Origin of the sequence: Anaerofilum hominis (assembly GCF_014287275.1) — a bacterium.
Taxonomy (GTDB): Bacteria; Bacillota; Clostridia; order Oscillospirales; family Ruminococcaceae; genus Pygmaiobacter; species Pygmaiobacter hominis.
The window spans coordinates 456,154-567,290 of the sequence record NZ_JACONZ010000002.1 but is presented as its reverse complement, the minus strand read 5'-3'; the positions used below and the strand labels follow the sequence as shown (position 1 = coordinate 567,290).

The 111,137-nt window shown below is 62.9% G+C and carries 117 protein-coding genes (2 of these 117 only partly in view); 40 read left to right on the top strand and 77 right to left on the bottom strand.

What is annotated here, in order from left to right; translation table 11 throughout:
- The 6 genes from H8S23_RS07715 to H8S23_RS07690 form a co-directional block, all read right to left on the bottom strand.
- Positions 1-123, bottom strand: the start of a protein-coding gene (locus H8S23_RS07715; protein WP_186887750.1) for a secondary thiamine-phosphate synthase enzyme YjbQ. 282 nt of this gene lie to the left of the window's left edge; only the first 123 of its 405 coding nucleotides appear in the window; its start codon is at positions 121-123; its stop codon lies beyond the left edge, outside the window.
- 14 nt (positions 124-137) lie between these two features.
- Positions 138-1,292, bottom strand: a complete 1,155-nt coding sequence (locus H8S23_RS07710; protein ID WP_186887749.1) for an SIS domain-containing protein — start codon at positions 1,290-1,292, stop codon at positions 138-140.
- An 18-nt stretch (positions 1,293-1,310) separates the two neighbouring features.
- Positions 1,311-2,117, bottom strand: a complete 807-nt coding sequence (locus H8S23_RS07705; protein WP_186887748.1) for a secondary thiamine-phosphate synthase enzyme YjbQ — start codon at positions 2,115-2,117, stop codon at positions 1,311-1,313.
- Between the two features lie 15 nt (positions 2,118-2,132).
- The gene (locus H8S23_RS07700) at positions 2,133-3,320 is read right to left on the bottom strand and encodes an SIS domain-containing protein (RefSeq protein ID WP_186887747.1); all 1,188 of its coding nucleotides are present in this window, start codon (positions 3,318-3,320) and stop codon (positions 2,133-2,135) included.
- Positions 3,321-3,437: 117 nt separating this feature from the next.
- Positions 3,438-4,589 carry an aldo/keto reductase gene (locus tag H8S23_RS07695; RefSeq protein WP_186887746.1) on the bottom strand — a complete coding sequence of 384 codons (1,152 nt, stop codon included), beginning with the start codon at positions 4,587-4,589 and terminating at the stop codon, positions 3,438-3,440.
- A 174-nt stretch (positions 4,590-4,763) separates the two neighbouring features.
- Positions 4,764-5,774 carry a hypothetical protein gene (locus H8S23_RS07690; protein ID WP_186887745.1) on the bottom strand — a complete coding sequence of 337 codons (1,011 nt, stop codon included), beginning with the start codon at positions 5,772-5,774 and terminating at the stop codon, positions 4,764-4,766.
- A 286-nt stretch (positions 5,775-6,060) separates the two neighbouring features.
- On the opposite strand from H8S23_RS07690, the gene H8S23_RS07685 reads away from it, so the two are divergent.
- Complete coding sequence (locus H8S23_RS07685; protein ID WP_186887744.1) at positions 6,061-6,858, top strand: DeoR/GlpR family DNA-binding transcription regulator; 798 nt, start codon at positions 6,061-6,063, stop codon at positions 6,856-6,858.
- 359 nt (positions 6,859-7,217) lie between these two features.
- On the opposite strand, the gene H8S23_RS07680 is transcribed toward H8S23_RS07685, so the two are convergent.
- Positions 7,218-7,616, bottom strand: coding sequence for an HAAS signaling domain-containing protein (locus H8S23_RS07680; RefSeq protein WP_186887743.1), 399 nt, complete (start codon positions 7,614-7,616; stop codon positions 7,218-7,220).
- Between the two features lie 390 nt (positions 7,617-8,006).
- Here H8S23_RS07680 and hemW point away from each other — a divergent pair, with 390 nt between their 5' ends.
- Complete coding sequence (hemW, locus tag H8S23_RS07675) at positions 8,007-9,095, top strand: radical SAM family heme chaperone HemW (protein WP_186887742.1); 1,089 nt, start codon at positions 8,007-8,009, stop codon at positions 9,093-9,095.
- Between the two features lie 208 nt (positions 9,096-9,303).
- On the opposite strand, the gene H8S23_RS07670 is transcribed toward hemW, so the two are convergent.
- Entirely contained in the window at positions 9,304-10,203 is a 900-nt protein-coding gene (locus H8S23_RS07670) for a choline/ethanolamine kinase family protein (RefSeq protein WP_186887741.1), read from the bottom strand.
- A 293-nt stretch (positions 10,204-10,496) separates the two neighbouring features.
- Between H8S23_RS07670 and H8S23_RS07665 the strand changes: the two genes are divergently transcribed.
- Positions 10,497-10,943 carry a MarR family winged helix-turn-helix transcriptional regulator gene (locus H8S23_RS07665; RefSeq protein ID WP_186887740.1) on the top strand — a complete coding sequence of 149 codons (447 nt, stop codon included), beginning with the start codon at positions 10,497-10,499 and terminating at the stop codon, positions 10,941-10,943.
- 70 nt (positions 10,944-11,013) lie between these two features.
- The gene (locus H8S23_RS07660; protein ID WP_186887739.1) at positions 11,014-11,895 is read left to right on the top strand and encodes a DegV family protein; all 882 of its coding nucleotides are present in this window, start codon (positions 11,014-11,016) and stop codon (positions 11,893-11,895) included.
- 354 nt (positions 11,896-12,249) lie between these two features.
- Here H8S23_RS07660 and H8S23_RS07655 read toward each other — a convergent pair whose 3' ends face one another.
- Entirely contained in the window at positions 12,250-13,494 is a 1,245-nt protein-coding gene (locus tag H8S23_RS07655) for a Zn-dependent hydrolase (protein WP_243165917.1), read from the bottom strand.
- 393 nt (positions 13,495-13,887) lie between these two features.
- Between H8S23_RS07655 and H8S23_RS07650 the strand changes: the two genes are divergently transcribed.
- The 13 genes from H8S23_RS07650 (at position 13,888) to H8S23_RS07590 (ending at position 27,982) form a co-directional block, all read left to right on the top strand.
- Positions 13,888-14,964 carry a BMP family ABC transporter substrate-binding protein gene (locus tag H8S23_RS07650; protein ID WP_186887738.1) on the top strand — a complete coding sequence of 359 codons (1,077 nt, stop codon included), beginning with the start codon at positions 13,888-13,890 and terminating at the stop codon, positions 14,962-14,964.
- Between the two features lie 234 nt (positions 14,965-15,198).
- A complete protein-coding gene (locus H8S23_RS07645; RefSeq protein WP_186887737.1) occupies positions 15,199-16,731 on the top strand; it encodes an ABC transporter ATP-binding protein in 1,533 nt (510 codons plus the stop codon).
- Complete coding sequence (locus H8S23_RS07640; RefSeq protein WP_186887736.1) at positions 16,721-17,857, top strand: ABC transporter permease; 1,137 nt, start codon at positions 16,721-16,723, stop codon at positions 17,855-17,857. Before H8S23_RS07645 ends, H8S23_RS07640 begins: the two co-directional genes overlap by 11 nt.
- Positions 17,850-18,776, top strand: coding sequence for an ABC transporter permease (locus H8S23_RS07635; RefSeq protein WP_186887735.1), 927 nt, complete (start codon positions 17,850-17,852; stop codon positions 18,774-18,776). The genes H8S23_RS07640 and H8S23_RS07635 overlap by 8 nt, the downstream gene beginning before the upstream one ends.
- Before the next feature lie 19 nt (positions 18,777-18,795).
- Positions 18,796-19,830, top strand: coding sequence for an ADP-ribosylglycohydrolase family protein (locus H8S23_RS07630; RefSeq protein ID WP_186887734.1), 1,035 nt, complete (start codon positions 18,796-18,798; stop codon positions 19,828-19,830).
- A gap of 46 nt (positions 19,831-19,876) precedes the next feature.
- Positions 19,877-20,899 (top strand): ADP-ribosylglycohydrolase family protein, encoded by a 1,023-nt coding sequence (locus H8S23_RS07625; protein WP_186887733.1) that lies wholly within the window; start codon positions 19,877-19,879, stop codon positions 20,897-20,899.
- Positions 20,900-20,917: 18 nt separating this feature from the next.
- Positions 20,918-21,946 carry an ADP-ribosylglycohydrolase family protein gene (locus tag H8S23_RS07620; RefSeq protein ID WP_186887732.1) on the top strand — a complete coding sequence of 343 codons (1,029 nt, stop codon included), beginning with the start codon at positions 20,918-20,920 and terminating at the stop codon, positions 21,944-21,946.
- Positions 21,943-23,022 carry an ADP-ribosylglycohydrolase family protein gene (locus H8S23_RS07615; RefSeq protein WP_186887731.1) on the top strand — a complete coding sequence of 360 codons (1,080 nt, stop codon included), beginning with the start codon at positions 21,943-21,945 and terminating at the stop codon, positions 23,020-23,022. Before H8S23_RS07620 ends, H8S23_RS07615 begins: the two co-directional genes overlap by 4 nt.
- Positions 23,006-24,058, top strand: coding sequence for an ADP-ribosylglycohydrolase family protein (locus H8S23_RS07610; RefSeq protein ID WP_186887730.1), 1,053 nt, complete (start codon positions 23,006-23,008; stop codon positions 24,056-24,058). Before H8S23_RS07615 ends, H8S23_RS07610 begins: the two co-directional genes overlap by 17 nt.
- 193 nt (positions 24,059-24,251) lie before the next feature.
- Positions 24,252-25,271: a carbohydrate kinase family protein gene (locus H8S23_RS07605; RefSeq protein ID WP_186887729.1), complete on the top strand. Its 1,020-nt coding sequence runs from the start codon at positions 24,252-24,254 to the stop codon at positions 25,269-25,271.
- Complete coding sequence (locus H8S23_RS07600) at positions 25,268-25,999, top strand: GntR family transcriptional regulator (protein WP_186887728.1); 732 nt, start codon at positions 25,268-25,270, stop codon at positions 25,997-25,999. Before H8S23_RS07605 ends, H8S23_RS07600 begins: the two co-directional genes overlap by 4 nt.
- An 8-nt stretch (positions 26,000-26,007) precedes the next feature.
- A complete protein-coding gene (locus tag H8S23_RS07595) occupies positions 26,008-26,616 on the top strand; it encodes a UTRA domain-containing protein (RefSeq protein WP_186887727.1) in 609 nt (202 codons plus the stop codon).
- Positions 26,617-26,719: 103 nt separating this feature from the next.
- Positions 26,720-27,982 carry an MFS transporter gene (locus H8S23_RS07590; RefSeq protein WP_186887726.1) on the top strand — a complete coding sequence of 421 codons (1,263 nt, stop codon included), beginning with the start codon at positions 26,720-26,722 and terminating at the stop codon, positions 27,980-27,982.
- A 212-nt stretch (positions 27,983-28,194) separates the two neighbouring features.
- On the opposite strand, the gene H8S23_RS07585 is transcribed toward H8S23_RS07590, so the two are convergent.
- The 6 genes from H8S23_RS07585 to H8S23_RS07560 all read right to left on the bottom strand — a co-directional run bounded on the left by H8S23_RS07585 (position 28,195) and on the right by H8S23_RS07560 (position 34,824).
- Positions 28,195-29,070, bottom strand: a complete 876-nt coding sequence (locus H8S23_RS07585) for a YitT family protein (protein ID WP_186887725.1) — start codon at positions 29,068-29,070, stop codon at positions 28,195-28,197.
- Positions 29,071-30,124: 1,054 nt separating this feature from the next.
- Positions 30,125-30,862 (bottom strand): stage II sporulation protein R, encoded by a 738-nt coding sequence (locus H8S23_RS07580; RefSeq protein ID WP_186887724.1) that lies wholly within the window; start codon positions 30,860-30,862, stop codon positions 30,125-30,127.
- Positions 30,863-31,102: 240 nt separating this feature from the next.
- A complete protein-coding gene (gene ispE / locus H8S23_RS07575; protein ID WP_186887723.1) occupies positions 31,103-31,978 on the bottom strand; it encodes a 4-(cytidine 5'-diphospho)-2-C-methyl-D-erythritol kinase in 876 nt (291 codons plus the stop codon).
- A gap of 41 nt (positions 31,979-32,019) precedes the next feature.
- Positions 32,020-33,177 carry a DUF362 domain-containing protein gene (locus H8S23_RS07570; protein WP_186887722.1) on the bottom strand — a complete coding sequence of 386 codons (1,158 nt, stop codon included), beginning with the start codon at positions 33,175-33,177 and terminating at the stop codon, positions 32,020-32,022.
- A complete protein-coding gene (locus H8S23_RS07565; protein ID WP_186887938.1) occupies positions 33,170-34,345 on the bottom strand; it encodes an aminotransferase class I/II-fold pyridoxal phosphate-dependent enzyme in 1,176 nt (391 codons plus the stop codon). Before H8S23_RS07565 ends, H8S23_RS07570 begins: the two co-directional genes overlap by 8 nt.
- Positions 34,345-34,824 (bottom strand): Lrp/AsnC family transcriptional regulator, encoded by a 480-nt coding sequence (locus tag H8S23_RS07560; RefSeq protein WP_186887721.1) that lies wholly within the window; start codon positions 34,822-34,824, stop codon positions 34,345-34,347. Before H8S23_RS07560 ends, H8S23_RS07565 begins: the two co-directional genes overlap by 1 nt.
- A gap of 392 nt (positions 34,825-35,216) precedes the next feature.
- Between H8S23_RS07560 and H8S23_RS07555 the strand changes: the two genes are divergently transcribed.
- Both H8S23_RS07555 and H8S23_RS07550 read left to right on the top strand, forming a co-directional pair.
- Positions 35,217-35,486: an ACT domain-containing protein gene (locus H8S23_RS07555; RefSeq protein ID WP_186887720.1), complete on the top strand. Its 270-nt coding sequence runs from the start codon at positions 35,217-35,219 to the stop codon at positions 35,484-35,486.
- 25 nt (positions 35,487-35,511) lie between these two features.
- A complete protein-coding gene (locus H8S23_RS07550) occupies positions 35,512-36,873 on the top strand; it encodes a PFL family protein (protein WP_186887719.1) in 1,362 nt (453 codons plus the stop codon).
- A gap of 375 nt (positions 36,874-37,248) precedes the next feature.
- On the opposite strand, the gene H8S23_RS07545 is transcribed toward H8S23_RS07550, so the two are convergent.
- Positions 37,249-37,482 (bottom strand): helix-turn-helix domain-containing protein, encoded by a 234-nt coding sequence (locus H8S23_RS07545; protein WP_186887718.1) that lies wholly within the window; start codon positions 37,480-37,482, stop codon positions 37,249-37,251.
- A 234-nt stretch (positions 37,483-37,716) separates the two neighbouring features.
- Between H8S23_RS07545 and H8S23_RS07540 the strand changes: the two genes are divergently transcribed.
- The 6 genes from H8S23_RS07540 (at position 37,717) to H8S23_RS07515 (ending at position 45,651) form a co-directional block, all read left to right on the top strand.
- Positions 37,717-38,448: an ABC transporter ATP-binding protein gene (locus H8S23_RS07540; RefSeq protein ID WP_186887717.1), complete on the top strand. Its 732-nt coding sequence runs from the start codon at positions 37,717-37,719 to the stop codon at positions 38,446-38,448.
- Between the two features lie 4 nt (positions 38,449-38,452).
- On the top strand, positions 38,453-40,051 hold the full coding sequence (locus H8S23_RS07535; protein WP_186887716.1) for a hypothetical protein: 1,599 nt from the start codon (positions 38,453-38,455) through the stop codon (positions 40,049-40,051).
- 153 nt (positions 40,052-40,204) lie between these two features.
- The gene (locus H8S23_RS07530) at positions 40,205-40,537 is read left to right on the top strand and encodes a transporter (protein WP_186887715.1); all 333 of its coding nucleotides are present in this window, start codon (positions 40,205-40,207) and stop codon (positions 40,535-40,537) included.
- A gap of 208 nt (positions 40,538-40,745) precedes the next feature.
- Positions 40,746-41,618, top strand: a complete 873-nt coding sequence (locus H8S23_RS07525; protein ID WP_186887714.1) for an NAD(P)H-hydrate dehydratase — start codon at positions 40,746-40,748, stop codon at positions 41,616-41,618.
- Positions 41,619-43,226: 1,608 nt separating this feature from the next.
- On the top strand, positions 43,227-43,886 hold the full coding sequence (gene trhA / locus H8S23_RS07520; RefSeq protein WP_186887713.1) for a PAQR family membrane homeostasis protein TrhA: 660 nt from the start codon (positions 43,227-43,229) through the stop codon (positions 43,884-43,886).
- A gap of 652 nt (positions 43,887-44,538) precedes the next feature.
- Positions 44,539-45,651, top strand: a complete 1,113-nt coding sequence (locus tag H8S23_RS07515) for an LCP family protein (protein ID WP_186887712.1) — start codon at positions 44,539-44,541, stop codon at positions 45,649-45,651.
- A gap of 250 nt (positions 45,652-45,901) precedes the next feature.
- Here H8S23_RS07515 and H8S23_RS07510 read toward each other — a convergent pair whose 3' ends face one another.
- Positions 45,902-46,120: a hypothetical protein gene (locus H8S23_RS07510; protein WP_186887711.1), complete on the bottom strand. Its 219-nt coding sequence runs from the start codon at positions 46,118-46,120 to the stop codon at positions 45,902-45,904.
- Positions 46,121-46,136: 16 nt separating this feature from the next.
- Positions 46,137-46,586: a helix-turn-helix domain-containing protein gene (locus H8S23_RS07505; protein ID WP_341479902.1), complete on the bottom strand. Its 450-nt coding sequence runs from the start codon at positions 46,584-46,586 to the stop codon at positions 46,137-46,139.
- Between the two features lie 137 nt (positions 46,587-46,723).
- On the opposite strand from H8S23_RS07505, the gene H8S23_RS07500 reads away from it, so the two are divergent.
- Positions 46,724-47,026 (top strand): alpha/beta hydrolase, encoded by a 303-nt coding sequence (locus H8S23_RS07500; RefSeq protein WP_186887710.1) that lies wholly within the window; start codon positions 46,724-46,726, stop codon positions 47,024-47,026.
- Between the two features lie 144 nt (positions 47,027-47,170).
- On the opposite strand, the gene H8S23_RS07495 is transcribed toward H8S23_RS07500, so the two are convergent.
- The 38 genes from H8S23_RS07495 to H8S23_RS07310 form a co-directional block, all read right to left on the bottom strand.
- A complete protein-coding gene (locus tag H8S23_RS07495) occupies positions 47,171-47,473 on the bottom strand; it encodes a DUF6506 family protein (protein ID WP_186887709.1) in 303 nt (100 codons plus the stop codon).
- Between the two features lie 173 nt (positions 47,474-47,646).
- Positions 47,647-47,988, bottom strand: a complete 342-nt coding sequence (gene rplQ / locus H8S23_RS07490; protein WP_186887708.1) for a 50S ribosomal protein L17 — start codon at positions 47,986-47,988, stop codon at positions 47,647-47,649.
- Between the two features lie 74 nt (positions 47,989-48,062).
- Entirely contained in the window at positions 48,063-49,016 is a 954-nt protein-coding gene (locus H8S23_RS07485; protein WP_186887707.1) for a DNA-directed RNA polymerase subunit alpha, read from the bottom strand.
- Positions 49,017-49,090: 74 nt separating this feature from the next.
- Positions 49,091-49,711: a 30S ribosomal protein S4 gene (gene rpsD / locus H8S23_RS07480; RefSeq protein ID WP_186887706.1), complete on the bottom strand. Its 621-nt coding sequence runs from the start codon at positions 49,709-49,711 to the stop codon at positions 49,091-49,093.
- A gap of 19 nt (positions 49,712-49,730) precedes the next feature.
- On the bottom strand, positions 49,731-50,135 hold the full coding sequence (gene rpsK, locus H8S23_RS07475) for a 30S ribosomal protein S11 (RefSeq protein ID WP_186887705.1): 405 nt from the start codon (positions 50,133-50,135) through the stop codon (positions 49,731-49,733).
- A gap of 19 nt (positions 50,136-50,154) precedes the next feature.
- Complete coding sequence (rpsM, locus tag H8S23_RS07470; RefSeq protein WP_186887704.1) at positions 50,155-50,523, bottom strand: 30S ribosomal protein S13; 369 nt, start codon at positions 50,521-50,523, stop codon at positions 50,155-50,157.
- Between the two features lie 35 nt (positions 50,524-50,558).
- Positions 50,559-50,672: a 50S ribosomal protein L36 gene (gene rpmJ / locus H8S23_RS07465; protein ID WP_102050414.1), complete on the bottom strand. Its 114-nt coding sequence runs from the start codon at positions 50,670-50,672 to the stop codon at positions 50,559-50,561.
- 27 nt (positions 50,673-50,699) lie between these two features.
- Positions 50,700-50,918: a translation initiation factor IF-1 gene (infA, locus tag H8S23_RS07460; protein ID WP_186887703.1), complete on the bottom strand. Its 219-nt coding sequence runs from the start codon at positions 50,916-50,918 to the stop codon at positions 50,700-50,702.
- 13 nt (positions 50,919-50,931) lie between these two features.
- The gene (locus tag H8S23_RS07455; protein ID WP_186887702.1) at positions 50,932-51,186 is read right to left on the bottom strand and encodes a KOW domain-containing RNA-binding protein; all 255 of its coding nucleotides are present in this window, start codon (positions 51,184-51,186) and stop codon (positions 50,932-50,934) included.
- A gap of 11 nt (positions 51,187-51,197) precedes the next feature.
- Positions 51,198-51,950: a type I methionyl aminopeptidase gene (gene map, locus H8S23_RS07450; protein ID WP_186887701.1), complete on the bottom strand. Its 753-nt coding sequence runs from the start codon at positions 51,948-51,950 to the stop codon at positions 51,198-51,200.
- 2 nt (positions 51,951-51,952) lie between these two features.
- A complete protein-coding gene (locus H8S23_RS07445; RefSeq protein WP_186887700.1) occupies positions 51,953-52,585 on the bottom strand; it encodes an adenylate kinase in 633 nt (210 codons plus the stop codon).
- A gap of 16 nt (positions 52,586-52,601) precedes the next feature.
- On the bottom strand, positions 52,602-53,978 hold the full coding sequence (secY, locus tag H8S23_RS07440) for a preprotein translocase subunit SecY (RefSeq protein ID WP_186887699.1): 1,377 nt from the start codon (positions 53,976-53,978) through the stop codon (positions 52,602-52,604).
- Position 53,979: 1 nt separating this feature from the next.
- The gene (gene rplO, locus H8S23_RS07435) at positions 53,980-54,417 is read right to left on the bottom strand and encodes a 50S ribosomal protein L15 (RefSeq protein WP_186887698.1); all 438 of its coding nucleotides are present in this window, start codon (positions 54,415-54,417) and stop codon (positions 53,980-53,982) included.
- 20 nt (positions 54,418-54,437) lie between these two features.
- Entirely contained in the window at positions 54,438-54,596 is a 159-nt protein-coding gene (gene rpmD, locus H8S23_RS13960) for a 50S ribosomal protein L30 (protein WP_243165952.1), read from the bottom strand.
- A 295-nt stretch (positions 54,597-54,891) separates the two neighbouring features.
- Positions 54,892-55,419 carry a 30S ribosomal protein S5 gene (rpsE, locus tag H8S23_RS07425; protein WP_186887696.1) on the bottom strand — a complete coding sequence of 176 codons (528 nt, stop codon included), beginning with the start codon at positions 55,417-55,419 and terminating at the stop codon, positions 54,892-54,894.
- Between the two features lie 18 nt (positions 55,420-55,437).
- Positions 55,438-55,797 carry a 50S ribosomal protein L18 gene (gene rplR, locus H8S23_RS07420; protein ID WP_186887695.1) on the bottom strand — a complete coding sequence of 120 codons (360 nt, stop codon included), beginning with the start codon at positions 55,795-55,797 and terminating at the stop codon, positions 55,438-55,440.
- Between the two features lie 18 nt (positions 55,798-55,815).
- Complete coding sequence (rplF, locus tag H8S23_RS07415) at positions 55,816-56,361, bottom strand: 50S ribosomal protein L6 (RefSeq protein ID WP_186887694.1); 546 nt, start codon at positions 56,359-56,361, stop codon at positions 55,816-55,818.
- Between the two features lie 14 nt (positions 56,362-56,375).
- Positions 56,376-56,774, bottom strand: a complete 399-nt coding sequence (rpsH, locus tag H8S23_RS07410; RefSeq protein ID WP_186887693.1) for a 30S ribosomal protein S8 — start codon at positions 56,772-56,774, stop codon at positions 56,376-56,378.
- Positions 56,775-56,802: 28 nt separating this feature from the next.
- Entirely contained in the window at positions 56,803-56,988 is a 186-nt protein-coding gene (locus H8S23_RS07405; protein ID WP_186887692.1) for a type Z 30S ribosomal protein S14, read from the bottom strand.
- A 13-nt stretch (positions 56,989-57,001) separates the two neighbouring features.
- Positions 57,002-57,541, bottom strand: coding sequence for a 50S ribosomal protein L5 (gene rplE, locus H8S23_RS07400; protein WP_186887691.1), 540 nt, complete (start codon positions 57,539-57,541; stop codon positions 57,002-57,004).
- A 16-nt stretch (positions 57,542-57,557) separates the two neighbouring features.
- Positions 57,558-57,872 carry a 50S ribosomal protein L24 gene (gene rplX / locus H8S23_RS07395; protein ID WP_186887690.1) on the bottom strand — a complete coding sequence of 105 codons (315 nt, stop codon included), beginning with the start codon at positions 57,870-57,872 and terminating at the stop codon, positions 57,558-57,560.
- A 12-nt stretch (positions 57,873-57,884) separates the two neighbouring features.
- The gene (gene rplN, locus H8S23_RS07390) at positions 57,885-58,247 is read right to left on the bottom strand and encodes a 50S ribosomal protein L14 (protein ID WP_207721128.1); all 363 of its coding nucleotides are present in this window, start codon (positions 58,245-58,247) and stop codon (positions 57,885-57,887) included.
- Between the two features lie 37 nt (positions 58,248-58,284).
- Positions 58,285-58,542, bottom strand: coding sequence for a 30S ribosomal protein S17 (gene rpsQ, locus H8S23_RS07385; RefSeq protein WP_186887688.1), 258 nt, complete (start codon positions 58,540-58,542; stop codon positions 58,285-58,287).
- Positions 58,543-58,561: 19 nt separating this feature from the next.
- Complete coding sequence (gene rpmC / locus H8S23_RS07380; protein WP_186887687.1) at positions 58,562-58,759, bottom strand: 50S ribosomal protein L29; 198 nt, start codon at positions 58,757-58,759, stop codon at positions 58,562-58,564.
- Entirely contained in the window at positions 58,756-59,187 is a 432-nt protein-coding gene (gene rplP / locus H8S23_RS07375) for a 50S ribosomal protein L16 (protein WP_186887686.1), read from the bottom strand. The genes rpmC and rplP overlap by 4 nt, the downstream gene beginning before the upstream one ends.
- On the bottom strand, positions 59,187-59,849 hold the full coding sequence (rpsC, locus tag H8S23_RS07370) for a 30S ribosomal protein S3 (RefSeq protein ID WP_186887685.1): 663 nt from the start codon (positions 59,847-59,849) through the stop codon (positions 59,187-59,189). Before rpsC ends, rplP begins: the two co-directional genes overlap by 1 nt.
- Before the next feature lie 15 nt (positions 59,850-59,864).
- On the bottom strand, positions 59,865-60,203 hold the full coding sequence (gene rplV, locus H8S23_RS07365) for a 50S ribosomal protein L22 (RefSeq protein ID WP_186887684.1): 339 nt from the start codon (positions 60,201-60,203) through the stop codon (positions 59,865-59,867).
- Between the two features lie 16 nt (positions 60,204-60,219).
- Positions 60,220-60,492, bottom strand: coding sequence for a 30S ribosomal protein S19 (rpsS, locus tag H8S23_RS07360; RefSeq protein ID WP_186887683.1), 273 nt, complete (start codon positions 60,490-60,492; stop codon positions 60,220-60,222).
- A gap of 17 nt (positions 60,493-60,509) precedes the next feature.
- Entirely contained in the window at positions 60,510-61,340 is an 831-nt protein-coding gene (rplB, locus tag H8S23_RS07355; protein WP_186887682.1) for a 50S ribosomal protein L2, read from the bottom strand.
- Positions 61,341-61,507: 167 nt separating this feature from the next.
- Positions 61,508-61,804, bottom strand: coding sequence for a 50S ribosomal protein L23 (gene rplW, locus H8S23_RS07350; protein ID WP_186887681.1), 297 nt, complete (start codon positions 61,802-61,804; stop codon positions 61,508-61,510).
- Entirely contained in the window at positions 61,804-62,427 is a 624-nt protein-coding gene (rplD, locus tag H8S23_RS07345; protein ID WP_186887680.1) for a 50S ribosomal protein L4, read from the bottom strand. The genes rplW and rplD overlap by 1 nt, the downstream gene beginning before the upstream one ends.
- Positions 62,428-62,442: 15 nt before the next feature.
- Positions 62,443-63,075: a 50S ribosomal protein L3 gene (gene rplC / locus H8S23_RS07340; RefSeq protein WP_186887679.1), complete on the bottom strand. Its 633-nt coding sequence runs from the start codon at positions 63,073-63,075 to the stop codon at positions 62,443-62,445.
- A 103-nt stretch (positions 63,076-63,178) separates the two neighbouring features.
- A complete protein-coding gene (rpsJ, locus tag H8S23_RS07335; protein WP_186887678.1) occupies positions 63,179-63,490 on the bottom strand; it encodes a 30S ribosomal protein S10 in 312 nt (103 codons plus the stop codon).
- Positions 63,491-63,974: 484 nt separating this feature from the next.
- The gene (locus H8S23_RS07330; RefSeq protein WP_186887677.1) at positions 63,975-65,723 is read right to left on the bottom strand and encodes an Rqc2 family fibronectin-binding protein; all 1,749 of its coding nucleotides are present in this window, start codon (positions 65,721-65,723) and stop codon (positions 63,975-63,977) included.
- A complete protein-coding gene (locus H8S23_RS07325) occupies positions 65,713-66,312 on the bottom strand; it encodes a hypothetical protein (protein ID WP_186887676.1) in 600 nt (199 codons plus the stop codon). Before H8S23_RS07325 ends, H8S23_RS07330 begins: the two co-directional genes overlap by 11 nt.
- A gap of 90 nt (positions 66,313-66,402) precedes the next feature.
- Positions 66,403-67,146 (bottom strand): Nif3-like dinuclear metal center hexameric protein, encoded by a 744-nt coding sequence (locus tag H8S23_RS07320; RefSeq protein WP_186887675.1) that lies wholly within the window; start codon positions 67,144-67,146, stop codon positions 66,403-66,405.
- Entirely contained in the window at positions 67,134-67,826 is a 693-nt protein-coding gene (locus H8S23_RS13955; RefSeq protein WP_186887674.1) for a tRNA (adenine(22)-N(1))-methyltransferase, read from the bottom strand. Before H8S23_RS13955 ends, H8S23_RS07320 begins: the two co-directional genes overlap by 13 nt.
- Positions 67,826-68,026, bottom strand: a complete 201-nt coding sequence (locus H8S23_RS07310; protein WP_186887673.1) for a DUF1858 domain-containing protein — start codon at positions 68,024-68,026, stop codon at positions 67,826-67,828. Before H8S23_RS07310 ends, H8S23_RS13955 begins: the two co-directional genes overlap by 1 nt.
- A gap of 208 nt (positions 68,027-68,234) precedes the next feature.
- Here H8S23_RS07310 and H8S23_RS07305 point away from each other — a divergent pair, with 208 nt between their 5' ends.
- Complete coding sequence (locus H8S23_RS07305; protein WP_186887672.1) at positions 68,235-68,456, top strand: DUF378 domain-containing protein; 222 nt, start codon at positions 68,235-68,237, stop codon at positions 68,454-68,456.
- 78 nt (positions 68,457-68,534) lie between these two features.
- On the opposite strand, the gene H8S23_RS07300 is transcribed toward H8S23_RS07305, so the two are convergent.
- The 3 genes from H8S23_RS07300 to H8S23_RS07290 form a co-directional block, all read right to left on the bottom strand.
- A complete protein-coding gene (locus tag H8S23_RS07300; protein ID WP_186887671.1) occupies positions 68,535-69,638 on the bottom strand; it encodes an endonuclease/exonuclease/phosphatase family protein in 1,104 nt (367 codons plus the stop codon).
- 218 nt (positions 69,639-69,856) lie between these two features.
- A complete protein-coding gene (locus tag H8S23_RS07295; protein WP_186887670.1) occupies positions 69,857-70,882 on the bottom strand; it encodes an LCP family glycopolymer transferase in 1,026 nt (341 codons plus the stop codon).
- Positions 70,883-71,033: 151 nt separating this feature from the next.
- Positions 71,034-72,161 carry an FtsW/RodA/SpoVE family cell cycle protein gene (locus H8S23_RS07290; RefSeq protein ID WP_243165916.1) on the bottom strand — a complete coding sequence of 376 codons (1,128 nt, stop codon included), beginning with the start codon at positions 72,159-72,161 and terminating at the stop codon, positions 71,034-71,036.
- A 363-nt stretch (positions 72,162-72,524) separates the two neighbouring features.
- Between H8S23_RS07290 and tsaE the strand changes: the two genes are divergently transcribed.
- From tsaE to H8S23_RS07255, 7 genes are all read left to right on the top strand, one after another.
- Positions 72,525-72,950 carry a tRNA (adenosine(37)-N6)-threonylcarbamoyltransferase complex ATPase subunit type 1 TsaE gene (tsaE, locus tag H8S23_RS07285; RefSeq protein ID WP_186887669.1) on the top strand — a complete coding sequence of 142 codons (426 nt, stop codon included), beginning with the start codon at positions 72,525-72,527 and terminating at the stop codon, positions 72,948-72,950.
- Positions 72,947-73,660, top strand: a complete 714-nt coding sequence (gene tsaB / locus H8S23_RS07280) for a tRNA (adenosine(37)-N6)-threonylcarbamoyltransferase complex dimerization subunit type 1 TsaB (RefSeq protein ID WP_186887668.1) — start codon at positions 72,947-72,949, stop codon at positions 73,658-73,660. Before tsaE ends, tsaB begins: the two co-directional genes overlap by 4 nt.
- The gene (gene rpiB / locus H8S23_RS07275; RefSeq protein WP_186887667.1) at positions 73,657-74,103 is read left to right on the top strand and encodes a ribose 5-phosphate isomerase B; all 447 of its coding nucleotides are present in this window, start codon (positions 73,657-73,659) and stop codon (positions 74,101-74,103) included. The genes tsaB and rpiB overlap by 4 nt, the downstream gene beginning before the upstream one ends.
- Positions 74,104-74,194: 91 nt before the next feature.
- Positions 74,195-74,824, top strand: a complete 630-nt coding sequence (gene upp / locus H8S23_RS07270; protein WP_186887666.1) for a uracil phosphoribosyltransferase — start codon at positions 74,195-74,197, stop codon at positions 74,822-74,824.
- 21 nt (positions 74,825-74,845) lie between these two features.
- On the top strand, positions 74,846-75,082 hold the full coding sequence (locus H8S23_RS07265; RefSeq protein ID WP_186887665.1) for a hypothetical protein: 237 nt from the start codon (positions 74,846-74,848) through the stop codon (positions 75,080-75,082).
- A 331-nt stretch (positions 75,083-75,413) separates the two neighbouring features.
- A complete protein-coding gene (locus H8S23_RS07260; protein ID WP_186887664.1) occupies positions 75,414-75,854 on the top strand; it encodes a LytTR family DNA-binding domain-containing protein in 441 nt (146 codons plus the stop codon).
- Positions 75,855-75,864: 10 nt separating this feature from the next.
- Positions 75,865-76,338 carry a DUF3021 domain-containing protein gene (locus H8S23_RS07255; protein ID WP_186887663.1) on the top strand — a complete coding sequence of 158 codons (474 nt, stop codon included), beginning with the start codon at positions 75,865-75,867 and terminating at the stop codon, positions 76,336-76,338.
- 88 nt (positions 76,339-76,426) lie between these two features.
- On the opposite strand, the gene proS is transcribed toward H8S23_RS07255, so the two are convergent.
- The 11 genes from proS to polA all read right to left on the bottom strand — a co-directional run bounded on the left by proS (position 76,427) and on the right by polA (position 91,674).
- The gene (proS, locus tag H8S23_RS07250; protein ID WP_186887662.1) at positions 76,427-77,866 is read right to left on the bottom strand and encodes a proline--tRNA ligase; all 1,440 of its coding nucleotides are present in this window, start codon (positions 77,864-77,866) and stop codon (positions 76,427-76,429) included.
- 87 nt (positions 77,867-77,953) lie between these two features.
- The gene (gene acpP / locus H8S23_RS07245; protein ID WP_186887661.1) at positions 77,954-78,181 is read right to left on the bottom strand and encodes an acyl carrier protein; all 228 of its coding nucleotides are present in this window, start codon (positions 78,179-78,181) and stop codon (positions 77,954-77,956) included.
- A gap of 301 nt (positions 78,182-78,482) precedes the next feature.
- On the bottom strand, positions 78,483-79,844 hold the full coding sequence (locus H8S23_RS07240; RefSeq protein ID WP_186887660.1) for an amidohydrolase: 1,362 nt from the start codon (positions 79,842-79,844) through the stop codon (positions 78,483-78,485).
- Between the two features lie 254 nt (positions 79,845-80,098).
- Positions 80,099-81,454: an amidohydrolase gene (locus tag H8S23_RS07235; RefSeq protein ID WP_186887659.1), complete on the bottom strand. Its 1,356-nt coding sequence runs from the start codon at positions 81,452-81,454 to the stop codon at positions 80,099-80,101.
- 108 nt (positions 81,455-81,562) lie between these two features.
- The gene (locus tag H8S23_RS07230; RefSeq protein ID WP_186887658.1) at positions 81,563-83,017 is read right to left on the bottom strand and encodes a permease prefix domain 1-containing protein; all 1,455 of its coding nucleotides are present in this window, start codon (positions 83,015-83,017) and stop codon (positions 81,563-81,565) included.
- Positions 83,017-83,391, bottom strand: coding sequence for a PadR family transcriptional regulator (locus tag H8S23_RS07225; RefSeq protein ID WP_186887657.1), 375 nt, complete (start codon positions 83,389-83,391; stop codon positions 83,017-83,019). Before H8S23_RS07225 ends, H8S23_RS07230 begins: the two co-directional genes overlap by 1 nt.
- A gap of 435 nt (positions 83,392-83,826) precedes the next feature.
- A complete protein-coding gene (locus H8S23_RS07220) occupies positions 83,827-85,614 on the bottom strand; it encodes a phosphoenolpyruvate carboxykinase (GTP) (RefSeq protein ID WP_186887656.1) in 1,788 nt (595 codons plus the stop codon).
- Positions 85,615-86,125: 511 nt separating this feature from the next.
- On the bottom strand, positions 86,126-86,764 hold the full coding sequence (locus tag H8S23_RS07215) for a hypothetical protein (protein ID WP_186887655.1): 639 nt from the start codon (positions 86,762-86,764) through the stop codon (positions 86,126-86,128).
- Positions 86,765-87,554: 790 nt separating this feature from the next.
- Positions 87,555-88,562 (bottom strand): tRNA (adenosine(37)-N6)-threonylcarbamoyltransferase complex transferase subunit TsaD, encoded by a 1,008-nt coding sequence (gene tsaD, locus H8S23_RS07210; RefSeq protein ID WP_186887654.1) that lies wholly within the window; start codon positions 88,560-88,562, stop codon positions 87,555-87,557.
- The gene (locus H8S23_RS07205; protein ID WP_186887653.1) at positions 88,556-89,131 is read right to left on the bottom strand and encodes a GNAT family N-acetyltransferase; all 576 of its coding nucleotides are present in this window, start codon (positions 89,129-89,131) and stop codon (positions 88,556-88,558) included. The genes tsaD and H8S23_RS07205 overlap by 7 nt, the downstream gene beginning before the upstream one ends.
- Positions 89,131-91,674, bottom strand: coding sequence for a DNA polymerase I (polA, locus tag H8S23_RS07200; protein WP_186887652.1), 2,544 nt, complete (start codon positions 91,672-91,674; stop codon positions 89,131-89,133). The genes H8S23_RS07205 and polA overlap by 1 nt, the downstream gene beginning before the upstream one ends.
- A 374-nt stretch (positions 91,675-92,048) precedes the next feature.
- Between polA and dusB the strand changes: the two genes are divergently transcribed.
- On the top strand, positions 92,049-93,017 hold the full coding sequence (dusB, locus tag H8S23_RS07195) for a tRNA dihydrouridine synthase DusB (RefSeq protein ID WP_243165915.1): 969 nt from the start codon (positions 92,049-92,051) through the stop codon (positions 93,015-93,017).
- A gap of 48 nt (positions 93,018-93,065) precedes the next feature.
- Here dusB and yfbR read toward each other — a convergent pair whose 3' ends face one another.
- Complete coding sequence (gene yfbR / locus H8S23_RS07190) at positions 93,066-93,680, bottom strand: 5'-deoxynucleotidase (RefSeq protein ID WP_186887651.1); 615 nt, start codon at positions 93,678-93,680, stop codon at positions 93,066-93,068.
- 354 nt (positions 93,681-94,034) lie between these two features.
- Here yfbR and H8S23_RS07185 point away from each other — a divergent pair, with 354 nt between their 5' ends.
- Positions 94,035-96,548, top strand: coding sequence for a YfhO family protein (locus H8S23_RS07185; RefSeq protein WP_186887650.1), 2,514 nt, complete (start codon positions 94,035-94,037; stop codon positions 96,546-96,548).
- A gap of 4 nt (positions 96,549-96,552) precedes the next feature.
- Positions 96,553-98,709 carry a Tex family protein gene (locus H8S23_RS07180; protein ID WP_186887649.1) on the top strand — a complete coding sequence of 719 codons (2,157 nt, stop codon included), beginning with the start codon at positions 96,553-96,555 and terminating at the stop codon, positions 98,707-98,709.
- Between the two features lie 194 nt (positions 98,710-98,903).
- On the opposite strand, the gene H8S23_RS07175 is transcribed toward H8S23_RS07180, so the two are convergent.
- From H8S23_RS07175 to H8S23_RS07150, 6 genes are all read right to left on the bottom strand, one after another.
- A complete protein-coding gene (locus H8S23_RS07175) occupies positions 98,904-101,060 on the bottom strand; it encodes a CRISPR-associated endonuclease Cas3'' (RefSeq protein WP_186887648.1) in 2,157 nt (718 codons plus the stop codon).
- Positions 101,057-101,929 (bottom strand): type I CRISPR-associated protein Cas7, encoded by an 873-nt coding sequence (locus tag H8S23_RS07170; protein ID WP_186887647.1) that lies wholly within the window; start codon positions 101,927-101,929, stop codon positions 101,057-101,059. The genes H8S23_RS07175 and H8S23_RS07170 overlap by 4 nt, the downstream gene beginning before the upstream one ends.
- Entirely contained in the window at positions 101,926-104,046 is a 2,121-nt protein-coding gene (locus H8S23_RS07165) for a hypothetical protein (protein ID WP_186887646.1), read from the bottom strand. Before H8S23_RS07165 ends, H8S23_RS07170 begins: the two co-directional genes overlap by 4 nt.
- Positions 104,036-104,641, bottom strand: a complete 606-nt coding sequence (cas5, locus tag H8S23_RS07160; RefSeq protein WP_186887645.1) for a CRISPR-associated protein Cas5 — start codon at positions 104,639-104,641, stop codon at positions 104,036-104,038. The genes H8S23_RS07165 and cas5 overlap by 11 nt, the downstream gene beginning before the upstream one ends.
- A 422-nt stretch (positions 104,642-105,063) precedes the next feature.
- Positions 105,064-106,455, bottom strand: a complete 1,392-nt coding sequence (locus H8S23_RS07155; protein ID WP_186887644.1) for a citrate synthase — start codon at positions 106,453-106,455, stop codon at positions 105,064-105,066.
- Between the two features lie 1,016 nt (positions 106,456-107,471).
- The gene (locus H8S23_RS07150; protein ID WP_186887643.1) at positions 107,472-108,587 is read right to left on the bottom strand and encodes an ABC transporter ATP-binding protein; all 1,116 of its coding nucleotides are present in this window, start codon (positions 108,585-108,587) and stop codon (positions 107,472-107,474) included.
- Between the two features lie 181 nt (positions 108,588-108,768).
- Here H8S23_RS07150 and H8S23_RS07145 point away from each other — a divergent pair, with 181 nt between their 5' ends.
- The 3 genes from H8S23_RS07145 to secA form a co-directional block, all read left to right on the top strand.
- Positions 108,769-109,551, top strand: coding sequence for a helix-turn-helix domain-containing protein (locus H8S23_RS07145; protein ID WP_186887642.1), 783 nt, complete (start codon positions 108,769-108,771; stop codon positions 109,549-109,551).
- 86 nt (positions 109,552-109,637) lie between these two features.
- Positions 109,638-110,687 (top strand): YdcF family protein, encoded by a 1,050-nt coding sequence (locus H8S23_RS07140; protein WP_186887641.1) that lies wholly within the window; start codon positions 109,638-109,640, stop codon positions 110,685-110,687.
- A gap of 270 nt (positions 110,688-110,957) precedes the next feature.
- A protein-coding gene (gene secA / locus H8S23_RS07135) for a preprotein translocase subunit SecA (protein WP_186887640.1) crosses the window boundary here: on the top strand, positions 110,958-111,137 show its 5' portion. The gene runs 2,574 nt beyond the window's last position; the window shows 180 of its 2,754 coding nt (coding positions 1-180); its start codon is at positions 110,958-110,960; the stop codon falls past the right edge of the window.

Below are 111,137 nucleotides of genomic sequence, written 5' to 3'. Positions count from 1 at the left end.
CGGGGTACTGACCACGGCCACGCCGCTGCGCACGCCGCTGGCCGCGACGATCTCCTGGACGCTGCTGGTGATCTCTACCAGCATCCCCTTATGTTCCGCCTGAACGATCCGTTTTTCCAACATACCCGTTCCTCCTCTCACACGATTTCGATCTTGCTGCTGCGGATGGTGCCGACGCCGGGCTGCGCCCATACGCCCCCGCCCCGGAAGAAAGGCTCGCCGGTGAGGGTGGACAGATAGCCCGCCAGGATGGACCCGGGCAGATAATTCATCAGCGGCAGCAGGAACGGGTAACCGGCGGGGGCGTCGGGCACCCGGCAGACCTCGATGTCCGCAGTGACGCCGAAGTCCTCCTTGCCGCCGTTGGCGACCAGCAGCACGGGCCTGCCGATGCCGGCCGCCTGCCCGATCGTCTCGCCGATGCGGCTGCGGTCGTTGGCGGTGCGGTCGGCCACGATGGTGGTGCCGATGCGGTGCGGCTCCTTCTGGAAAAAGCCCACGTGGCACCAGTCCTCGGAATCGTCGGTAAAGGTCATGCCGCCGGCCACCTCCACGATCTTGGCCGCGGTGAAGAACGCGGTGCTGAACTGGATGTCGTCGCCGACAAAATCATAGGCTTTAAAGTCTTTCCAGGTCTGGGCCAGCCGGAACATCTGCTCGTCATAGCCCTCCAGCAGCGGCTCATAGGCTGCGGTATACTCGGCGATGGCGTTTGCCATGCCGTCCACCGCGCCGGGCGCGCTGCAGCCGGTGGCCTCGCCCAGGCTGGCCGCCAGCAGGTACAGCCCCACCAGAGAGGCATAGTAGTTGCGCAGGCCGGGGCTGGCGTTGGGGAACGCGGGCGTGTTGACGATCAGGCTGCGCTTCGCCTCCTGCGCGGCGGGGGAATCCGGGTTGTTGGTGACAGCCAAGGTCATGCAGCCGTAGTGGTTGGCGCGGCGCAGCACCTCCTGCACGCGCGCGGGGCCGCCGGAGCAGCTCACCCCCACCACCAGGGTATAAGGGCTCTGCTTTTCCTCAAAAGGCAGATAGCGGGCGACCTCGATGGCGCGGCCGTAGCTGAAATTGGAACCAAACTTGCCCGCAAACTTTTTAAAAGCGGGGATGGCCGCCTGCGCGGCCACATAGGAGTCGCCGCAGCCGGTGATGATGACCCTGCGGATCTGGCGCAGCTCTTCCTGGGTCAGGGCGTTCTCAAGGCCCCGGCGCACGCCGGCGATCTGGTCCGCGCAAAGCGCGGGCAGGCTCATGCACTGCTGGCGCAGGGGATTGTCGAATTCTCTTTTATCCATTTGTTCTCCCTCCTTGAATCAGCAGTCGGCGTAAACGGCGACAAAGCAGCTGCGGGGACGCGGGCCGTCAAACTCGGCAAACACCACCGCCTGGCCCTCGCCCAGGGCCAGCTCGCCGCCGCGCACGGGCAGGGTGAGCTGGGTGCCGGTGAGCGCGGTCTTTACATGGCCGCCCGCGTCGGACGCGGTCTCCCGGTGCTTGAAGTCCACCCGGGTGGGCACCATGCGCTCGATATCTTCCATGACGTCCCTGCGGGACGCCTCGTCCGCCGGCGCCAGCACCAGCCCGGCGGTGGAGTGCAGCACCGAGACATGGCAGATGCCGTCCCGGACGCCGCTGCGCCGCACCACTTCCCGCACCTCGCCGGTGAGGTCGTGCATGCCCATGTAGACGGTACCCACGTTGACCTTTTCGATGGCCAGCGGTTTTTCCACGATCTGCACGTAGAACTCGCGCGGGCGCGGCCCGTCGAACTCCACAAAGACCAGCCCCTGGGACGAGCCCAGCACCAGCTTGCCCTCATGGATGATGAGGGTCGCGGAGGAGCCGATCATCGCCGATTTGACATGGCCGGAGGCGTCGTAGGGAGAGTCCTGGTGTTTGTAGCTGACACGGGTGGGGATATTGCGGTCGATCTCGTCCATCAGGTCCGCCAGACCGCGGGGATCCCAAAACGAGGTGATGACCAGGGCGGCGGTGGTGTGGGGCACCGAGACCACGCACAGGCCCTCTTTTACACCGCTGGAGGCAACCATCTCGTTCACGTCCGCGGTGATCGATGCGCAGGAGCGGAATTCCGTCTGCAGCTCCTTTTTATAAAACATGCCTTCGTCCCTCCTTTATTCGTAGATCTCGACTTTGCTGGTGCTCATGGTGTAGCACTCCCGGTTGGCAAAGGGATTGGCCGGGTCGGGCGTGCCGTCCGGCAGCAGCGCGCGGCGGAAAAAGGGCTCGCCCTTGAGCGTGGTGATATATCCCGCCAGGATCGAAGCGGGCGCGTAGTCCATCAGCGGCATCAGCCACTCGTAGCCCTCCGGGGTGTCAGGCAGGCGGCAGACCTCCACGCCCTCGTCAAAGACGTCCGCGTCCGCATTGGTCACCACCAGCACCGGGCGCCCGATGCGGTGCGCCGAGTTGACCGATTCCACCACCCGGCCAAAGGAGGCCGCGTGACGGTCCGCCATAAAGACGGTGCCGATGGTCTGCGGCTGTTTGATGAAATAGTTGATGTGGCACCAGTCCTCCGAGTCGTCCACCGACACGGTGCAGCCGTTGCACTCCAGGAACTTGGCCGCCCCGAAAAAGGCGGACCCGTACTCCACATCGTCGCCGATGAAGTCGAAGCGCTCAAATCCTTTCCAGCGCTGGGCCAGCGCGAACATCTGGTCGTCGATCTGCTCCATCACGCCCTCATAGCTCTTGACATAGTCGGTGATGGCCTTTTTGAACTGGGCGGGACCGGTGGGGGGCAAAGTGCCGCGCACGTGGCCCATACGGGAGGCAAAGGCGATCAGCCCTACCAGCGAGCCGAAATAAGAGCGCAGGCCCGGGTGATCGTTGGGGAACGGCGGAGTGCCCACCACATACACCCGCTTTGCCACCTTGGCGGCGCGGGACTCGCCGTTGTTGGTGAGCAGGATCGAGAACGCCCCCACCTGATTTGCCTTTTCCAGCGCCTCGCAGATGCGCGCCGTGCCGCCGCCGGCGCTGATGGCGATCACCAGCGGGCTGTTGGGCTCGCCGATGCCGATATCCGCCTTGGACAAAAAGCGGGTGAATTCCACTGTGCGCATTGCCTGTACGCCAAAGCAATCGCAGTATTTTTCGATCACCGGCGCCATGGCGATGGCCGCGCCGTAAGAATCCCCGCATCCGGTGAGGATGATCTTGCGGGCGTCAAAGATCTCCGCCATGCTCATCAGATCTTTCAGGCCCGGGCCAAAACAGCCCTCAAGCTGCGCCTCCACCAGGTCGGTGAGGCTGAAAGTCTGCTGGCGGATGGGGTTGTCGAAGTCCAGCTTGTTCACTCAAACTACCTCCTATCGCAAAGTGTGGAGTTAAGAAACCTCCGCTTTCAAAATTATATCATAAAAATTCCATTTTGAAAGCAATATTTGAACTTTACTTAAACTCATTTTGACTTTTTAGTACCCAAACAGCGCTTTTGCCTGCGCCATCGCCTCCACTGTTTTCACGCCAAAGGGGCAGCGCGTCTCGCAGCTGCCGCAGCCGATGCAATCGCCCGCATGGCGGCCGAGCGCTTCATAATGGGCGCGCACGGTGTCCGGCACCGTCTCCTTTGCGGTGGCGAGATCCAGATACTTGTGGACGGCGGCGATATCCAGGCCCTGCGGGCAGGGCAGGCAGTGGTTGCAGTACATGCACTTGCCCGCCATGGTGAACTGGGAAGCCGCCGCAAAAATGCCGGAAAAGTCCCGTTCCTCCTCGGTGGCGTCCTCAAAGGCCAGAGCCTGGTCCACCTCCTCCACCGTCTGCATCCCCACCATGGCGCTGGCCACCGCGGGACGGGTGAGGACGTATTGGATGCACTGGGGGACCGAGAGGGCCACGCCGAACGGGGAGCTCTCAGCGCTCAGCAGGCGGCCCGCGCCCAGCGTCTTCATGACCGTGATCCCCACCCCCGCCGCCGCGCAGGCGTCATAGAGCGCGGCCCGGGCGGGGTTGAACGCCGCGGTGCCGTCCCGGGTGAAGCTGTCCGCGTCCAACCGGCAGGGCAGCTTTACCTCCGGGGGAAGCAGGTCGTATGCGGCGTTGATGCTGAACAGCATGGCCTCCACCAGACCCGTGTGCACCACCTTCAGCGCGATGGCGGGGTCATGGGAGCTGAAGCCCAGATGGCGGATCTTCCCCTGTTTTTTCAGCTCCAGGATCTGGTCGATCAGGCCGGTCTCGAATACCGCCCTGTACTCCTCCTCGCTGTCGATAAAGTGGATCATGCCAAGATCGATGTAATCGGTCTGCAGCCGCGTCAGCAGGTCCTCAAAGAAAAAGCGCACATCCTCCGGGTCGCGGCTGCGGCCGTACTGGCCGTTCTTCCACACCGCGCACAGGTGGCCCTGGATATAGACCTTCTCCCGGCGGCCGGCCAGCGCTTTGCCGATGTTGGTGCGCACCTCCGGCTCGGACATGAACACGTCGATGATATTGACCCCTTTCGCCAGCGCGGCGTCCAGCACCGCGCGCACGGTGGCCTCATCCTTGCCCTGCAGGAATTCGCAGCCAAGGCCCACCTCGCTCACCATCAGCCCGGTTTTTCCCAACGCGTTGTATTTCATTTTTTCCATCCTTTCCGCCGGCGTTTTTTCAGCCGGCCCTGTGCAACGGCCCAAAATCACAAAAAAGACCGGCGCCCGGCGGCCTGCCCGGTCCGGGCTGTGCTCCAAACGACGGTCTCTTTTCTTCTGTCCTTTTCCGGCTTTTGCCGGCGCCGCCCGCAGAGGGGGGCAAGATCAACTGAAATTATACAGAAACAGCAGCCCCAGCCCGCCGAAATAGAGCAGCAGGCCCAGGCTCAGCACCGCAAGGGTCCTTTTTCTCGCGCCCTGGAACTCCTTGTAATAAAAACCCCAGAAATAGGTCCACAGGTTCGCCGTGCGCCCGAACAGGAAAGACAGGGTGGCGCTGATGGTCGGCATCGAGTAGATGGACATCAGGTTGCCGCCGTAGTGGCACAGCCCTGAGACGACGCCCAGCAGCAGCGGCCGCTTGCTGGTCCCCACGCAGAAGATCGTCTTCCAGCATTTCTGCCGGGTAAAAAGGAAGCTGCAGACCAGCAGGGTGCTGATCGTGCTGCCGGTGCACAGATAAGCGCAGGTCAAAATGGGGGGAAGGCCGGCCGCAGTGCCGGACGCAGTGCCGATCGACCACCCGTTTGCCAGCACCGAATTGAGCAGGATCATCAGCACCACCTTAAAGGTGACGGTGCTCTTCTGCTTCACCACCGCGCCCCGGCCCCCCTGGGCCAGCAGCCGGTCTTTGCCGCACTGCTGGGAGGCGTAAGAGCAGACAAAGCTCGCCAGCAGGAAAACCACGGTGGTGGCGATGATGAGCGGCAGGGCAAAGGGGTTATCGGGCAGCCCCTCCTCGGAGACCGAGGTGAAAATGCCCAGGATGCTGGTGATGGTGCCGCTCAGCGTGGTGGCCAGCATCAGCCCGATGCTGTGCATGACGGTGAGGCTCAAAAGCATCCCCACCGACATCATGGCGCCGCCCATCAGGATCTTGCCGATCACCGGCAGGTTCTGCATCGTCACCGTCCAGATGCCCTGCGGCAGCAGCGAGGGGGCCAGCACCAGGGTGATCGCCCAGACGAACACAAACGAAAACAGGTAAAGCCAAAACACGATGCCCGCGATGGGAAAGTCTTTCTTCAGCTTTACCACCTGCATCCAGCTGCCCCACATTGCCGCCGCCAGCAGTGTCAGCACCACCGCCGTCGGCATAGAAAAATATTGGGTCACCCACAACCAACTCCTTTTGCTCTGCATTTCTTTTTGCTTTCAAAAAGTTCAATATAATTTCTAAACAAATTCATTTTAACTCCATTTTTCGATAAAATCAATTCAAAATTTACTTTTTATTTCACGGAAAACTCAACTCCGCTGCCTTTTTTTCTTCGGCTGCCGCTCCCCCCGGCGCAGGAAAAAACGGGGCGGACGCGCGCCTTTCCGCCCCGGGGCGGGTGGGGAAAGGCGCGCGTTTTGGGAAAGATAGAGATTGTAAATTAAAGACGCTGTTGTTATAATAATGGCAAGAAAAACGGCGATCACTGAATTCGTCAAAATGGGGTATTATATGCTGGCTCCTTATTTCCGACGCAAGGACATCCTTGCGCTGCTGCAAAAAAATGAAGTGATGACGGTGTACGACCTCTCCAAAGCGCTGAACGTCTCCCTTTCCACCGCGCGCAGGGACATCAACCTGCTGCTGGCGGAGGGCTCGGTCGAGCGGCTGCGCGGGGGGGCGTTCCGCATCAGCCGCGTCTCCCCGGTCATCCCGCCGGAGCTGCAGCCCAAGGCGCCGCAGGCCGATCACAGCGACACCGACGCCAAGACCCTGATCGCCCAAAAGGCCGCCCGCCTGGTGCGGGACAATGAGATCGTTTTTGTGGATTCCGGCAGCACGCTGCGCAAGATCCCGCAGTTTATCACCGCAAAAAACGTGACCCTGGTCGTCCGCAGCCTGGCGGTGCTGGAGACGGTGCCGGAAAACGGCTCTATCTCTGTGATCCTGCTGGGCGGGGAGTACCTGCCCGACCTGCGGGCGGTAAACGGCCCGATCACCGACACCCAGATCTCCAACATGTATTTTAACCGCGTTTTTCTGGGTGCCAACGCCTACTCGCTGAATGAAAACAGCGCTTATGTCTACGATATCCGTGAAGCCTATGTCAAACAGCTGGTCAAAAAGCGCTCGGAAAAGGTCTATTTCCTCGCCGAGACCAGCAAGTGCAGCCAGGTGGATTTTTACCGCGCTTTCAGCCTGGACGGCTGCGTGCTCATAAACGAGCACACCTCGGAGGAGGAGATCGCCGACCAGGAATGACCGGCTTTTTCGCGGCGTTTCCGGCCGCGGCGCGCTCCTCTCCGGCAAGCCTCTGCCGCGGCGGGCGCCCCTGTGCGGCTTTTCCCCTGCGGCTTCCCCTCTTCGGCGGGACCGCGCCCTCCCTGTGTCAGCCAGCTGGTCCAAAAGCGCTCGGAAAAGGTCCGTTCCCCCCGCCGGGACCGGCAGGTGCAGCCGGGTGGATCTTGACCGCGCTTTTCGTCTGGGCGGCGGAGCGTTTTGCGGCAAAAGGGCCTGCGGCTCCGTTGCTGCCCTGCGGGCAGGGCGGGGACGCAGCCTGCAGTGCGGTCCCTTATTCCCTTTCACAAAAAAAAATGGATGGCCTGCGCCATCCATTTTTATTACTTCTTCTTATATTTTACCACTGCCAGTGCAGACACGATGGTCAGGACCAGCCCCAACACCGCCAGCGCCGCGTCGAACCCCGTCCCCTGCCAGAACAGCACCTGCGCCCCTTTCACCAGTCCAAGCGCGGAAGAAAAGATCAGGCACCAGGGCAGCAGCAGCGGCATCTCCCCTTTTTTGAGGGGTTCCCTGCGGCGGGCGTCGGCATATTTTTCATTCAGCGCAGCGGCGGTCTCCTCCACCGTCCCCATCTTTTCAATGGCGGCCGCCTGATCGGCGCCGGCCTGCACCAGCTCATACAGTTCATTTTCCAACTCTCTGCGGATGCGCTGGACCGTTTTTTCCGGCAGGTCCAGCTGCGCGGCCACCGCGTCGATATATTCCTGGATCGTCATTCCCTATCCCTCCAACTCTGAAAGACAGTATACCAGTTTTCGCCTGGTTTCTCAAATCCCGTCCCAAATTTGCCGCCGCAGAACATCTCCGCGCCGGCAGCGGGCTTTTTTTCAGGCCTTTCCGCGACCGGCCTCCCTGTCCGCGGGGGGCAGAGGACCGGCGGCGGCGCTTTGCCCTTTTCGGTCAGGTCCGCCGGAGACCGGGGACATGGCACCGGCAGCCGCCTGAGCGGCCCGCCACGCTTTTTGTGCTTTTTGACGTAATTTCATTATAAAAACAGCGCTTTGGGCCGCTGCGGCCGGTCTGCCCCCCATCGCTGGACCCCGCCGCGCACCGCGCCCCGAAAGGGCTGCGGCGCGCCTTTATCCCCGCTGCAAGGAGGCTTTATCATGGCGTTCGGGCTTTATCTGCACATCCCCTACTGTGAGGGAAAGTGCTTCTACTGCGATTTTTATTCCAGAGGGAACAGCCGCGCTGTCCCGGAAGAGTATATCGAGGCCCTGCTGCGGGAGATGCGCCGCTTTTGCAACTGCGACTGCGCCAGCCTGCGGCCCGACACCCTGTATTTTGGGGGCGGCACGCCGAGCCTGCTGACGCCCGGCCAGGCCGCCCGGCTCATCAGCGAGGCCGCCCCCGCGCCCGGGGCGGAGATCACGCTGGAGGCCAACCCCGGCACGGTCACGCTGGGCAGCCTGCGCGGTTACCGGCGGGCGGGGGTGAACCGCCTCTCGGTCGGGGTGCAGAGCGCGTCGGACGAACAGCTGCGCCGCCTGGGCCGTCCTCACGATGCAGCCGCCGCGCGCCGCGCGCTGCAGCTGGCCCGCGAAGCCGGTTTTGAAAACATCTCCGGCGACGTGATGCTGGCCCTGCCCCATTACAGCCGGGCGGAATTCGACGCCACGCTGGAGCTGCTCGTCTCGGGCGGGGTCACCCATATCAGCTGCTACCTGTTGAAGATCGAGCCCAAGACCCGCTTTGGCCTGCACCCGCCGCAGGGCCTGCCCGACGCGGACGCCGCCGCCGACTTTTACCTTTATGCGGTGGAGCGGCTGGCTGAGGCGGGCTTCGCCCAATATGAGATCAGCAATTTCGCCCGCCCCGGCTGCGAGAGCCGGCACAATCTGATCTATTGGAACTGCGGGGATTATCTCGGCCTCGGGCCCGCGGCCTATTCCTCCATGGGCGGGGAAAGATTTCACTATCCGCCGGATCTTGGGGCGTTTTTGGCGCGCGCCGCCCCGGTGGAAACGGACGGCCGCGTGGACGCGGAAGACTATATCATGCTGCAGACCCGGCTCTGCTCCGGCCTTTCGCTGGCCGAGCTGCGCCGCCGGTTCGGCGTGGAGCTGGACGGGCGTCAGGAAAAGCTGCTTGCCGCCTGCTGCAAAGCCGGGCTGTGCCGCCTCTCCGATGACCGGCTCACCCTTACGCCCCGCGGGATGCTGGTGCAAAACTCGATCCTCACCGAGGTCTTTTGAACCGCCGGCACAGAAAAGCCCGCCGCCGGACCCGTTCTCGCAAAAGATCCCCTCCGCGCGCCCATAGGCCGCGGAGGGGATCTTTCCGTTTTACTGCGCCAGACGATAAAAGGGGGCCGGCCGCGCGGGCGCGCCGCGTCCAAGGGAGACCGGGGCTTTTATTCCCCTGTCCCCCATCCCCGCCCACAGAAGCGGGCACGGGAGAACCTCACAGCGCGCCGTAGCGGTCCCCGTATTCCTGCAGCAGCGCCTGGGCCCGCCCGTAGCGGCCCAGCGCATATTCATATTGATCTTCTCCCGCCAGGGTCTTTGCCATCGTCTGCACCGACCAGAGCAGGTCCTGGCAGATCTGGAAGAGCAGCGCTTTCTGCCTGTCCTGCCGGGATGGCGGCGCGCCGAGGTAAAGGCGCAGGAACTGCTCCTGCTGCGCGGCGCTGAAGCCGGATTCCAGCATGTGTCCCGCCACGTCCCACATGGGGTCGTTTTGGCCGCTGTACTCCCAATCGATCAGATACAGGCCCCCATCCCGCTCCATCACCAGATTCTCGGCCAGCGTGTCGTTGTGGCAGGGGCAGCTGCGCAGCCCCAGGGCCTCCAGCGCGGGGCGCAGGGCGGCAAAGGCCCGCCGCGACTTTGCAAACCCGGGGAAGATCTCGGCAAACGCTGCGGCATCCTGCGCCAGATAGGCGTCGTACAGCGCAAAAGGGTCAAAGACGTTCTCAAAGGGGGGCAGCGTCTCGTGCAGTTTGCGCAGCAGCGCCGCCGACTTGCACATGATCTCCGGCTTGCGCGCCAGCGCCGCGTCCAGCGTCACCGCACCGCGAATGTAGCGGGTGATCTTCACCCCCGTCTGGCGGGAAAAATAGAGCGTGCGGGGATTCAGCCCCGCACGCGCCGCGGCGGCGGCATTTTTTTCTTCCTGCGAGCGGTCCAGCGTCTCGGTGCATTTGCCCGGCAGACGCAGCATGACCTCCTCTTCGGCGGTGGCGAGATAGAAATTTTCGTTGGTGATGCCGCCCATCTGCTTCACCCGCAAAAAACGTTCCTCCGGGACGCCCAAAGCCTGCGCAGCCACTTCCCGCGCCTGTTTTTCTTTCTGTGTGAGCATCTTCCGCGCCCCTTTCCCGGCAAAACGCGCAAAAAGCTGCCGCTTCTCCCGCCGCAGCCCCTGTCGTTTTCCTATCCGTATTATAGCTTCCGCGCCCGCAGGCGTCAAACCGCCCAGCCGCTCCCGCAGCTGCGCCTCTCCCTGCAGCTATAGCCTCCGCGCCCGCAGGCGTCAAACCGCGCCGCAAAATACTTTGAACTTCAAAATTTCTTGACAGGTCTGACCCGACGTGGTATACTGCCTCGTGTTCTATTACTTTGAAGTTCAAAATAACATGGAGAGGAGGCGGCGGCATGAAGCACAGCGAGGCCCAGCTCAACCGCTTTTTGGTGGAAGTCTTTCACGATGTGATGCGGCTGGAAGAACAGGAACTGCTCAAAGGCCCTTTCAAAAACCTGTCGGTAAGCGAGATGCATGTCATAGAAGCAGCCTGCGACGGGCAGGATAAGAGCAGCAACAGCATGGCTGCGCTGGCTGCGCGGCTGCGCGTGTCCGCGGGCACGCTGACCATTGCGGTAAAAACGCTGGAGCAAAAAGGCTATCTGCTGCGCGAGCGCAGCCGCAGCGACCGCCGCCGGGTGCTGGTCGCCCCCACCTCTCTGGGGCGCAAGGCCTACGACGTGCACCGCCAGTTTCATGAGCGGCTGGTCGCCGCGGTGGCCGAAAACCTCTCCCCCGCCGGGATGGACGCCCTTGCACAGGCGCTCTCCACCCTGCACCGCTTTTTTGACAGCCTGTGACAGCGCCGGGCGCCCCGCTGCGGCGGGGACGGCGCCCGAGCTTTTTTCAAAGAAAGGATTGGATCATTTTATGGCAGTTCGCATTCTCACCGATTCCACCGCGGATCTTTCCGCTCAGGAGGCGCAGGCCCTCGGCGTCTCCGTCGTGCCCCTGAACGTCAATTTCGGCCCCGACGAGGTTTACCGCGACGGCGTGGACCTGGACCCGCAGGAATTCTACACCCGGCTTGCGGCGGCTGAAAAACTGCCCACCACCAGCCAGCCCAGCCCCGAACTGTTCCTCGCCGTTTTTGAAGAGGCCAAAGAAGCGGGCGACGAGGTGGTGGCGGTGCTGCTCTCGGGCCCGCTTTCGGGCACGGTGCAGAGCGCGGAACTGGCGCGCAGCCTCTGCGGCTATGAGGAACACATTTTTATCGTTGACAGCCTGACCGCAACGCTGGGGCTGAAACTGCTGGTGCAGCGCGCGCTGGCGCTGCGGGACGAGGGGCGCGCGGGGGCTGAGATCGCCGCCCAGCTGGAGGAGGAAAAGCACCGCATCCGCCTTTACGCGGTGGTGGACACCCTGAAATATCTGCAGAAAGGCGGCCGCCTTTCCGCCGCGGTGGCGGTGGCGGGCACCCTGCTGGGCATCAAGCCGGTCATCACCATCCAGGACGGAAAAGTGGGGGTGGCGGGCAAAGCCCGCGGGCTGCCCGGCGCCTATGTCACCATCTTCAAACTCATCACCGCCGAAAAGGGGGGCATCGACATCCTCAAGCCCTGCCTGCTGGGCTATACCGGCCACCGGCGCACGGTGGAACCGTTCTATCGCTATATCACCGAGACCCTGCACCTGCCGCAGCCGCCGGTCTCGCCCATCGGCACCGTGATCGGCACCCATGCCGGGCCCGGCGCCTGCGGCATCGCCTATTTCGCCGAAGAAAAAGAGCAGGAGCCGGAGTCGGCCTCCTGAACGAGCTCCCTGCCGCGGTGCGGAATTCCCGCGCGGCACAGCCGGGCGGAAAGAACAAAAGCGTCCCTGCGCGACCTGCGCCGGGGCGCTTTTGTTTTGGCTGTCCGATGGAACGAAAAAGCACCTGCGTGCAAGATCGAAAACAGCCGCTCTGCATCAGGCGGCGCGGACAGGCATCTCCTCTGCGGGCGGGCACAAAAAAAACAGCGGCTGCGCCGCTGTTTTTTTTCATGGTCAGTCCCGCCGGACGGGCAAAAGTCCCGCCCGTGCCCGGCGCGCTGCGCGCGCCCGGCCCGCCAAAGCGGCGGGCGCTTTTATGGCCGCCTCTTCCCCGGCGCGCCGCTCCCGGCCGGGTCAGCCATCGCAGGCCAGTTTTTCCACGGTGGCGCAGACCGTCTCAATGCCGTTCTGCAGCAGGTCGTAGTCGGTCCACTCCTCCGGGCAGTGGCTGCGTCCGCCCCGGCTGGGCACAAAGACCAGGCCGATGTCCGTGACGTCGGCCATGACCATCGCGTCGTGCCCCGCGCCGGAGAGCATCCGTTTGCTGGAGAGGCCCAGCTCCCGGGCGCTCTGTTCCAGCGCCGCGCAGACGTGGGGGTCCGTGTCCACCGGATCGGTCGCCAGCATCATCCGCAGTTCATAAGAGAGGCCCTCATTTTCCGCCGTCAGTTCTTCCAGCTTCTCTTTGACGGCATCCAGCACCGCGTCCACACAGGCCAGCTTTTTGCTGCGGATATCGATATAAAAGGTCACTTTGCCCGGCACGATGTTGAAAGAGCCCGGCTTGACCTCCACCTTGCCCACCGTGGCCACGGTGCCCTCGCCCACCCGCACCGCGGCCTCATTGGCTGCAATGGCGGTTTTGGACGCCGCCAGAAACGCGTCGGCCCGCATCTCCATCGGCGTAGTACCCGCGTGGTCCGGGCGGCCGGTGATGGTCACCTCCACCTCCTTGATGCCCACAATGGTCTCCACAATGCCCACCTGGATGCCGCCGGCCTCCAGGACGGGGCCCTGTTCGATGTGCAGTTCGATAAAATTTTTGATCTCCCCCCTGCGGCGGACCGCCTGCTTGTAGGCTGCCGGGTCAAGGCCAAACGCCCGCATCGCCTCGCCGGTGGTGACGCCGTCCGCGTCGGTGAACGTCGCCAGTTCCTCGGCGGTGAGGCGGCCGGTCATGGCGCGGCTGGCGAAAAGGCCGCCGCCGAAGCGGGCCCCCTCCTCCTCGACCATGGCGATAAACTCCACCGGCCGCCGCGGCCGGATCTTGTTTTCCTGAAAGACCCGCGCGGTTTCCAGCCCGGTGATGACGCCGGCGGGGCCGTCGAAATTGCCGCCGTTGCGCACCGAGTCATAGTGGCTGCCGGTCATGATCACTGCGGCGTCGGGGTCCTCGCCCTCCAGCCGGCCGATCACGGTGCCGCAGGCGTCCACCCGCACCTGCAGACCGGCCTTTTCCATCTCCGCAACAATGTAGTCCTGCGCTTTTCTGTGTTCCTCGCTGAAAGAAAAACGGGTCAGCCCCGCGCCGGGGGTGGAATTGAACGCGGCAAGCGCCTCCACGTCCCTTTGGATGCGTTCCAGATTTGTCCTCATCATTTCTGCTTCCCCTCTCCTGATCCTCTGAAAAATTGAATGTTCTTATTATAGCGGATTTCTCCCGCCGGAAAAAGAGGGACCCCAAAAAAATGTCGTTTCAGATCGCTTTTTCCCCCGCCCGGCGAAGGGAGCGCCCCGCGCGGCTCCTTTTGCCGCACCCGGCGGCGGAGAAAAGGCCTTCAAAATGCGCCGGGCACTTTTGATGCAAAAATATGTCCAGTTAAACTTTATGTTGAACAAAGTCGAATATATGTTCATTATGCAATAAATAGAAAAGAGTTTTTGCTGTTGATTTATGCATTTTCCCAATTTATACTACAGGTGAAAAAGATCGGTCTATCAAATCTTCGTTCCTGCAGGACGATCAACCCCCAACTAAAAAAGGAGAGAATAATGAAAAAGTTGTTTTCGCTTTTGCTGGTCCTGGCCCTGGGCATGGGTCTGGCGGCCTGCGGCTCTTCCGACAGTTCCGGCAGCGCTGCCGGCAGCAGCTCCGGCGCCGGGGCCTCCGGCACCTCCGCCGCTGTCTCCGACAAGGAGAAAAAGACCTGCCTCATCTCCGATTCCAGCATGGCGGCGGACTTTGACCAGGTCATCTGGCGCGGGTTCACGATGCTGGAGGCCAACGGCTGGGAAGTGAAGTGCATCGAAGCGCTGGACAAGGCGGAGTATGAGGAAGACATCTACGCCATGGCCGCGGCCGGTTACAAACTGATCTATATCAAGGGCGACGCCATCGCCTCGGTGCTGATCGACATCGCCGACGAGTTCCACGCCATGTACCCCGACGTCTATTTTATCCTGGTCGACTCGTATATCGAGCACGATCTCGATTTTGCCACCGCCGTGCCGGTAGACCCCTATGAATCCTCGTTCATGGGCGGCTATGTGGCGGCGCTGATGTCGCAGACCAAAGAGGTGGGCTGGATCGGCCACATGGACACCGTCAACCTGGCGCGTTTCAGAAACGGCTTCATCGCCGGCGCACAGTACGCGGTCCCCGAGTGCAAGGTCGCCGTCGGCTTTACCGGCGATTTCTACGACCCCATCAAGGGCCAGGAGGCCACCTACGCCATGCACGAGAACAGCCCCAATGTGGATATCATCGCGCATGCGGCCTACATTTCCGGCAACGGCGTTCTCTCCGCCTGCAGCGAGCTGGGCATCCCCTGCATCGGCTGCGACGCCTGGCAGGGCGACAAGGGGGATACCGTTTTTTGGAGCACGCTGAAATCCGTCGACCTGATGGTGTTCAACACGGCCAACCGCTGGCTGAACAACGAGGAATCCTCTTTCGGCCCCAAAATGTCCTTTAACATCGCCGCCGGTTCCGTCCCTTATGACACCCGCGATCTCTCCGCGCTCCCCCAGGATGTGCAGGACAAGGTGCAGGAACTGATGGAGGGGATCAAATCGGGTTCGATCGACGTATTCTACGGCGACTATGCCGAGTATAAGCTCGATTACTGATTCTTAAAACAGGGCGAAAAAATGGGGTGAGCGCTTGCATCACCCCATTTTTATCGCCTTGCTGCAAACGCGGTCAGTTGGGATGGCCGCGGCCTGCAAAAGGCCGCCCGGCAAAAAAGCTTCCGGCACGGGGCGAGCCGGCGGCGGCGGACATCCCTGCGCCCGCCTGTGAGATGGGCGGCGCATAAAAAAACAGCCTGCGGCTATTTTTATCACCCGAGACAGGAGGGCCTCATGGATAAACCTGATTATATCCTTCAGATGAAAGAGATCCGAAAGACCTTTGGGCCGCTCGTTGCCAACGACAACATCAGCCTGAACATCGAGCGGGGCACGGTCCACGCCATCGTGGGCGAAAACGGGGCGGGCAAAAGCACGCTGATGAATATCCTCACCGACATCTACAAGGCGGACAGCGGGGATATCATCCTCAACGGGAAAAAAGTGGTGTTTAAAAACTCGCTGGACGCCGCCCGCCACGGCATCGGCATGATCTATCAGGAATTTATGCTCTACCCGGAACTTTCCGTTTACGACAACCTGATCCTGGGCTTTGAAGAAAAAAAGCTCGGCGTCTTTATCGACAAAAAGGCCTGCAAAAAGAAGATCGAACAGATCTGCCGGGACTATTCTTTTGACCTGCCGATGAAAACGCTGGTGAAAGACCTGCCCGTGGCCATTCTGCAGCAGGTCGAGATCGTCAAGGCGCTCTACCGCGGCGCCGATATCATCATCATGGACGAGCCCACCTCCGTGCTCACCCCCCAGGGCATCCAGGGCCTGTTCCGCGCAATGCGCAACCTTGTCTCCTCCGGCAAGACGATCATCTTTATCTCCCACAAGCTCAAAGAGGTGTTTGAGATCGCCGACCGCATCACCGTGATGAAAGACGGCAAGATCTCCGGCGAGGTGCTCCCCGGCGAGGTGACGGAGAACCAGCTCGCCTCGATGATGGTGGGGCGCGACGTCATCCTGCAGGCAAACAAGGTGGAGGTGGACTTTGGCGAGCCTGTGCTCTCGGTCAAAAACCTGCAGGTCAAGGACAAAGACGGCGTACTGCGGGTCAAAGGCGTCGATCTGGACGTGCGGCGCGGCGAGATCGTGGGCCTCGCCGGTGTGGCGGGCTCGGGCCAGCAACAGCTGGTGGAGGCGCTTTTCGGCCTGCGCGCCCCCGAGACCGGCAGCGCGGTCTATTTTGAGGACACGGACATCACCCGCGCCACCCCAAGGCAGCGCCGCTGCATGGGGATCGGCTATGTTCCCCAGGACCGCCTCGGGGCCGGGGCAAACGGGCAGTCCAGCATCTGGGAGACCGCCATCATGGGCTATCATGTGGCCCATGGCTTCAAAAGCCGCTTTCTGCTGAACTTCAGGCAGATCGAAGAGTTCACCGGCCGCATCGTGGACAACTTCGCGGTCAAATGCCAGAAAACTTCCGACAAGATCCGCAGCCTGTCCGGCGGCAACATTCAAAAAGTGGTGGTGGGCCGCGAATTTTTGCAGGACAACAAGCTGCTGATCATCGAGGACCCCACCCGCGGCATCGACGTGGGCGCGATCGAATTCATCTGGAAAAAGATCATCGACCTGGCCGCCGGCGGGGTCTCCGTCCTCCTGATCAGCCATGAGCTCAACGAGGTCATGCAGCTGGCGGACACGATCAAGGTCGTGTACGAGGGCCAGCTGTACGACGGCGGCGCCCACGGCGAGCTCACCGAAGAGGAGATCGGCCTTATCATGATGGGGGGAAAATCGGATGAAAAATAAGCTTTTCTCTTTCCGGGTCAAAAAGCTGGGCAAAGACCTTGCCCAAAACGACAGACTGATCATCAACGCGCTGAAATATGGGATCTCGATCGTTTTGTTCCTGCTGTGCGGCAGCGTGCTGATCCTGCTGCAGGGGCAAAGCCCCATCGCCGCGCTGGAGGCCATCTTCCAGGGCGCGTTCGGCAATAAAATGGCCATCGGCAACACGCTGCGCTGGACGGCCCCCTGCATCATGACGGGCGCTGCGGCCATCGTCGCGTTCAAGGCCGGCGTCAGCAACCTGGGCATCGCCGGGCAGGTCACGATCGGCGGCTTTCTCGCCGGCCTGATCGGCGCCTTTTACGAGCTGCCGCCGCTGGCCCACATCACCCTGATCATCGTGGTCGCGGGCGTCGCGGGCCTGCTGTGGTCCGTGGTGCCGGCCATCCTGCGCCTGTTTTTCAACATCAACGAATTCATCACCTCGCTGATGCTGAACTATGTGGCCAACTTTCTGACCCAATATCTCACCCAGCAGGTGCTGGCCGGCGGGCTGGACTCCTGGGGATATGTGAACATGGAGGCCACCCCCACCGTGCTCTCCTCCGCGGTGCTGCCCGATCTGATCCACGGCACTTCGGCCACCCTCGCCGTCCCCATCGCCCTGATCGTTGCGATCGCCATTGCATTTCTGTACAAGTACACGATCCAGGGGTACGAGCTCAAGCAGGTGGGCGAGAACCTGAAATTCGCCAAGGTCGGCGGTGTAAAGGTGGTCAAGCAGTTTCTGATCATCTTCCTGCTGTCCGGCTTTATCTCCGGCATGTGCGGCGGCATCGAGGTCATCGGCACTTACAAAAAATTCAACACCGGCTTTGCGGACACCATGGGCTGGGACGGCATCAGCATCGCCCGCATCGCCGAGCTGAACCCCATCGCGCTCATCTTTGTCTCCTTTATCTGGGCCGCCCTGAAAGCGGGGGCCATGCAGATGGAGCGGGTGATCTCCGTCAACCGCCTGACCGTCCAGATCGTCCAGTACCTCTTTGTTCTTTTTGTCTCTGTCGATTACGAGGGCATCTACCTGCGCGCAAAAGAGCGCAGGGCAAAAAAGCAGTACAGAAAGGAGATGGAGAGCGTTGCTTAAATCGATTTTGGAGCTTGCCCTTACGGCTTCCACCTTTGCCGCCACCTTCCGCCTGGCCTGCCCGATCCTTTTCGGGGCCATGGGCGGCTGTTTCAACCACACCTCCGGCTGTGTGAACATCGCCTATGAGGCGGTCATGCTCTATTCCTGCTTTTTTTCCATCCTGGGCAGCTATCTGACCGGCAGCCCCTGGGTCGGCCTGCTCTGCGGCATCGGGATCGGCCTGCTCATTTCGGTCGTCTTCGGCCTGATGGCGTTTGTCTTTAAGGCCAACACGCTGATCGTGGGCATCGCCCTCAACTCCAGCGCCTGGGCCGTGACGACCCTTTTGATGGTGATCATCTTCAACGTGCGCGGCTCTGTCTACAACGAGCGGATCGTCAGCTTCAGCCCCATCCATTTCAAGCTGCTGGAAAAGATACCGCTGCTGGATTCCATCTTCAACAACAACATCATCCTGGTGTACCTGTCTTTCGTGATGGTGGTCGCCGCTTTTGTCGTGATGTACAAAACGCCGTTCGGCCTGCGCATCCGCGGCATTGGGCAAAACGCCCAGGCGGCCTACACCGCCGGCATCGACGTGGAAAAATACCGCTGGATCTCCCTGCTGCTGATGGGGACGTTCACTGCCGTCTCGGGCACCTTTCTGACCCTTTCAGGCATCTCGATGTTCTCTGAAAATATGACAGCCGGGCGGGGATTTCTGTGCATGTGCTCCATCGCCATCGGCAAGGGGAACCCGCTGAAGATCCTGCTGGTAGCGCTGCTGTTCGCCTATTCCCAGGCCCTGGTCCTGGTCCTGGGCACCCTCAGCATCCCCACGCAAATTATCTCCATGATCCCCTATGTTGCGGTCATTCTGGTGCTCTTCTTTAATGGCCTCAAGAATTTCAAGGGGACCGCCGACATCGAAGTATAGCCAGATAAGGAGGATCAGAATGACTGACAGGCAGGAAAAGATCTTGGGAGGGCTGCTCGCGGCGGCGATCGGCGACTCCATGGGCGCTGTCACGGAACACGCTTCCCGGCGAAAACTGAAAAAGGACTATGGCTGGGTGGATACTTTTATCGAGCCCCACGAGGCGTTAAAGGCCAAAGGGCACCAGATCGGGCTGGTGACGGACGATTTTTCCGTGGCGTATTATTCGGCGCTCCCGCTGATCGAGCACCGGCAAAAGGTCGACCGGGAACTGGCGATCGAGGGGCTGCTGCGCTGGAACGAGCAGCCGCTTTACGCGCAGTGCGCCGGGCCCACCACCATCACCACCATCAACCGCCTGAGGGGGCGCCCGTCTCCCCCCTCCCGGGGCGATCTTCTTCTGTGCGACAACAGCAGGGTCACCAACGGCGGCGGGATGAAATCCGGGATGATGGGCCTGTTCAACCCCGGCGACCTGGACGCTGCGATCGACGATACGATCACCCTGTGCGGGCTCACCCACGACAACACCATCGCGCTGTCCGCGGCCTGTGCCATTGCGGCGGCCACTGCAAAGGCCTTTTGCCCGGGCGTATCTTACCTGGACCTGATCGAGGCCGGCATCTACGGCGCACAGGAGGGGTACGCCCGCTCGCTGGAGCATTTCCGCCCCGTGGCGGCCAGCAGTATTTCCAAGCGGATCGCCCTTGCCGCCGAGATCGGGCTGGCACATCAGGACGATCTCGCCGCCGCCATGGAGGAGATCGCCGACGTGATCGGATGCGGCCTGTTCGCACATGAATCGATCCCCGCCGCTTTCGGCTACATCGCCGCCGCGCGGGGACAGGTGATGGATTCTCTCTACATGGCCATCAACGCGGGCGACGACACGGACACCGTGGCCTGCATGACGGGTTTTATCACCGGCGCGTACTGCTCGTCAAGGGACCTCTCCCCCAGATATCTGGCCCTGATCGACGAGGTCAACCACTTCGATCTGAGGGATATGGCGCTTCAGATCGACGCCATCGCGGGAAACACGCCGGAAACCTAAGCGGGACGTCGCTGTCCGGCTCACCCAGGAAAGGACGGATCACAAAATGAAACAGGACAAAGTACTCGGGGCCCTGCTCGCGGCGGCGATCGGAGACGCGATGGGCGCCCCCCTTGATTCCCTGCCGGTCTACCTGATCAAGCGGCTCTGCGGAGGGGGCGAGTTCGTCCGGGACTATACGGCGCCCCCGGAGGGGGCGCTTGCCCCGGAGCTGAAAAAAGGGATGGTCTCGGGCTCTTTCAGCTCTGCTTTCGCCGCTGTGGAGGCTTTTGTCAGGCACGGCGGCATCTCCGATCAGGCGGTGACCGAAAGCCTGCTTGAATGGAAAAACGGGCGTTATAAATTTTATTTTGACTGCTGTGCGGACCCCACCACCCGGTACTGCATCCAAAAGCTGGAGGGCTCCGCCCCCGCGGAGGACCAGGACAAGTTCACCGGGTTCCAAAAGACCCTCAACAGCGGCGCCGCCGCAAGGGCCTGGGTGGCCGGGCTGCTCCACCCGGGCGACCCCGACCGCGCCGTGCGGGACGCCCTGGTGATGGGCCTGCCCACCCACGATAACGTCATCGCCCTGTCCGGCGCCTGCGCCGTCGCGGCCGGCACGGCCTGCGCCATGATGGAAAGATCCGACACCGGCCGCATCGTCGAGGCCGGCCTGTACGGCGCGCAGACCGGTTACCGGAAAGCGCTGGAGGTGGCCGGCGACGCGGCCGGCGCCAGCGTGGAAAAGCGCATCCGGCTCGCCGTGCGGATCGGCCTGAGCTGCGCAAATGATCTTGAGCGCTGCGTCAACGAGATGACCGACCTGGTCGGGACGGGTTCTCCCGCCAACGAGGCTGTCCCCGCCGCTTTTGGTTTTCTGGTCTCCGCCGGCGGCGACGTCATGGAGACGATCTATCGCTCCGTCAACGCCGGCAACGCCAGCAGCGCCGTGGCCACGATGGCGGGCGCGATGGCGGGCGCTCTCCGCGGCTGCGCCGGGCTGCCGCCGCGGCACCTGGAATATCTGTCCGACGTAAACGGAATGGACCTTGCGGGCACAGCCCGCGCGGTCTCGGCCCTTATATGACGCTTTTGGGAGGGGATCATGCACAATGAACTGTATGCCCGGCTCCATGGGGCGCTGCTGGCGGCCGCTGCCGGGGACGCGATGGGCACTGTTTCCGAGGGCTTTGCCCCGGAATTTCTCCGCAGCCGGTACGGCGGCTATATCCGCGATCTGCTGGAGCCCACCGGCGACGGCCTGACCATCAACGCCCATGCGGGTATGGTCAGCGACGACTTTTCGGTGGCCTATTACACCGCCCAGGTACTGCTGGAACACCGCAGCCGCATCACGACCGCCCTGGCTGTGGAGGGCCTCAGGCGCTGGTGGCAGCACCCGGAATACACCTGCTACTGCGGGCCGAGCACCAAAAGAGGGATCTTGAAGCTGTTGGGGGAAGCGGACGACGGCGACCCGGCCCGGCTCTCCCCCACGCTCGCCACCAACGGCGGCGGCATGAAAGCCGGCATGATGGGGCTGTTCCACCCGGGAGACCCGGAAAAGGCGGTCGAGGACGCGATCACGATGTGTCTGCCCACCCACAGCAACCCGATCTCTCTCTCCGCGGCCTGCGCCATCGCGGCCGCGGCCGCCCGCGCCTTTTGTCCCAACACGGGATATCTGGACCTGATCTCCGCCGGGCTTTGCGGGATCTCTCAGGGGCTGGAGCAGAGCGCGGGCCGCACATCAGAGATCGCCGGCAGCAGCGTTGCCCGCCGTCTGGAACTGGCGGTGGAGCTGGGCCTGCGCTATCAGGGAGACTTTGAGCAGGCGCTTTTCCAGATCGGCGATACCGTGGGCGCCGGGCTTTATGCCTACGAGGCGATCCCCGCCGCTTTCGGCATCCTCGCCGCCTGCAAGGGCCGCCTGATGGACTCTCTGGTCATGGCGGTCAATATGGGCAGCGACGCTGACTCCACCGCCTGTATGCTGGGCTATGTGCTGGGGGCGTGGAACGGCGACGCGGAACTGCCCCCGCACTTTTCAGACCTGATCGACAGCCAAAACGGCTTTGACCTGAAAGCTATGGCCGCAGGGATCTGCGCCGTCGTAAAGGAGGGGATCTGTTGAACGCTTTGGACTTGTCCGCCCGCATGAAACGCACCGTGCGCGCGGTCGCCGCCGCGGATGCCTTTGCACTGCCCATGCTGGGCATGGGGCCCGAGCAGATCCGCCGGGACCTTGGGGACGGCGATCTGGTCCGCCGCCTGTGCAAAGCGCCGCCCGGTGCCGTGGGGTCCGCGTTTCCGCCGGGGGCGGTGAGCGACGTTTTTGCCGCGGGCTATCTGCTTTTGCGCGGCTTTCTCAGCGACGGCGGTCATATCACGGCTGCGCGGGCGGGGCGCGCGCTGCTGCGGCTGAAAACAGACGCAGCGTTTCGCCCCTACTTTGATGATTTTCTGGACCCTGTGACCCGCGAGGGTCTGGAACGACTGGACGGCTCCTACGTTTCCACCCGCTTTGACCTTGTCCCCTGCGACGGGCGCAGGATCAACTGCAGCGCCGCCGCCCGCGCCTGGGTGGCCGGCCTGCTGAACCCCGGCGACCCCGAGGCCGCCATCCGGGATGCGGTGACGCTTTCAATGCCCACTCATCCCAACGCCATCGCCATCTCGGGCGCCGCGGTCAGCGCAGCCCTGACCGCCGCCTCTTTTCTGCCGGGGTTTGACTGCGGGCGCCTCTACGAGCTGGCCCTGAAAGCCGCCCGCGACGGGTACGAGTTGGGGCTTTCCGCAGCCGGTATGCCCCCGGTGGGCGCCAAACTGCCGCAGCGCATCGAACTTGCGGTCAACCTGGCCCTGCGGTACCGGCGCGACCCGGAAAAGCTGCTGCAGGAGCTGAACGATGTGGTCGGTTTTGGCGCCTACGCCAGCGAGGCGGTGCCCAGCGCGGTGGGGCTTGTGATCGCCGCCGGCGGCCGCGCCGGGGAGGCGGTACGGCTTGCCGCCAACGCCGGCAACTGCGCCTGCTGTACCGCTGTCATCGCCGCCGCGGCCTGCGCCGCATCCTCCCCTGTGGACGAGGCGCTGGAAGAGCACTTTGAAAAGGTCCGGGCCGCCGCTCCCTTCGACTGGGAGCCGCTCTGGGCCGGGCTGACCGCTTTTGCCGAACTTGTGGAAGGAGGACGGGATGTATTCACTTTATGACCGTGTGCTGGGCTGCCTGGTGACCGCCGGGATGGGCGACGGGATCGGTGCCCCCACCGAGGCGATGAGCAGACAGGAGATTCTTGAAAAATACGGCCGGATCACCGGCTTTGTCGACGGGTCCACCAATCTGGTGGCCTGGGGAAACCGCACGGCGGAGATCACCGACGACACCTCGCAGATGTATGAGATGGTCAAAGCCGTGATCCGGTGCGGGGGCGAACTGACGCCGCAGGCCGCGGGAGAAGCGCTGGTGCGCTGGTCGGAAAACTATCCCCGCTATTTTCCGCGCAATGCGGGGCCCACGACCCGCAACGTCATCGAGCGCCTCAAAGCGGGCGAAGACCCCTGCGCTGTAGGCCGCAGCGGCGGGCGGTACGAGCTGGGCACCTCCAACGGCGCGATCATGCGCATCGCGGGCGCCGGGCTCTGCAATCCCGGGGATCTGGAAGGCGCGATCAAAACGGCCGTGGCCATGACCGAGTGCTCCCACGCCACCCAGATCGCCTTTTCCGCCGCCTGTGCCATCGCCTGCGGGATCGCACAGGCGATGACGGGCCGATGCGACGTCCACACTGTCGTGAAAGCCTGCGTTTACGGCGCCAAGCGCGGGGAGGCGATCGGGCTGGAAAAAGCGCGCATCGCCGCCGGGGCGCGGGTGCTGCCCAAGATCCTGCGCGCCGTGGAACTGGCGTACCTGGCCGACAGCCCCGAGGAGGCCGAAGTCCTGCTCAACGACGAGCTGGGCACCGACTCCTCCGCCATAGCCCAGACCTGCGCGCTTGCCATCGGCCTTTTTGTGGCCGCGGACGGCGACAGCGCCGGTTCTATCCTGGGCGGGGCAAACATTGGCGGCGACACCGACACCATCGCCTGCATCGCGGGGATGCTGGCCGGGGCGCGCAACGGCTACAGCGCCCTGCCCGAGTCCTGGCGCGCCCTGTTCCGCCAGGCCAACCCCGATCTGGACCTCTGCGGCGCAGCCGCTGAAATGGTCCGGCTCATCGAAAACAGATATCACACCGACCTGTTCTAGCGCGATTTAAAACTGGAAACACCTGAAAAATCCTGCTGAGACGGAGGCTTTCGGCGTCAAAACACCCGGCGCGGACAGACTGCGTCCGGGGTTTTGGGCAGGCCTCCCGTCTCAGTGGATTTTTCGGCGGTCCTTCGTTCCAGCACGCGCCCGCATCCTCTCACATTCCAGCATGATCTCAAAGGAGGCCCACATGAACTATGTCACCGCCGGACAGGCTTCGATCGACCGGGTGGTCAAACCCGACGGCACCTGTCTTGGCACAAATCTGGGCGGCCCCGGCGTCTTTGCCTATACCGGCATCCGCATCTGGGACGACAGCGTAAAAATGATCCTCAACGTTGCCGAAGATTTTTATGATTACTATGGGGACTGGCTTCAGGCAAACCAGGTGGACCAAAGCGCCCTGGAGACCGTCTACGACCACACCCATTCCTCCGACCTGATCTATGAGGAGGACGGCTCTTACGCCCAATCGGCCAGGTCGACGCAGGAGATGATCGACCGCGCCGCCGAATACGGCTGGACCAATGTGCGCCCGGCACAGATCGACGCCCACACCAAAAATGCGCAGGCTTTTTATCTCTTCGTAGAACCGCTTTATCTGCACTTCTGGAAACAGCTTCGGGAGATCCGGAACAGGAACGACTTTGAGTTGATGTGGGAGATCGGCATCGCCAAGGGCGGCCGTTACGACCGGGGACATCTGCTTCAGGTCCTGGAGCTGCTGCGGCCGGAAATGGCCAGCCTGAACCACAACGAGGCGAAAGACTTTTTCGGCGTGGAGGACCGTGAGGAGATCTTCCGCCGCATCCACGACTGGAAGATCCCCATGTTCTTCTACCGCGCGGGCAGCGCCGGCAGCTATCTGCTGCACCGGGGCAAAAGCTGGTTCGTCCCCAGCATCGATCTGGAGGGCGCCCCCCACGTGGACGCCACGGGCTGCGGCAATTCTTCCACCGCCGCCGCGATGTACGCCTGGCGCAAGACGCGCAACCCGGTGATGACTGCGATCATCGCCAACGTCACCGGCGGCATCAACGTGTCCTGTGCGGGCATCATCAAAAAATTTGACGCCGGCCTGCGGGAGACCGCGTTCAGGACTGCCGCCCAGGTGTACGACCAATACGTGCGGGAGCATCCCGAATATTGCCGGGACGGCTATCCCCACAGCGCGGCCCAGGTCCTTCCCCTGCTCGGGGAAAACCGATGAAAAACGCCTATCGCGCAAACAAGCGGGCGCTCACCTGCGAAAAAATACGCGGCTACATCCGCGAGCAGGGCCTGAAGCCCGGGAGCAGGCTGCCCTCTCAGCGGGAGATGTGCGCGCTGTTCGGCGTGTCCCGCCAGTGCATCCATGACGCCGTCTCCATTCTGGTCAGGGAGGGCACGCTTTACACGCGGTCCCGCTCCGGGCAGTACGTGGGCGCCTGGCCCTTTGAAGTGCTCACCACCTCCGCCGCCTCCAACCTGCGCAGACATCAGTACCCCAACTTTGTGATCCTCTCCACCCGGACCCTGCTCCAGCGCAGGATATCGCCCTGCGGCTATCTGCGGCAGGTGATGGACCTGCCTGCCGGCGCGCCGGTGCTGGAGCTCAAACGGCTCCGCCAGAGGGAGGGCACTTCCATGTGTCTTGAATACTCTTATACGCCCCTGGACCTGTTCCCCGATTTTCTCCACACCGATTTCAACCGTGAGTCGATCCGAAAAAAGTTTCAGGAGCTGAAAACGGACCCCTTTGTCAGCCGGTCGGTCATCTGCATCTCTGCCCTCCCCCCGGAAGACGCCGCTCTGCTGGGTGCGCGGGGGGCGGCGGCGGTCTCCAGCGGGATCGTCCGGTCGCAAAAAAATCAGAGGGTGATCGAGTATTACTGCAATTACAGCAATCCCGGCTCCATTGTTTACACGCTTGAGGCCGGCAGAACAGAAAGGGGATGACGCCATCGATGCCCTGCAGGGAACCAGAATATCTCTATTGTCTTGCAGCCTACCCCGGCGACGGGGCGGGCCCACCCGCCGGGCTGCCGCCGGAGGCGCAGGCGCTTTTGTGCGGCCCCTCGGCGGCGGCCGTCTGCCACCCGAACGACTACAGCTTTGACTGGATGTCCCGCTACCGCTGCCCGGCCAACGCCGTTTCCGACCTTTTGGGGCTGCAGCCGTCCGACCCGGTAAAGTATTTTCGCCGCGTCATCCGCCGCGGCAGGCACCCCATTGCCTGCGAGATGTCCTGGCTGCCGGACACCTCCTGCAAAAAGCCGCTGGATCTGACGCTGGACGCCGCTGCGATCCGACGGGTGCTGGAAGACTTTCTGGTGGAACAATGCGTCCGCTACCGGGCGATGTCCCGCAAACACGCTCTTCAGCTGGAGATCCCGCCGGACGCCATGGTGATCTGCCTTGAAAGCCTTATCTGCACGCGGGCGGAAAACGTTCCCGTCCAATGCTCCCGCCTTTTTATCGTTCCGGCAAGGGGCTATGTGACGGCGGTCTCGCCGGGGGAGCCCTCCCTGCGGGACAGCCCGCCCCAGGGCTTTTTCTCCCCCGGCCGTCCCTGAAAAGCGCGCCGTCCGGGCCCGGTAGCCGCCGGCGGAGGACCGCTTTTGTCCCGCCCCGCCGTTTTCCTCTCGCGCCAATCTCGTCAAAAGGAGACTTTTCTGCATGAAAAAGACCGCCCCGTTTCACTATGCCTGGGTCGTCCTGGGCTGCTGTATGCTGATGGCTTTTGCGGGGATGGGCGTCATCACCAGCGCCTGCGGCAATTTTGTCACCCCCGTGGTGGAAGAGCTGGGCTGCTCTGTCAGCTCCTTTACCATGTTCATCAGCATCCAGGCGGCGTCCATGGCGCTGCTTTATACCACCGCCAGCCGCGTTCTCACCACCCGGCCGATCGGCAAGGTGGTCGCCTGCGCCCTCTCGCTGCAGTTTGCCGGCATGGCCCTGATGGGGACCTACCGCTCCATCCGCTGGTTTTACCTCTCCGGTCTGCTCACCGGGGTCGGTTCCGCCTTTGCGCTTTATATCGCGCTGCCCATCATCATCAACATGTGGTTCAAAAAAAGAGCGGGTTTTGCCCTGGGGCTGGTCATGTCCTGCGGCAGCGCCTCCGGCATTCTCTGCAACCTGCTCTCCGCCCAGCTGATCTCGAGCCTGGGCTGGCGAAGCGCCTATCTGATCCTGGCCCTCGGCGGCGCCGTCATCACCGTGCCCGCCATCTTTTTCCTGCTCAAAACCCCGGAAGAAAAGGGGATCTCCCCCTATGGCGCCGACGAGCCGGACACGCCCACCCCTGTCTCTTCTGCGCCCTCCGGGGCGGAATGGGGCCTTACACGGCGCGAAGCCCTGCACAGCCCCATGTTCTATCTTGCCTGGCTGACCTGCCTGTGCTACAGCGCAGCGTCCAGCGTGGCCGGCTATGCCGCCACCTTCACCACCATGGAGCTGGGGCAGAGCATCCGCTTTGGCTCTCTTGCCACCGCCTGCGTGAGTTTGGGCATGATCGGCTGCGGATTTGTGCTGGGGGTCCTCAACGACCGTTTCGGCGCGAAAGCGGGGCTGATATGGGGCGCTGTTTTCAACCTGATCGGCTTTTCCGGCATGATCCTTTCCATCGGCAACGTCTCTTTTCTGCTGCCGGCCTGCACGATACTGGGGCTGGGCGGCAGCATGTACACGGTACAGGCGCCGCTGATCGCCCGCAGTGTTCTGGGGCCCCGTCACTACTCGGAGATCTGGTCGGTCATGATGATCGGCAACAGCCTGATGGGGGCGCTCTCCTTTGGCCCCATGGGGCTTTTCTATGACAGGACAGGGTCCTATCTGGGCGCTTTTCTGCTGGCCATGTCCCTTTTCACCGCCGCGCTCTTCACCGGCTGGACCGCGCTCTCTCTGAGCGCGCGGTTCCGGGCCCGGGCGTCGTCCTGACGGCCCTCCCCCGGCGCGGGGCGCGGCGCGCAGTCCCCTTTCGTGCGCGGCGTCTGCTCCCGCGCTGCGCGGCCGGGACCAGCGGCTGTGCCGGCAGGCTGCCAAACCCCAAAAAGAAAACGTCAGAGCGGCTGCGCGGCTGCTCTGACGTTTTCTTTTCTCCCGCGCTGCCCCAGCGGCGCTGCGCGCTGCGGGGGCGCCGTGCGGTCCCGCTATTCGATGGGTTTTTGGTAGAAGCCGCCCACAAAATCCTCCGTGCGGTAGATATTGATGATGACCCCGGGATCCACCTCTTTCATCAGATGAATGATCTCTTTGACCTCATAGGAGGAGACCACGGTCGTCAGCACCGTAAAGGGCCGGCGCGAGTAGCCGCCGTACCCGTCCACACAGGAGACCCCGTGCCGGTAGTGGGCGACATATGCCCGCAGCAGCGCCTCTGCGCGCTCGGTGGTGATCTGCATCGTCAGGCGCTCGTACCGGGTGTGAAACGTGGAGATCGTTTTGGTGGAGATGAACTGGAACACGATGGAATAGCCCGCGTAGATCCAGCCGCGGGAGGCGCCGAAGATCAGCACCACCACGGTGTTGAAGATGAACACATACTGCCACAGCGACTTGCCGAACTTGTTGGAAAAATACAGCGCCACAAAGTCGGTGCCGCCGGTGGAGGCGTTCCCCTTGAGGGCGACAACCACGCTCAGGCCGTAGAGAAAGCCGCCGAAAGCCACGTTCAGGATGACGTCGTTCAAAATGGGGCTGAACTGCAGCACCTTGAGGAAAAGGGAGGTGCAGCCGAACTGGATGCAGCTGAACAGGGTAAAACGCGGGCTGATGCCCCGGGCGCAGAGCAGCGCCACCGGCACGTTCAGCAAAATGATGGCCAGGGGGGTGTCCACATGAAAAGGCATGCCCTCGGTGAGCATGTTCAGCAGCTGCGCAACGCCGGTAAAGCCGCTGGAGATCAGCTTTGCCGGGGTCATAAAGGTCTGTATCGTATAGGTCTGCAGCAGCGAGGAGGCCAATACCGCGCAAAGGGTAACGGCGTCTTTCACGATCCTTTTTGTGCCGAGCGCTTTGACGTTCATCAATATCTCTCCTATCCTGGTGCGGCCGGCCGCATCTTCTCACAGCGGGCGGCCGCAAAACACGGGAGTTCTCTTTACCGCCCCTATTTTAGCACAGCGCGGGGGGCATTACCACCCCGCCCTTTCCCCTTTTTTGTCCGCAGCGGCGGGCCGCCCCCGGCTTTTTTCTTTGGTTAGGGAAACCACGGGCCATGCCGGTGGAGGTGCCGCGCAAAAAAGCTTTCGCTTCAAGTATCGAGCGAAGCGAGTTGCTGACATAGCGACCTGCCGAGCAGCAACAGCTTAGCGCGCAGCAACGGCTTAAGGAGACGCGCTTGTGACCGTTTACGAGCGGCGGAGCAGTTGATGCAAAAGAGAGATAATTCAGTACATTTTTAGATGTCCGCCAGTGAAATGCCCTTTCAGGGCTTGATCAAGCCTCCGCCTTAGCCGGAGGTCATGACTTCTTTTTGCGTTTCCGCGCCCCGCCCTGGTCCCGCGGCCAGCGCGGCATTCCCCACCCTTTCAAAGGCCCGTCAAGCGCCCGCTGCCGTGCGCGCGCCGCGGTCTTTGCTCGTTGGCCTATGCCGCCGCCCAGGCGGCGCGGGGGGCTTTCGTCGCCGTGCAGGCGCGCCGCTGCGGCGAGCAAGCCGCCCGGCCCGTCTCTTCTGTCCGGGCGTCTTGCTGCGGCAAAACGGGCCGTTCGCGGCGGGCAGCGTTTTTCTTCTGCGGCTTCGGCGTCGTTTCTTTCCCCGCGGCGAGGCGGGCGGCTTGCACCGGCCCTGTAAGAGCCTTTTCCCGGCAGGCGGTCCAGAGCGCGTGCAAGCGTCTTTCCCCCGCTTTTCGCCGTCTTTTACCGCTCAGCGCCCGCAAACGGGCGGGTCTCTCGCCTGCACCTTCGCCTGCGTTGGAGGCAAACCGCTTGTTCCTCTCCCGCTTTGCCGCCGTGTGCAGGAAAAGCGTTTCCCCGCTGTCCCTCCGTCGGGGCCGGTGGGACGCAGGGCGCAAAAACAAACGGCCGGAGCTTTCGCTCCGGCCGTCCGGCTCCGCCCGGGTCCCGGGGTGGGGCGCAGTTCTATGCCTGCTCCTGCGTCTTTTTCTGGTCCTCCCTCTTCTCTTCCCTTTCCCCCGGCAGGGCGTTTTCCTGGGGGGCGGCCGTCCGCTGCGGGGCGCTGCACCCGTCTGCATCGTTCTCCTGTTTCTTTGTGGCCCGGGTCAGGCTTTCTTTGGCCTGTTCCAGCCATTCCAGCACCGCAAAGCGCACCTCATAGCCGCCGCCGGTGACTGCCTGTTCCTCCTCGGTATAGGCCGCTTCCCGCGCCGCGTCCGCCGTGGCCGCCGGGACACAGAGCGGCGGGAAAAGCACGCAGAACCAGTTTTTCCCCTCTGCCCGGCCGATCTCCACCCGCACCGCATCATAGCGCCCGGCCGGCATGGTCAGGCCCGTATCGGGATAGCGGGTGGTGGCAAAATATAGGTTGGTGCGGGTCACCCGCACGGGGTAATCGTATCCCTGCTGCCGGACCACCGTCTCGGCGATCCCGCGGATGTTGTCCAGATTTGCATCCACCCTCTGCTCAGCCGCCTGCTTGCTGGCGGCTGCCCCGAAAAGGTCGCCCGTCCCCGCCAAGATCGCATCCCGGACCGCCAGTTTGAGCTGCTGGTCGGCTTCGGTGTCGGAGTTGGCCAGAATATGCAGCCGCAAAGTGTCCTGCCGGATCTCCGCGCAGACCGCTGAAAAGCTGGAAAAGGAAGAGGTAAGTACGATGGCCAGCAGCAGGCCGAGGCCCAGCGCCGTCTTGAATCTTTTCAAAAAAACACGCCTTTCTCTGTGCGGGTGCGCCCCGCCGCCCCGCGGCGGCCGCCTCCCTTGCTCTCTGCCCAGAGTATCGGCGCAGATCTGGTAAAATATTCCGCCTGTTTATTTTTTGTCTGCAAAAAACAAAACGGGGCCGCAGCCGTCGCCCCGTTGCCGCAAAAAAAAGCAGCCGCAAAGCGGCTGCTTTTTTACACTTTCATCTGAGGCGTCCGCGCGGCTCTCCCGCACGCCGGGTCAAAAGATCTCCTCCACAATGGGCCCTGTGGCGGCGGGGGCCAGCGTCCATACCCGGTCAAAGCCCGCGGCCCGCAGCGCCGTGACGCCCTGCTGCGCCGCCCTGGCGCCGGTGAACAGCCCATAGACGGCGGCCCCGCTGCCGGTCATCAAAGCCGCTTTGGCCCCTGAACCGGTCAGCAGGCGGCAGATGCGCCCGGTATCCCGGCCCGCCGAGGCCTTTTGCAGCGCGTTGCCAAGGCAGGGACACAGCGCCGCCAGATCTCCGGCACGGACAGCCCGTTCCGCCCCCTCGTTGTCCGGGCGGGCGTCCGCCCCGACCTGGTCGTAGGCCGCAAAGGCCTGGGGGGTGGAGATGCCGTAGCCCGGCATGCAGACCACAAACAGGCAGTCCGGCAGCGGCGGCAGCGGCGTGATCTGCTCACCGAAACCGCGCACCCGGGCCGTGCCGCCGGCAAGGGCAAAGGGCACGTCCGCGCCCACCTCCTGCCCAATGCGGCAGAGCTCACCAAGAGAAAGGCGCGCCCCGTACACCAGATCAAGGCCCAACAGCACCGCCGCCGCGTCTGCGCTGCCGCCGCCCATGCCCGCGCGCACCGGGGCGCGCTTTTCCAGCCGGATCTCCGCGCCCGCCAGCAGCCCTGTCTGCTGAAAAAAAGCCGCCGCCGCTTTCCAGGCCACGTTCTTCGGCCCCAGCGGCAGCGCCGCGCCGGGCGCGCTGACGCGCAGCTTCTCCGCGCGCCGCACCGTCACCCGCTCATACAGGCTCACCGCCTGCATCAGCATGTCCATGGTGTGGTAACCATCCTCCTGCACGCCGGTGACGTCCAGCGTCAGGTTCAATTTGGCGGGCGCCAGCAGGGTCACGCCGTCCATAACGGTCTCCTCCCCGCCGCCGTGAAAGCCCGGCGGCGATCTTAAAGATTAAAAAATGGGATGCGCCGCACGTCGATCGCCTTTGCGGGGCACATCTCATGACAGCAGAAGCAGCGGATGCAGCCCACGGGGTCGATCCTGGCCTTGCCCGCCTTCACCGCGATGGTATGGCCCGGGCAGATCTCGGCGCATTTGCCGCAGCCCACACATTTCGCGCGGCGGATGACCGGGCGCGGGGCCGCAAAGCGGGTCACCAGCGGGCTGGCCCAGCGCAGCCCGCTGGGGAACTTGTCGGCAAAGGTAAGGCTGGAAAAGCTCTCGGGCAGCTTCCAGTCCGGGATGGGGCGCAGCGGGTCGCTGCCGGGCGCCAGATCCGCTGGGTCAAAGCGTTCCCCGCAGAGCCCCCGCCGCCCGGCGGCGGCGAGATAGGGCACCCGTTCGGGCGCCAGGCCCATCAGTGCGGCGGCCGCCAGATCCACCTGCCAGGGGTCGCAGCCGCCCAGCAGCAGCCCCGGTTCCCGCGGGACGCCCCCCGCGGGGCCGTCCCCCTCCATTGCGGTGATCCCGTCCACGATGGCCAGCGCCGGCGCCACGGCCCCGCACAGGTCGCAGAGCATCTCGCCAAACCGCTCGCGGTCGGGAAAGCGCATATGCATCTCTGCTTTCTGCAGACCCGGAACACAGCCGAACAGATTTTTTACCGCAGCCGTCAGGCCGGTCATCACATGGGTCTTGAATTTGGGCAGGTCGATGATAAAATCGCTCTCCAGCACCGGGGTGATGAGGTTGAACTCGCGCACCAGCCGCCCGCCCGAGGCGCGGGGGCCGCTGGTGGTCTTGTCCCAGACCGTTATCCCCAGCCGGCCGCACACCGCGCTCAGCCCGCTGGCCTTATAGATGCCGCGCATCACGCCCTCGCTGTAGAGCCCCCCGCAGGAATCCGCCAGCACGATCTGCTCCACCCCGCGCCGCCGCAGCGCGGCGGCCACCGCTTCCACCACGGCCGGGTGGGTGGTCACGGCGTGTTCGGGCGGATGCTTCGCCAGCAGGTTGGGCTTGAGCAGCACCCGGCTGCCCGGCCCCAGCCGCTCCGCGGCCGGGCACAGGCGGAAGATCTCCTCCATCGCCCGGGCCAGCGCTTCGGGCTGATCGTAGGACAGGCCGGTTTTGTAATAGACCTGACGCGCCGGCTCAGCCATGGCCGCACTCCTTTAAAAATTCTTCGATGCGGCCCAGCGCCTCGGAGAGGTGCGCCACTGAATAGGAATAGGAGATGCGCACAAAGCCCTCGCCGGAATCGCCGAACGCGGTGCCCGGCACCACGGCCACCTTTTTGGAAAAGAGCAGCTTTTCGCAGAACTCCTCCGACCCAAGGCCGCTGACCGCGATGCTGGGAAAGACATAAAACGCGCCCTCCGGCTCAAAGCAGGTCATCCCCATGCGGTTGAGGGCGTTTACCAGAAATTTGCGGCGCATATCGTACTCGTCCCGCATGGTCTCGATGGCTTCGTCCCCCTCCCGCAGCGCCACGATGCCGGCATACTGGCTGGTGGTGGGGGCGCACATGATGGCGTACTGGTGGATCTTGGTCATGGCTTTCATCAGCGGGACGGGCGCGCAGACATAGCCCAGCCGCCAGCCGGTCATGGCATAGGCTTTGGAGAAGCCGTTGATATAGATGGTGCGCTCTTTCATGCCCGGCAGCGAGGCGATGCTCACATGGCGCCGGGTGCCGTAGGTCAGCTCGGCGTAGATCTCGTCGGTCAGCACAAGGATATCGGTGTCCTGCAGCACCTCGGCCAGGGCGGCCAGATGCCGCTCCCGCAGCACCGCGCCGGTGGGGTTGCAGGGGAACGGCAGCACCAGCATCTTGGTGCGCGGGGTGATCGCCGCCCGCAGCTCTTCCGCTGTCAGGCGGAAGCCGTTTTCCGCTTTCAGCGCCACCGGCACCGGCACGCCGCCCGCAAGAGAGGTCAGGGGCGCGTAGCTGACATAGCAGGGCTCGGGGATGATGACCTCGTCCCCCGGCTCCAGCACCGCGCGCAGGGCCAGGTCGATGGCCTCGCTGCCCCCCACCGTGACCAGCATCTCGCTCTCCGGGTCGTAATGCAGCTCAAAACGGCGGGCCAGATAATCGGCGATCCCGGCCCGCATCTGTGCCAGGCCGGCGTTGCTGGTGTACCAGGTCTTGCCGCGCTCCAGGCTTTTGATGCCCGCGTCGCGTATCATCCAGGGGGTCTTGAAATCCGGCTCGCCCACCCCCAGCGAGATGCAGTTCTCCATAGTGCCCGCCACGTCGAAAAACTTGCGGATGCCGGAGGGTTTCAGCGCCTGGGCCCGGGCGCTCAGGATCTTGCTATAGTCTATCACAGGAAATTGTACCCTCTTTCATCCTTATTTTCGTCCGTGTACATCACCCCGTCCTTCTTGTAGGTGCGCAGCACAAAATGGGTGGCGGTGGACAGCACGTCGTCCAGCGGCGAGAGCCGCAGCGCCACGAACAGGGCGATCTCCTGAAAGCTTTTGCCGGTCATGACCAGCCCCAGGTCATAGCCGCCGCTCATCAGCATGACGCTGTCCACCTCGGGGAAAAGCGCGATGGTGGAGGCGATCTCGTCAAAACCGTGATCCTTTTTGGGGCTCACCTTGAGCTCGATCAGCGCCCGCACCCGGACCGAATCCGTCCTGTCCCAGTCCACCAGCGTCTTGTATCCCTTGATGACACCGGCCTTTGCGTATTCGTCAATGGCCGCCGCGACCTCCTCCGGGGTCTTGTCCGCCATTGCTGCGATATCTTCCAGCGGAAGGCGCGCGTTGTCCTCTAAAATCTTCAGAATACGGTCCATATTGTCCCACCCTTTCCCTCTTTGTGTGTATTTCTCTCCCCCGCGCCCGCGCGCAGGGGGGAATTTAACCTATTATACTTGTAAAGCGCCCCTTTGACAAGGGCCGCCGGCCGCGTTTACCGTTGAGCCGCCGCGGATTATCTGGTATAATGGAACAGCCGCAGCAGAGCAAAGGCTGTCTCATCGGCCGCTGTCCCCTTCGTCCCTGCTGGACGAGGGGGCGGCTATGGCGATAGCAGCCGCTTTGCTGGTGTTTTTTGCGCGCATCCGCCCACTTTGCGGGCGGGCGCAGTTCTTACGCTCAGCCCCGGGCGCACAGCGCCCGGACGGCCGTTTTTACCGCTTTGCCGTGCAAAGGCGGTAAAACCACAGGAAAAGAGAGGGGTACACATATGAAAGCTGTCGTAACCGTCGTGGGCCGCGATACCGTGGGCATCCTGGCCAAGATCGCCGGCGTCTGCGCCGAGACCAACGTCAACGTGGAGGAGGTCACCCAGAGCATCCTGTCCGGCACCTTCGCCATGATCATGGTGGTGGACGTCACCGCCTGCACCATCGACTTTGCCGAGCTGCAGCGCCGTTTTACCGCCGCGGGCGAAGAAAAGGGCGTCGACGTCAAGGTCACCCGTCAGGAGCTCTACGACGCCATGCACCATATCTGAACGCGGGAAGGAATGAGGAAAACCAATGCTGGACACAAAAGATATTCTGGAGACCATCCGCATGATCAGCGACGAAAACCTGGACGTGCGCACCGTCACGATGGGCATTTCGCTGCTGGACTGCGCGGATGAGGACCCGCGCAGGGCCTGCGAAAAAATCTACCGCAAGATCACCGACCGCGCAAAGGATCTGGTCCGCACCGCCGAGGAGGTCAGCGCCGCCTACGGGGTGCCCATCGTCAACAAGCGCATCTCGGTGACCCCCATCGCCATGCTGCTGGCCGGCTGCAAGGGGGCGGACCCGGTGGAGTTTGCCCTGACGCTGGACGCCGCGGCAAAAAAGGTCGGGGTCAATTTTGTGGGCGGCTTTTCCGCCCTGGTGCAAAAGGGCTTTTCAGCGGGCGACCGCCTGCTGATCGAGTCGATCCCCGAGGCGCTGGCCGCGACCGATCTTGTCTGCAGCAGCGTCAACGTGGGCTCCACCAAGGCGGGCATCAACATGGACGCTGTGGGCATGATGGGCCCCATCGTCAAGCGGGCCGCCGAGATCACGGCGCAGCGCAGCTGCATCGGCCCGGCCAAGCTGGTGGTCTTCTGCAACGCGCCGGAGGACAATCCGTTTATGGCCGGCGCCTTTCACGGCCCGGGCGAGCCGGACTGCGAAATCCACGTGGGGGTATCCGGCCCCGGCGCGGTGCGCGCCGCGCTGGCCGGGCAGGCCGACGGCATGGACCTGGGCCAGGTGGCCGAGCTGGTGAAGCGCACTGCTTTCAAGATCACCCGCATGGGGCAGCTGGTGGGCAACCTGGTGAGCGAACGGCTGGGGGTGCCTTTCGGCATCGTCGATCTGTCCCTGGCCCCCACCCCCGCCGAGGGCGATTCGGTGGCCAATGTGCTGGAGGAGATGGGCCTTGAGAGCTGCGGCTGCTGCGGCACCACCGCTGCACTGGCCCTGCTCAACGACGCCGTCAAAAAGGGCGGGGTGATGGCCTCCAACTTTGTCGGCGGCCTGTCCGGCGCGTTTATCCCGGTGTCGGAGGACGCCGGCATGATCGCCGCCGCCCGCTGCGGCAGCCTCTCCATTGAAAAGCTGGAGGCCATGACCGCCGTGTGCAGCGTCGGCATCGACATGGTGATCATCCCGGGCGACACCGCGCCGGAGGTGATCTCCGCCCTGATCGCCGACGAGGCGGCCATCGGCATGGTCAACTCGAAGACCACCGCCGTGCGGGTGATCCCCGCCATCGGCAAACAGGTGGGCGACACGCTGGATTTTGGAGGCCTGCTGGGCTGGGGCCCGGTGATGGCTATCAACCGCTTTTCCCCGCAGAAGTTCATCGCCCGCGGCGGGCGCATCCCCGCGCCGCTGCAGAGCTTGAAAAACTGAAACTCCCGCTGCACTCTGAGCAAGAAAAGGGCCGGTACGCTTTGTACCGGCCCTTTTCTTGTGATCCGTCCCCCGCGCGAAAGGGAGCGCTGTGCCGCGAGGCCCGTTTTCCTTGTTTCCAGCACCTGCGTTCCCTCCCGTTTTTGCCGGCCGCCCCGCACAGCGCCGCGCCGCCCTGAAAGATCGGGCAGCGCGCGGCCAGGGCATTTTTGCCGCAGGGCCCTGCCGCCCCGGCCCTCTCTTCTCCCAGGCCCGGGCCTTCAAAAACCGCAGCGCCCGCACACGCTGCCGCCGGGCCGCCCCCGGCCGCCGCTTTTCGCATCCCCAGAACAGAAAGAAACGGGCGAAGAAAAGCCTTTTACAGCCCCCCGCCCGCTATCTCCCTCTTTTTTTCGCATCCTCATAGGGCGCCGCCGTGTTGGTGCGGCCCAGGATATAATCCACCGATGTCTCGTAAAAATCCGCCAGTTTCAGCAGCACCTGTGTGGGAACATCGTTTTCGCCCGTCTCATACTTTGAATATCCCGTCTGGGACATCCGCAGTATCTCCGCCACCTGCCGCTGGGACAGGTTTCGATCCTCCCGCAGGTCGCGAAGCCTTTTGTACATGAAAAACACCTCTTACAGATTTTATCCCAGTTTTCCCCCAGACATTGACTATTAACCTGAAACAGGTTAAAATGGAGGTGGCAGAGAGGCGACCGGCTTTGCCGCTCCGCCTTTCCTTTTATCCCCGCTTGACAACCCGGAGGGCGGACGCTATAATGAGGTCACATTTAGATGTTTTTCTAATTGTAAGTTCCATGGAAAGGGCCACAGAGACGGCCCGGAAAGAGGAGTATCATGCTGGAAATCCGTCATTTTTCCAAGACCTACAGCGGCGGCAAACGCGCGGTGGACGACCTGAACCTGACCGTGGAGGCGGGGTCGATCTACGGCTTTATCGGCCACAACGGCGCGGGCAAGACCACGACGCTGCGCAGCGCCGCAGGCATCCTCGGTTTTGAGGAGGGGGATATCCTCATCGACGGCCACAGTGTCAAGGGCGAGCCGGTGGCCGCCAAGCAGGTGACCGCGTTCATCCCCGACAACCCCGATCTTTACGACTTTCTCACCGGCATCGGCTATCTCACCTTTATCGCGGACCTCTACGGCATCCCCAAAGAGCAGCGGCAGACCCTGATCGCCAAATACGGCGACGCATTTGAGCTGACCGGCGCGCTGGGCAGCCCGGTGGCCGGTTACTCCCACGGCATGAAGCAGAAACTGGCTTTGATCTCGGCCCTCATCCGCCAGCCCAAGCTGCTGATCCTGGATGAGCCGTTCGTGGGGCTGGACCCGCTGGCTTCCCACCTGCTCAAGGGGTATCTGCACGAGCTCTGCCAGGCGGGCAGTGCGGTCTTTTTCTCCACCCATGTGCTGGAGGTGGCCCAAAAGCTCTGCGACCACATCGCCATCATCAAGGACGGCCGTCTGATCGAAAGCGGCCGCACCGCCGACGTGGTGGGCAACTCCTCGCTGGAGGACGTCTTTCTGGAGCTGGCCCAGCAGGATGGGGAAAACGGGGAGGCCTGAAGCGATGAAGAAATTTTTTGCACTGCTGAACGTCAGCTTCCGCGGGATGCTGCTGTCGGCCAATCCCTCCTCCAAGGCAAAGCGCAAGGCTGCCTCCGGCGTGGGCTTTCTGGCCCTGATGTGCCTGCTGATGCTGTACCTGGGCGGGGTGTACAGCTTCGCTTTCGGGGCGATCCTTGCCCCCTTGGGCAGGCTGGACCTGCTGCTCTCCCTGATGGGCCTGATGGACGTGGCCATGTGCTTCTTTTTCGGCGTGATGAGCAGCTCCGGCTTTGTGTTCGGCGGCAAGGACAACGATATCCTGCTGTCGATGCCGGTCTCCGCTTTTTCAGTGCTGCTGTCCAAGGTGTTGGCCCTGTATCTGGAAAACTTTGCTTTCACGCTGTTTTTGCTGCTGCCCGCCGGGGCGGCCTGCGTCTACTTCGGCAGTCTGGGCGCGGCCTTTGTGCTGCTGCTGTTGCTGGCGGCCGTGCTGCTGCCGCTGCTGCCCACCGCCCTGTGCCTGCTGCTGGGCTTTCTGTTCAGCCTGCTGCAGACCCGCGTGCGGCACCGCGCCCTGATCACCAATCTGCTCTATATCCTCTTCTTTGCGGCGGTGATGCTTCTCAGCTTTGGCATGAGCTTCAGCATGAGCTCGGGCGACCCGTCCATCGCGGGCCCGCTGGACGCCGCCACCGGCTGGGCGCTGCCGGTGGTCTGGATGGCAAAAGCACTCACCGGCCCCTCGCTGGGGTGGATGCTGGCCTTTGCGCTGTCCTGCGCGGGGTCGTTCCTGCTGGTGGTCTGGGTGTTCAGCCTGTTTTACAAGAGCATCCTGACCCATCTCACCTCGGTGCAGGTGCGCCACGATTACAAGCTGACCGCCCTTAAAAGCGGCAGCGCTTTTTCCGCCCTTTACCGCAAGGAGCTGCGGCGCATCTTCGGCACCCCCACCTATCTGATGAACACCGGCGTGGGCGCGCTGCTGCTGCTGGGCGGCGGCATCTACGCGTTTGTCAGCGGCGGGGATATCTCGGCGGTCCTCAGCCAGCTTCCCCCGCAGATGGGGGACATGATCGCCCCCGCCCTGGCGCTGGTGCTCTGCTTCTGCGTGACGCTCTCCTCCTCCACCTCCGCCTGCATCTCGCTGGAGGGCAACCGCCTGTGGATCCTGCGCGAAGCGCCTGTGCCGGTGGACACCATCTTTTTTGCCAAGATCCTGGCGGGTCTCACCCTGATGCTGCCGGCAGTGCTCATAGGCGTGCCGCTGGGCGCGTATGGCTGCGGCCTCTCGCTGCCCTCCGCGCTGGTGCTGACCCTGCTGGGGGTGGCGGCCACCTTCTTTACGGTGCTGGAGGGTCTGGTCCTCAATCTGATCTGGCCCAAGCTGGATGCGGTCAACGACACCGTGGTCGTCAAGCGCAGTATGAGCGTGAGCGTGCAGGTCTTTGGCTCCTTTGGGCTGCTGGCCGTCGGGGCGGGCCTTTACTACCTGCTCTCAGCGCCCCTGGGCTCTACTGCCGCCCTCGCCTGTCTGGCCGCGCTGCTGGTCCTGTTCAGCCTTTTGTTCACCGTGCTGCTGCGGGGCTGGGGCCGCCGCTCGTTTGAGGCGCTCTGCGGATAAGTCTCCCGCGGCAGCGGCTCCGGCCGGAGCCTTTGCCCGCACAGTATTCTTTTTCAGGCCGCCCGGCAGGGCGGCCTGTTCTTTTTGCCCCCCGCGTGTTACAATAAAGGCGCCGCCGCACCGGCGGACTCTTCCTCACAGGAGGTCTTTTGGATGCAGATGGTCCATCAGCTCTGCCGCGCGCTCTCGCTGGGGGTGCTGCTCGGCTTTTTTTGCGGCGGTTTCCGGCTGCTGCTCCACCCCGCTTACACGGAAAAACAGATCTCCGCCATCCAGAAAGTAAAAGCTGTTTTTTCCGGTCTTTTGAAATATTTTACTTTTCTTTTTTTAGTGCTGGGCCTGATCTGGTGTTTCTATTATCTGGCGCTGGGCCTGTTTGAGCCCGGGCTGGCCGGGTATGCCACCAACATGTCCCAGCTCATCGTCTCCGCACTGACCGTAATCTCCATCCTGTTCGCTTTTGTGGAATTTCTGCGCAGAAAATAGCTCTTTCCCGCTGCCCGCAGCAGGGCTGGACACAGCGCGATTTCAAAACCGCCTCTGCGCAGGGCCCGGCCGCCGGAAAAGGCTGCCCTGAATCAGGAAACGCCGCGTCACAGGCCACCCGGTCCATCGGTAAGAGCCTTTGCCGCTCGGTTTTTCTCTCAATAAACGGGATGAGCCGTTTATCCCGCCGCAAACAAAGGAGTTTTTTATGATCGAGATCACCGCTTCCCTCGTCTTTTCCCTGCTGCCGCCGCGAACGCCCGACGCCCACAAGGGGATGTACGGCAAACTGCTGCTGACCGCCGGCAGCAGCCGCTACCGGGGCGCGGCCCAACTGGCCGCCGCCGGAGCCCTGCGCATCGGCACCGGGCTGGTCACCCTCGCCTCCACCGAGCGGGTGATCGCCGCGGCAGCGCCCGCTCTGCCGGAATGCATCTACCTGCCGCTGGGGGAATCGGTGACCGGCACCATCGCAGCCTCGTCGCTGCCCGCCCTGCTGGCCGCGGCCGAGGGCAGCACCGCCCTGGCGGTGGGCTGCGGGCTGGCCCAGAGCCCGGACACCGCCGCGCTGGTGCTGGGGCTGGCAAAACACGCCGGCTGCCCGCTGCTGGTCGATGCGGACGGCCTGAACCTGTTGGCGGGACAGCTGGACCTGCTGAAAGGCCGCGCTTTCCCCACCGTACTGACCCCGCATCCCGGCGAGATGGCCCGTCTGTGCGGCTGCACAGCCGCCGAGGTACAGGCCGCCCGCGAGGACAGCGCCTGCAGCCTGGCCCGCCGGACCGGCTGTGTGGTGGTGCTCAAGGGCCGCGGCACCCTGGTCGCCGCCCCGGACGGGCGCTGCTTTTACAACACCTGCGGCGGCCCTGGCCTTGCCAGGGGCGGCAGCGGAGACGTGCTCACAGGCCTGATCGGGGGCCTGCTGGCGCAGGGCCTTGCTCCTCTGGACGCAGCGGTGTGCGGCGTCTGGCTGCACGGGACGGCGGCCGACGCCTGCGCGGCCCGGCGCGGCGTCATCTCCATGCTCCCCCATGAGCTGCTGGACGATCTCTGCACCCTGCTGGCAGCCCGGGGGCTCTGACCTCTTTTGCGGCCGGGGCAGGCAGTCTGCCGCATGCCCGCCGTAAGCAGACTGTGGGTCAGGCCGCACCCGGGGAATGGACCCAGACACAGGCCGCGGCCCCCGTCATAGACCGGCTGTAGGTTAAGGTTACGCTGCACCCGGGGATGGGCCAAAGTATGGGCCCCGGCCTCTGCCATGGGCAGGCTGCGGGTCAGGCTGCACCCGGGGGATGGACCCAAACACGACCCAGGGCCCTCTGTCGTGGGCAGGCTGTGGGGCACACTGCACCCGGGGATAAGCGAGGATAAGCTTAAACGCGGACTGTGGCCTTTCGCCCTGGGCAGGCTGTCGGTGTCAGGCTGCACCCGGGGGATGGACCCAAACACGACCCATGGCCCTCTGCCGTGGGTAGACTGTGGGTGCCACACTATACCCAAGGATAAACCCAAACATGGGCCGCGGCCACCCGCCGTGGTCAGGCTGCGGGTCAAGCTGCACCCGGGGAATGGACCCAAACACGACCTATGGCCCTCTGCCGTGGGTAGATGCGGGGCACACTGCATCCGAGGCTAAGCGAGGATAAGCTTAAACGCGGGCTGCGGCCTTTCGCCCTGGGCAGGCTGTCGGTGTCAGGCTGCGTCCAGGGGATAGGCTAAAGTATGGGCCCCCGCCACCCGCTGCAGGCGAACTGCGGGGCGGGCTGCTTTTTCCCTTTTAAGCGGCCTGGTCGGACCATTCCTCCAGGTGCGCTCCCAGCCGTCCTGCGCCAAAGGCGCGCCCAACCTCCCCGCTCTTTCTTCCACAGATGCTTTCTGCCTGTTTGGGGATGCATTTTCCCGGGGTTCCTGATATTCCCCTCTTTTTGTCGGCGCCTGGAACGGCGCCGTTTTTTATTCCGGCGGAAGATCTCCTGTTTTGACTGACGCATGGCCCCTTGGAGGGACTTCGTTTCGGTCTGTTTTTATACCCTGCAACCGTTGCTTTTCAGGTGCAGATAATATACAGTCCGTAATGATAAGCTGCTATAAAACGTTTTGTTTCCCCAATTGACGATAAAATGCGGCAGATACGCCCCTGCGCCGGCTGCGCTTTGATGGGGCGCGCGCCGGTGCAGCTCGGTTGGCACAGTCCTATCGGTGTGGCCCTGCCAGCGCGGCTCTGCCGACGCAGCTCTATCGGTGCGGCTGAATGGAACTTTTTGAAGCGGCTGCAAACAGGGGCATGATTTTTCAGCACCGCCAGTCACATTTTTTCCGTCCGCCCCCTTACGGGCGGCGGCCTCAACGCGCAGTATGCCGTCATTCCCATGATGGTCCCGCTCCGGGGCGCTGCCTGCCTTTTGCCCGGGGGCCTGTGCTTCCCTCTTCCCGTCTTGTCCCGGCGATCACAGTGCAGCCGGGCTTGTGTCCTCTTTTCAATACCGCCTTTTCCTGTCCGCCGGAAAAGGCGTTTTTTGTTCTCTCTGCGGCAAAAATCTGCTCTCGTCCCGTTTATCGCCGGCCCGGTATCGGCCATACTGAAAACAGACGGCCTCGCGTCCGCTTTCACTGATTTGTCACTTGAAACTTTTTCCAACATAGTATAATATAATATTGAAAATAGTATTTTAAAATCAGGAGAATCGTTATGAGCATCTTATTCCGCACCGCACAGGACCCCATCAGCAGCGAGACCCATGCATTGGGGGCAGTGCTGTCGCTGCTGGGCGGTTTTATTTTTGTGTTTCGGGCTTTGGGTACCGGCGCTTCTGTCCGCGATCTGGCCGGCGCGGCAATTTTTACCCTGTCCCTGATCGCGCTGTACGCTGCCAGCGCCATTTATCACTATTACCCGGGGGACGTCAACTCAGGCGGCGTCAAGCGACGGCTGCGCAAGATGGATCACAGTATGATCTATGTGCTGATCGCGGGCAGTTACACGCCCTTTGCGCTCAAGTTTTTACCCGCTCCAAAAGGGCTTCGTTTCTGCCTGATCCTCTGGGGCATCGCGCTGGCCGGCATCGTGCTGAAACTGCTCTGGATCAGCGCGCCCCGTGTGCTCACCTCGGCGCTCTATCTGGCCATGGGGTGGTCCATCGTATTTGTCCTGCGCGACTTTGCCAGCTGCGGCGCCGCGTGCATGGCGCTGGTGGCTTTGGGGGGCGTGTCCTATACCGTCGGGGCGGTGCTTTACGCGGTCAAGCGGCCCAACTTCTCCCCGGAATTCGGCTTCCACGAGCTGTTTCATCTTTTCATTCTCGGCGGCAGCCTGCTGCACTATCTGGCGGTTTTTTTCTTCGTCCTCTGACCATCTTCCCCTCGCCCTTACAAAACTGAAAGTATTCCGCCCGGACCGTAAGCCCACTCGATGGCTGCGGTCCTCTTTTTTTGTTAGAATGGAAAAAAGTTCCCCCTGCATCGAAAATTCTTCGGCTGCTGCGGACGAAGTGTTTGCCTTAAATTTACAAATTTCGTGGTTTCAAACCGCTTTTATGGTATAATAACCGCAGAGCGGTTATTATACCAAGCTGCGCAGCGCCTCGCTCTCCGCGCTCACGCGCAGAGAGCAGCCGGCTTCTGATGCGCAAAACCAGTTTTTATGGTACCCCGTTTATGCCGCACCGCCTGTCTTCTGCGGGGCGGCGGTCCTTTGAGGGGGACCCGCTCCCCTTTCCCTTTTCGCGTTTACGGCGCGGCAATTTCAATTTCACTGTTTAAAACGTCTGCTTTGCCCTGTAAAAAGGGGCGGCAGCGCGCCCTGGCTGTGCTGAATCACCTGCAAGCCCTGTGCAGGCGCAGTTTTCAGCAACCGCTTTTGCGCTTTTGTACTCTGTTTTTTGCGGGTCCCTCTCCGGGGTCCCGTCCGGCCATTTGGCCTATATTTTTCTTTGGGAGGTTCTGCTTTGGAAAAACCAACTACAGATCCGGGCCCGCAGCAGCCCGGCAAACGGGACAATAAGATGAGCACATCCAAAAGGGTGGTCGTGATCGTCTGCATCGTGCTGGCCGCTCTGGTGCTGGCAGGCGGCATCGCTTTTGCCGCAGTCTATTTTTATCTGGATTCCCAGATCACCGAGGGAGACGCGGGCCAGCTCACCAGCGACGTGGTGACCACCGCCCCCGAGATGAAAGCGAAAGTCGTCCATTATCTGGTCTGCGGGATCGACTATGACGCGGACGACGACGGCCGCGACTACGGCGAGGGCCAGGGCATGACCGACGTCATTCTTTACGTTTCGCTGGACGTGGAAAAAAACACGATGAATGCGCTGCAGATCCCCCGGGATACCTATGTGGGCGAGCAGGTGTCCACCGGCGGCACCTGCAAGATCAACGCCGTCTACAGCCATGGCGAGGACACCACCAACCGCATCTCCAATCTGGCAAAGCTGCTCAACGACCAGTTCCAGCTGCCGGTGGACCACTATGTCACCATCGACATGGCCGCCTTTAAATCGCTGATCAATGTGCTGGGCGGCGTTGAGATGTATGTCCCCTGGGATATCGTGCAAAAGGACAAGGTCACCGGCCAGGAAACGCTGGTGGCAAACCAGGGCGTGCACAGGATCAGCGGGGAGACCGCCGAGCTGATCCTGCGCAACCGCAACTACAGCCAGGCCGACTACAAGCGGCTGGAGACCCAGCAATACTTCTACAAGGCGCTTTTTTCCACCTTTAAAAGCTTTCCCATGAGCGACGTGATCAAGGTGATGCCCGGCTTTATCACCTACGTCAACACCGATATGAGCGTGGGGGACATGCTCTCTTTTGCCTCCGTCATCATGGAGATGGAGGGGACCGATATCGGCTTTGTCCGCTGCCCCGGCGGCCCTGTCACCCGGCTCAACACGGCGACCTCCAAGCCGGAAGCCTGTTACGGCATCAACAAGGACAATCTTGCCGTTTTGCTGAACGATCATTTCCGCCCTTACGCAGACCCTGTGCCGGCCGACACGCTGGGCCTGCCCCTCATCCCGGAGGGCGACTTCACGCTGGGGCAGACCAATGAGGACCTGCACAGCATAGAATCTCTGGACACCGCAGACCCTGCGGACGGCGGCCCGGCGGGCTGACGCCCCGCCCCCCTGGGGCGGCCGCTTTTCCATCGTTTTTTCCCGGCATCCGGGCCCGCTGGCCCGGATGTTTTTTTGTCCCCGGGCGGGCGATGAACTATTTAGCTGAATCAGCTTTTTATTTTTATCCCCATTCTCTTTTGTGTTCCCGGAGTATAGTTAGGGGTTACTAATGTAGTTTTATTCATTCAAAGGCATAAAAAGAGCTCCCCCCATACAGAGGTAGCCCCATACGATTTGGTAGATAAAATTACTTCCCCTTCTTTCTCAGTACCAAAGCAATCACAATGCACATCACGACACCGATCAAGTAAGGGATTGCAAGCAAGAATGCGGTATTAGCCGGGGCACTGAACCCCATGTGCTTGATACCGCAGAGCATCGTTGCATAGTTATATCCAACCACAGCGCACATGACATTGGTCAGAATGATTGCCAACAGTCCAAAAATGCTACTAAGTTTTTTCATAGAGAATTCCTCCTTACTATTTCCGGCCGTTCAGGAGTACAACTGCTCCAATAATAATTGCAACGACACAAGCTATCAGCAACATTCCGTTACCATCTATATTTATCATAGATGACTCACTGATTTGAGCTGATACAGTAGGGTGAAATATTGAAATCAATCCCCATAGGATCAGACCAATAATACCTGCAACACATAGTACAATCCCTGCAATCATCTTCTGTGATAGTCCATGCGATCCATCGGTTGATGCTGGTTGCAAATTGCCGTCACTATCTTCTTTCATCAGGTGATCCAGTGTCACATTGAAATATTGACTAATCGCAATGAGTTTATCACTCTCTGGGATAGATGTTCCAGACTCCCACTTTGAAATAGCCTGACGCGATACATTTAATTGTTCTGCAAGTTGCTCTTGTGAAAGACCACTTTTCTTTCGAAGCATATACAATTTTTCAGATAACACTTTGCTCCTCCTTCCGCTTTAAGCATACCAAATATAAGCGGTAGAACACTACATATCGGAGTATGCGATCCCGCAACTAACAGTTGCAACTATATTTTAGCTTCAATATACAATGTTTTTGTACCCTTTTCAAGGTTGTGGGAGTAGTCGAAACTGTCTATGACTACTCCCCATATGCCTTTATACCACATTGGGAGGTGAACCTGCTCGTTCAGATCAAGGATCTCCTCGCGGCAGGCAAGCCGCTGCCCCGCCTGTTCCAAACGGTGGGCACCGAGGACTTCACCTATGAGGCCAACCAGCAGATGCGCCGCGCCCTGGAACAGCTGGGGGTCGATCTCACCTATGAAGAGCATTCCGGCATCCATGATTGGGATTACTGGGACACCCATATCCAGCGTGTTCTGGACTGGATGCCTTTGGCCAACACCACGGTCTGAGCTTCCAAAACAAAAAACAGAGCGTGATATTTTATGTAAATATCACGCTCTGTTTTTTAAAGCCTTTGCAGCGCCCCGGGCAGGGGGCGGACTGCCGCGCGCCGGGGGCCGCTTTCCTTTTTTGTCTCTTGCGGCAACCTTACCTCACGCGCCAAAAAAGGCCGCAAACAGCGGGTCCTGCTCCGGGTCATGCGTGACGTAGCCGATCGCCACCCTGCCCCCTGTGAGTTTCTGATACTCCCGCGCTTTTTCCGGGCCGAAAGCGCCGCAGAGCTCAATGACCCCAAAACCCTCCTCTGCCAGCGCCTGCACCTTTGCGGCCGCCTCTTCAAAATTGCGCACCGTGAACACGTAGGTCGTCATAAAAGGCGTTTCAAAAAAGGTCTGCTGGACCACCGGGTCGTAATCCTCACCTTTGAGCAAAAAAGCAAATTTTCGCTCTTTCATCCTCTGATCTTCCCCCCTTTCCGCTTCGCCATTTCCTCCGGGCCGCGCCTCAGAGGTCTTATCAGCTTTATTGTAGCACGCGGAACAAGCGGATGCAAAAAAACTTCCCGCCCCCAGCGGCCCTGCCGGGCCGCCTGCGTGCGGGAAGTTTTCAGTTCAGTTCAGTCGGTCGCTCAGACCAGCTCGATGACCGCCATCTCGGCAGCGTCGCCGCGGCGCGCGCCGATCTTGATGATGCGGGTGTAGCCGCCGTTGCGGTCGGCATACTTCGGGCCAAGCTCGTCGATCAGTTTTTTGGCAACATCCTCTTTGGTGATAAAAGAATAGATCTGCCGTTTCGCATGCAGGGAGTCCTGCTTGCCGAGTGTGATCATCTTTTCGGCAACAGCGCGAACTTCTTTCGCTCGGGTAACCGTGGTCTCAATCTTGCCTTTTTCGAAAAGGTAGGTGACCATCGCCCTGAGCATAGCCCTGCGGCTATCGCTGGTTCTGCCAAGCTTTCTTGTACCGGGCATCCCAATTCACTCCTTTGCAGTAATCGGGGAACCGGCAGCAGGCACTGGGCCGCGCCGCATTCCTCCATGTCTTTTTACTCGTCGTCCTTACTCAGCTTGAAGCCGAGAGATTCCAGCTTGGAGATGACCTCCTCCAGGCTCTTGCGGCCCAGATTGCGCACTTTCATCATCTCGTCCTCGCTCTTGCTGATGAGGTCTTCGACCGTATTGATGCCCGCGCGCTTGAGGCAGTTGAACGAACGGACCGACAGGTCCAGCTCCTCGATCGTCATCTCGAGGACCTTTTCTTTGCCCTTGTCGTCCTTCTCCACCATGATCTCAGCGTCGATCGCCTCCTGAGACAGGTTGACAAACAGGTTCAGATGCTCGGTCATGATCCGCGCGGCAAGGCTGACAGCCTCTTTCGCGTTGATGATGCCGTCGGTCCAAACCTCCAGCGTCAGCTTGTCATAGTCGGTGATCTGGCCCACACGGGTGTTCTCCACAGTATAGTTGACCTTTAAAACCGGGGTGTAAATGCTGTCCACCGCGATCGCACCAAGCGTGGCGAACTCCGCGTTCTGCTTGTTGCGGTCGGCGGGCACATAGCCGCGGCCCTTGTCAAAGACAAGCTCCATAACCAGCTTTGCGCCCTCGTCCAGGGTCGCGATGTGCCAGTCCGGGTTGAGGATCTCGATCTCGGCGTCCTGCTGGACGCTGCCGGCAGTGACTTCGCACTCGCCGTTGGCCTCGATACGGACCGTCTTGGGGCCTTCGGAAAAGAGCTTCGCGCGAACGCCCTTCAGGTTCAGGACGATCTCGGTGACGTCCTCTTTCACGCCCTCGATCGTGGAGAATTCATGCACAACACCGTCGATCTTCACCGAGGTGATGGCGACGCCGGGCAGGGAGGAGAGCAGCACACGGCGCAGGCTGTTGCCCAGCGTCGTGCCGAAACCGCGTTCAAGAGGCTCTACGACGAACTTGCCGTAGCGGCCGTCCGCGCTGAGGGTGGCTGTATCAATTTTCGGCCTTTCGATCTCAATCATTCAGAAAAACCCTCCTTGTAAAGCAGAGGCAAAGCCTCTGCCATAGATTCGCATTCCCTATGCTACTTATCGGGTTACTTGGAGTAAAGCTCAACGATGAGATGCTCTTCAACGTCGAAGTCGATATCAGCGCGGTCAGGCAGACGGGTGACAGTGGTTTTGAAGTTATCGCGGTCGGCGGTCATCCACACGGGGGTGGGGCGGCCGGCGTTCTTCTCGACGCTGCCCTTGATCTTTTCGCAGTCGCGGGTGCGCAGCTCGATCACGTCGCCCTCTTTCACAAGGTAGGAGGGGATGTTGACGATCTGGCCGTTGACGGTGAAATGGCGGTGCAGCACAAGCTGGCGCGCTTCGGCGCGGCTCATGGCGTAACCGGCGCGATAGACGATATTGTCCATTCTGCTCTCAAGGATCCTGAGCAGATTTTCGCCGGTCATGCCGGCCTTGCGCTCGGCCATCTCGAAGTATTTGCGGAACTGGCTCTCGAAAACGCCATAGTATTTTTTCGCTTTCTGTTTCGCGCGCAGCTGGACGCCGTACTCGGAGACCTTTTTGCGGGCCTGGCCGTGCTGGCCGGGGGCAAAGTTTCTGCGGGTAAGCGCGCACTTGTCGGAATAGCACCGTTCGCCCTTCAAAAAGAGCTTCTGGCCTTCACGACGGCACTGACGGCATACTGCGCCTGTATATCTTGCCATTCTTGTTCCTCCTTACAAATTAAACGCGGCGACGCTTGGGGGGGCGGCATCCGTTGTGGGGAATGGGGGTAACGTCCTTGATCATATTTACCTCCAGGCCGGCCGCCTGCAGAGCGCGGATCGCGGCTTCACGGCCCTGCCCCGGGCCCTTGACGAAAACCTCAACGGATTTCAGACCATGCTCCATCGCAGCCTTGGCGGCGGTCTCCGCTGCCATCTGGGCGGCAAACGGGGTGCTTTTTCTTGAACCACGGAAGCCCAGGCCGCCGGTGCTGGACCAGGAAATCGCGTTGCCCTGCACGTCGGTGATGGTTACAATGGTGTTGTTAAACGTGCTCTGGATGTGTGCCTGGCCGCGGTCGATATTTTTGCGTTCGCGTTTCCGGCGCACTGCAGTCTTTTTCGCAGCTGCTTTTGTTGCCATGAACCTATACCTCCTATGGTTACTTCTTCTTGTTGGCGACCGTGCGCTTCGGGCCTTTGCGGGTGCGCGCGTTGGTCTTGCTGCGCTGGCCGCGGACGGGCAGGCCCTTGCGGTGACGGATGCCGCGATAGCAGCCGATCTCGGTCAGGCGCTTGATATCCAGCGCGACGTTGCGGCGAAGGTCACCCTCGACGGTCATGTGCTTGTCGATGTAATCACGGATAAGGTTCTCCTCGTCGTGAGTCAGGTCCTTCACGCGGGTATCGGGATTGATCTTGGTGGCCTCGAGGATCTCCTTGGCCGCGCTGCGGCCAACGCCGTAGATATAGGTCAGGCCGATCTCGACTCGCTTCTCTCTGGGCAGGTCAACTCCGGCAATACGTGCCATAATTCCCTTGCACCTCCTATTTCTTTACTTGCGTCTTAACCCTGACGCTGTTTGTGTTTCGGATTGGGGCAGATCACCATCACGCGACCCTTGCGCTTGATGACCTTGCACTTCTCGCACATAGGCTTAACGGAAGGTTTTACCTTCATAATGGTACCTCCTTAACTCGCGCGCCCTTATTTCGAGCGCCATGTGATGCGGCCCTTGGTCAGATCGTAGGGCGACATCTCTAATGTTACCTTATCGCCGGGCAGGATGCGGATAAAGTTCATCCGCAGCTTGCCGGAAATGTGGGCCAATAAGCGGTGACCGTTGGCGAGCTCCACCAGGAACATCGCGTTGGGCATGGCCTCGACCACAACCCCTTCAACCTCGATGACATCGTCTTTAGACAAGCGGTTACCCCCCTTAAATCCCCTGCGCCGCCGGGAATGCCGCGGCGATCGCAGCGCTGAGCAGTTTGTCGGACCCGAGCTCTCCCTCCGCCAGCACCACCGTGGTGGGCGCGAGATGCGCGGGGTTCTTTGCCTTGGGCGCCGAGACGCGCCGCCCGCGGCCGTTTGCGACCAGCACCCGGTCCCCCGCGTCGGCGAGGACGGCCAGATACAGGCCCTTGTCGCGGCCCGCGCGCGAGCGGACGATCCGGCCTCTGGTAAAGTCCATCCCGTCCCCTCCTATTCCGGGTCGGTCAGGATGACAGGCCCTTTGGCGGTGATCACGATCGAGCGCTCAAAATGCGCGCTCAGCGAGCCGTCCTTGGTCTTTACGGCCCAGCCGTCCGGCATCTGCCGCACCGCCGCGCCGCCCGCGTTGACCATGGGCTCGACAGCCAGCGTCATGCCGGCCACCAGCCGTGCGCCCCGGCCCGCGTGGCCGAAGTTCGGCACTTCCGGGTCCTCGTGCAGCTCGCGGCCCAGGCCGTGGCCCACATACTCGCGCACAATGGAAAAGCCGTTGGCCTCCACATACCGCTGGATCGCCTGCGAGATATCGCCGACCCTGCCCCCGACCACAGCCGCCTTGAGCCCTTCATAAAAACTCTGGGTGGTGACTGCGATCAGGCGCTTTGCCTCCTCGCTGGCCTCGCCCGCCACAAAGGTGCCGGCGTTGTCGCCGTGCCAGCCCCTGTAAAGCGCGCCGGTGTCGATGCTGACGATATCCCCCTCGCGGATCACCTGCGAGGTGCTGGGGATGCCGTGGATGACCGTGTCGTTGACCGAAATGCAGGCCGAGGCGGGAAAGCCGTACAGCCCTAGAAAATTCGGCGTGGCGCCCTGGCTGACAATATAGTCGTGGATCACCTTGTTCACATGGGCGGTGGTGACCCCCGGCCGCACCGCCTCGCCGCCGAGCTGCAGCGCCCGCGCGGAGATGCGGCCGGCTTCGCGCATGAGTTCGATCTCCCCCGGAGTCTTTACTGAGATCACGCTCACGCCTCCAGGGCTTTGAGGACGAGGGCGGTGGTGTCCGCGACCTCCTCCTGCCCTTCGACGACGGCCAGCTTGCCGCGGGCCGCGTAGAAGTCTTTCAGGGGTTCCGTCTGCTCGTGATAGACCGCCAGGCGCTCCAGCACGGTGGCGGGCTCGTCGTCTTTGCGCACGATCAGCTCGCCGCCGCAGCGGTCGCACTTGCTGGGGTCGGACGAGGGCTTGTAGACGGTGTGGTAGCTGGCGCCGCAGGAGGCGCAGACGCGCCGCCCGGACAGCCGCTTGACGATGTCCCCGTCCGCCACCTCGATGTCGATGACCTTGTCGATGCGGATGCCCGCCTTTTCGATGGCCTCGGCCTGGACGACCGTGCGGGGCACGCCGTCCAGGATAAAGCCGTTCTCGCAGTCGGGTTCACAGAGACGCTCTTTGATGATGCTGATGATCACGTCGTCCGGCACCAGTTTGCCCCCGTCGATATAGGCCTTTGCTTTCTTGCCCATCTCGGTGCCGTTTTTCACGGCCTCCCGCAGGATGTTGCCGGTGCTGACGGCGGGGATGGAGAACTTTTCACAGATGATTTCTGCCTGGGTGCCTTTGCCGGCGCCCGGCGCGCCCAAAAGGATCAGATTCATGTTGTCTCCCTCCTGGTTACTCTAAGAAGCCCTTGTGATGCCGCATCAGCATGAAGCTCTCAAGCTGACGGGCGGTGTCGAGCGCGACGCCCACCACGATGAGCAGCGAGGTGCCGCCCAGCTGGATATTGATATGGGTGAGGTTGCCCACGACGATCGGCAGCAGTGCGATGACCATCAGGAAAACCGCGCCGATAAAGGTAATTTTGCCCAAAACCTTCACAATAAAATCAGTGGTCGGCTTGCCGGGGCGGATGCCCGGGATGGCGCCGTTGTTTTTGCGCAGGTTGTTGGCGATCTCGACGGGGTTATACTGGATGGCGACGTAGAAATAGTTGAACGCCAGGATCAGCAGCGCGTAGATCAGCGCGTAAGCCACCCCGTTGTAGTTGAACCATCCCAGGAAAGTCGCCCAGAAGCCGGTGCCGGTGATATTGAAGATCGACTTGATGGTGCCGGGGATGGAGATCAGGGACGAGGCGAAGATGACCGGCATGACGCCGCTCATATTGACCTTGATGGGGATGTGGGTGGCCTGGCCGCCGTACATCTTGCGGCCCACCACGCGCTTGGCGTACTGCACCGGGATGCGGCGCTCGCCGCTGGTCATGACGACCACAAAGACCACGCTGGCCAGCATCAGCACCACGATCAGCAGCAGATAGAGGATGTAGTACCAGGGATAGGCAGCGGTGCCCTCCGCGGTGAGATACACTATCTGGCCGCCCAGGTTGAGCTGGGTCAGGTCGCCGCCGGCCTTGAAGCCGTTGATGAGGCCCACGACGTAGTTATAGATCGTGGCCGGCATGGTGCCCAGACGCGAGACGATGCCCGCGAAGATCAGCAGCGAGATGCCGTTGCCGATGCCTTTCTTGTCGATCTGCTCGCCCAGCCACATGATGAGCATCGAGCCCGCGGTGAACGCCAGCACGATGACCGCAGCCGCGAACCAGCCCTGCCAGCCCTCGGTGTACTGCACCGCATTGCGGCTTTTGAGCAGGGCAAAATAGGCCATGGCCAGGGCCAGCGCAATGCCCGCGCCGGTATAGCGGGTGATGCGGTTGATCTTCCGGCGGCCCTCTTCGCCCTCCTGCGCCAACCGTTCCAGCGGCGGAAGCGCCACGGTGAGCAGCTGGATGATAATGGAGGCGTTGATATAGGGGGTGACCGAAAGGGCGAACAGGGTCGCCTGGGCGAACGCGCCGCCGGTGAGCATGTTGATGTAGCCCAGCATGCTGCCGGTCGCGTTGACCATCTCGGACAGGCTGCCCGGGTCCAGGAACGGGACGGGCATGGCCACGCCGAGACGGAAGATGACGATGATGATCAGGGTATAGATCAGCTTTTTGCGCAGGTCCTCGATCTTCCAGGCGTTTCTCAGTGTTTTAAACACTTTATTTCACCTCGGCCTTTCCGCCGGCCTTCTCGATCTTCTCCTTTGCGGAGGCAGTGAAAGCAGCGGCCTCGACGGTGAGCTTGCGGGTCAGCTCGCCGTTGCCGAGAACCTTGACGCCGTCGTTCACCTTTTTGATCAGGCCGGACTTCAGCAGCGCGGCGGTATCGACCACGGCGCCGTCCTCAAAACGGTTGAGGTCGCTGACCTTGACGGTGGTGTAAACGGTAGCGAAAATGTTGTTGAAGCCGCGTTTGGGCAGACGGCGCTGCAGGGGCATCTGGCCGCCCTCAAAGCCCGCTTTTTTCACGCCGGACCGGGCTTTCTGGCCCTTGTGGCCGTAGCCGGCGGTCTTGCCGTTGCCGGAAGCCGCGCCCCGGCCCTTGCGCTTGGCAGCCTTGCTGGCGCCCTCAGCGGGTTTCAGTTCGTGGAGCATCATAGTAGTACACCTCCTTGCTTTTACGCGTTGCACACCTCGACGAGGTGGGAAATCTTGTTGATCTTGCCGCGGGTGGCCGCGTTGTCGGGCTGCATGCTGACATGGCCCACACGGCGTAGGCCCAGCGAGTAGGCGGTCGCGATCTGATCTTTCTTGCGGCCGGACAGGCTGCGCACCAGCTTGACGGTGACGGTGCCTGCGGCTGCGGATTTCGCGGCGCGCTTTTTGGCGGGTGCTTTCTCCGCTGCGGGGGCGCTCTCCGCCTTTTCAGCGGCCTTTTTCGCAGCCGGTTTCTTTGCCGGCGCCTTTTCGGCGGCGTCCTTCTTGGGGGCGGCCTTTTTGGCAGCGGGCTTCTTGGCGGGGGCCTTCTCGGCGGCTTCCTTCTTGGGGGCAGCCTTCTTCGCAGGCGCCTTTTCAGCCACGGCCTCTTCGGCCACGGCGGTCACTTTCTCTTCTGCCATGCTCAAAGCCTCCTTAACCTAAAATCTCTTTGACGGTCTTGCCGCGGGTGGCGGCGACCTGTTCTGCGGTGCGCAGGCTCTTCAAACCGTTGCAGGTGGCGATGACCACGTTGCAGGGATTGTTGGAGCGCACGCACTTGGTACGGATATCGCGGATGCCCGCGACCTCCAGCACCGCGCGCACCGGGCCGCCGGCGATCAGGCCGGTACCGGCTGCTGCGGGGCGCAGGATCACGCGGCCCGCGCCGAAAGCGCCCAGCACCTCATGCGGGATGGTGGTGCCTTTCAGCGAGACGGTGAACATGTTTTTCTTAGCGTCCTCAAGACCCTTGCGGATGGCTTCGGGGACCTCGGCAGCTTTGCCAAGACCATAGCCGATCTTGCCCTTGCCGTCGCCCACGACGACCAGAGCGGAGAATTTCATCACGCGGCCGCCCTTGACGGTTTTGGAAACGCGGTTGATCGCGACTACTTTCTCCTGATACTCCTGATCCGCAGGATTCTGTCTTCTATCGGGATTCTGTCTTCTATCAAATGCCACTGTTGTATCCCTCCTGCTTTACAGCTCAAGGCCGCCCTCACGGGCGCCCTCGGCCACCGCTTTCACGCGGCCGTGGTAGATGTAGCCGCCGCGGTCGAACACGACTTGGTCGATGCCCTTCGCTTTAGCTGCTTTCGCGATCGCAAGGCCGACCTTTTTGGCCGCCTCGATATTGCTGCCGGTGCCCTCGAAGCCCTTGTCCATGCTGGACGCTGCTGCCAGGGTCACGCCGGCGACGTCGTCGATGATCTGGGCATAGATGTGCGCGTTAGAGCGGAAAACATCGAGGCGAGGACAAGATGCTGTGCCACTGATCTTACCGCGGACGCGGCGATGGCGACGAAGACGGGCTTCGTTTTTGTTCGGCTTATTGACCATCTTAATTCACTCCTTCGTTTATTTTGCGCCCTTGCCGGCCTTGCCCTCTTTATGAGCGACATACTCGCCGACGTAGCGGATGCCCTTGCCCTTATACGGCTCGGGCGGACGCTTCTCGCGCACCTGCGCGGCGAACTGGCCGACATGCTGTTTATCGATGCCATGGATGACGATCTTGTTGGGATCGGGTACCTCTATGGTGATGTCGCCCTCTTCAGAGATGACGACCTGGTGGGAATAACCCAGGTTCATGACCAGGTCTTTCCCCTGCTTCGCGGCACGGTAACCAACGCCCTGGATCTCCAGCTCTTTGGTGAAGCCCTTGGAGACGCCCTCGACCATGTTGTTGACCAGGGTCCGGGTCAGGCCGTGCAGAGAGCGAGCCTCTTTTTCATCGTTGGGGCGGGTCACGACGATCTCTTCACCCTGCTTTTCGATCTTCATCATCGGGTGAAAAGTGGAATGCAGCGTGCCCTTGGGGCCCTTGACGGTAACGTCGCTGCCGGTGATCGTGACCTCGACGCCCGCGGGAATGACGATGGGTTTTCTTCCAATTCTCGACATTGTCTTGCACCCCCTTACCAGATAAAGGCGAGGACTTCGCCGCCGCAGTGTGCTGCGCGCGCGGCCCGGTCGGTCATAACGCCTTTGGATGTGGAAATGATCGCGGTACCAAGGCCTTTCATGACCTTGGGCAGTTCCTCACAGTTCTTGTAGATGCGCAGACCGGGCTTGGATACCCGGCGCAGCCCGGTGATGGCCGGGGTGTTGTTCTCGCCGTACTTCAGGGTGACGGTGATCACGCCCTGCTTGTCGTCTTCTTTTACCTGCATGCCTTTGATGTAGCCCTCGTCCAACAGGATCTGGCAGATCGCCTTTTTCATGTTGGAAGCCGGTACATCTACTGTAGAGTGTTTTGCAGTGCTGGCATTCCGAATACGGGTGAGCAAATCAGCGATGGGGTCGGTGATATGCATGCCATGTACCTCCTTTATCGTAGAGTGTTTACCAACTTGCTTTCCTTACGCCGGGGATCTCGCCCTTATAGGCCAGTTCCCTGAAGCAGATACGGCACACGCCGTACTTGCGCAGATAAGCGTGAGGGCGGCCGCAGATCTTGCAGCGGTTGTAGCCACGGGTCGAAAATTTCGGCTCACGGCTCTGCCGCACTTTCATGGATGTTTTAGCCATTGAAACCCCTCCCTTAGTTTGCGAACGGAGCGCCCAGAGCACGGATGAGCTCTTTGGCCTCCTCGTCGGTCTTCGCGGTGGTGACAAACACGATGTCCATGCCGCGGATCGCGTCGATCTTGTCGTAGTCGATCTCCGGGAAGATCAGCTGCTCCTTGATGCCCAGCGAATAGTTGCCGCGGCCGTCGAAGGAATCGCCGTTGATGCCGCGGAAATCGCGCACGCGGGGAAGGGCCACGCTGAACAGGCGGTCGACAAACTCGTACATCTTGTCGCCCCGCAGGGTGACCTTGGCGCCGATGGGCATGCCCTCGCGCAGCTTGAAGTTTGCAACCGACTTTTTCGCCTTGCAGATGACCGGATGCTGTCCGGTGATCGCGGCCAGGTCGGCCAGGACGGCGTCCATGATCTTCGGGTTGTCACGGGCTTCGCCGCAGCCGCAGTTGATAACGACCTTGTCGAGCTTGGGGATCTGCATCACGCTCTTGTAGCCGAATTTGCTCATCAGGGCGGGAGCGATCTCGCTGGCGTATTTGTCTTTTAATCTTGCCATCTGTCAACTTCCTCCCTTAAAATTCCGCGCCGCATTTTTTGCAGACGCGCACTTTTTTGCCGTTGTTCACGATGTGGCCCACACGGGTGGCCTTGCCGCACTTGGGGCAGACCGGCATGACCTTGGCCGCGTACAGCGCACCCTCGGCCTTTACGATGCCGCCCTGCTCGCCCTCGCGGCGGGGCTTGACGTGCTTGGTGACCATGTTCAGGCCCTCAACGATGACCTTGCCCTCTTTGGGGCTGACCTGCAATACCTTGCCGGATTTCCCAGCGTCCTTGCCGCTGATGATCATGACGGTATCGCCGGTCTTAACATGAACTTTACTCATTTTAAAACCTCCTTACAGCGATTCCGGGGCAAGGCTCAGGATCTTCAGATAGCCGGCCTCGCGCAGTTCGCGGGCCACCGGTCCAAAGATACGGGTGCCTCTCGGGTTTTTGTCCTCTTTGATGATGACGGCCGCATTCTCGTCGAAGCGGATATAGGAGCCGTCATCGCGGCGCAGGCCCTTTTTGCTGCGGACGATAACGGCCTTTACGACCTCGCCCTTTTTGACCATGCCGCCGCCCGGGGTAGTCTTCTTGACAGAAGCTACGATCACGTCGCCAATATTAGCGTATCTCTTTCGGGAACCGCCCAGCACACGAATACACATGAGTTCCTTCGCACCGGTGTTGTCGGCCACTTTGAGATAGGTTTGCATCTGTACCACAGTTGCGTCCTCCTTTCAAAGCTTTCAGTTATTTCGCCTTTTCAATGATCTCGACCAGTCTCCAGCGCTTGTCCTTGGACAGCGGGCGGGTCTCCATGATCTTCACGCGGTCGCCGGCTTTGGCCTCGTTTTTCTCATCGTGGGCCTTGAACTTGACGGTGCGTTTGATGATCTTTTTATAGAGAGGGTGGCTCACGTTGTCCTCGATCGCCACAACGATGGTCTTATCCATCTTGTCGGACACGACGGTGCCCACGCGGGTCTTGCGTAAATTGCGCTCTTCCATTCTTTAACTCCTCCCTCTCTTATTCAGCCTTGTCTGCGAGCATCCGCTGCGCGGTTTTCACGCGGGCGATGTCACGCTTGACGGCCTTGATCCTAAGCGGGTTGTCGAGTTGGTTGATGGTGTGCTGAAAGCGCAGGTTGAACAGCTCTTCCTTCAGCTCGGCCAGCTTTTTGTCCAGGTCGGCCGCACTCATCTTGGTGAGTTCGTTCGCTTTCATGCCTTGGCAACCTCCTCTTCATCTTCTCTTTTCACAAACTTGCACTTGATGGGCAGTTTGTGCGCGGCCAGACGCATGGCCTCGCGGGCGTTCTCCTCGGACACGCCGGCGATCTCGAACAGCACGCGGCCGGGCTTGACCACGGCCACCCAGTACTCGGGGCTGCCCTTGCCGGAGCCCATGCGGGTCTCGGCGGGCTTTTCGGTGACCGGCTTATCCGGGAAGATCTTGATCCACACCTGGCCGCCGCGCTTGATATAGCGGGTCAGCGCGATACGGGCGGCCTCGATCTGGTTGGAGGTGATCCACGCCGGCTCAAGAGCCTGCAGGCCGTACTCGCCCTGGTTGACCTTATTGCCGCGCATTGCTTTGCCTTTCATGCGGCCGCGCTGCTGACGGCGGTATTTGACACGCTTGGGTAAAAGCATTACTTGCTGCCTCCTTCTTTGCGAGGTTTCGCGCCTTTGAGCACTTCGCCCTTGTAGATCCAGACCTTGACGCCGATCTTGCCGTAGGTGGTGTTCGCCTCGGTAAAGCCGTAGTCGATGTCGGCGCGCAGGGTCTGCAGGGGGATGGTGCCCTCGTGATAGTGCTCGGTGCGGGCGATGTCCGCGCCGCCCAGGCGGCCGCCGACGCTGATCTTGATGCCCTTGGCGCCCATGCGCATGGTGCGGCCGATGCACTGTTTCATCGCGCGGCGGAAAGCGATGCGGCGCTCCAGCTGGGAGGCGACGTTCTCGGCCACCAGCTGCGCGTTCAGGTCCGGGGTGCGGATCTCAACGATATTGACCACGACCGGCTTGCCGATCATCTTCTCGATCTGCAGGCGCAGCTTGTCGATCTCGCTGCCGCCGCGGCCGATGACCATGCCGGGCTTGGAGCAGTGGATGTTGACTTTGACCTTCTGGGCGTCGCGCTCGATCTCGATGCGGGGGACGCCGGCAGCGTAGAGCTGCTTTTTCAGCACGGTGCGGATCTTATGGTCTTCAACGAGGGTGTCGCCGAATTCTTTTTTGCCGGTGAACCAGCGGCTGTCCCAATCCTTGATGACGCCGACGCGGAAACCGTGCGGATTGACTTTCTGACCCATACTCTGTTACCCTCCTTACCCTTCCATCTCTTTGAGAACCACGGTGATGTGGCTGGTCCTCTTGAGTATTCTGTACGCGCGGCCCTGTGCGCGGGGCATGACCCTTTTCAGGGTGGGGCCGGGGGTAACGTAGCACTCTGCCACATACAGGCTGTTCTTGTCCATGTTGAAGTTGTTCTCCGCATTCGCCGCGGCAGATTTCACCAGTTTGTAAAGGAGCTCAGAGGCGGCCTTCGGTGTATACTGCAGAATGGCGAGCGCCTTGTCCAGCGGCTGGTTGCGGATCAGGTCCAGCACGATCGAGACTTTGCGCGGCGCAATGCGGGCATAGCTCAGTTTTGCCCTTGCTTCCATCTTGTGAATCCTCCTCTTACCTCGTAGTTTTGGCGCCCGCATGGCCCTTAAAGGTGCGGGTGGGGGCGAACTCGCCCAACTTGTGGCCCACCATGTCCTCCGTCACATAGACGGGCACATGCTTGCGGCCGTCATGCACCGCGAAGGTGTGGCCGACGAACTGCGGGAAGATCGTAGAGGAGCGGCTCCAGGTCTTGAGCACACGCTTCTCGCCGGAAGCGTTCATCTCTTTGACGCGCTTCAGCAGTGCGGGCTGTACGAAAGGTCCCTTTTTAATACTTCTACCCATGTTGCTCTCTCCTCTCCTTAACCGTTGGCGCGTTTGACAATGAACTTGTCAGAACGGTTGTGATGTTTGCGGGTCTTGTAACCCATGGTGGGCTTGCCCCACGGGGTGACCGGGCTGGGACGGCCCACAGGGCTCTTGCCCTCGCCGCCGCCGTGCGGGTGGTCGCAGGGGTTCATGACGCTGCCGCGGACGGCGGGACGCCAGCCCATGTGACGCTTGCGGCCGGCCTTGCCGTAGTTGACGTTCTCATGGTCGATATTGCCGACCTGGCCGATGCTGGCCACGCAGTTCAGCGGGACGTTGCGCATCTCGCCGGAGGGCAGGCGCACCAGGGCGTAGCCGTTCTCTTTCGCCATCAGCTGGGCCATGTTGCCGGCCGAGCGCACCAGCTGCGCGCCCTTGCCGGGATACAGCTCGATGTTGTGGATGACGGTGCCCACGGGGATGGCCGAGAAAGGCAGGCAGTTGCCCGGCTTGATGTCGGCGTTGGGGCCGTTCATGACGGTGTCGCCCACCTTGAGGCCCTCGGCGGCGATGATGTAGCTCTTCACGCCGTCCTCATACTGGATCAGGGCGATGTGGGCCGAGCGGTTGGGGTCGTACTCGAGGGTCTTGACCGTCGCGGGGACGTCGAACTTGTTGCGCTTGAAGTCCACCACGCGGTACTTGGTGCGGTTGCCGCCGCCGTGATGGCGCACGGTGATGCGGCCGGTGTTATTGCGGCCGCTGTTGTGCTTCATCGGCTCGAGCAGGCTCCGCTCGGGCTCGACCTTGGAAAGGACCGAGTAATCGGTGACCGTCATGCCACGGCGGCCCGGAGTAGTCGGTTTGTACTTTTTAATGGCCATTGTTATCTCTCTTTCTTATGAAATTCTTATCGGAGTCATATCTCCATAGCTGACCCCTCCCGGGATCACGTCCCGCCGCCCGTGAAAGGAAAACCGGTCCGGCGGCGGGAAAGAGGCTGCCGGGCGCAGGCGCCCGTCCCGCTCCCGCAGGGGAGCGTGCGCTCTTTTTACAGCATGCTGTCGAAGAACGCGATGGTCTTCGAGTCCGGCTTCAGGGTGACGATCGCCTTTTTGGAGGCGGCGGTAAAGCCGGCGTGCATGCCCTGGCGGCGATAACGGCCGCGCACATTGATGGTGTTGACCTTTGCGACTTTCACGCCGAACAGCTCTTCGCAGGCCCGCGCGACGTCGATCTTGGTGGCGTTGGTGGCCACCTTAAAGGTGTATTTTCTGTTCTGCATGCCGGCCATCGAGTTCTCGGTGATGACCGGGGCAAGGATGATATCCTGTGCTGCAACCTTCATTACGCAAATACCTCCTCAAGCTTTTTCGCGGCATCTACGCTGATGACGAACTTGCCTGCGTTCAGGATGTCATAGACATTCAGCGCGGTGGCAAGGGTGGTCTTGACGCCGGGGATGTTGGCGGCGCTCTTGACGACCTTTTTGTCGACCTCGGGCGCGACGACCAGGCTCTTGCCGGTGGCGCCGACCGCGTTCAGCATGTTGACCATGGTCTTGGTCTTGAACTCGGGGCAGTCAAACTTTTCCACCACGATCACATCGCCGCTGGCCGCCTTGGCCGACAGGGCGCTGAACATGGCAAGGCGCTTGACCTTTTTGTTCAGGGTGTAGCTGTAATCGCGCGGCTTGGGGCCGAGCGCGACGCCGCCGTGGGTCCACTGCGGGGAGCGGGTCGAGCCCTGACGGGCGCGGCCGGTGCCCTTCTGGCGCCACGGCTTGCGGCCGCCGCCGGAAACCTCGCTGCGGGTCTTGGTGCTCTGGGTGCCCTGGCGCTGGTTGGCCAGGAAGTTCACCACAGCCGCGTGCATGACCCGCTCGTTGGGCTGGATACCGAAGATGGCGTCGGAAAGCTCGATCGTGGAAACTTTCTTGCCGGACATATCCAAAACATCAAATTTCGCCATTTTGCTTTCCCTCCTTTACGCCTTAACGCTGTCATGGATGGTGACCACGCTGCCCTTGGCACCGGGGACCGCACCCTTGATAGCAATAAGATTATTTTCCGCATCGATCTTGACAACGGTCAGGTTCTGGATGGTGACCCGCTCCGCGCCCAGGTGGCCGGGCAGCTTTTTGCCCTTGAACACACGGGACGGGGTGCTGGTGGAACCGTTGGAACCGGCGTGGCGCGAGACCGGGCCGGTGCCGTGGCTCTCGCGCAGGCGGTGGCCGTTGAACCGTTTGATGGTGCCCGCGTAGCCCTTGCCCTTGCTGATGCCGACCACGTCGATGTGGTCGCCGGCCGCGAAGGCGTCGGCCTTGACGATGTCGCCGACCGCCAGGCCGGAGATGTCGTCAATACGGAACTCGCGCAGGGTCTTTTTGGGGGCGACGTCCGCCTTGTCGAAGTGGCCCTTGGCGGGCTTGGTGACCTTCTTGGCGGAAATATCGCCGTAGCCAAGCTGCACAGCCTGATAGCCGTCGCTCTCGACGGTCTTCTTCTGCACCACGACGCAGGGACCCGCCTCGATGATGGTGACCGGCACGACTTTGCCGTTCTCATCGAAGAGCTGCGTCATGCCCAGCTTCTTGCCGATAATACCTTTTTGCATGTTGTTTGCCTCCTAAAGTGGTTATTGGTTGGGGGCTGCCGCCCTCAACATGACCTCTCCGCTGGTCTTTACCGAGATCGCCGCATCTACTTTAATAAGTATCTTACAGCTTGATCTCGATGTCGACGCCGGCGGGGAGCTGCAGGCTGGTGAGAGCCTCGACCGTCTTGTTGGACGGCTTCAGGATATCGATCAGGCGCTTGTGGGTGCGCATCTCGAACTGCTCTCGGCTGTCCTTGTACTTGTGCACCGCGCGGAGGATGGTGACAACCTCTTTGTCGGTGGGCAGGGGGATCGGGCCGGAAACGCGGGCGCCGGTGCGGCGCGCGGTCTCCACGATCTTCTCTGCGGCAGCGTCGATCAGCTGGTGATCGTAGCTCTTCAAACGGATCCTGATTTTCTCCTTGACTGCCATGAAATCGCCTCCTTAAAATTTTGCCTGGCGGTTCGATAAATACGGAACACCGCGCCGGGTGTTTCACGCTTTTGCATGAAGAAAGCCGGTGAACCGCAAAACGCAGTTCCCCCGGACACACATCACGCAAAGTTCGTGGAAATTGGGTCCCGAAAGGGGCCATATCCCTTTGCCATCCGTATTTTTTCGCCCGGTTCTGGATCGGACATACTCGGCGGAAAAACCCACGAAAAACGTGGCAACCTCCCGCGTCAACGCATATCGCAGCTCTGCACAGGGTGCAGAGCCCTCGCAGTCGCCTAATCATAATACAATAAAACCCCCTGCGATGCAAGGGGTTTTTGAAAAAAACTTAGAATTTTTTTGCAAAATTTTGTAAGGCTGCACAAATCCGTTCGGGGGCGCACACGCCGCAGCAGCGGCAGGCGGGCGGCGGCTTTTTCCGCCGCGCGGCCGCGCCCCGGAAAGGGGGCCCGGCAGGCGGTCACCTGCCCGCCCCAAGCTTTTCCAGCACCTGCGGGTCGGGGGTGACATAGGCGGTCTCGTACTTCTCATACAGCACCATCCCCGGCTTCAGGTCGCCGGTCTTGCGGATATTGCGCACCTCGGTAAGATCCACCGGCACCTTTGCCGAGGCCGCCTGGCTGGAGTGGAACACCGCCAGCATGGCCGCCTCGTTCTGGGTGGAGAGCGGGATCTCCCGGCCGCCGGAGAGGACCACCGTGTGGCTGCCCGGCGCGTCCTTGACGTGGAACCAGAGGTCCCGGCCGCGGGCAGTGTGCAGGGTCAGCCTGTCGTTCTGGGCATTGTTGCGCCCCACCAGGATCTCAAACCCGTCCGATGAGGTATAGCGCAGGAAATCCGCGGGCTTCTGCTTTTTTTCCTTGCGGCGGTCATTCTTCAGATAGCCGCCCGCTTTCAGCTCGGCGCGGATCTCCGCCAGCGCGGCCTCCCCGCCGGCCTGCCCCACCTCGTAGAGGACCGTCTCCAGATAGTCGATCTCCCGCTGGCCGTCCGCCAGCAGCTTTTTCAGCATCCGCGCGGCGGTCTGCTTCTTCTTGTATTCTTTAAAGTACTTCTGCGCGTTGGCGGACGGCGAGAGCCGCACATCCAGCGGGATGGAGACCTGGGTGCCGTCGTAATAGTTCTCCACCGTGACCTCCCGCGCGCCGCGCTGCACCGCATAGAGGTTTGCCTGCAGCAGCTCGCCCCAGACGCGCAGGTGGTCGGCTTTCTCGGTGGCCGCCTGCTCTTCCAGGCGGGCCGCCTGTTTGCGCTTTGCCCGCTCGCAGAGGTTCTGCACCGTCTTGCCCAGATTGCGGCTTTTCTGCCGCAGCCGCTCCGCCTGATCCTTGGCGGCATAATAGGACTCCAGCATACCGCAATAGCTCTCGCAGGGGCGCAGCTCACAGCGGGGCTGGTACTGGGTGAGGGGGATGAAACTGTACTCCACCGGCTTGCCGGTCTCGTCCACCACCACGGTCGGCTGGCCGCCCGCGGCGAACGCGGCGCGGACCTCCGCCGCAGCGCGGGCCAGGGCCTGTCTTTGCCCCGCATCGAGCTCCCCGGTAAAAAAGCGGCCCTCGCCCAGGGCGCGATAGGCGATCTCACGGCAGACGGCCGGGCCGATGCCGCTGACCGCTTTCATCACCGCGTCCCCTGCCGGGGCATCGAAAGAAAAGGTCCTCTGCAGGAACTCCTCCTCCCCGGCCTCAAAAAAGTCCGGCTTGTCCTGCCGGGGCGGCAGCGTATACGCCAGCCCGGGCAGCAGCGGCCGCACCGCGGAAGCGTCCAGGTCCACCCGCTTGAGGGCGTCGACGACCCTCCGCTCCCCGTTGACCACCACGATATTGGCATACCGGCCCATCAGCTCGGCCGCCAGGGTGACGGGCACCTGATCCCCCATCTCGCTGGTGCAGGTGAAATCAAAAAAGACCAGCCGCTCCCCTTTTTCCGCGCGCACGTGGTCCAGGCGGCCGCCGGAGAGGTATTTGCGCAGCAGCATGCAGAAAGAGGGCGGCACCTGCGGGTTTTCAAAGCTTTCGGTGGTGATGCCGATGCGCGCGGCCCCGCTGCGGGCCGACAGCAGCAGCTTGGCCCCCCCGGCGCGGCTGCGCATCATCAGCACCACCTCGTCCCGGGTGGGCTGGAAGATCTTGTCGATCCGGGCCCCCGTCAGCCGCGCGTCCAGTTCCCCCGCCGTGAGGGCGAGCGTCGCCGCATCAAGCGCCATTGCCGTCCCCCTCCTTTCTCAGCTCAGCCATCTGCTGCTGTACCGCGCTCTGGGCCGCGTCGGCGTCGATGCCGTAAAAGACAAAGAGTTCGCGGCGCCGCGGTCCGTCGTAACTGGCGCGGGGCGCATCGAAATACAGCTCTCCCCTGCCGTCGCCTCCCATCCGTTTTTTCAGCGCGCGCACCGCCCCCAGAGGCAGCGAGCGCACCACCCGGTCGGGACGGGTGGTCACGATCATTGCCCGCTGGTCGGTGACCGCATACACGGAACTCTCTATCCGGGTGCGCTGCCGGGCCGGGTTCAGGTATGCCATCCACAGGCCGAGCGCCCCCCAGGGCAGCGTGAACAAAAGAAAGACGAGCCCCATCAGTTCGCCCAAGAACACGACCGCCGCCAGGAGAGGAAGGGCCGCACTGAGCCAGCACGCCAGCCATATGATCCCACACAGGCGGACAAGCCAGGTGCCCCGCACCCTGATCCGGCCGCGGGGCGCGCCCTGCCAGATAAGCGTTTCGCCCGGCGCCAGCTCCGCCTCCAAAACGCCGCGCTGCTGCTCTTCGCGCTGATAATCCTCAAATTCCTCCAGCATCTGTCTCTCCTTTTAAGTATCCCTTATCTGCCGCCGCACGAAAGCGCCCCGCGCGGGCGGCTTTTGCGCGCCAGCGCCTGCGGCACCGTATCACAGATAGACGAACGGGTCGCGGCAGCGCTTGCTGACCAGCACCCGCAGCTCTGGAAAACGGCGCTTGAGTTTGTCGCCCAGCACCGGCATCAGCGGAAATTCAGTGGCAAAATGCCCCGCGGCCACCAGGCTCAGACCCAGCCGTTTTGCATCCAGCGCGTCGTGATGTCCCGCCTCCCCCGTGAGCAGGCAGTCGGCCCCCGCCGCCAGCGCAGCCGGGATAAAGTCTCCGCCCGAACCGCCCACGACGGCCAGGGTGGAGACGGGCCGTCCCGCGTCGGCATATTTGACCGCCGCGCCGAACTTTTCTCTGCACAGGGCGGCCAGCTGCGGCGCGCTGGTGGGGGCGCGCAGGCGGCCCACCCGGCCCATGCCGTCCAGCTTTCTGACCTCCTGCAGGCCGAAGATGATGGCCAGGATATCGTTGACCCCTCCGTCCGCCGCGTCCATATTCGTGTGCATGCAGATCCCGCTGATGCTCTTTTTGATCATGCGGAAAGCCACGTCCGACCGGCCCACCGCTTTCAGGGGATGGAAGATGACCGGATGGTGAGAGACGATGAGCTGGCAGCCCGCCATCTCCGCCTCGGACACCACCTCGTCGGTGATGTCCAGGGCCATCATCACGCTGGTCACATTGCTGCCGCAGTCCACCAGCGCGCCCACATTGTCCCAGTCCTCTGCCAGCGCCTGCGGCGCCAGTTCGTCCAAAAATGCGCGGATCTCTTCTACTCTCGGCACTCCGCCAGCTCCCTTCCGATCTCGTCCGCCAGCCGCCGCAGCGCGTCCAGGTCCGTCTCCCCGGCGCGTTCGCGGCCGCGCAGCTCCTTTTCCAGCTGCCGCAGCAGCTTGGCAAAATACGCCTCTGCCGCCGGGCCGCGCTGCCCGCGCAGCAGGCCCAGCCAGCAGAAAAGCGGCCCCGGCGAGACCTGCTCGCCCGTGTAGGCCGCCTGCAGCACTGTATAGCAATAACGCCCCTCGGCCACCGGGATCTCCCGCAGCAGGGCAAAGCCGTTCCCGCACAGCCAGCGCCGCAGCTCCGGCTGGCCGCTGGCGGGCAGGAGCACCAGATTGCAGCCCTGCCGCCGCACCCAGGGCGCGGCGGCCAGGATCCCGGCGATGGTCTCCCCTCCCATGCCCGCGATCACCACGTCCTCCACTTCGCCCGGGCGCAGCACCGACAGCCCGTCGCCAAGGCGGCAGTCCACCCTGCCGGTCAGCCCGCGGGCCGCCACCAGCTGCCGCGCCTTTTCCAGGGGGCCGGGCCGCAGGTCGGCCGCCACCACAAAGGGGCAGCGGCCGCTCTCGGCCAGAAAGACCGCCAGGCGGCCGTGGTCGCAGCCGATATCGGCCGCGCGGCTGCCGGGGCGCACCAGCCCGGCGGCGGCGGCAAGCCGCGCGCCGGGCGCAAGCGGCCGCATTACTTGCCGGCGACGGCCGAGTTCAGCTTTTCGACCAGGGCGTCCGCGTCGGTGCCATGAACATAGCAGGCCTGCGCGATCGTCTCGCCGCGGGAGGAGGGGCAGCCCAGGCAGTGCATGCCGATCTCCAGGAACAGGGGCGCGGTCTCGGGAGCCGCGTCCAGGATATCGCCGATGATGGTCTCTTTTGTGATCGTCATTTTGTCATACCTCTTTCTTTGCATTTTTTCACAGCCGGCGCCGTGCGCCGGACGGGTGTGCGTCAGATATGTATTACTATACCCCAAAATGCCCCTACATTGCAACCGTGCCCCGCAAAAGCGCCGCATATCTTTTCAAAAAGCGGGTATTCTATGGCCAGGACCCAGAATCTTGGCGGGCACGGCCCGCCTGTGGAGGAATTGCGACATGATCAAAAAAATATGCCTGGTACTGCTTATCATCGGCGGCCTCAACTGGGGGCTGGTGGGCCTGTTCCGCTTTGACTGCGTGGGCTGGCTTCTGGGCGGCACGGCTTCGATCTTCAGCCGTATCGTCTTTACCATCGTGGGCCTCGCGGCCATCGTCGCCATCCCCATGCTGTTCGAAAAGGATCGTCCCGAACAGCCCGGCAGCCCTGAAAGCGAGTGACCGGCACAAAAAAGACAGCGGGCGCGGGGGACGTTTCCCCTGTGCCCGCTGTCTTTTTGCCTTTTTCTGCGCGCACCCTCACTCCAGCACAAAGGTGAGCAGCACCGGGTTGTGGTCGCTGTAGGCAAAGCCGGTATCGATGTTTTCCGCCGTGGCCGTCAGATTGTCGCTGACGATAAAGCCGTCCAGCACCGCCGTGTAGTTGAGGCCCGGCGTGTAGGGCATATCGCTGCTGCGGCAGGTGGGCACCCGGGTCAGGTTTTCCGCTTCCACCACGTGGAAACCCTCGGGCAGGTCGCTGTCGCTGAACTCAAACACCCAGTCCGGGACCTGCTGCCCGCTGGCAAAGGCCTGCACCGTGCCGCAGAGCGCGTGGTTGAAATCGCCGCCCACGATCACGTAATTCCCTTTTTCCCGCTCTTCCCGCAGCACGCCGCCCAACAGCTCCAGCTGGGCCGCGCGCACGGTGCCGCCCGCGTCGTAGGCCGACATATGGCTGTTGATCAGCACCAGCTCGCCGCCCCCCTCCACCGGCAGCCGCTGCACCGAAAAGCAGCGGTCCAGGTCGAAAAACCGGGTCGGGAAGCTCTCGTCCACCGGATAGCTGCGCCGCTCGGCCTGCGCCACCGCATAGCGCGACAGGGTGAGCAGCCCAGCCTGCACGCTGCCGTGCATCTCCTGCAGCGGATAGGCCAGATAAGCGGAGTGAAAATTGGAGGCAAAGACCGACCCGTACTGCAAAAAGGCCTGCCGCACCATCTGGGACTGATCGATGTGAAAGCTGCGGGTGGCGTCGGTATCCACCTCCTGCAGCAGACAGAGATCCGGGTCAAGGCCCTGCAGCGTGTCCACCGCGCCCTGGGTGTTGCTGAGGACGATCTCCCTGCTCTGCGCCCTGCCGTGCTTTCCCTGCACGGGGGTGCCGTCTTTCATGGTGCCGGTATCCATAAAAAACGAAAAGTCCGGGTCATAAGCGCCGAACCCGATATTGTAGGTCGCCGCGGTGTAGGCCTGGCCCCGCCGCAGCTCCGCCCCCTGCGGGTTTTCCACCGCAAGGGGCTGGTGGTCGGGGATGCGGTCATACTGCACCACCATGTACAGCACATAGCCCCCCACCGCCAGCACGGCCGCGCCCAGCAGCGCACCCACAACGGCGACAAAACGCTTCCATCCTCGTTTCATTTTCCGCCTCTTTCCTCCCGGGGAGAAAACAAAAAGCGCAGGGCGGTCTCCCGGTCAAGGAAGCCTCCCCGCGCTCTTTTTCTCCTGCGGAACGTTTCTTTGTGCCCCATATGATAGCACTTTGGCCGGCCCGCAGCAAGCCGCGGCGGCAGTTTTTGGCGATCCTGCCGCAAGAGGGGCGGGCTTTTTCGTGAAGATACCCAATATACGGGACCGGCTCAGCCCTCTGCGCCGGTCAAAAAGCGGTCCAGCCGCTCGGCTTCGGCGGCAAAATCACAGCCGATCAGGCTTTGGCCCGACGGCAGCCGGATGCCCCAGCAGGCCTCCTCGTCCGGCACGGTCAGCTGGCCGGCGTCGCTGCCCAGCAGCGCGGGCATCTTGAACGCCAGCTGCCACAGCTCGCCGTTGGTCAGGTTGGTCTCGATCATGGGCAGCAGCTTGTCCGCGATCAGGCTGATCTTGGCCGGGCTGAGGGTCGCGATCTGGTCCGCTGCGGCCTGCAGCACCCTGCGCTGGCGCTCTACCCGCTGCCAGTCGCTGTCCAGATGGCGCATCCGGGCGTAGACCAGGGCCGTGGGGCCGTCCAGACGCGCGGGGCCGGCCGACCACTTTTCCTCCCCGGCGATGCCGTTCATATAATCGGCTTCGGCCTGGGTCAGTTCCACCTCCACGCCCCCGATGTCGGTCACCCCGGTCTCAAAGATGGAAAAGTTGATGCGCACATACCGGCTCACATCCACCTTGTAATACTCTCTCAGGGTCTGCATGAGCAGTTCGGGCCCGCCGTAAGCAAAGGTATGGGTCAGCCAGTCGTCCCCCTGGCCGGGGATCGAGACGCCCACCCCGCGCTCAAACGAGACCAGCTTCCAGGTGTTGGCGCTGCTGTTCACCGAGAGCAGCAGGATGCTGTCCGCGCGCGCGGAGGCGGAGAGCTCGTCCTCCCGTTCGTCCGAGCCCACCAGCAGGATATTCGTGATGCCGTCGTGGACGTTGACCTCCCCCTCGGGCGGCTGGATGCTGCCCCCGTCCTCCATCACGTCGATATAGTCGAGGTCCAGGTGATCGAAAGAGAGTTCGTCCCCCGGCGGGATCTCCCCCGCCCCGTAGCTTGCCGAGCGGTCGAGCAAGCTCAGCTTGCCGTTGATAAAGGCCGCCGCCAGGGCGGCCGCCAGCACCAACAGCGCCAGCACCGCGCCCACGGCGATCAGGACGGCTTTTTTTCTTTTTGACAGTTTGGTTCTCACCGCACTCGCCTCACTTTCTTTCCGGGCGGCTTCAAGGCGCTTATTGTAGCCCCTTTCTGTTAAAATTCAGTGAAAACCCCGGCGGCTTTTCAAAAAAAGAAGCCCGCGGTAAAAACCGGATCTGGCTTTTACCGCGGGCGGGAGACAAAATTCAGCTGTCGAACAGGTTGCGCTTGTTGTGGGTATAGACCGAGAGGGCCAGCCCCATACAAAGATAGAGCATCAGCACCGAGGTGCCGCCTGCGGTAAAAAAGGGCAGCGTGATGCCGATGACCGGCAGCAGCGACAGGTTCATGCCCACGTTGATGATGGTTTGCCAGAGGATGACCGCCGAGATGCCCACGCAGATCAGGGCGCCCAGCCTGTCCTGGCTGCGGAACGCCGTGCCCACCAGCTTGGCCGCCAGGCCGAACAGCAGCCCCAGCACCAGCAAACTGCCGATGATGCCCAGCGATTCGGAGATATAGGAAAAGATGAAATCGTTTTGGGCCAGCGGCACCGGGTGATGCTCCACCCCGAAAAAGCCGCGCCCGGTGATCTGCCCCGCGCCGATGGAGATGCGCGCCTGATTCTGCTGCCACATGACGTCGGTGTAGTTTTCAGGGTCGAACAGCCCATAGATGCGCCGTTTCTGATACTCCTCCATGATGCCGAACCAGAGCAGCGGCACCGCAGCCGCGGCAAGGCCGCAGCCCGCATAAATAAACTTGCGCGGGAGCCCCGCCACAAACATCATAGACACGCCGATGAACAGAAAGATCAGCGCCGTGCCGTCGTCGCCCTGAAAGTGGATCAGCAGCAGGGGCGCGCCCAGATGCGCCAGCAGCGCCATCAGGGCGGAGGGCTCGTTCATCCTGTCCTTGGCGTTGTCCAGATGCAGCGCAAAGGACAGGATAAAGCTGATCTTTGCCAGCTCTGTGGGCTGCAGCGAAAGGCCCATGGGCAGCTCGATCCAGGACTTATTGGTGGTGCCGGGGGGCGCGTAGCCGATCACGAAAGTGAGCAGCACCAGCCCCCAGGACAGCGCCACGTGAAAGGGCCAGCTGGCCGCCAGCGCGTGGTAGTCAAAGGTGGAGAGGATCACGGCGCACAGCAGCCCCAGCGCCGCCGCGCCCGCCTGCACAAGGGGCAGGCGGTAGTTGGCGAACAGGCTGTTCTGCGCGCTGGCGCTGTCGTGGGCGATCGAGGTCAGGGCCACTACCGACAGGGCGCTGCAGGCCATGCACAGCAGGATAAACAGTTTGTCGGTGGAACGGATATATTCTTTGACGGCTTTCAAGTCAGGTCTCCTCACTCCGGGGCTCTGGCCCCGCATCGGTCTTGCTGTCGTTATCGCCCGCAGCAAAAAGCAGACCCGTCTAAAGGACCTGCGTCCCGCCGCCTGGGCGGCAGACGGGACAGACAGCCGGAAAAACAGCCTTTGCCCTGCTGCGGCTGTTTTATAGTATAACATAGAAACTGGGGATTTCGCCCCCGCGGGCCAAAATTTCAAAATCTTTTAACGATTTGCCCCCGCGCGCCCCGCCGTGCCCGGCGGGGGCTATTTCGCAGAGGGCGGAAATGTGCTATACTTTTTAGGAGATCCCCCATAAAGGACCGTCTGCATCCGCAGGGCGGCGGAGGGAAAAGGAGGAGAAAAGAGATGGGCGTTCACCTCTCCCACTGTAAAGAGGACACCGAGGCGCTGGGCGCCCGGCTGGCGCAGGAGCTGCGGGGCGGCGGCCTGGTGGCTTTCACCGGGGGCCTGGGTGCGGGCAAGACCGCGTTCTGCGGCGGCCTTGCCCGGGGGCTGGGCTGCGCCGACCCGGTCAGCAGCCCCACTTTCAGCATCGTCAACGTCTACCGCGGCCCGGTGCCTCTGGCCCACTTCGACATGTACCGCATCCATTCGGAAGAGGACCTGTACGCCTGTTCTTTCTATGACTACCTGGACGCCGGGGCGGCGGTGGCGGTGGAGTGGAGCGAGAACATCGAGGACTTTATCGAGGAGCCCTGCATCCGCGTCTCCATTGAAAACCTGGGCGGGGACGAGAGAAAAATCACTGTGACAGGAGCTGAGAGCCTTTGATCATCCTTGCGCTCGATTCCTCCGGCAGGGCGGCCGGCACCGCCCTGCTGCGGGACGGCGAACTTTTGTATGAATCCTACCTCAACAACGGCCTTACCCACAGCGAAACGCTGCTGCCCATGGCCGAGGCCGCGCTGTCGGCCGCCCATATCTCCACAGCCGATCTGGACCTGCTTGCCGTAGGCGCCGGGCCGGGCAGCTTTACCGGGCTGCGCATCGGCATGGCCCTGGCCAAGGGGCTGGCGCTGCCGGGAGAGCTTCCCTGTGCGGGCGTGTCCTCCCTGGAGGCGCTGGCCCGCAGCGTCTTTCTGCCCGACGGCGCTTCGGTCGTCGCCGCCTCCGACGCGCGGCGGGGCGAGGTGTATTACGCCGCTTTCACCCGCGAGGGCGAGGCCCTGCGCCGCCTGTGCCCCGATACCGCCGGAAAACCCGGCCCCCTGGCCCAACTGCTCGCCGGATGCAAAAAACCTGTTTTTGTGGTTGGTGACGGGGCACAGGTGTGCTATAATAACCTCAGAGAAAATCTGCCGCTGGAGCCCGTCCCCGCCCCCTGGCGTCTCGGACGAGCCACCGGGGTCGCTTTGGCGGGCCTTGCCCTGTGGCAAGCGGGCGGGGCAGTCCCCGCCGGCGACCTGCGCCCCGCCTATCACCGGCTGAGCCAGGCCCAGCGGGAGCGGCAGGAAAAATTAAAGGAGAGTGAAAGATCATGAGTTTGATCGCACTGGGCGCCGACCACGGCGGGTATGCCCTCAAGGAAGCCATCAAGGCGCATCTGGACGAGCTGGGCGTGGCCTATAAGGATTTCGGCTGCTTTTCTGAGGAGAGCGTGGACTATCCCGACATGGCCGCGCCGCCCTGTGAGGCCGTGGTCTCCGGCGAATGCAGCAAGGCCCTGCTGTTCTGCGGCACCGGGGTGGGCATCAGCATCGCCGCAAACAAGATCAAGGGCATCCGCGCCTGCTGCTGCAGCGATATCTTCAGCGCCAAATACACCCGCCTGCACAACGACGCCAACGCGCTGTGCCTGGGCGGCCGTGTGGTCGGCGTCGGGCTGGCCATCGAGCTGGTGGACGTCTTTTTGAACACCGACTTTGAGGGCGGCCGCCACGCCACCCGCATCGCCAAGGTCGCCGCGCTGGAAGAAAAGCGGTAAAATTTGTATTTCCCGCCCTGCCGCGTCCGGCGGCAATGACAGGTGCGGCCATTCTTTATCCCATCACTGCCGCCGGAGAATGGAGATACAGATGAAAGAGCCCATGATCCTGAACCACCCCCTGCTGCAGCACAAGGTCAGCCATCTGCGGGACGTCAACACCGGCACGAAAGAGTTCAAAGAACTGGTCAGCGAGATCGCGATGCTGATGTGCTACGAGGCCACCCGCGACCTGCCCACCCAGGAGGTGGAGATCACCACCCCCATCACCACCGACAAGTTCAAGGTCCTGGCCGGGCGCAAGCTGGCGGTCGTGCCCATCCTGCGCGCGGGCCTTGGCATGGTGGACGGGGTGCTCGCCCTGATCCCGGCCGCAAAAGTGGGCCACATCGGCCTTTACCGCGACCCCGCCAGCCTGGAGCCGGTAGAGTATTACTGCAAACTGCCCGCCGACATCTCCGAGCGGGAGGTCATGGTGGTGGACCCGATGCTGGCCACCGGCGGCAGCGCCAGCGACGCCATCACCCAGATCAAAAAGCGCGGCGCCAAGACCATCAAGTTCCTGTGCATCATCGCCGCGCCCGAGGGCATCAAGCGGCTGCACGACACCCACCCGGACGTGGAGATCTACGCCGCCGCGCTGGACAAATGCCTCAACGAGCACGGCTACATCGTGCCGGGGCTGGGCGATGCAGGCGACCGCATCTTCGGCACGAAATAAGCGCAGGGGAGCTGGTCCCATATGTTGAAAAAGCTGATCGTTCCGCTGTTTGCCCACTTGCTGCTGCTTGCAGCGGCGGTCTGGATGCTGCTGGTCCTGCTGCAGCAGAGCGTTTTTACCGGCGTACTCAAGTGGGTGATGGCAGGCTGTGCGGCGCTGCTGATCCTCTGTATCGCCGCCGCCTATCTGCTGCGGGTCGTGGATTATCTGCAGCAGCGCAAAAAAGCGGAGGACGCGCAGCTTCCCCCGGAAGAATAAGAAAAACGGCCCCCCGGTTCATCAAAGCCGGGGGGCCGTTCTGCCGTCAAAGGAAAAACCACGCCGCGCCGGGGGCAGCAGCGCCGGTGCCCGGGCCGGGAGACCGCAGGCAAAGCGCACAGCGCTTTGTTCGCAGACGCCGCCCTCCCCTTTTTGCGGGACGCAGACCCCACAGGACCAACGGGCCTCTGTGCCCGCCTCCCCGCGCCGCTCTGCGCACCGGCTAGGCCATTTCCCCGCCATCTGTGCGCCAAAACCGACCATCCGTGTCCCGGCGGTGGAAGATCTTCGCCGGGGCGTTTATACTGATACTGTAAGGAGGCGATCTGCGATGGAGATCGAGATCAGGATCGACAGCTCCTGCCGGGAGCCAAAGGCGGTGATCTTCACCGACCGCGTGACAGAAGAGGTGAACGCGATCGTCCAAAAGCTGTCCGGCGGGCAGCCCGCGCTGCTGGCGGGCTTTCGGGACGGGATGCTGGAGATCCTGGACCCCGGCGCGGTGCTGCGGGTCTACGCCGCCGCGGGAAAGGTCTTTGCCGCCACGGAAAACGGAGAATACACCCTGCGCCCGCGGCTGTACGAGCTGGAACAGACGCTGGCCGGCCTGGGCTTCGTGCGCATTTCCAACTCCGAGATCGTCAACCTGAAAAAGGTGCGCGGGTTCGACCTCAGCTTTGCCGGCACGATCTGCGTCTCCCTTTCAGACGGTTCGGCGACCTATGTCTCCCGCCGCTATGTCGCCAAAATCAAACAAGTATTGGGAATATGAGGTGAACATGATGAAAAAAAAGATCTTGCTGCTCTGCCTGCTCGGGGCCCCGGTCGGTCTGGCCCTCAGCACCCTGATCACGATCGCGATCTCCTTTTCTGTGGGAGACGGCGTCTTTTACCCCGTCGTACCGCAGCTGGCGGCGCAGTGCGGGGGCGAGCTGAACGCCGTGCTGCTGCAGGCCGGGTGTTCCATGCTGTACGGCGCCGCCTGGGCGGGCGCCTCGGTGATCTGGACCCTGGAGGGGTGGAGCCTGCTGCGCCAGACCGTCACCCATCTGCTGGTCTGCTCCGCCGCCACCTTCCCCATCGCCTATCTGATGTACTGGATCCCCCACAACGCGGCGGGGGCCCTGCTCTACTTCGGCATCTTCGCCGGCATTTATCTGGCCGTCTGGCTGCTTCAGTACGCGGCCACCAAAAAGAAGCTGCGCCAGATCAACGAGCGCCTGCGCGGGGACGGGGCCCAGCCCGGCCAAAGCTGAACCGGCGGCCCAAAAAACAGCAGAAAGGGACGGGACCCGGCCGGGTCCCGTCCCCTTTTTGCGCTCTTGTTTTTCAGCGGCAGCGCGCTCAGTACGCCTTGCCCCAGACGACCATCGTTTTGGCCGGCCTGCCGCAGCAGGGGCAGACATCCGACAGCTGCTCCTGCGCAAAGGGCATGCAGCGGCTGGAAAGGCCGGCCTCCTCTTTCATCTTTTCCTCACAGGCGGCGTCCCCGCACCACATGGTCTTGATAAAGCCGGTGTGCTCCCCGGCCAGCCGCTTGACCTCTTCCATCGTGACGGCGCTCCAGGTGCGGCTTTCGCGGTTCTCCAGCGCGCGCTGATAAAGGCTGTCGCCGAGCTCGGTCAGCAGACGCCCGATCTCCGCCTCCAGCTGTTCCAGCGGCACAAAGGTCTTTTCGCGGTTGTCGCGGCGCACCAGCACGCACTGGCCCTTTTCAATGTCCTTGGGGCCGATCTCCAGCCGCAGGGGCACGCCTTTCATCTCATACTGGCTGAACTTCCAGCCCGGCGAATTGTCCGAGTCGTCCAGATGCACCCGGAACGCCGCCGACAGGCGCTGTTTCAGCTCCTGCGCCTTGTCCAGCACGCCCGGCTTGTGCTGGGCCACCGGCACGATGGCCACCTGGATGGGCGCCACGGCGGGGGGCAGGATCAGTCCCTCGTCGTCGCCGTGCGTCATGATGATGGCGCCCACGATGCGGGTGGACATGCCCCAGCTGGTCTGGAACGGATACTGCAGCTTGTTGTCGCGGCCGGCAAAGGTGACCTCAAAGGCGCGGGAGAACCCGTCGCCAAAGTAATGGCTGGTACCGCTCTGCAGCGCCTTGCCGTCGTGCATCATGGCCTCGATGGTATAGGTGGCCTCGGCGCCTGAAAACTTTTCACTCTCGGTCTTGCGGCCCTTGATCACCGGGATGCGCAGATATTTTTCACAGAATTCGGCGTAGCAGTTGAGCTGCTGCTCGGTCTCGGCGACCGCCTCCTCGGCGGTCTCATGGATGGTGTGGCCCTCCTGCCACCAGAACTCGCGGCTGCGCAGGAAAGGCCGGGTGGTCTTTTCCCACCGCACCACGCTGCACCACTGGTTGTACAGCAGCGGCAGGTCGCGGTAGGACTGCAGCACATGGGCGAAATGATCGCAGAACAGGGTCTCGCTGGTGGGCCGCACGCACAGGCGCTCTTCCAGCTGCTCGCCGCCGCCCATGGTCACCCAGGCGCACTCGGGGGCAAAGCCCTCCACGTGGTCTTTCTCTTTCTGCAGCAGGCTCTCGGGGATAAACAGCGGCATGGCCACGTTCTGGTGCCCGGTGGCCTTGAACATGCCGTCCAGGATGTGCTGGATGTTCTCCCAGATGGCATAGCCGTACGGGCGCAGGATCACACAGCCCTTGACGGAAGAATAGTCCACCAGCTCCGCCTTTTTGCAGATATCGGTATACCACTGCGCAAAGTCCTCGTTGATGGGGGTGATGGCCTCCACCATTTTTTTGTTCTGTTCGCTCATTCGCCTTGACACTCCCTTTTTCATCCGAAAAAACAAAGCCTCCTACGTTCACGGTTCGGAGGCTTTGCTGCTCTGTTTTTTCAACGATCAGGTGTTCTCTTCGATATAGCGCACCACGTCGCCGACGGTCTTGATGTTCTCGATCTCCTCGTCGGGGATCTCAATGCTGAACTCGTCCTCAAGGGACATCACCAGGTCGACCACGTCGAGGGAATCCGCCTCGAAGTCCTCGACGATATCAGAGTCCATCGTGACTTTATCCTCTTCCAGATCCAGCTGATCGCAAAGGATCTCCCTGACTTTTTCAAAAACCATTGATCGTTCCTCCTAGAGAAATTTCCTATACACTTTTATACCGTCTTTTAGATGCCTTGTCAAGGCGTATCTGCAAAAGATTTTGAGAATCTTGCCGCCGCCGGGGCCCCCGGCGCGCCCCGGCCCCCAAAAGCCGCGGAACGCAGCCGCCCCAAACCCTTTGATCTGAAAAAAAGCGCGCAGAAAGCACGCCCTGAAAAGAGCTTTTCGCTCAGCCCGGGGCGTGCTTTCCGTTTTCGGCTATTTTATTTTTCCTCTGCAGCCGCCGCGCCGGGCCCCACGACAGGGGCCCCCGCGCCGCTCACTGCTCTTTTTTGCCGACGATGGGCAGCGGGGCAGCTTCCACCACCTCGGTGGTCTGCATGCTCTCCATGAAAGCGATGTACTCGTCCTTGCTCATCACCGGCTTGTAGTCGGCGATGTTCTCCTTTGCCGCGGCGGCGCCGTCTTTCATCAGGCGGTAGGCGGTCAGCGCGAAGATCTTGGCAGTGACCACATAGGCCAGATACTCGTCGGTGACCCGGATGTCGGGGTTGTGCAGGTTGCCGGTGTAGCCGCCGGTGGCAAAGTGGACCAGCGGCATCAGGGTGGCCACGTCGCCGAAGTCGTCCGAACCGGTGGAATGCTCGGTCAGATCGCGGCGGCTGGTGTATTTGCCCTCTGCGGCGATATCGTCCAGCACGCTCTCCAGCACCTCGGTGTGCGGGTTGACCACGTTGGACATGTAGCCGGCCATGGTCTCGATGGTGACGCCGCAGCCGGTGGCCATGGCGGCCGCTTTCAGCGAGCGGTCCACCTTTGCGGCCGCGTCCTTATAGGCCTCGGGCGTTTTGGCGCGCACCGAGTACTGCATGGTGACGTTGTCCGCAATGACGTTGACCGCGGTGCCGCCGCCGGAGACAAAGCCGTGCACGCGCACGGTGTCCTCGTCGCGGAAGCTCTCCTGCTGCAGGGCGATGTTCACCATGGCGGCGGTGGCGGCGTTCAGCGCGTCCACGCCCTCATGGGGCATACCGGCGGCGTGGGCCGCGCGGCCCTTAAAGGTGACGGTCTTGTTGACAAAACCGTTGCTGCTGTTGTTGTAAACGCCGTAATCCGCACCCGGGAAGATGTGGTGGCCCAGCGCGATGTCCACATCGTCGAACGCGCCCACCCGGATCAGCTCGCATTTGCCGCCGCCGTAGCCCAGTTTGCCGTCTTTCATCAGCTGCGCCTTATACTCCACGTCCACGAATTCTTCCGCGGGCACAGCCATAAAGCAGACGTTGCCGCCCATGGCCGCCGCCACCTCGGGGTCGGCCAGCGCCATCGCCGCGCCCACCACGCCGGTCAGCTGCGCGTTGTGGCCGCAGCAGTGGGAAGCCCCGGTCTCAGACCACGCATCGGGCTGGTTGGGGATGGGCAGCGCGTCCATCTCGCCGATCACCGCAAGGGTCGGGCCCTCGGCGGCCCCCTTGGGCTTGAGGTAGCTCTTCACGCCGGTGATCGCAAGGCCGGTCTCAGAGTCCATCCCCAGCTTTTTCATCTCCTCGACGAACTTGCCGCTGGTCCGCGTCTCCTTGTACCCCAGCTCCGCGTGGCAGAAGATGTCCCGGCCAAAGGCCATGATCTCCTCTTTTTTGCCGTCGATGATCTCGCAGATCTTTTGTTCGATCCTGTCCATGTTTTTGTCCCTCCCGAAATAAGTTTCCCCACTGGCGCTTCAATGCGTCAGTGCGGATGATCTCAATAATCTCATTATATCGCCCCTGCTGCGGATTGTCCAGCGCAAAACGCCGTTTTCCCCCCGCCTGCCGGGGGCGTTCCGCAAAAAGAGCGGGCCGCACCGCGGGGCGTCCCCTGTCCCGCGCACAAAAAAACGGACAGCGCGTCAAACGCGCTGTCCGCAGGGGACCTTTGGTCAAAGCAAAGCCTGCCTCACTTGCCGACGATGGGCAGCGGGGTCGGCGCGACCTCTTCGGTGGTGAGCATGCTCTCCATGAAAGCGATGTACTCGTCCTTGCTCATCACCGGCTTGTAGTCGGCGATGTTCTCCTTTGCCGCAGCGGCGCCGTCTTTCATCAGGCGGTAGGCGGTCAGCGCGAAGATCTTGGCGGTGACCACATAGGCCAGATACTCGTCGGTGACCCGGACGTCGGGGTTGTGCAGGCTGCCGGTGTAGCCGCCGCTGTAGAAATGCACCAGCGGCATCAGGGTGGCCACGTCGCCGAAATCGTCCGAACCGGTCATGTGCATCTCGGGGCCCATGTCAAACCGCTTGTTGTACTTCTCATCGGTCAGGTCCTTAAGCACGCTGTCCAGCACCTCGGTGTGGTTGTTGGGCACGCCGGACATATAGCCCGGCAGGGTCTCGATGGTGACGCCGCAGCCGGTGGCCATGGCGGCCGCTTTCAGCGAGCGGTCCACTTTCAGCGAGGCGTCCCGGTAAGCCTCGGGCGTTTTGCCGCGCACCGAGTACTGCATGGTGACATGGTCCGCGATGACGTTGATGGCGGTGCCGCCCTCGGAGACAAAACCGTGTACGCGGATGGTGTCCTCGTCGCGGAAACTCTCCTGCTGCAGGGCGATGTTCACCAGGGCGGCGGTGGCGGCGTTCAGCGCGTCCACACCCTCATGGGGCGCAGCCGCGGCGTGGGCCGAACGGCCGGTAAAGGTGACGGTCTTGTTGACAAAGCCGTTGCTGCTGCCGTTGTAAAGGCCAAAGTCCATGCCCGGCATGCTGTGATGGCCCAGCGCGATGTCCACATCGTCAAACGCGCCCACCCGGATCAGCTCGCATTTGCCGCCGCCGTAGCGCAGCTTGCCCTCTTTCATCAGGCCGGCGCGGTACTCCACGTCCACATATTCCTCCGCGGGCGCGGCCATAAAGCAGATGTTGCCGCCCATGGCCGCCGCCACCTCGGGGTCGGCCAGCGCCATCGCTGCGCCCACCACGCCGGTCAGCTGCGCGTTGTGGCCGCAGCAGTGGGAAGCCCCGGTCTCAGACCACGCGTCGGGATGGTTGGGGATGGGCAGCGCGTCCATCTCGCCGATCACCGCAAGGGTCGGCCCCTCAGTGGATCCCTTGGGCTTGAGGTAGCTCTTCACGCCGGTGATCGCAAGGCCGGTCTCGGCGTCCATCCCCAGCTTTTTCATCTCCTCGACGAACTTGCCGCTGGTCCGCGTCTCCTTGAACCCCAGCTCCGCGTGGCAGAAGATGTCCCGGCCAAAGGCCATGATCTCCTCTTTTTTGCTGTCGATGATCTCGCAGATCTTTTGTTCGATCCTGTCCATATGTATGCCCTCCCATGATAGGCGCGCGGCGTTTTTGCCCCGCGCGAGATTCGTTATCTCTATTATATAACCCCTTGGGAGGTGTGTCCAGAGAAAAACAATTGTTCTTCAGCGGCGAAACCGGATCGAGAGCACCCCGTCCCGGTAAGCCACCCGCGCCCCCTCCGGCAGGGGCGGCGCCGGGACCGCGGGCCGCCGCAGGGCAGGATCACCGACGACCGGGTCCAGACGGAAAGCCGACAGCATCAGCCCGGCCAGCAGGGCCTGCGCACAGAGCATCGCCCCGCCGCTGCCCGCAAAAGCCAGAAAACCGCCTGAGACCGGCAGCCCGCAGTTGAGCAGCAGGTTGAGGGCGTATTGGCCGCTGAGCAGCGCGGCGCAGCCGATGCCGAGCATGCGGCCCAGCGCGTTATGGGTGCGCAGCGCGGCGCGCCAGAGCAGCGCCAGCACTGCCGTGACGGCCAGCGCCAGCAGGGCGGCGGGCAGGACGCCCAGCCGCCACGCAAGGTAGCTGAGCTGGTAGCCGTCCCGCACAAAAACGCTGGAAAAGACGAACCCGGCGGGATACTGCACATCGCCCGCCGCCAGCGCCGCCGGGTCCAGCCCCTGTCCCAGCGGCACGCTGGCCCGGTGCATCAGGTCGACATAAAGCGGCAGATACCCGCGCCCCATGGGGTCGCTGGCCGGGTCCATCGCGGCCTGCAGGCGGCCGAAATAGTACTGCAGGGTACCGCCGTTCAAAATGAGGATCCCCAGCGCCACAGCGGCCAGCGCAGCGCCTGCCAGCACCGCCGCGGCGCTGGCCCGCGCCCCCAAGCCGAACCAGTTTTTGGCGCAGCACCACAGGCAGACTGCCAGACAGCAAAGCCCCAGCAGGACCGTCATCTCCAGGTGCGGCGTCAGCAGGCAGACCGCCAGACCCGGCGCCGCTCCAAAACAGCCTGTCAGCAGGCCCTGTATGCCCTTGCCCCGCTGGCGGTAGAGCAGCGCTGCGTAAAGCGGCAAAAACAGCAGCGCCAGCGGCGCGCCGTAATAAAAGCGGCCGCCGACCCGCGCACCCGCAGTGAAGCACACAACGGCGAGGACGCAGAACACCGCGTACAGCTTGCCCGTGTGCCGCTCCAGCAGCGTGATGTCAAAAAAGCGCGCCGCCAGCACCAGCAGCAGAAGCGCGGGGGCCACCGCCAGCAGTACGCCCCAAAACCCTTTGGGCACCACCAGCCACGCAGCGGCGCTGTTGACCGCCGCGCCTGCAGCCTCCCGGTCGACAGCGCAGCGCAGCAGCGCGCCTGCCAGCAGCAGCGCGCCCACCGCCGCGACCTGTCCCCAGGCAGGGCGGGGGCGGTGCACCCGGTCCAGCCCGCCGCCCACCAGCACCGGGTCCCCCATCTCGCGGGCAGCCGCGGCTGCCGCTTCCTCCGCGGGCAGCCCCCGCGCCAGCAGCGCGCCGTACTGTTCGCTGAGATGGGCTTCCAGTTCGGCCCGCACCGAGGCCTCGGCGCGCCGGCATCGCAGCTGGGCAAGCGCCTGTTCCAACCATTGTTGCAGTGTCTCCGGCAGCATCAGGCCCGCCCCCTTTCCAGCGCGGGGCAGGTCAGAAAAGCCTTGCCCAGCACCGCGTTCACCGCCCCCGAAAGGCGCTCCCACTCGCTGCGCTGCTGGCGCAGCGCCGCCCGGCCGGTGCGGGTGATATGGTAATAGCGGCGCGGTTTGCCCGGGGCGCCGCCCTCGCTTTGCCGCTCGTAGCTCTCCACCTTGCCCTCCTGCTCCAGCCCGTGCAGGATCGGGTACAGTGTGCCCGCTTTCATCACAAACGTGTCGTCGGAGCGGCGGCGCAGTTCTTCCGTCATCTGATAGCCGTACAGATCCCCCTCGCTCAGCAGCTGCAGCAGCAGCATGCCCGCGGAACCGGGCAGCAGACCCCTGCTGTTCGCCATCTTTCATCCCTCCTGATTAATATATAGATATTCTATATTTATTGTTTCCGATTATATATCGAATATCTATATATGTCAAGGGCCTGCCGAATTATTTTTGCGCCTTTTTTACAGCCGTTTCCGCTGCCCGGGCACAGGGCCGCCCCGGCAGGCCTTTGGCGGTCTTTTTCCACGGCCCGCGCACGGCTCTGCGCCGCCGGTCCTCCCCTGCAGGCCGCGGCGGGAAAGCAGGATATGGACGAATAGGTGCTTCAGGATAGAATGCCGGTCCCCTGCCGGGGGCCGCGGCGGGAAAGCTGCGCCCGCCTCGCCCCCGGCGGCAGGGCTGCCGTTTCTCCCCCGCGGACCGCCCGCGGGGGCCAAAACATAAAAAAGCGGACTGCCGCGTGTCTTCGCGCGGCAGTCCGCAATATTTATAGAAAGAGAAAGGTGTGTTTATTTGGAGAGACGGTCCTTGAGTGCGTTCAGCTCAGCGCGCAGCTCGGCGGGCACATGGTCGCCGATCTGGTCATAGAGCTCCTCGACGCCCTTGGCGTCTTCCAGCCACAGGTCCTTGTCGACGTTCAGCAGGTTCTTGACCGTGTCAAGGGTGACGCCGTTCAGATCGGTGATGTCGATGTCCTCGGCGTGGGGCAGATAGCCGATCGCGGTCTCGACCGCGTCGACCTCGCCCTTGCAGCGGTTGAGGATCCACATCAGCACGCGCATGTTGTCGCCGAAGCCCGGCCAGATGAAGTGGCCCTCGTCATCGGTGCGGAACCAGTTGACGTGGAAGATCTTGGGGGCCTTGTCGCCCAGCTTTTTGCCCATGTCCAGCCAGTGCGCAAAGTAATCGCCCACATTGTAGCCAAAGAACGGACGCATGGCCATCGGGTCGCGGCGGACCACGCCCACGGCGCCGGCGGCGGCGGCGGTGGTCTCAGAAGCCATCGACGAGCCCACATACACGCCGTGGTTCCAGCTGAAGCTCTGGTACACCAGCGGGGCGGTCTTGGCGCGGCGGCCGCCAAAGACCATCGCGGTCACAGGCACGCCGTCCGGATTGTTGAACTCTTTGGACAGGCAGGGGCAGCCGGTGGCAGGGGCGGTGAAGCGGCTGTTGGGATGCGCCAGCTTGCCGCCGCCCGCTACGTACTCCTTGCCGTCGACAGCCAGGCCGGTCCATTCCTGCGCGTCCTCGGGCGGGTTCTTGTCCAGGCCCTCCCACCACACGGTGTTGTCGGTCAGGTTGTGCGCCACGTTGGTGAAGATGGTGCCCTGCCGGGTGGTGGCCAGCGCGTTGGGGTTGGATTTTTCGTTGGTGCCGGGGGCGACGCCGAAGAAGCCGTTCTCGGGGTTGATGGCGTAGAGGCGGCCGTCCGCGCCCACGTGCATCCAGGCGATATCATCGCCGACGGTCCAAACCTTATAGCCTTTCTTGGCATAGATCTCGGGCGGGATCAGCATGGCCAGGTTGGTCTTGCCGCAGGCGGAGGGGAAAGCGGCGGTGACGTAGTCCACGTGGCCGCTGGGGTCCTCGACGCCCAGGATCAGCATATGCTCGGCCATCCAGCCCTCTTTGTAGCCCTGATAGCAGGCGATGCGCAGCGCGAAGCACTTTTTGCCCAGCAGGACGTTGCCGCCGTAGCCGGAGTTGATCGACCAGATGGCATTGTCCTCGGGGAAGTGGACGATGTAGCGGTTCTCGGCGTCGATGTCGGCGCGGGCGTGCTGGCCGCGGACGAAATCGTTGGAATCGCCCAGCTGGCGCAGGGCCTTGATGCCGATGCGGGTCATGATGTCCATGTTCAGCACGACGTAGATGGAGTCAGTGACCTCGATGCCCACCTTGGAGAAGGGGCTGCCGACAGGGCCCATGCAGTAGGGGATGACATACATGGTGCGGCCTTTCATGACGCCCTTGTACAGCGGGGTCAGCTTGGCTTTCATCGCGGTCGGCTCCATCCAGTTGATCATGGCGCAGTCGTCCGCCTTGTTGGAGGTGCAGATAAAAGTGCGGTCCTCCACACGGGCGACGTCGTTCTTCGCGGTGTGGTGCAGTACGCAGCCGGGGAGCTTCTCCTGGTTCAGCTCGGTCAGCTCGCCGGTCTTGAACGCCTCTTCGCGCAGGGCGCGCAGCTGGCCTTCAGAGCCGTCGATCCAGATGGTCTTGTCCGGGGTCATGAGGTCTTCCATCTCTTTGACCCAGTCCAGCACATGCTGGTTGGAGGTTAAACTACTCATAAGACATAACTCACCTTTCTCTATAAAATATCGAACATCCTTTTGATTCTGGACTCGCTTCCAACAAAATCCGAAATCAGATTTATTGTAGCACAGCGTTAAATATTTAGCAATATACAAAGCATCCAAAAACCCATGATTTTGCTATGACAAACGCCTCTTTTGAAATCTTTACAAAAACTTAACGCGCGCCCTGCCCCGCCCTTTTTGCGCCGGGGCGGCGGAATGCATTTTTGCGCGCGGCCCCGGCAGCAAAAGATCCCCCGGCCAAAACCGGGGGACCCTGTGCAGGCGGGCAGTCCGCTGCGATACGGGGCCTGCCTGCCGCAGCGCTGTATGGGCTGCCGCCGGGACCAAAACAGGCGGGGCAGCGTGTGGGCAGAGGGCCCTGTACGGCGCTGTGGGAGCCGTGGTGGGGGCCGGGCCGCCGCCGAGCTCCCGGCACGGCGGGATGCTGTTCCCCCGCCAGCCGTCTTTCAGCCCGCTTCCCACTTGCGGCAGAGGGCCCCTCTCAGGGCCTGTGTACAACACGGGCGCGCACGGCCGTGGCGGCGCCCAGCGCCGTGCCCAGCACAAAATAGAGGAAAAAGCAGGCCGCCGCAAGCGCGTTGACAAAACTGCCGGTGCCGCAGGGGCCGAACTGGGAAAAGAAAAATTCTGCAAAACGGCCCGGCCCCCCTGCCAGCACCGCCCCCACCCAGGCGTTCATCGTGAGGGTGAGCGCGCCCGCCAGCAGCGAGAGCAGCGCGGAGCGGAAAAACCAGTTCAGCCCGCGCAGCCGCGTCACCAGCAGCATCGCCCAGACAAAGGCCAGCGGATAGGCGGCGATGGGCAGACCGTAAGGCCGCAGCCATCCGCCCCCTGTGACTGCCTCGCAGGCGGCGAGCAGCAGCAACAGGGACAGGGTCGCCGCAAGGGCGGCCGGCAGCAGCCGGTGTTTTTTCAGCAGAAAGGGAAGGTGAAACACGGAAAAGGCCAGCATCAGAGAACAAAGCACGATCCAGAACCAGGAGAGGCCGCCGCCCGTCGCGAGGTCGCAGATCAGGCAGATCGCCAGCGCGGCGCCGTAAACAGCCGGCAGGACCGCCCGCCAGATCTTCCGCCCGCCGTCGGAAGATTTTCTTCTTATTTTTACCCTGTCGTTTTTCATTTTTTCCTCCGCCTCTGCGTCCGTTTTTTTCAAAAGCCGGCGCACTTGGCCGCCAAGGACCAGCCGGACCATGTTTTCCGCCCTGTCGCCCTGTCCCCCGCCGACATGCAGCGGCCCGGTGCGAAAGCTCCGTCGAGCCGACGCGCGGCGGGCCGGTGTGAAAGCTTCGGCGGGCCGACGCGCGGCGGGCCGGTGTGAAAGCTTCGGCGGGCCGGGATAAAGCAGGTACTCGTGTCCGCGCTCGGGCTGCGCTTCCCGCCCGGCTGCCCTGTCCCCGCCGACACGCGGCGGGCCGGTGCTAAAGCTTCGGCGGTCCGGCGCGAAAGTTCCGCCCGTCCGGGACAAAGCAGGCGCCCGCGCCCGGGCTGTGCCTCCCGCCCGGCCGCCCTGTGCCCGCCGACGCGCGGCGGGCCGGTGCCAAAGCTTCGGCGGTCCTGTCAAAGCAGGCATTCGTATCCGCGCCCGTGCCGCGTTTCCCGTCCGGCCATTCTGCCCCGCCGACATGCGGCGGGTCGGTGCCAAAGCTTCGGCGATCCTGGCAAGGCAGGCGTTCGTGCCCACGCCCGTGCCGCATTTCCCGCTCAGCCATTCTGCCCCCGTCGACACACAGCGGGCCGGTGCCAAAGCTCCGCCGGTCCGGGACAAAGCAGGCGTCCGTGCCCGAGTCCGAGCTGCGCTTCCCGTCCGGCCATTCTGCCCCGCCGACATGCGGCAGGCCGGTGCCAAAGCTTCGGCGATCCTGGCAAGGCAGGCGTTCGCGCCCGCGCTCAGACCGGGACCACGGCCCTTTTTATCGATAGTCGATGGGCAGCGTCGCCAGCCCGTTCAGGTCCGGGCCCGCCCGGCTGCCCGCCAGATACTCATAATATCCCGCCGATGCGATCATGGCCGCATTGTCCCCGCACAGCGGCAGGCTGGGCAGGTACAGCTCTGCGGACAGGGCGGCGCAATCCCGCTCCAGCAGGCTGCGCAGCGCAGCGTTGGCCGCTACGCCCCCGGCGATACAGACCTTTTCGGCCCCGGTCTCCCGTGCGGCCAGCATCAGCTTTTCGGCCAGGATCTCGGTGGCCCGGAACTGAAAGCTGGCCGCCATGTCGGGCACGCTGACCGTCTCCCCCTTCATCCCGGCCTGGTTGACCAGATTCAGCACCGCCGTTTTCAGCCCGGAAAAGCTGACGTCGTACCGTCCCTCCAACCGGGGGGTGGGCAGGCGGTAGGCTTTCGGGTCGCCGCCGGCAGCGGCCTTTGCCACCGCCGGACCTCCCGGATACCCCAGCCCCAGGGTGCGCGCCACCTTGTCGAACGCCTCGCCGGCAGCGTCGTCCACCGTGCGGCCCAGCACCCGGAAACGGGTGTAGTCCAGCACCTGGATGATATGGCTGTGGCCGCCGCTGGCGACCAGACACAAAAAGGGCGGCTTCAGCTGCGGGTGGGTGAGGTAAAGCGCCGCGATGTGCCCGCGCAGATGATGGACCGGCACCAGCGGTTTGCCCGCGGCCAAAGCCAGCCCCTTGGCAAAGTTGACCCCCACCAGTACCCCGCCGATCAGCCCCGGGGCAAAGGTCACCGCCACCGCCTCCAGCTCCCCGGCGCGGACCCCCGCTTCGGCCAGCGCCGCCGCGGCCACCCCGCTGATGGCCTCGATGTGGCGGCGGGAGGCGATCTCCGGCACCACGCCGCCGTAAAGATTGTGTTCAGCGGCCTGGCTGGCCACCACATTGCTGCGCACGGTCCGCCCGTCCTCCACCACCGAGGCAGCGGTCTCATCGCAGCTGGACTCGATCCCCAAGATCAGCATCTTTCACTCTCCCCGCCCGCCCCGTGCCGGCGCGGGCACTCTCCGCTCCCGCTCAGGGCGGCCTTTTTCTCTTTTTCTTCTCTTTGCTCCCCGCCGCCCTTTTCGGGCGCAGGCGCGCTGTCAAAGACGAGCTGCATCGTCTCGCCGTCTTCCCGCGGGGCGCTGAACAGCCCCCGGCGCAGCGCCAGCGGCTCAAAACCCAGCCGGCGGTAAAGCGCCTTTGCGGGTACGTTGGAACAGCGCACCTCCAACAGGCAGCGCGCCGCGCCCTGCCGTCTCAGGTCCGCAAGAGCGCGGCGGAGCAGCGCCGCGCCGAGCCCTTGCCCCCGCAGGGCGCGGGCCACCGCCATCGTCTCCAGCTCCGCCGTGTCCCCCAGCAGGCAGAAGCAGGCAAACCCCGCCGGCGCCCCGTCCTGAAAAACCACAAAGGCCCGGCACTCGGGCTTGTCCAGCTCAGCCTGCAGCTGCGTCGCGGCCCAGGGGTCGGGCGCGTCTGCGTGCAGCGCCGCCAGTGCGGGCACATGCTGCGGCGCAGCCGGCGCAAAGCGCAGCGTCCCGCCGGACGCCATCAGCCCTTTGCCTCGTACCAGGTGCGGCCCCGGTTCACCTCTGCGGTCAGCTTCACCGCCAGATCGGCGGCGCGCTCCATCTCTTCGCCCAGGATCTTTGCCGCCCGGTCCGCTTCCTCTTCGGGCGCTTCCACGATCAGTTCGTCGTGTACCTGCAGCACCAGCCTGGCCGTGAGGCCCTCGGCCTCCAGCCGCTGAAAGACCCGGATCATGGCCAGCTTGATCACATCGGCGGCGGTGCCCTGGATGGGGGTGTTCATGGCCATCCGTTCGCCCAGCGCGCGGATATTGCGGTTGGCCGCAGTCAGCTCCGGCAGGGGGCGGCGGCGGCCGTACAGGGTGGCCACATAGCCTTTTTCCCGTCCATCCTCCACCGTTTTCTCCATATAGTGTTTTACGCCCGAATACTCGGACAGGTAATTTTTGATAAAGGTGTCCGCCTCTTTCACCGAGACCCCCACATCCTTGGCCAGGCTGAACGCCCCGATGCCGTAGACGATGCCGAAGTTGACCGCCTTGGCGCGGGAGCGCAGCTGCGGGGTCACCAGCTCAAAGGGCACCCCGAAAATGCGGCTGGCGGTGGCCCGGTGGATGTCCTCCCCCGCCCCGAACGCGGCCTGCATGTGCTCGTCGCCGCTGATGGCGGCCAGGATGCGCAGCTCGATCTGGCTGTAGTCCGCGTCCAGCAGCACCCGGCCCTGCGGCGCAATGAAGTATTTGCGCAGGCGGCTGCCCAGCTCGGTGCGCACCGGGATATTCTGCAGGTTCGGCTCGCTGGAAGAGATGCGGCCGGTGCGGGTCTCCGTCTGGCTGAACGCCGAGTGGATGCGCCCGTCCGGGCCGATGACCTTCAGCAGCCCCTCCACGTAGGTGGAATTCAGCTTTTGATAAGTGCGGTAGAGCAGGATGTGCTCCACCACCGGGTGCATGCCCCGCAGGGACTCCAGCGTCTCGGCGTTGGTGGACCATCCGCTCTTTGTCTTTTTTCGGGCGGGCAGGCCCAGCTTGCCGAACAAAGCGTCGCCCAGCTGTTTTGTGGAGTTGAGGTTGAACTCGTACCCCACCAGCTCATAGATCTCGGCCAGCTCGGCCTGCAGCACCTGCCTGAGCTCCACGCCGAACTGCTCGATCCCGGCCCGGTCCACCAGGATGCCGGTGACTTCCATGGAGGACAGCACCTCTGAGAGGGGCAGTTCGATCTCTCCCAGCAGCCGGGTCATGCCCTGCTCCTCACAGGCCGCCGCCAGAACGTCGAACAGCGGTTCCAGCACGCCCGCCGCGTCGTCGCCGCAGACAAAGGCGGGCTGGACGCCGTACTCGGCGGCCAGACGCACCGGGTCGTAGCCGCTGGCCGACGGGTTGAGCAGATAAGCGGCCAGCTTGCCGTCAAAGACGATCCCCCTGGCGCGTTTGCCGTGGGAGAGCATCAGCGTGTAGAGCGGCTTTGCGTCAAAAACCCGTTTTTCCGTCTTTTCGTCCGCCAGCAGCGCGAGAAAAGCCGGGTCGCCGGCCTTGGCGGCATACAGTTCCCCGCCCCGGACAATACTGTAGCCGTCCCCGGCGGCGGCAATGGCCACGGGACCTTTCAGCCCCGCGGGCAGCGGCAGCGCCTCCACCCGCGCCGGCGCGGGCGCGTCTGTCTGGGCCGTGGGGGGCGGGGCGGCCGCAGCGCTCTGCTGCAGCCCCAGCTTGTCCAGCAGGCTGACCATTTCCAGCGAGGCCAGCAGCCGTGCGGCCGCAGCCGGGTTGCCGGGGCCGGGCCGGTAGTCCGCCACGTCGTGGGGCACCGGCGCGTCGGTGACGATCTCTGCCAGAAAGCGGCTCATCTCGGCCTGCTCTTTGTCCCGCTCCAGCTTGGCGCGCACCCCCGGCTTGATGGAGGGACTGTCCAGATGCTCGTAGACCCCGGCCAGGGAACCAAACTCGGCGATCAGGGCCAGGGCCGTCTTTTCGCCCACCCCCGCCACGCCGGGGATATTGTCGCTGGCGTCCCCCATCAGGGCTTTCACCTCAATGAGCTGCCGGGGCTCGACGCCGTATTTTTCCCGCACCGCCGCCTCGTCCATGTTGACCGTGACGCTGCGGCCCATCTGGGTGGAGGCCAGCAGCACCCGCGTGCCGGGCGCCACCAGCTGCAGCGAATCCCGGTCGCCGGTGGCGATGACGCACTCGTCCCCGTCCGCTGCGCAGTCGGCGGCGAGGGTGCCCAGGATGTCGTCCGCCTCAAACCCCTCCGCCGTGACGATCTTGTAGCCCAGGTCCGTCAGCAGCTCTTTGAGCAGCGGCATCTGCTGGGCCAGTTCCTCCGGCATGCCCTTGCGGGTGCCCTTATAGTTGTCGTACCGCTTGTGGCGGAAAGTCGGCTTTGGCAGGTCGAACGCCACGGCCACCCCGTCCGGCTTTTCATCGGCCAGCAGCTTGAGCAGGATATTCATAAACCCCACAAGGCCGTTGGTGTACCGCCCGTCTTTGGTGGTGAGCAGTTTGATGCCGTAAAAGGCGCGGTTGACGATGCTGTTTCCGTCGATCGCGAGAAGTTTCAATGGGCTGCGCCCCCCTTGTCTGTACAATTTTTTCGCGGGCCCCGGCGCTTTTTCAAGCGCCGCCTGCCGCCACGGGTGTGCGGGCGCGACGGGCAGGTGCGCCGCCCGCCGCGTTTGAGCAAGGCGGCGTTTCGCGGCACGGCGTTCCGCAGAGCGGCGCAGGGCGCTGCCGCGCATCAAAAAGCCTGCCGCCCGCCGCGCGCCGGCCCTGGACAGCAGCCTGCCGCGCACAGATCGTGTCCCGATCGCTTTGCGGTTATTATACCACAGGACGGAATTTTATGGTACAATGATTTGACCGCCCCGCGCGCCGCGGCCCCTGTTTAGTATGCGGCGCCCGCGGGTGCAAAAATCCATCTCAGGGAGAACTTCTTTTGAAATTTAAAACTCTTTCCATCGGCCCGGGCGCGGCCTTTGCGCCGATGGCGGGCCTTTCGGACGCCAGCGCCCGGCGGCTGATGGCGTCTTACGGCGCGGCGTACACGGTCAGCGAAATGGTCAGCGCCAAAGCGCTGTGCTACGGCGACAAAAAAACCGCCGCGCTGCTGCGCGGCGGCGGGGGCGGCGCCCCTTTCGGCATCCAGCTCTTCGGCAGCGAGCCGGAGATCATGGCCCAGGGGGCGGTGCTGGCGCTGAAATACCGCCCTGATTTCATCGACATCAACATGGGATGTCCCGCCCCCAAGATCACCGGCGGCGGCGCGGGCAGCGCGCTGATGCGCGACCCGGCCCTTTGCGGGCGCCTCGTGGAAGCCGTCGCAAAAGCCGTGGACCTGCCCGTCACCGTGAAGATGCGCAAGGGCTGGGACGACAGCGCCGTCACCTGCGTGGAAACGGCCAGGCGCTGCGAGGCGGCGGGGGCCGCCGCCATCGCCCTGCACGGGCGCACGCGGGAGCAGATGTACACCCCGCCCATCGACCCGGGCTGCATCGCGGCGGTAAAAGCGGCCGTGTCGGTGCCGGTGATCGGAAACGGCGATGTGACCAGCGCCGCAGAGGCCCTGGCCCTGCTGGAACAGACCGGCTGCGACGCGGTGATGATCGGGCGCGGCGCGCTGGGCAGCCCCTGGCTGTTCGCCGAGGTGAAAGCCGCCCTTGCCGGCGAGCCGCTGCCGCCCCGGCCCGGCCTGCGCCAGCGCATGGCGGTGATGTGCCGCCAGCTTTACAGCATGTGCGAAGAAAAGGGAGAGGAAGCCGCCATGCGGCAGGCCCGCACCCAGGCGCCCTATTATATGAAAGGCCTGCGCGGCGCGGCGCAGCTGCGCCGCGCCGCCTGCGGCCTCACGGTCTACCGCGACGCCGAAGCGCTGGCGCGCCTGGCGCTGGAGCTGAACGGGGGGTGACCCGGGCGCAGGCCCGGCCGGCGCAAAAGCCGCGTTTCGGCCCGCGCCTCATTCTTCACCGGCGGCCGCGTCCTCCCTTGAGGCCAGCTCGTCCAGCGTGCAGGTATAGGCGGGCAGCAGCCGCTCGATAAAATAATCCGCTTCCGGCAGCTGCAGGGCGGCGAGATACTCCCGCTGGGCCCGGGCGGCGCTCTCAAACTCGAGGTTGCCGCCCTGCCGCTCCTCGACGCACTTGATGAGAGCCGACAGCTTGTCCGCGGCCTTGAGGATGCGTTTTTCCCGCTCCGTCATGCCGTCGCCGCAAAGCGCCCTGCGCATACTTTCCCGGACCTCCGGGGGCGCCAGGGCGGACAGCCGCTCTTCCGCCTCCCGCTCCAGCGCTTTATAGGCGTTTTTCAGCTCGTCGTTGTTGTACTTGACCGGGGTGGGCAGATCCCCGGTGAGGATCTCGGAGGCGTCGTGGTAGAGCGCCGCCACCGCCACCCGCTCCGGCGAGACGGGGGCGGAAAAGCGGTCCCGCGCCAGCAGCGCCAGCAGATGCGCCAGCTGGGCCGTCTCGGCGGTGTGCTCGGCCAGATTCTCCTGCCGGGCGGCCCGCATCAGCCCCCAGCGCGCGATATATCTCATCCGTGAAAGCAGCGCGGAAAACGGATAAACAGTCATCAGACATCCTCTTTTCTTTCTTCTCTTGCATTTTTTCAGCTTCACCCGCGGCCCGCGCGGGGGACGGTGCGGGATAAAATGTGAAAATTGGCGGCGGCGCGTCTGTTTTTCCGCCCAAAACTCGTTACTAAAGTCAAGGGGCCTTTTGCGGCGGGCCGCCGACCGCCGTCTTCTGCGGCGGCAGGGCTCCCGGCCCGCCGGGAACAGCGCGGCGCTCTTCCGCGTTCCCCGCTGCCCTGCCCGGCGCGAAAGCCCCGGCACTTTCTGTCCCGCAGCAGGTCTTGGAACTATTATAGAGGGCCCGCGCCCTCTGCGCAAGCACTGCGCGGCCCACATCTTTTTGGAGGGGATCATTTGGAACACAGCCTGCAAAACAAACCGCGTCAACGGCATCCGGCTCTGTTGGCGTTCTGCGTCTCGGTGCTGGCTGCGCTGGCGCTCTTTCTGCCGTTCCTCGTCATCGACAAGGGATTCTTTTTGTACTGCGGCGACTTCAACAGCCAGCAGATCCCGTTTTACCAGTATTGCCAGCAGTTTGTAAAGTCCGGGGGCGGGGCGTTCAGCTGGGCCACCGACCTGGGCAGCGGCTTTTTGAACACCTATTCTTTCTATAATCTCGGCTCGCCGTTTTTCTGGCTGTCCTGCCTGCTGCCCAACCGCTGGCTGCCCTACGCCATGGTGCCCCTGCTCTGCCTCAAATTCGGGGTGGGGGGCCTGGGCGCTTATCTCTATATGCGCCGCTATACCCGGTCGGCCAACGCCGCCCTGATCGGCAGCGCGCTGTTCACCCTTTCGGGCTGGGGCGTATACAATATCTTTTTCAACCATTTCATCGACTGCATGGTGCTGTTCCCATTTTTGCTCGCGGCGCTGGACTGCTATATCTACGACAAACAGCGCGCGGTGCTGCCGCTGGCCATCGCCGTCAACCTGCTGAACAATTATTTCTTTTTTCTCGGCGAGGCGCTCTTTTTGGCCCTCTACTTTTTCATCAAGCTGGCCGCAAAGGACTACCGGCTCAGCCTGCGGGAGTTTTTCCGCCTCGCTTTCGAGGTGGTCCTGGGCTGCCTGCTGGGCTGCCTGCTGATCTTCCCCGCCGCGGCCAGCCTGCTGAACAACCCGCGCACCGACAGTTATGCCAACGGCTACGGCATGCTGCTCTACGGCCGGGTCCAGCAGTACTTCGCCATCCTGCGCAGCCTTTTCGTACCCCCTGACCCGCCCTATCTGCCCGGCATTTACAGCGAGGCCACCGTCAAATGGACCAGCATGTCCGGCTACCTGCCGCTGGCCGGCATGGCCGGGGTGCTGGCCTGGTGCCGCGCCCGCCGCGGCTCGCCCCACAGGCGGATCCTCGCCGTTTGTCTGGTGATGGCGCTGGTGCCCATCCTCAACTCCTCTTTTTACGCGTTCAACTCCAGCTATTACGCCCGCTGGTATTACATGCCGGTGCTGCTGATGGCGCTGGCCACCGCAAACGCACTGGAGGACGCCGACGTGGACCTTGTGGGCGGCATCCGGCTCGCGGCGCTGCTCACCGCGGCTTTCGCCGTCTTTGGCCTGGTGCCCGCCAAGGAGGACGACCACTGGAAACTGGGCGTGGCGGACAACGCCGCCCAGTTCTGGCTGACCCTGCTGCTGGCCCTGCTGGGCCTGCTGATCTTTTACTGCATCGTCACCTGGCACCGGGGCCGCCGCCGCTTTGCGCCGCTGATGCTGGCTGCGGTGCTGGGCTTTGGCGTCGTCAACGGCATCATCCATCTCTCCATCGGCAAGTTCCCGCAGTGGGACAACGACGCCCGCTACAAGCTGCAGAACTACGACGTCGTGGAACAGATCGAACTGCCCGACGACCGCTTTTACCGCATCGACACCTACAGCTGCTACGACAATCTGGGGCTGTTTCTCGACCGCCCCTGCATCCGCTGCTTCAACAGCACCGTGACCCCCAGCATCCTGCAGTTTTATCCCGAGGTGGGGGTCAAGCGGGACGTCTCCTCCAAGCCGGAACTGGAACTGTACGCCCTGCGCGGGCTGCTGAGCGTGGAATATCTGCTGATGCCGGCGGACAGCCAGGCGGATTTTCTGGCCGAGGACGCCCAGACCGGCTTTGTCTTTGACGGCCTCACCGGCGACGGCGTCTATGCCCGCTATCGCAACGAGAACGCCGTGCCCATGGGCTTCACCTACGATTACTATGTACTGCCCGACGCCGTGGACAAGGTGTCCAAAGAAAAGCGCGGCAGCCTGTACCTGCGGGCGATCGGCCTCAGCGAAGAGCAGGCCGCGCAGTACGGGCAGGGCCTGCAGCCCCTGCCCGAGGCCCGGACGGGCGGCTTTTCCTACGAGAGCTATGTGCAGGACTGCGCCGACCGGCGCGCGGCGGCCTGCAGCAGCTTTGCCGCCACGCGGGACGGCTTTACCGCTTCCATCACGCTGGACAGGGACAATCTGGTCTTTTTCTCAGTCCCCTACGACGAGGGCTTTTCCGCTCTGGTCAACGGCGAGGAGGCCGAGGTGCTGAACGTGGACGGCGGGCTGATCGCCATCCCGGCGGGGGCGGGCACAAATGAGATCGTGCTGACCCTGACGCCCAAATGGCTGCCGCTCTCCTCCGCCCTCACCGCCGCCGGCGTCCTGCTGTATGCGGGCTATCTGGGCTTCACGCTGCTGCGCCGGCGCCGGGACGGCCCGCTGCCCGGCCGCTTTGTGCCGCTGGAGACGGCGGCCTGCCGCCCCAGCGCCCTGTGGGACGGCATGGAGGAAAACGAACAGCTAACGCTGGCGGAGGAGAGCGCCGCCCCCGGCTGCCCGCCCGACGCCGACCGGCCGGAGCAGGCCCCGGAACATCCCAAAGAAAGCGAGTGACCCCATGGACTTCGTAAAAACGCTGGCGGGCGAATTTGACACCCGCCCGGAATATGTGCAGAACATCATCGCCCTGATCGACGAGGGCAACACCATCCCCTTTATCGCCCGCTACCGCAAGGAGCAGACCGGCAGCATGGACGACCAGGTCCTGCGCGAGCTGGACGAGCGGCTGGCCTATCTGCGCGGGCTGGAGCGCCGCAGGGCCGAGGTGGCGGCCTCCATCGAAGAGCAGGGCAAGCTGACTGCGGAGCTGCGGGCCGCGCTGGACGCAGCCGCCACGCTGGCCCAGGTAGAGGACCTTTACCGCCCCTATAAGCCCAAGCGCCGGACCCGCGCCGGCGTTGCGCGGGAGCGCGGCCTTGAGCCGCTGGCGCAGCTGATCTTCGCCCAGCAGGGGGCTGTGCCCGCCCTGGAAGCCGCCGCCTCCTATGTGGATGCGGACAAGGGCGTGGAGAGCGCCGAAGCCGCCCTGGCGGGCGCGCTGGACATCATCGCCGAGGACCTGAGCGACGACGCGCGCCTGCGCGGCCTGCTGCGGGGCTTCACCTTTCACACCGGCATCATCGCCAGCCGGGCGGCCACAGAGGAAGACAGCGTCTACGCCCAGTATTACGACTTTCGCGAGCCCGCCTCCAAGATCGCCGGTCACAGGGTGCTGGCGCTGGACCGGGGCGAGCGGGAAAAATTTTTGAAGGTCTCGGTGGAGGTGGACGCCGAACAGGCCGTCGGCCTGATCGCCGCCTCCGCCGTAAAGGGCAAGGGCGAATACAGCGCGCTGGTGGCCCGGGCGGCGGCGGACGCCTACGGGCGGCTGATCGCCCCCTCGCTGGAGCGGGAACTGCGCGCCACCCTCACCCAGCAGGCCGCCGAGGGCGCCATCAAAGTGTTCAGCGACAACCTGCGCCAGCTGCTGCTGCAGCCGCCCATCAAGGGCAAGGTCGCCCTGGGGATGGACCCCGGCTACCGCATGGGCTGCAAGCTGGCGGTAGTGGACGCCACCGGCAAGGTGCTGACCACCACCGTCATCTACCCGGTGCCGCCCCACAGCAAGGTGGAGCAGGCCAAGGACGTGGTCAAAAAGCTGATCCGCACCTATGGGGTGGAGATCATCGCCATCGGCAACGGCACCGCGGGCCGGGAGACCGAGATGTTCGCCGCCGAAGTGCTGCGCGAGCTGGGCGGCGGCGTGTCCTATATGGTGGTCAGCGAGAGCGGCGCGTCGGTGTATTCCGCCTCCAAACTGGCCGCCGAGGAGTTTCCCGATTTTGACGTGAACGTGCGCAGCGCGGTGAGCATTGCCCGCCGCCTGCAGGACCCGCTGGCCGAGCTGGTCAAGATCGACCCCAAGGCGGTGGGGGTGGGCCAGTATCAGCACGACATGCCGCAGGCGCGGCTGGACGAGGCGCTGGCAGGCGTGGTGGAATCCTGCGTGAACACAGTGGGGGTGGACCTGAACACCGCCTCTGTGCCGCTGCTCTCCCATGTGGCCGGCATCACCCGCACCACCGCAAAAAACATCGTGGCCCGCCGCGAGGCCGAGGGCCCTTACCAGAACCGCCGCGAGCTGCTCAAGGTGCCCAAACTGGGCCCCAAAGCCTTTGAACAGTGCGCGGGCTTTCTGCGGCTGCCGGGCGCCCGGGAGCCGCTGGACGCCACCGCCGTCCACCCCGAAAGTTACGCCGCCGCCAGAGGACTGCTGGCCCACTGCGGCTTTTCCGAGGCGGACATCGGCACCCCGGCGCTGGACGAGCGGATGCGCGCCTGCGGCCGCGGCCGCCTGGCGGAGGAACTGGGCGTGGGCCTGCCCACCCTGGCCGATATCGCGGCCGAGCTGCGCCGCCCCGGCCGCGACATGCGCGACGGGCTGCCAAAGCCGCTGCTGCGCACCGACGTGATGAGCATGGAGGACCTGAAGCCCGGCATGGAGCTCACCGGCACGGTGCGCAACGTCATCGATTTCGGCGCCTTTGTCGACATCGGCGTGCATCAGGACGGACTGGTCCACATCAGCCAGATCTCCAACAAGTACATCAAGCACCCCAGCGAGGCGCTGAAGGTGGGCGACGTGGTGACGGTGTGGGTGCTCAGCGTGGACACCGCCAAAAAGCGCATCGGCCTGACCATGAAAAAGCCCCGGGAGGCGCAGAAAAAGGCATGACGAAAAACAGAGGGACCGCATCCGGGTGGATGCGGTCCCTCTGTTTTTATCGGATCCAAAACCCGCTTTCTGTTTTTGAGACGGCGGTCCCGCCGCACCTGTCCCGCGCGGCCGGGACCGCAGCGGCGTCCGCCGCCCACAGCAATGCCAAAGGGCAGCTGCCGCCGTTTTGACCCGCCGCTTTTGCCGCCGCGTTATACCAGGCTTTTCCTGTACCCCAGAAAAGAGTCGTACTGCGTGCAGTCCAGTACCGGCAGTTCCTCCTCCGGCAGGCCGAGCTTTTTGCACGCGCTCAAAGGGATCTCCACGCTCCCGCGCTGGAGTTCCCGCGGGGAGATCTTCTCCCCGCAGCGCAGCCGTTCCGCAAGCCGCGGGCTGGCGACCGCAGTGATCGTGGCCTCGTCGATCACGCGAAACTCTTTTGCGACGGTCGAGAACTGTTTCTGCTGTTCCTCTTTGCAGACCGCCTCAGACAGCTGGCCGCTTATCTGGACCTCTTTTCGGAAAGCACTTGTCACAGCCTGCGCCGTCGTAAGCGCCGGCAGTTCCCCGGCGCCGATCATGTTCGAAAAGATCTTTGCGGATGCCTCAAACGCCCGGTTTGCGGAAAAAGCGTCGTCCACCACCTTAAACACATCTAAAAACGCATCCTCATATCTCTTTTCATGATAGCGCCGGACACGGCCCGCAAGCTGAAGATAGGCGGCCAACGACCTGAGCTCGCAAAAGCCATAGTGAAAGGAAAGGTTCAGCCCGCATTCCACGCAGCTTGTCGCCACCAGCACCCAATCCTCTTTTTGAGGGTGTTCGGGGTCCAGCCGTCCCCTGACCTCCCCGATCGTTTTTTCTTTGTCCTCCGGGGTAAGGGCGGACGACAGGTGCAGGGTGTCCACGCCGCTTTCCCTCAGGTATTTTGCAAAGGCCGCCGCGGACTGGACCGTATTCAGCACCACGATCTTGGAGCCGTGAAACGACCCGATATGGGCCGCGAGCGCAGCCGCGCCCTCAAAGTCATGGATCGTCCCGCTCCATGCCCCCAAAGCGATCCGCGACCGCTCAAATGCCCCCAGGGCCTCCGAAACGGCCTGCGGCAGGATCGGCGCCGCCCTTTGCTGGGACAGCTTTTGAAACGCGGGCTCGTCCCAAAAGCGGACCGCCGTCGCGGAACACATACAGATCCGGCATCCCCAGCTGCCGGCCAGCTCCGTCAGCCATTTCCAGGCCGGGAGCATGTGCTTGACCGGCAGCGCGGCATGGTACTCGTCCAGAATAATTCCGCTTCCCGGCAGCTGGTGCAGCTTTCGCAGTCTGGCCGGCAGGTTCCCGGCCAGCGTCTCAAAGAACTGGACGGCCGTTGTGACCACGATCGGCGCCGTCCATGCCGCGGCAAGACGGCGGAGCCGGGGGCTCTCGAAATCCGCCTGATGATGGTGCTCCGCCACGATCTCCTGCCCATCTTCTCCGTCCAGGACGATCGCTTCCCTCAGCACCGCCACCGTCTGCGAGATGATATTGGTATACGGCAGGACGATGAAGATGCGCCGAAGCCCCGCTTCCTGCGCCGTTTTCAGCATATAGGCCAAAACGGCGGTCGTTTTTCCCGTGCCGACCGGGCTGTCGCAGCAGGTGATCTCCTGCCCCGTCGGGGCGTTTCGGCAGCTTTCATAAAACTCCCTGCGCAGCCGGTTTTGCGGGGACTGCGGGCATCCGCTTTTGCGGGAGAGCCCCTCCACATACTGATCCAGCTTTCGCCGTCGCTCCTCCCATCTCGGCTGGGGCAGCGGGTGGGATCCCCCGCCCGTATCGGAATAGTCGGCGTCCACCAGGCAGCTCAGCAAAAACCGGTATCCCAGCGCCGACAGCTTTTGCTGCGTGTTTTCCTCCGCGCCTTTTGGCCCGCCGGCCGCCTGCGCATGCAGTGTGAGATAATCCTGCAGATGCGCCTCGCTGTCCGCCATGGCCGTCGGAAAACGAAACGGCGCCCCGGCCGTCTTCTGCGCGGGGATATCGGGAAGCCCCGGCCGGTGATGCGCATAGACCAGCGTTGCGGCCGGCCGCTCCGCCTCGTCGCCCAGCAGCAGTTTCACGCCCGCGTCTCTGTGCTCCACCGGCAGCCGCCCCGCCTTTTTCTCTCCGTGAAGGACTTTCTGATTTTCCTCGTTGAGCTTGCCGAGATCGTGATATTCCGCGGCAGACGCCAAGATCGCGCGGTATTGCCCCGCGTTTTCCTCTGAGAGATAGGGGGCGATCGCCGCGAGATCGGCCTGCGCCTTTTCCACCACGCCGCGGATATGGTCCCCATAGGTCTGTTCGCGCCTTTCGCCCCCGGCGCTATGGGCCAGCAGCGTCACAGGGCTTCCATCAGGTCTCTGACCGGCGCGGTCTTTCCGGCCAGGCTCTTATTGAGCTGCGCAATGCTGCGCTGGAGCGCTTTTTCATCGTAGTCCCTCCACGACGCGGCGGGCCCGGCCGCGCCGTCGGCCCTCACGGGGGTCAGTGCCTCGAGGATGCGGAAATCATTGTAGGTGCCGCGGGCGCGATCGTGCTCGACATAAAACGCATAGCGGATATCCACCTGGGGGCGCACATAAGAAGCGGTCTCTTTATACGCGTGGGGGATCAGCCGCAGCAGCAGCTCGATATCCTTTGAGGTGCAGTTGGTCTTGCACGCCGCCGTGGCATTGATAAAAAACGGCATCGCATACAGCCCGTAGGAGACCACCCGAAAAGAGAGCGGGGCCATCCCCTTTGTTTTATCCTCTTCGACGGGAAGCACCTTTGTGGTCGTCATCCGCTCGATCCTGACCGGGTCCAGCGATACCCCCAGACCAAATTGGACTACCCCGGAGGAAATAAAAGACCCCTTTTCCCCGTTTTCCTCTTCCAGAAAAGTGGTGCCGAACACACGGACGTCCCAGTACCTGTCCAATAATTCCCGGGAGGAAAGCGCGCGCACGTCCGCTCTTTTCGTGGCCTTGCTCTCCAGAATGTCAAACGCTGCTTCCGGGAGGTCCAGCTCCCGCGAGAGCTCTTTCCAGACAGGGCCGTCCTTGGCCGCCACAAGATCGCGCAGTTTGCGCTTGAACGACACCGGGGAGATCTCGCCCCGTCCGTCCTGCCGGGTGCGCGGGTCGCTTTCGCGGTCAGGGTCTCCGTTTGGATTTGAGTTCGTCACGTCGATCAAAAGAAGCCCTGTTCCCCTGTTGATGAATCCGTTCATTTTTTCTCCTCCTTTTCACTGTCGTCGGCCGTGTTTTTCTTCTCGTACGGGATGGCCGAGAGATATCCCAGCAGCACCTGCGCCTGCTCTGCCGGGCCGAACTGCCGGGGCAGTTCCTGCTGGGCGATCTTCAGGCTGATCTCCTCAAAGCGCGCCAGGATCCACTTTGCCAGCCCGGAATCTTTCCCCGTGGCGGTGCCGGCCCAGGCCAGATAAATTTTCATGCGCTCCCGCAGGCGGTTCAGCCCTTCCACCGGGTCCTCTGCGGCGACCGCCAGCATCTCGTTCCCCATCAGACAGGTGGGGAGAGGCGCGGCTTTGTTGCCGCCGTTTCGCACCTGAATGCAATATTCCCGGTGCAGCAGGTCCGCAAGTTTTAAAAATTGTCCGATATTGAACGCGGCGTCCAGCATATAGGTCTCCTTTCTGATCTTCCTGAAATAAAGCAGGATCGAGAGCAAAGCGACAAATCCGGCGGCGCAGTCCGCCCGGGCCAGCGACGGCTTCGCGGACGGGAGGGCGTATTCACGGGTGAGCTGACACCCGATATCTCCCAGCAAAAGCAGGGATCTGCGCACCGTCAGCTCCAAAAACCGGTCGATCAGTTCCTCCGACCGCTCTTCTTCCTCTGCGGGCATGTAAAGGCGATAGATCTCCTGAAGCGAAGCGGCACTCTGCCCTCCCGGCTTGGAGGCGCCGGAGCGGGTATACCAGACTTTCAGCAGCCGGCAGATCTCCATCGGCCCCGGGCAGGCCCGGCCGACCTCTCTGGTCCCGCCTTTTTCCCGTATCCTGATCTCGACAGGGGGGCAGTTTTTTGACGCCGCATCCCAGGCGAGGATGTTTTCACACAGCCGCTTTGCGGTGAGGGAAGTCTCGTAGGCGACCTGTTTGCGCCCCGGGTCCAGCGTCTCCAAAAGGATCAGGTTCACCCTGGCCTGACTGTTCTTTTGCAGGACGTCCTCCACGTTCCCCAAAACCTGCCGGCAAAGCGCCTCGTAAACGGCCTCCGCCGTCTCCCGCAACTCGTCCGGGCCGTCATACCCGGACGGGTCGCCCAGGATCCGGGCCAGACAGGCGTTGTTCTGCGGATCGTCGGGCAGGTAGGCCAGCAGTAGATCGGTGCCGTCCCGGTTGCTGTCGATCATGGCGCGCCAGGACTTGCCGTTTCGGGACTCCTGCGTCAAAAACGCCAGCGCGTCGCTGATCGCGCTGATCTCCGCCTTTCCCGTCTGAAACGCATCCGCGCCGGAAAGCGCATACCGTGTCAGACAGGGGACGTCGGCCTTTTTGGAATAGAGATAAGTCAGGCCCAACAGGGGGAGATTGGGGTTTGGATATTTGTCCCCCACCGCCTCGCTTTCGCGGCCGGACAGCGGCGAGACGATGCATTTGCCCGGCTGTGCCGGCGCGGCGGCGTTGAGGGCTTTCACCAGGGCCTGCCGCGTCTGCTCCGAGGCGACCAGGTTGTCCATCTCCTCCGACGGCGGCAGGTCAAAATAGAGCATGCAGCCGGACACAAATTTTTGCGTTTTGGCGTCCCGGGAGCCGGTCAGCAGCCTTTTGAAAAAGTCGAGCAGCTCCGGCTGCTGACAGAACATGGCCTGGCTTTTCACCAGAGCGGCGGCCCGCTGGACAAAATCCGCCCTGCTATCCTCACCGGGAAACAGGCGGATCAGTTTTTTGAGCGCCGCAAGTTCCCGCTCTTGACTTTTTATCACGGGCTGCAATTTTTGAAGCGTCCATTCCGACATCCTGATCTCAGTGCAGTCTGGGTTCGCTGCCGTGCAGTCCAGCGCGGACAGCATGCCGGTGCGCTCTGTGAGACGCGCCTTGGCCCAGGGAAAGGCCGCCATCCTCTCGCTTTGGCTCAGGGGCAGCAGGGGGTGCTGCAGCCGAATTGCCGGGAAGCTGTTGTGGTTTCCCTTGCTGTGCTTCCAGAGCGCCGCCGTCTGCTGTTTTTCCAGCCAGCGCAGGCCGCAGGGCAGCCCGTCCTCTCCAAGCTCGAAAACAAGGCAGTCGTATTTGCCCATCCTGCCGACGTCCGGGTGGGTCGTCGGCTGCAAAAGTCCGTGCCGCTCCAGAGACCTGCTGAGTTCATACAGCTCATTGATCAAAAAACATCACTCCCCCCCGAATCTCCACATTCTGCAAAAAGCGCGGGGCCACCTTGCCGTCCGTGGGGCGGTCATACATGGCCGACAGCATGGAGGGGATGACCAGGTTGATCGCGGCGTCAGGGGCGGTGAAATCGCGCAGCGGGCCGAAATAGGACGGCGTGAACTCCTTAAGGCCCAGAAACGGCGTGACAAACAGCGCGCCGGCCTGCAGGCGGCGCTGAAAGACAGCCTGCAGCCTGTGCTGCGGATTTTCGCCGTGCCGCGGCGGCTCGTAGGCTTTGACGACGCCGTACACCTTGTAGCAGACATTTTCCAGCACGGTGGAAAACAGCTGAAAATTGGGCTTTCCGCTTTTTCGCAGCGGGCCCCGGTAGTTGGTGGAATACTTGTGGAACACGATAGGCGAACAGATCTCCACTTTCTGCGGTTCAAAATAGGCTGTCTTGGACATCGCCACACTTTCAAACATGCTTTTGAGCGACGATCTTGTCGGGGCCGGGTAGGACACCGGGGAAGACCCGGTATCCGGCCTTGTGAACATCGCCGCAGGGCCGGCGATCTCAAAGGACACGGGGTATGCTTTTTCAACCATAAAATCACTCCTTTCGCGGCAGGCAGCCGCTGCTTTTTTCCATGCGGATGATCTTGTCTGCGCCGTCGTCAGACATAGTTGTTCTTATAAATTCATTTCTTTGTTTTGTAATTTTATTTTATAGTAATCCTTATAGATACACTTGTCAAGATATTTTTCTTGTGTTATAGTGTGTTTATTATCTAGCTAAGGCGGCTATGGATTGAAACATTTCTTTGTTATGTAATTGAGGCCTTATAAGCAGACAAAGGCGCCGGACGGGATCCCGTCCGGCGCCTTTGTCTGTGCTTGTGCTAATATCTGTTTCTGCCGCCCCTACAAGCTCTTTCCAGGAAACGGGGGCCGCTTTCCCTGCGCCCTGTTCCCGCCGGCGCTTTGGGCCCCCCTCTTCGGCTCCGGCGGCAGCCTCCAGCCCGCTTTTTTCACTCCTGCGCCGAAAATTCCTTTTCGTGCCGCCGGTCCATGGGCACATAGGGGTGGTGGGGGCAGACGTTGGCGTAGGCCGGGCGGATGATCTTGCCCGCGGTTGCCAGTTCTTCCAGCCGGTGGGCGCTCCAGCCTGTCACCCGGGCGATGGCAAAGATGGGGGTGTACAGTTCCAGCGGCAGATCCAGCATGCGGTAGACAAAACCGCTGTAAAAATCGATATTTGCCGACACGCCTTTGAACATGTGCCGCTCCTCGGCGATGACCTGGGGGGCCAGGGCGGCTACCCGGTCGTAAAGGGCGTACTCCCGCTGCATCCCCTTGGCGCGGGAGAGCTTTTCCACAAAGGACCGGAAAACCTCCGCACGCGGGTCGGAGACCGAGTACACCGCGTGTCCCACGCCATAGATCAGGCCCGCCCCGTCGAACGCTTCGCGCCGCAGCAGCGCGGACAGGTAGCGGCGCAGCTGTTCCTCGTCCTCCCAATCGTCCACTTTCTGCTTGAGATCCTCAAACATCTGCACCACTTTGATATTGGCCCCGCCGTGCTTCGGCCCCTTGAGGGAAGCCAATGCCGCCGCTATCGCGGAATAGGTATCGGTGCCGGAGGTCGTCACCACCCGGGCGGTAAAGGTGGAATTGTTGCCGCCGCCGTGCTCCGCGTGCAGCACCAGGGCCAGATCCAGCACCCGCGCTTCCAGTTCCGTGAAAGCGCCGTCCGGCCGCAGCATCTGCAGGATGTTCTCAGCGGTGGAAAGTTCGGGCTTCGGGGGCCGGATGACCAGGCTGTCCCCCTCGTGATAATAGGTATGGGCCTGATAGCCGTAGACCGCCAGCAGCGGCAGCAGGGCGATCAGCTCCAGGGACTGGCGCAGCACATTGGGCAGCGAGGTGTCCTCCGCCATCTCATCGTAGGAATAAAGGGTCAGCACGCCGCGGGCCAGCGTATTCATGATATTGGCACTGGGCGATTTTAAGATCACGTCCCGCACAAAGGCGGTGGGCAGGCTGCGGTAATCCGCCAGCAGACGGCAGATCCACTCGTAATGGGGCTGATCCGGCAGTTCTCCAAACAGCAGCAGATAGGCGGTTTCCTCATAGCCGAAGCGCCCGTCGGCAAGAAAGCCGTCGATCAGCTCCCGCACATTGATGCCCCGGTAATACAGCTCGCCCGCACAGGGCACGGTCTTTCCCTCCACCACCTTGGTGGCGCAGACGTCGGACACGTTGGTCAGCCCGGTCAGTACCCCTTTGCCGTTTTCATCCCGCAGGCCGCGCTTGACCTGATAGCGATCGAACAGTTCGGGCGCGATCTGGTTGTGGTGCATCCCCATCTCGCTGAGCTCGCGGATCGCGGGCGTGATCGTCGAAAAATTGTAATTTCCCATCTGCTTCCCTCTCCGGCCCGCGCGTCTTTTTTGTGCGCGGCGGGCCTGTGCCCTTTTTTTCGGGCACCTTTTATCCCCGGCGGCGGGGCGGGGGCAGCGCGCGGCTTCCCCGCGGCCGCAGGGCAGGGCCGGGCCTTTTCGCTCTTCCGCCCGGCCGGCATCCCCGGCGTTTCTCCCTGCGCCGCCTTTTTCAATAATTATCTATTATATGCGGCGGCGGACGGCGGCGCAACCCCAAAACTGTAAACCTTTAGGAACGCTTGTTCCCGCTGAGACGCCCGATCTCCCACGCTGAGGCGTGAAAAAGGCGCGGTCCCCCGCCCCTGCCCGCGCCCTTTTGGGCAGGTCCTCTCGCACCGCGGGCGGCGGAGCGGGAGAGGACCATCTCAATTTGCCGAAAGCCCCGCAGCATTGCGGCGTCAGACGTCAGGCGCCCGGCAAAAAAGTCGCTCGCGGGGCTTATCGCCAGGCGGAAGAACCCGCCATCACAGTTTGCCGCAGGCAAACTTGCGGCATCGGCCGCCGAACCAAAGGTCCCCTGCAAAGCTTGCAGCCCAGCGGAAGAAAACGCCATCAAAGTTTGCCGCAGGCAAACCTGCAGCATCGGCCGCCGAGCCAAAGGTCCCCTGCAAAGTTTGCAGCCCAGCGGAAGAAACCGCTATCAAAGTTTGCCGCAGCCAAACCTGCGGCATCGGCCGCCGAACCAAAGGTTCCTTGCAAAGCCTGCAGCCCAGTGGAAGAACCCGCCATCAAAGTTTGCCGCAGGCAAACCTGCGGCATCGGCCGCCGAGCCAAAGGTTCCCTGCAAAGCTTGCAGCCCAGTGGAAGAACCAGCTATCAAAGTTTGCCGCAGGCAAACTTGCGGCATCGGCCGCCGAACCAAAGGTTCCTTGCAAAACTTTCAGCCGATGCGGCACAAAACACAAAAAATCCCCCATTCCGTCAAAAGGCGTTTGCACCGTCGGCACAGACCTGCCGGTGCAAACGCCTTTTTACTTTTGTCTCTTTTTCCCTGTTCAATTCAGGATGGCAAGCTCGCTCTCCGCGTCAAAAAGATGCAGTTTTGCGGTGTCGAATGCGACTTTCACATGGCTGCCGGTGCGGCTTGCCGTGGCCGGCGCCACCCGGGCAGTCATCTTTGCGCCGCGGCAGTCGAGGTACAGATAGACCTCGCTGCCCATCAGCTCGGAGACGTCCACGTCCGCCTCAAAGGTCTCCTGCGGATGGGCGGCCACAAAATCCGGGTCGTCCTTGATATCCTCGGGGCGGATGCCCACCTTTATGGCTTTGCCCTCGTACTGCTCCAGCCCGGGATTGGCCTTTACCTTTGCCGCGGGCACCGGCATGCTGCGGTCACCGAAATCACAGGCGAAGCCCCCGTCCTTTTGCACCAGCACCGCATCCAGGAAGTTCATCTGCGGGCTGCCGATAAAGCCCGCCACAAACATATTGCAGGGAAAGTCGTACAGGTTCTGCGGCGTGTTGACCTGCTGCACCACACCGTCTTTCATGACCACGATACGGTCGCCCATGGTCATGGCCTCGGTCTGGTCGTGGGTGACGTAGACAAAGGTGGTGCCCAGCCGCTTGTGCAGTTTGATGATCTCGGTGCGCATGGCGGTGCGCAGTTTGGCGTCCAGGTTGGACAGCGGCTCGTCCAGCAGAAAGACCGCAGGGTTGCGCACCATGGCGCGCCCCAGCGCCACGCGCTGCCGCTGGCCGCCGGACAGCGCCTTGGGCTTGCGGTCCAGCAGATGCTCGATATCCAGCACCTTTGCCGCCTCATGGACGCGCCGGTCGATCTCCTCTTTCGGGGTCTTGCGCAGTTCCAGGCCAAACGCCATATTTTTGTACACGGTCATGTGGGGATAGAGCGCGTAGTTCTGAAACACCATCGCGATGTCCCGGTCCTTGGGGGCCACGTCGTTCACCAGCCTGTCACCGATGTACAGCTCGCCCTTGGAGATCTCCTCCAACCCAGCGATCATGCGCAGGGTGGTGGATTTGCCGCAGCCGGAGGGTCCCACCAGGATGATGAATTCCTTGTCCTCGATCTCCAGGTTAAAATCCCTGACGGCAGTGACGTCGCCGGGGTAGATCTTATAGATGTTTCTCAGGCTGATGCTCGCCATAGCGTATCCCTCCACAGTATCGTCTGTTGTTGTGTTGTCGTCCGCCCTCCCCGTCCGGTTCAGCAACCAGCGGCCGAGAGGTTTTAATAGTATTAATTTGACCTTTTTGTGGGTTTCTAGTACAATGATATCACCAAAATATCGGAATACTATAGTAAAATATTGATGTGTGGTGTCAAATTTGATTTTTGATGCAAACGCGCTGTGCCGTGCCGGGGAACTGCTGGACCACCGCGGCAGCGCGCCCGTTCGGCTTTCCGCCGGGCTGTGGCTGGCCTGCCTCTCCCACGGGCGCTGCGGCGTCCAGGGCGGGCGGGAGGGACCGCTGCTGCTGGAGCCCGGCTGCCTGCTGCTGACCAGCGAGGCGCTGGTGCTCTGCCCCACCCTGCCCTGCCGCCTGGCCGGGGTGCGCTTTGCGGGGGCGCTGGCGGACCAGGTCGCGGCCGCGCTGGACGGAACGGTGGCCGAGGACGGCGGGCGCTGCCCCGGCGCGGCGGACGCACTGGCCCTGCTGGCCTCGGGCCGCGCCGCCCCCAGCCCGTCTTTCTGCTTTGACCTGCTCTGCCGGGCGGCGCGCCTCGACGAGGCCCCGCCCCGGGTGGCCCCGCTGGCGGCGCAGGCCATGGCGGCCATCCGCAAAAACTATGCCAGCCTGTACGGCGTGGACGAGCTGGCCGCCGCGCTGGGGGTGAGCAAGGGGCATCTGGTGCGCAGCTTTAAGGCCGCTGCCGGCATCACCCCCGGGCGCTATCTCACCTCGGTGCGGGTGGAAGCAGCAAAGCAGCTGCTGCGCTCCACCGACGCGCCGCTGGATCTGGTGGCCAGCCTGGCCGGTTTTTCCTGCGCCAATTACCTGTGCCGCGTCTTCAAGGCGGAGACCGGGTGCACCCCGGCGGCCTGGCGGGCTGCGCCCGGCCCGGGGGACGGCGCGCCCGCCCTGCCCATGGACGAGATCTACGTCTGACGCCCCACTTTTCGCGCGAAAAGTGCTATAATAAGGCAGAATACGCCGCGCCCGCCCCGCGGGCGCCCCGTCCAAGGAGGACCTCCATGCCGTCGTCCGATCTCGCCCTCGCCATCCTGTCCGCCCCCGCCCTTTCGCTGCTGCTGTTCGCCCTCTGCTGGGCGGTGCGCCCCGGGCTGCTGGGCGGTTTTCTGGCAAACCTCACCGTCCTGCTGGGCGGCGCGGCCTTTGCCTGGTTCGCTTTGTCCAGCCGCAGCCTTGCGGCCCAGGCTTTGCTCGCCCTGCTGGGCATCGCGGCCGCGCTGGTGATGCTGTTCGGCCTCTATCTGCTGATCGTCCTGCTGCTGCTCAACAGCCGGGTCATGCTGCAGCGGGAGCGGCCGCGCCTGGCAAATATGCTGACCCTGCTGCTGGCGCTGGGCCTGATCGCCCTGGTGGCGCTGGCCGCCTTTGACCCGCTGCGCTGGCTGCCCGCGCCGGTGCGCAGCTTTTTGGGCGGCTGTTCGCTGATACTGCCCTATCTGCTTTTCGACGCGGTGAATTTTCTCACCGCAGCAGGCCTCTGCGCCCTGCACCGCCCGCTGGGCAGGCTGGATTATATCCTTGTACTGGGCAGCGGCCTGACCGGCGGCGACCAGGTGCCGCCGCTTCTGGCCGGCCGCATCGAGCGCGGCCTGCGTCTTTATGAAAAGCAGAAGCGCCGCGGCCGCGCGCCCAAGCTGCTTTTTTCCGGCGGCCAGGGGCCGGACGAGACGGTGGCGGAAGCACAGGCCATGCGGCGCTATGCGCTGTCCGCCGGCGTGCCGGAAAAGGACATCCTGGTGGAGGACAACTCCCGCAGCACGGCGGAAAACCTGAAATTTTCCAAAAAGATCATGGAACTGCGCAGCGAGGGCCGCTTCCGCTGTGTTTTTGTCTCCAACGGTTACCATCTGCTGCGCGCCTCGATGATCGCCCGCCGGCAGGGGCTGCGGGCCCGCGGGGTGGGGGCGAGGACCGCCGCCTATTATCTGCCCAATGCTCTGCTGCGCGAATATATCGCGGTCAGCGCCATGGGCAAGCGGCGGCATCTGGCCGTCTGCGGGATCATCGCGCTGGGCAGCGCGATCCTTGCGGCGGCCGCGGCCCTGAAGTGAGTTTTTCCTCTTCCCGCGGCCGGGGCGTCAGACGGTCGCGGGGGCAGGCAGGCGCAGCGCGGGGGCTTTGCCGTCCCGTCCGCCGCGGCAAAGCTGCTTTTTACAGGGCCGGGCGCTGATATTTAACAATTTCTTCATGTCATCTGTTTGACACTGTATAGCTCGCGGTGTAAAATAAGTGAGTATATGCGCGCGGGCTCGACCCGCGCGCGGCCGGCGTTTTGCGCGCCGGTTCACGACAATTTTGTAAAAAGATTAGGCGGTAATCAAATGGCTTTTCTCGAAAAGATTTTCGGCAGCTTTTCCGACAAAGAGCTGAAAAAGATCAAGCCCATCGCGGATCAGGTGCTGGCGCTTGAGGGCAAGTATAAAGCGTTTTCCGACGAGCAGCTGCAGGCGGTGACCCCCGCCCTGAAAGAGCGGCTGGTAAATGGCGAGACGGTGGACGAC

What these genes read in the sequence shown, in the direction of transcription:
- rpmJ (WP_102050414.1), bottom strand. Translation starts at nt 50,672, where the DNA reads ATGAAGGTAAAACCTTCCGTTAAGCCTATGTGCGAGAAGTGCAAGGTC.
- H8S23_RS07600 (WP_186887728.1), top strand. Translation starts at nt 25,268, where the DNA reads ATGAAAAACGCCTATCGCGCAAACAAGCGGGCGCTCACCTGCGAAAAA.
- H8S23_RS07670 (WP_186887741.1), bottom strand. Translation starts at nt 10,203, where the DNA reads ATGCTCACACAGAAAGAAAAACAGGCGCGGGAAGTGGCTGCGCAGGCT.
- tsaD (WP_186887654.1), bottom strand. Translation starts at nt 88,562, where the DNA reads ATGCTGATCTTGGGGATCGAGTCCAGCTGCGATGAGACCGCTGCCTCG.
- rpmC (WP_186887687.1), bottom strand. Translation starts at nt 58,759, where the DNA reads ATGAAAGCGAACGAACTCACCAAGATGAGTGCGGCCGACCTGGACAAA.
- rplQ (WP_186887708.1), bottom strand. Translation starts at nt 47,988, where the DNA reads ATGCCCGGTACAAGAAAGCTTGGCAGAACCAGCGATAGCCGCAGGGCT.
- rpsM (WP_186887704.1), bottom strand. Translation starts at nt 50,523, where the DNA reads ATGGCACGTATTGCCGGAGTTGACCTGCCCAGAGAGAAGCGAGTCGAG.
- H8S23_RS07225 (WP_186887657.1), bottom strand. Translation starts at nt 83,391, where the DNA reads ATGGCGAACAGCAGGGGTCTGCTGCCCGGTTCCGCGGGCATGCTGCTG.
- H8S23_RS07655 (WP_243165917.1), bottom strand. Translation starts at nt 13,494, where the DNA reads ATGATGAGGACAAATCTGGAACGCATCCAAAGGGACGTGGAGGCGCTT.
- H8S23_RS07680 (WP_186887743.1), bottom strand. Translation starts at nt 7,616, where the DNA reads ATGACGATCCAGGAATATATCGACGCGGTGGCCGCGCAGCTGGACCTG.
- H8S23_RS07630 (WP_186887734.1), top strand. Translation starts at nt 18,796, where the DNA reads ATGACTGACAGGCAGGAAAAGATCTTGGGAGGGCTGCTCGCGGCGGCG.
- H8S23_RS07685 (WP_186887744.1), top strand. Translation starts at nt 6,061, where the DNA reads ATGGCAAGAAAAACGGCGATCACTGAATTCGTCAAAATGGGGTATTAT.
- tsaE (WP_186887669.1), top strand. Translation starts at nt 72,525, where the DNA reads ATGGGCGTTCACCTCTCCCACTGTAAAGAGGACACCGAGGCGCTGGGC.
- H8S23_RS07610 (WP_186887730.1), top strand. Translation starts at nt 23,006, where the DNA reads ATGTATTCACTTTATGACCGTGTGCTGGGCTGCCTGGTGACCGCCGGG.
- H8S23_RS07640 (WP_186887736.1), top strand. Translation starts at nt 16,721, where the DNA reads ATGAAAAATAAGCTTTTCTCTTTCCGGGTCAAAAAGCTGGGCAAAGAC.
- rplP (WP_186887686.1), bottom strand. Translation starts at nt 59,187, where the DNA reads ATGCTTTTACCCAAGCGTGTCAAATACCGCCGTCAGCAGCGCGGCCGC.
- H8S23_RS13955 (WP_186887674.1), bottom strand. Translation starts at nt 67,826, where the DNA reads ATGCGGCCGCTTGCGCCCGGCGCGCGGCTTGCCGCCGCCGCCGGGCTG.
- cas5 (WP_186887645.1), bottom strand. Translation starts at nt 104,641, where the DNA reads ATGGTTGAAAAAGCATACCCCGTGTCCTTTGAGATCGCCGGCCCTGCG.
- H8S23_RS07240 (WP_186887660.1), bottom strand. Translation starts at nt 79,844, where the DNA reads ATGGACAGGATCGAACAAAAGATCTGCGAGATCATCGACGGCAAAAAA.
- H8S23_RS07530 (WP_186887715.1), top strand. Translation starts at nt 40,205, where the DNA reads ATGCAGATGGTCCATCAGCTCTGCCGCGCGCTCTCGCTGGGGGTGCTG.
- H8S23_RS07560 (WP_186887721.1), bottom strand. Translation starts at nt 34,824, where the DNA reads ATGGACCGTATTCTGAAGATTTTAGAGGACAACGCGCGCCTTCCGCTG.
- yfbR (WP_186887651.1), bottom strand. Translation starts at nt 93,680, where the DNA reads ATGACTGTTTATCCGTTTTCCGCGCTGCTTTCACGGATGAGATATATC.
- H8S23_RS07625 (WP_186887733.1), top strand. Translation starts at nt 19,877, where the DNA reads ATGAAACAGGACAAAGTACTCGGGGCCCTGCTCGCGGCGGCGATCGGA.
- rplR (WP_186887695.1), bottom strand. Translation starts at nt 55,797, where the DNA reads ATGGTCAATAAGCCGAACAAAAACGAAGCCCGTCTTCGTCGCCATCGC.
- H8S23_RS07570 (WP_186887722.1), bottom strand. Translation starts at nt 33,177, where the DNA reads ATGGCTGAGCCGGCGCGTCAGGTCTATTACAAAACCGGCCTGTCCTAC.
- rplW (WP_186887681.1), bottom strand. Translation starts at nt 61,804, where the DNA reads ATGAAGGTTGCAGCACAGGATATCATCCTTGCCCCGGTCATCACCGAG.
- ispE (WP_186887723.1), bottom strand. Translation starts at nt 31,978, where the DNA reads ATGGACGGCGTGACCCTGCTGGCGCCCGCCAAATTGAACCTGACGCTG.
- proS (WP_186887662.1), bottom strand. Translation starts at nt 77,866, where the DNA reads ATGAGCGAACAGAACAAAAAAATGGTGGAGGCCATCACCCCCATCAAC.
- H8S23_RS07515 (WP_186887712.1), top strand. Translation starts at nt 44,539, where the DNA reads ATGAGCACATCCAAAAGGGTGGTCGTGATCGTCTGCATCGTGCTGGCC.
- H8S23_RS07325 (WP_186887676.1), bottom strand. Translation starts at nt 66,312, where the DNA reads ATGCTGGAGGAATTTGAGGATTATCAGCGCGAAGAGCAGCAGCGCGGC.
- H8S23_RS07180 (WP_186887649.1), top strand. Translation starts at nt 96,553, where the DNA reads ATGGACTTCGTAAAAACGCTGGCGGGCGAATTTGACACCCGCCCGGAA.
- H8S23_RS07555 (WP_186887720.1), top strand. Translation starts at nt 35,217, where the DNA reads ATGAAAGCTGTCGTAACCGTCGTGGGCCGCGATACCGTGGGCATCCTG.
- rplV (WP_186887684.1), bottom strand. Translation starts at nt 60,203, where the DNA reads ATGGAAGCAAGGGCAAAACTGAGCTATGCCCGCATTGCGCCGCGCAAA.
- rplF (WP_186887694.1), bottom strand. Translation starts at nt 56,361, where the DNA reads ATGTCGAGAATTGGAAGAAAACCCATCGTCATTCCCGCGGGCGTCGAG.
- rpsK (WP_186887705.1), bottom strand. Translation starts at nt 50,135, where the DNA reads ATGGCAACAAAAGCAGCTGCGAAAAAGACTGCAGTGCGCCGGAAACGC.
- H8S23_RS07510 (WP_186887711.1), bottom strand. Translation starts at nt 46,120, where the DNA reads ATGAAAAAACTTAGTAGCATTTTTGGACTGTTGGCAATCATTCTGACC.
- H8S23_RS07235 (WP_186887659.1), bottom strand. Translation starts at nt 81,454, where the DNA reads ATGGACAGGATCGAACAAAAGATCTGCGAGATCATCGACAGCAAAAAA.
- H8S23_RS07140 (WP_186887641.1), top strand. Translation starts at nt 109,638, where the DNA reads ATGCCGTCGTCCGATCTCGCCCTCGCCATCCTGTCCGCCCCCGCCCTT.
- H8S23_RS07330 (WP_186887677.1), bottom strand. Translation starts at nt 65,723, where the DNA reads ATGGCGCTTGATGCGGCGACGCTCGCCCTCACGGCGGGGGAACTGGAC.
- rplN (WP_207721128.1), bottom strand. Translation starts at nt 58,247, where the DNA reads ATGCAAACCTATCTCAAAGTGGCCGACAACACCGGTGCGAAGGAACTC.
- H8S23_RS07705 (WP_186887748.1), bottom strand. Translation starts at nt 2,117, where the DNA reads ATGTTTTATAAAAAGGAGCTGCAGACGGAATTCCGCTCCTGCGCATCG.
- H8S23_RS07525 (WP_186887714.1), top strand. Translation starts at nt 40,746, where the DNA reads ATGATCGAGATCACCGCTTCCCTCGTCTTTTCCCTGCTGCCGCCGCGA.
- rpsC (WP_186887685.1), bottom strand. Translation starts at nt 59,849, where the DNA reads ATGGGTCAGAAAGTCAATCCGCACGGTTTCCGCGTCGGCGTCATCAAG.
- rplD (WP_186887680.1), bottom strand. Translation starts at nt 62,427, where the DNA reads ATGGCGAAATTTGATGTTTTGGATATGTCCGGCAAGAAAGTTTCCACG.
- rplB (WP_186887682.1), bottom strand. Translation starts at nt 61,340, where the DNA reads ATGGCCATTAAAAAGTACAAACCGACTACTCCGGGCCGCCGTGGCATG.
- H8S23_RS07215 (WP_186887655.1), bottom strand. Translation starts at nt 86,764, where the DNA reads ATGAAAAACGACAGGGTAAAAATAAGAAGAAAATCTTCCGACGGCGGG.
- H8S23_RS07205 (WP_186887653.1), bottom strand. Translation starts at nt 89,131, where the DNA reads ATGGCGTCCGGCGGGACGCTGCGCTTTGCGCCGGCTGCGCCGCAGCAT.
- H8S23_RS07540 (WP_186887717.1), top strand. Translation starts at nt 37,717, where the DNA reads ATGCTGGAAATCCGTCATTTTTCCAAGACCTACAGCGGCGGCAAACGC.
- acpP (WP_186887661.1), bottom strand. Translation starts at nt 78,181, where the DNA reads ATGGTTTTTGAAAAAGTCAGGGAGATCCTTTGCGATCAGCTGGATCTG.
- upp (WP_186887666.1), top strand. Translation starts at nt 74,195, where the DNA reads ATGAAAGAGCCCATGATCCTGAACCACCCCCTGCTGCAGCACAAGGTC.
- H8S23_RS07495 (WP_186887709.1), bottom strand. Translation starts at nt 47,473, where the DNA reads ATGAAAGAGCGAAAATTTGCTTTTTTGCTCAAAGGTGAGGATTACGAC.
- H8S23_RS07660 (WP_186887739.1), top strand. Translation starts at nt 11,014, where the DNA reads ATGGCAGTTCGCATTCTCACCGATTCCACCGCGGATCTTTCCGCTCAG.
- H8S23_RS07305 (WP_186887672.1), top strand. Translation starts at nt 68,235, where the DNA reads ATGATCAAAAAAATATGCCTGGTACTGCTTATCATCGGCGGCCTCAAC.
- H8S23_RS07605 (WP_186887729.1), top strand. Translation starts at nt 24,252, where the DNA reads ATGAACTATGTCACCGCCGGACAGGCTTCGATCGACCGGGTGGTCAAA.
- H8S23_RS07590 (WP_186887726.1), top strand. Translation starts at nt 26,720, where the DNA reads ATGAAAAAGACCGCCCCGTTTCACTATGCCTGGGTCGTCCTGGGCTGC.
- H8S23_RS07150 (WP_186887643.1), bottom strand. Translation starts at nt 108,587, where the DNA reads ATGGCGAGCATCAGCCTGAGAAACATCTATAAGATCTACCCCGGCGAC.
- H8S23_RS07645 (WP_186887737.1), top strand. Translation starts at nt 15,199, where the DNA reads ATGGATAAACCTGATTATATCCTTCAGATGAAAGAGATCCGAAAGACC.
- H8S23_RS07665 (WP_186887740.1), top strand. Translation starts at nt 10,497, where the DNA reads ATGAAGCACAGCGAGGCCCAGCTCAACCGCTTTTTGGTGGAAGTCTTT.
- rplX (WP_186887690.1), bottom strand. Translation starts at nt 57,872, where the DNA reads ATGAGTAAAGTTCATGTTAAGACCGGCGATACCGTCATGATCATCAGC.
- H8S23_RS07220 (WP_186887656.1), bottom strand. Translation starts at nt 85,614, where the DNA reads ATGAGTAGTTTAACCTCCAACCAGCATGTGCTGGACTGGGTCAAAGAG.
- H8S23_RS07445 (WP_186887700.1), bottom strand. Translation starts at nt 52,585, where the DNA reads ATGAATCTGATCCTTTTGGGCGCGCCGGGCGCCGGCAAAGGCACCCAG.
- H8S23_RS07230 (WP_186887658.1), bottom strand. Translation starts at nt 83,017, where the DNA reads ATGCTGCCGGAGACACTGCAACAATGGTTGGAACAGGCGCTTGCCCAG.
- H8S23_RS07710 (WP_186887749.1), bottom strand. Translation starts at nt 1,292, where the DNA reads ATGGATAAAAGAGAATTCGACAATCCCCTGCGCCAGCAGTGCATGAGC.
- rpsS (WP_186887683.1), bottom strand. Translation starts at nt 60,492, where the DNA reads ATGGGTAGAAGTATTAAAAAGGGACCTTTCGTACAGCCCGCACTGCTG.
- H8S23_RS07550 (WP_186887719.1), top strand. Translation starts at nt 35,512, where the DNA reads ATGCTGGACACAAAAGATATTCTGGAGACCATCCGCATGATCAGCGAC.
- rplE (WP_186887691.1), bottom strand. Translation starts at nt 57,541, where the DNA reads ATGGCAAGATTAAAAGACAAATACGCCAGCGAGATCGCTCCCGCCCTG.
- rpsQ (WP_186887688.1), bottom strand. Translation starts at nt 58,542, where the DNA reads ATGGAAGAGCGCAATTTACGCAAGACCCGCGTGGGCACCGTCGTGTCC.
- H8S23_RS07535 (WP_186887716.1), top strand. Translation starts at nt 38,453, where the DNA reads ATGAAGAAATTTTTTGCACTGCTGAACGTCAGCTTCCGCGGGATGCTG.
- H8S23_RS07405 (WP_186887692.1), bottom strand. Translation starts at nt 56,988, where the DNA reads ATGGCTAAAACATCCATGAAAGTGCGGCAGAGCCGTGAGCCGAAATTT.
- rpsD (WP_186887706.1), bottom strand. Translation starts at nt 49,711, where the DNA reads ATGGCAAGATATACAGGCGCAGTATGCCGTCAGTGCCGTCGTGAAGGC.
- rpiB (WP_186887667.1), top strand. Translation starts at nt 73,657, where the DNA reads ATGAGTTTGATCGCACTGGGCGCCGACCACGGCGGGTATGCCCTCAAG.
- rpsH (WP_186887693.1), bottom strand. Translation starts at nt 56,774, where the DNA reads ATGCATATCACCGACCCCATCGCTGATTTGCTCACCCGTATTCGGAAT.
- H8S23_RS07485 (WP_186887707.1), bottom strand. Translation starts at nt 49,016, where the DNA reads ATGATTGAGATCGAAAGGCCGAAAATTGATACAGCCACCCTCAGCGCG.
- H8S23_RS07585 (WP_186887725.1), bottom strand. Translation starts at nt 29,070, where the DNA reads ATGAACGTCAAAGCGCTCGGCACAAAAAGGATCGTGAAAGACGCCGTT.
- hemW (WP_186887742.1), top strand. Translation starts at nt 8,007, where the DNA reads ATGGCGTTCGGGCTTTATCTGCACATCCCCTACTGTGAGGGAAAGTGC.
- H8S23_RS07595 (WP_186887727.1), top strand. Translation starts at nt 26,008, where the DNA reads ATGCCCTGCAGGGAACCAGAATATCTCTATTGTCTTGCAGCCTACCCC.
- H8S23_RS07255 (WP_186887663.1), top strand. Translation starts at nt 75,865, where the DNA reads ATGAAAAAAAAGATCTTGCTGCTCTGCCTGCTCGGGGCCCCGGTCGGT.
- H8S23_RS07265 (WP_186887665.1), top strand. Translation starts at nt 74,846, where the DNA reads ATGTTGAAAAAGCTGATCGTTCCGCTGTTTGCCCACTTGCTGCTGCTT.
- H8S23_RS07155 (WP_186887644.1), bottom strand. Translation starts at nt 106,455, where the DNA reads ATGGGAAATTACAATTTTTCGACGATCACGCCCGCGATCCGCGAGCTC.
- H8S23_RS07260 (WP_186887664.1), top strand. Translation starts at nt 75,414, where the DNA reads ATGGAGATCGAGATCAGGATCGACAGCTCCTGCCGGGAGCCAAAGGCG.
- rplO (WP_186887698.1), bottom strand. Translation starts at nt 54,417, where the DNA reads ATGATGCTCCACGAACTGAAACCCGCTGAGGGCGCCAGCAAGGCTGCC.
- rpsJ (WP_186887678.1), bottom strand. Translation starts at nt 63,490, where the DNA reads ATGGCAGTCAAGGAGAAAATCAGGATCCGTTTGAAGAGCTACGATCAC.
- H8S23_RS07620 (WP_186887732.1), top strand. Translation starts at nt 20,918, where the DNA reads ATGCACAATGAACTGTATGCCCGGCTCCATGGGGCGCTGCTGGCGGCC.
- H8S23_RS07170 (WP_186887647.1), bottom strand. Translation starts at nt 101,929, where the DNA reads ATGAACGGATTCATCAACAGGGGAACAGGGCTTCTTTTGATCGACGTG.
- H8S23_RS07300 (WP_186887671.1), bottom strand. Translation starts at nt 69,638, where the DNA reads ATGAAACGAGGATGGAAGCGTTTTGTCGCCGTTGTGGGTGCGCTGCTG.
- H8S23_RS07310 (WP_186887673.1), bottom strand. Translation starts at nt 68,026, where the DNA reads ATGACGATCACAAAAGAGACCATCATCGGCGATATCCTGGACGCGGCT.
- H8S23_RS07545 (WP_186887718.1), bottom strand. Translation starts at nt 37,482, where the DNA reads ATGTACAAAAGGCTTCGCGACCTGCGGGAGGATCGAAACCTGTCCCAG.
- H8S23_RS07650 (WP_186887738.1), top strand. Translation starts at nt 13,888, where the DNA reads ATGAAAAAGTTGTTTTCGCTTTTGCTGGTCCTGGCCCTGGGCATGGGT.
- rplC (WP_186887679.1), bottom strand. Translation starts at nt 63,075, where the DNA reads ATGCAAAAAGGTATTATCGGCAAGAAGCTGGGCATGACGCAGCTCTTC.
- H8S23_RS07455 (WP_186887702.1), bottom strand. Translation starts at nt 51,186, where the DNA reads ATGGACTTTACCAGAGGCCGGATCGTCCGCTCGCGCGCGGGCCGCGAC.
- H8S23_RS07695 (WP_186887746.1), bottom strand. Translation starts at nt 4,589, where the DNA reads ATGAAATACAACGCGTTGGGAAAAACCGGGCTGATGGTGAGCGAGGTG.
- trhA (WP_186887713.1), top strand. Translation starts at nt 43,227, where the DNA reads ATGAGCATCTTATTCCGCACCGCACAGGACCCCATCAGCAGCGAGACC.